Raw genomic sequence first — 81981 nt, 5'->3', positions numbered from 1 at the left:
TCACAGCGCCTGAAAATGTTGCGGCGCTATTGCGGAGAAAGAGCGCCCAACAATCAAGAATAAATCTCATTTGCTGAACTTCTTAATACCCCCACAAAATGAACGCTAAATGTCGAAAGTTTCTCTTTTTATAAGAGAAATTTCCCATATGCGTTCAACACCCCTATGCTTGCCGGGTGGAAAATCTCGCGTCGCGAAATTCCCACCTGCCCAGTCGACGCCCAACCTAAAAAAGACACTCGCAAATATTTTGTTCGGGGAATTAATTTTCAACGAATGCGTCTTTAATGAAGGGAAAGAGGGAAGCGTCTCCCAGCGCCCCTGTCCTCTGTGGGTACCGCCTGCGAGGCATTTCAAGTTACCAAGGAGAAATACATGCTGATACTCACCCGCAAGGTTGGCGAAAGCATCGTCATCAACGATGACATCAAAGTCACCATTCTAGGTGTCAAGGGGATGCAAGTGAGAATCGGCATCGATGCACCGAAAGACGTTCAGGTGCACCGTGAAGAGATCTACAAACGCATTCAGGCCGGCAGCCCGGCGCCGGAAAAAGGAGAAGGCAATCAATAAGCTGTTTGCATGACTCGAGTCGCACGGATGCGCTTGGTCCCCTCTCGCCGGGCCCGCGGATTGAACTGGGGGTTTACCCCCCAGGTGACGGGACAAGACCCCGAACCATGTTAATCAGCGTTTCACCATCGAAGGGTTTATCCAGCACACCGTCGAACAACTCGGGACTCTTGCGAGCGATATCGCTCTGTGCGCCACTCATGAGAATGATGGGCATGGCTCTATATTGTGGGTCGGCGCGTAGTTTTCGGGCGAGTTCTTCGCCATTCATCACCGGCATCATCCAGTCGGTGATCAGCAGTTCGACCCGTGTTTTTTCCAGTACTTCGAGTGCCTTCGCACCGTTGGCGGCTTTCTCGACCTGAAAGCCCGCATCCTCCAGAACATAGCCGAGGATGTCGGAAATGCTGCACTCGTCGTCGACCACCAGAATTTTGCTCATGATTTCAGACCGCGGCCCTCAGGACCGTTCCAGTGGCTGCGCCGTGCCGGAGAGCACCGCGGTTGCCTCGTTGAACGCCTCATGCAGCTCCACCCCTCCTGCACCAATCACCACTTCCAGTAGCGCCGGGTCGTAACGGCTGTCGCGCACCTTCAAGATCGACAGCACCCGCTTGAGCGCCGAGTCCAGTTCCACGAAGCGCATCAATAGCAGGTTGTCGACGATACTCGACAGTTCCGGTGCCGGGGCGTTGATTTCCGAGCCGAAGATGTCGCGCATTTCCCAGGTGGCCAGCACCGTCACGTCGCGGGCCCGCAGTTCGCCCATCAGGGCACGGAAGAATTCGTTCAGGCGCTCCGGACGGGTCGCCAGCCGGGCGAAGGCGCCGAGGTTATCGATCAGCACCCGCTTGATGCCCTGCTCGCTGACCTGACGCAACAAGCGTGCGCCAACATCATCCAGCAGGCCTTCAGTGGTTGGCTGCCAGGCAATCCGCAGGGCGCCGTCGCGCTCCATCGCCGCGAAGTCCAGGCCCAGGGCCGCCGCCTTCATCCGCAAACGCTGCGCCGGCTCATAGAAACCGAAATGCAGGCCGGGCGCCTCTGGTGTGGCGACGCCGAGAAAACTCAGCCCGAGCGAGGTCTTGCCGCTGCCCGACGGGCCCATCGCCAAGGTCACCGAGCCTTGCGCGAGACCGCCAAGTAACAGCCGGTCGAGGCAGGCCACACCGCTGCCGACACGCTTGAAGGTCTCGCTGCCCATGCCTGACGGGCGAGCGTACAACGCTTCCAGCCGCGGGTAGACCTGCAGGCCATCGCCGGTGATCTCGCACTCATGCAGCCCGGACAGCGCGCCACTGCCTCGGGTTTTGCGCAACTGGATGCGGCGCACTGCACGGGCGCCATGCAGGTCTTCGCCCAGCTCGATCACCCCATCAACCATGGTGTGCTCGGGGCTGTCATCCTCCAGGTGGCTGCTGGTCAGCAACAACAGCGTGCAGCCGGCGAAGGCCGCGTGGGCCTGCAGTTCGGAGATGAATTTCTTGGTGTCCAGCACGGTCTCGGCCCGCGAGCGAGCGTTGAGCAGGCCATCGACGATCAACAACGAAGCGCCCTGGCGAACGATCTCACCGCGCAGCACCCGCACCACGGCTTGGAGGCCCTCGTGGTCGAGTGTGTCGAAGGCACTGATGAACTGGATCTGGTCACCGATCCTGGTCGCGTCGAAAAACGACAAGGTCGACAGGTATTGAAACAGCCGCTCGTGGGACTCGCTCAACAAGGTCGCGACCAACACCCGGCCACCTTGATGGACATGGTTGAACGCCAACTGGTTGGCCAGCACCGTCTTGCCGGAGCCGGGACGGCCCTGGACGATATAGGCAGAACCCGCGATCAGGCCGCCCTTGAGCAAGTCATCGAGGCCTTTTATACCCGTCGCTACACGCTGGAGCTGTTCCACGGCGCATTGCCCTCCCCGTTGTCCGAAAGCGGCAGGCACAGCGTCATACAGGTGCCCTGTCCCGGCTCACTGTCGACCCAGATGCCGCCATTGCTCTGCTTGGCGAATCCATACGCCTGGCTCAGGCCCAGACCTGTGCCTTGGCCGAAGCCCTTGGTGGTGAAGAACGGTTCGAAAATCCGCGGTAATACCTCCGCGGGAATCCCCTTGCCGGAATCAATGACGCTGATCAGGGCAAACGGCCCGTTCAGGCTTTCGCGTTCGCCCAGCAACACCTGATTGCGCGCCCACAGGCGAATCTCGCCACCGTCCTCCATGGCATCCCGGGCATTGAGCACCAGGTTGAGCAACACCATCTGTAACTGACCGGCATCCACTTCCACCGGCAGCAAGTCCTCGTCGCACTGCACGAGCAGTTCGATGCCTTTGGGCAGCGCCTGGTACAACAGCGCGCGGATCGCCTCGATCACCTCGGGCAAATTGACGCGCACCACTTCCAGCTCCTTGCGGCGGGCGAAGCTGAGCAATTGCTGGGTCATCTGACTACCGCGCTGCCCGGCATCGAGCACATGCTCAAGCAACCGCTGGGTGCGTTGCGGGTCCTGGCTGTTCATGGCGAGCTTCGCTGAACTGATGATGATGGTCAGCAGATTGTTGAAGTCGTGGGCCATACCGCCAGTCAACTGGCCCAACGCTTCGAGCTTCTGCGACTGGAACAGTTGCGCGCGCATCGCATCGAGTTGCAAGGCGGCTTCACGGCGGTCGGTGATGTCACGTGTGATCTTCGCCAGCCCGATCACCTCGCCTTGCGGCGAACGCACCACATCCAGCGCCACCAGCGCCCAGAACCGGGTGCCGTCCTTGCGCAACCGCCAGCCTTCATCCTGGGCGCCGCCGCTACTCAAAGCCTTGTTCAACAGGAACAGCGGACGGCCATCGGCACAATCCTGCTCGGTAAAAAACAACGAGAAATGCTGGCCAATGACTTCCTCGGCACGGTAACCCTTGATGCGCTCGGCGCCCGCGTTCCAGGAAATGATGTGGCCGTTGAGGTCCATCATGTAGATGGCGTAGTCCACCACGGTCTGTACAAGCTGCTCGTACAGACTGGTGTGCATGCTGTGCAGGTCCAGTCGCTCGGATGGAGCCATTGCTGAGTCCGCTGATGATGATTGAAGTGTAGCTACAGCATACGCTGAGGATGACCGTTAGTGATCCGTATTCCTACATCCGTGATCATCAGTTCCTACATGCACACCTGCACCGACCATGAACAGGCCCTGCAAACACTGAGCTGGATCAAGGTATAGCGCCATTGACTGCACACTGCCTCCTGAGAATGCCGGCAAGTTGCTATAGTCCCTCCGTGCGGCAGGTACAACAGACAAGCGGTCGAGGAAGGGATCTTGGTAATAAACACGCGCATGCAACGTATTCATGATGATCTGGAGCACACGGCCGACGGGATGGAACGCCTGGCGAGAGGCCTGGCCGGGCATGCTGTCTACCTGCAGAACTCGGTCCACGCCGCCGACGCGGTCGAAGTCAACGAACGGGTCAGCGGCCTGAACGCCTCGATCAACGAGTTGCGCGCCGTGGCCAGCGCCATCGAACCCAACTGACCCGCCCGGCATGCTGCCAGAACACCCCGCAGGCCAGCGCAGACCACACGCCCTGCGCTTGTACCGACTCCGCGGCCGGGTCGGGCTGTTCTTCGTTGGCGGCCTTTCGGTGCTGGCAGGCATGACCGATGCCATCGGGTTCCTGGCCAGCGGCGACTTCGTATCCTTCATGAGCGGCAACACCACCCGCCTTGCCGTGGCATTCAGCGACGGCCAGTTCGATCTGGTCGCACGCCTGGCGCTGCTCATCGCCACCTTCGTCATCGGCAACGCATTGGGCGTCATGATCGCCCGTTCCAGCCGCAAGCGCGCCTGGCCGTTGCTGGCGCTGACCGCCCTGCTGCTGCTCGCTGCCGCGTTGTGCGGCAAACAGTTGGAACTGCTGGCGATGCTGGCGGCGATCCTGTCCATGGGCATGCTCAATGCGGCAGTCGAGGAAGTGAACGGGCTGCCTATCGGCCTGACCTACGTCACCGGAGCGCTGTCGCGCTTCGGTCGCGGCCTCGGCCGCTGGCTGATGGGCGAACGGCGCCCTGGCTGGCGCATGCAGTTGGTGCCGTGGAGCGGGATGCTGTTCGGCGCGGTGCTCGGCGGCTGGCTGGAACACCATCTGGGTTTTGCCGCACTATTGGCCAGCAGTGTCCTGGCAGCCATGCTCGGACTGGCCTCGATGATGATTCCCAGGCGGTGGGTGCAACGTTACATGGCGCGATGAGTATTCGTCGTACCCGTTGACGCGAATATAACGATGAGTTATAAAGCGCGCTTGATTTGAGAGACCTCGTGAATCTTGATCAACCTGCGAGTGTGGTGGAATTGGTATACACAGCAGACTTAAAATCTGCCGGCGTGAGCCTTGCGGGTTCGAGTCCCGCCACTCGCACCATCTTTTGAGAAAAGCGCCTTCACGGCGCTTTTTTCATATCTGCCAATCACTTGGCTCTCCCTCTGCAACAAATCCTGAAAAACGCGGTCATAGCTACGCCATCGAATACCGCCCCCGCGGTTAGAGGAAATGACCGTGCTGACCCGTCTTGCTCAACTGTCCCTGCTGGCCGCGATCCTGGTTTCCGCCGGCTGCGCCCATCATCACCACCATGATCGTAACGACGGCTGGCGTGGCGACCGTGACCAGCGTCGCTGGCAGGACGACCGCCGCGATCACCGCTACGACAACCGATATGACCATCGCCGTGATGATCGCCGCTACCGTGACGACGACTGACCTGTTGCATTCCACTTTTTCCTGATTGCTCCCACTGCCAGAGGTTTCGACCATGCGTTTTTCACTGCCTACCCTCGCTCTAGGTATCTTGATGTCCCAGGCGGCACTGGCCGGTGACGGCACCACCGCGATCGGCGGCGGCCTTGGTGGCGCGCTTGGCAATGTCGTCGGTCAACAGATCGGTGGCAGCACCGGCGCGGCCATTGGCGCCGGCCTGGGTGGCGCAGCCGGCAGCGCCGTCGGCGCGAAGAAAGGCAACCGCACCGAAGCGGCCCTGGGTGGTGGACTGGGTTCGGCAGGCGGCTCACTGATCGGCGGCAAACTGGGCGGCTCGACCGGCTCTACCGTTGGCGCGGGCCTGGGCGGCGCAGCCGGTGGTGCGCTGGGCAACCACCTGGCAGATGACAACCGCGACACTGGCAAACGCAAACACAAGCGTCGTCATCGTCATCGTTGAGTCGTCACTGGTCTGAACAAAAAACCGGTAGATCAGCCCTACCGGTTTTTTGTTGGTACTTCACGAAATGCCGGGCCATGATCTTTGGGATTCTGGTTTGGTTGACCTGAAGCCTTGGCTATTTCGGCCGAGCAAGGTTGGTCTTGCTCAGCCAGCCCTCTGGCTGGTGATTGTCCCAGGCATCAAAGGGCGTCCTGCCACCAGGCGTCGCGGCACGCCCTGAAAGCTCTTCCACCCTGCGTTCCAGAGAGCGGATCTTGTCCTCGTAAGTCTTGCAAGTGGCTTGGGCACTGCTCACTTGAATCGCAGCCTCACCGAGCTCTCGATCACGAGCAAGGACACGGCGTTGCTGCTTGGTAACTTCAGCTTCCAGGCTTTCCTGCCGTGTTTGCAGTTCGGCGTTCTTCGCCCGCAATTCCGCGATGACCTCCCCGGCTTGGGCGAGCGCTTCACCAACCGGTGCCGGTTCCGACTTGACTCTGCGCTGATTGAGGAAAGACAACGCGCCACCATATCGGTATTCACGCCTTACCAACAGTTCCTCAACTTGCTTTGCGGTGAACTCGACCAACGTGCTTTCGCGAACCTTGTCGGGCAATGTCACCCAAGCGACCGCAGTGAACTTGACGTTTTCCAGAAAGCGCAGTTTTTCCGGAAGTGGATTGCGTTTGTTGAAATCGCTGCGAAGCAGCCGATCACGGGTCTTCCCTGTTGATTTTCGCGCCACGACTGGGACTCCTCTGAGTTTGCCAAAATGATAGCGTTTTGATAGTCACTACGTCTCCAACGTCGTGGCCGCGCAAGGCCAAAACCGGCCCGCCCCTCATACCAGCAGCACCTTGAGCACTGCGCCCACACCTTGCAAATTTGCACATTGCACCGGCTTTTATGTGAATTCTGCTCTCATAAACGCGCGCCTATACTCGGCCCAACCCCCGGTTTCCTGACCAGGCGGGACCGACAACAACAATCAAGGCACGCCCCTCATGAACTCAGAACGCCACGCCTTTCTTGCCGCCCGTGATTTCCTGCTCGCCCACCGTACCGACTACGAAACCGCCGTACGGGATTTCCGCTGGCCCAGGCTGGAGCGCTTCAACTGGGCGCTGGATTACTTCGATCACATGGCCAGCGATAACCCGGCCCCAGCCCTGTGGATCGTCGAGGAAGACGGCAGCGAACGCCGCTACAGCTTCCATGAGATGGCGCAGCGCTCCAACCGTGTGGCGAACCACTTGCGCGCGCTGGGCGTGAAACGCGGCGAGCGCGTCCTGATGATGCTCGGCAACGACATCGCCCTGTGGGAAAGCATGCTCGCCGCCTTCAAGCTCGGCGCCGTGGTGATCCCCGCCACCGCCCTGCTGACCACGGAAGACCTGCGCGACCGCATCGAACGCGGCAACGTCCGCCACTTGATCGTCGGCGCCGCCAACCTGGAAAAATTCGCCGTCATCGGCGGCGACTTCACCCGCATCAGCGTCGGCACCCAGGCAGACGGCTGGGTGCCCCATGCCGACGCCGAAAACCACAGTGCCGCGTTCATCGAGGAAGGCGTGACCCGCGCCACCGACCCGATGCTGCTGTACTTCACGTCAGGCACCACCTCCAAACCGAAAATGGTCCTGCACAGCCACCAGAGCTATCCGGTGGGGCACCTGTCGACCCTCTACTGGATCGGCCTGCAGCCCGGCGATCTGCACCTGAACATCTCGTCTCCCGGCTGGGCCAAGCACGCCTGGAGTTGTTTCTTCGCCCCGTGGAATGCCGGGGCCTGCGTGTTCATCCACAACAACCCGCGCTTCAATGCCATCTCGCTGCTGCAGGTGCTGGAACGCTACGGCATCACCAGCCTGTGCGCGCCACCCACAGTCTGGCGCATGCTGATTCAGGAAGACCTCGCCAGCTACCGTGGCCGCCTGCGCCTGCGGGAGCTGGTCGGCGCCGGCGAGCCCCTCAACCCGGAAATCATCGAGCAAGTGCATCACGCCTGGGGCCTCGACCTGCGCGACGGCTTCGGCCAGTCGGAAACCACCGCGCTGGTCGGCAATACTCCCGGCCAGGTCCTCAAGCCCGGGTCGATGGGCCGTCCGCTGCCCGGTTATCAGGTCAGCCTGCTCGATCCCGACGGCCTGCCCGGCAACGAAGGCGAAGTCGCCCTGCCGCTGGCGATACGGCCGCTGGGCCTGATGCTCGGCTACGAAGACAGCCCGGAGAAAACCGCCGAGGTCATGCGCGACGGCTACTACCGCACCGGCGACACCGCGCAGATCGACGCCGACGGCTACATCACTTTCGTTGGTCGCGCCGACGACGTGTTCAAGGCTTCCGACTACCGCATCAGCCCCTTCGAGCTGGAAAGCGCGCTGATCGAACACCCGGCGGTGATGGAAGTGGCGGTAGTGCCCAGCCATGACCCGGTGCGGCTGGCAGTGCCCAAGGCGTTCCTGATCCTGGTCCACGATCAGGTGGGCAGCGCGGAGCTGGCCCACAGCATTCTCGCCTTCGCCCGCGAACACCTGGCGCCGTACAAGCGGGTGCGGCGCATCGAGTTCGTCACCGAGTTGCCCAAGACCATCTCCGGCAAGATCCGCCGGGTAGAACTGCGGCAGATGGAAGTACAGCGCCGGCAAGGCGACAGCCGCGGCGAACACGAGCACTTCGAAGAAGACTTCCCGCAGCTCAAAGGCTGATGCTACCCGGCCCTTTCGCGACAGCGCGTCGCGAAAGGGCCGATCCTCAAGCGCCCTGCTCCATCTCCTTCATCTTCCGGTACAAGGTCGCCCGCCCGATTCCCAGTCGCCGTGCGGCGGCGGACAGGTTGCCGTTGCACGCAGCGATTGCCGCACGAATCGCCCGCTGTCCGGACGCCTGCAACGTGTCGCCAGGCCCCTCCTCGGCTTCGACTTCCAGTGCCTCGCCAACGGGTTGCGGCGCAAACCGCAGCACCTCATCCGGCAGGTGCTGCAAGCCGATCCGGCCGTCCTCATCCGCCAGCGCCACAGCCAGGCGCAGCGCCTGATGCAACTGGCGAATATTGCCCGGCCAGGAATACGCCAGCAGCGCACGCAAAGCCGGCCCGTCCAACACCGGTGGCGCTGAGCCCGCAGACTCGCTGAGCAACAAGTGCTGGATCAGTTGCGCCAGATCGCTGCGCTCGCGCAGCGCCGGCAGGCTGACCCGCAGGCCGTTGATGCGGTAATAGAGGTCTTCGCGAAAACCCTGTTCCTGGGAAAGCTGAAGCAGGTCGCGGTGGGTCGCGCAGATCAGCGCGAAGTCCACCTTCACCACGCTGTTGCTACCCAGCCGACTGAGGCTGCGTTCCTGCAGCACCCGCAGCAGCCGTCCCTGCAATTCCAGCGGCATATCACCGATTTCATCGAGGAACAGCGTGCCGCCGTCGGCCAGTTCGATCTTGCCCGAAGCGCCGCCCTTGCGACTGCCGGTGAACGCGCCTTCGACGTAACCGAACAGTTCCGACTCGATCAGGCTGGCCGGAATGGACGAGCAGTTGATTGCCACGAACGGACCTGCGGCGCGGCTGCTGCCGTCGTGCAACAGGCGGGCGAAAACCTCCTTGCCGGTGCCGGTCTCGCCATTGATCAACAGCGGAATGCTGCGGGCAAAGGCTTTGCGCCCGCGCTCCAGTACCGCGCTGACTGTCGGGTCTTCCAGGCAGGGCCCCTGCCCGGCAGGCTCGCGGCGCTCAGCGGTGACGGGCGGATGCGCTGGCCGGCGCGATTGCACCGAGGCGTTGCCCGGTGTGGCGGTCAGGCAGGCGTTGAACAGGCCGCCCCAATGGGTCTGCAGCCGGAAAGGCACACTGAGGTCGTAACGCCGATAACACAGCGCATGGGCAAACGGCATGTCGAACAGCTCGCTGAAATCCATGCCCGGCTTGAGCCCCGGCGGATGGAAAAGCTGATGGGCAATCCGGTTCGCACCCTTGAGCTGGCCCGCCTGGTCGAAGGCCAGCAGCCCTTCCATCGGCGTGCCGAGAATATCCAGGCGACCATGCAAGTGCACCAGCAACACGCTGCCCAACTGGCTGAACAGGCGACGTTCGATGGCGCGCGCGGCGATCACCAGGGACTCCAGGGTATACAGCGAGGCTTCCACGCCTTTGCGGCTGGCATCCAGCACCCCGACGATGCCGCCGTCGACGCCAAAGATCGGAGTGGCCATGCAGGTGAACGCGCGCGCTTCCTCCAGATAATGCTCGGAGCCGGCGATGATCACCGACTCCTGCTCGGCCAGCGCGCAGCTTGGCGCCGTGGTGCCCACCAGAGTTTCCAGAAACTGCGCGCCCTGGCGAAACACCTGGTTCAGTTCCTGGCTGGCACCGTTGGACTTGCCCATGGCGCTCAGCACTACGCCGTCCAGGTCGATGCAGGCCAGCACCCAGTCTCGCGGCGCGAGCGAGGCATGCAACTGCTCCATTTCCGGCCGCGCGGCGTCCAGCAGCGAACCGCCGTAATCGCGCAGATGCCCGGGGCGGACCGCCACCGGCGCATCGAACAACACCCGGTCGCGGGTGCGAATCCCGTAGCGCTGCGAACGCTCCCAGGAGCGCTCGACCAGTTGCGAACCAAAGGCACGGTTGCGTGCTTCGATCGCGGTAATGACGTTCACTTCACGCTGGGCAGAAAAAGGGTCATCGGGCTTGTTCATTACATTGCCTCGAAACGGCTGTCTCAGTCCGGTACAGCCCTCCCCCCTGACAACTGCCTCAGCATGAGACAGTGCAGTGAAAGCCTGTTCTGGAACACCTCAAGCCGACTATTGATCTTGTTATAAGCTGTTGATTTTGAATGACTTTTAATTCAATCAAAATAACTGGCACAGGTTCTGCTCAAGCCTTCTTCGTCTCCGGTCAACAGTGCACGTAACGGCCGGGACACACCACTCGATGTTAAACAAAAACAATAAAAGGTGATGTCATGACGAAGAGCGTCGATACGCGCCTCGCCACTTTCTTCAACACACGGAAACTGGCCAAGGTTGTCGGAGTGTCTACCGCGCTTGGCCTTGGGACGGCAATAGTACCTTCGGCCCTGGCCGCGGATGTGGACGCCGGTGATTACACCGCCATGCCCGCCGGCACCAACCTCGGCCTGGTCTACTACCAGCACGCCGAACGCAAGTCGCTGTACACCGACGGCCACAAGGCGCCGCTGAATGCGCGGCTGGATTCGGATGTCGGCATCCTGCGGGGCGTGCATTTCATGCAGCTGGGCGACTACATCGTCGACCCGCAGTTTCTCCTGCCCTTCGGCAGCCTGAGGGGCAAGGACGACACCAAGTCGCTGGGCGACGACAGCGGTATCGGCGACCTGATCCTCGCTTCCACCGTCTGGCTGGTGAACGAACCGGACAAGCGCCGCTACTTCGGTATTACGCCTTATGTCTACGTCCCGACCGGCAGCTACGACAACGACCACGCGCTCAACCTTGGCGAGAACCGCTGGAAGTACACCTTGCAGGCCGGCTACATCCAGGGCCTGACCGACAAGCTCACCCTCGACCTGGTCGCCGACGTGACCTTCTTCGGCAAGAACGACGAATACGGCCCGGCCAAGGCCACCCTGAAGCAGTCCGAGCTTTTCCAGGGCCAGGCGTTCCTGCGTTACAACTTCACCGATGCCTTCGACGTGCGCGTGGGCGTTTCCCGGCTCTGGGACGGCGAAACCAAGGTTGACGGCGTGCGTCAGGACGACGAGCCGGACACCAGCAAATTCAGCGTCGGCGCCTCCTACTTCGTAACGAAGGGCACCCAGTTGCTGGTCAACTACGGACAGGACATGTCCGTGGAAAACGGTTTCAAGGAACACAACCGCATCAACCTGCGCGTGCTGCAGGTGTTCTGACATCCCGCCGATCCGTCGCGGATCGGCCATTGCTCCGCACAAGAACGAATAATCAAGGAGTCATGCCTACATGAACCGTTTGCAGTCCTCGCGCCACCGCCGAACCTGCCTTGCCACCGCCGTCCTGCTGTGCCTGCTGGGCCCTATCGCTGTCTCGGCGCCCGTCAACCAGGCCGCCATCGTCGCCAGCCAGACCGATGGCAGCCAGTGGCTGAGCCACGGCCGCACCTACGACGAAACCCGCTACAGCCCGCTGAAACAGATCACCGAACAGAACGTCAAAGACCTCGGCCTGGCCTGGTCCATCGACCTGGACAACCATCGCGGCCTCGAAGCCACCCCGCTGTTCCACGACGGCGTGCTCTACGCCTCGCTGTCCTGGAGCCGCGCCATTGCCGTGGATGTCGCCACCGGCAAGGTGCTCTGGACCTTCGACCCCGAACTGGACCGCGGCAAGGCCCGCGATGCCTGCTGCGACGCGGTCAACCGCGGCGTCGCCCTGTGGAACGGCAAGGTCTACATCGGCACCCTCGACGGCCGCCTGATCGCCGTCGACGCCAAGACCGGCAAACAACTCTGGAGTCAGCAGACCACCGACAACAGCAAGCCGTACACCATCACCGGCGCCCCGCGCGTGGTGAAAGGCAAGGTCATCATCGGCAACGGCGGCGCCGAATATGGCGTGCGCGGCTATTTCTCGGCCTATGACGCCGAGACCGGCAAGATGGCCTGGCGCTTCTACACCGTGCCGGGTGACCCCAACCAGCCCTACGAGCACCCCGAACTGATCGACGCGGCCAAGACCTGGAAAGGCGATCAATACTGGAAAGGCGGCGGTGGTGGCACGGTGTGGGACGGCATGGCCTACGACCCGGAGCTGGACCTGCTGTACGTCGGCACCGGCAACGGCTCACCGTGGAACCGCGAAATCCGCAGCCCAGGCGGCGGCGACAACCTGTACTTGTCGTCCATCCTCGCCGTGCATCCGGACACCGGCAAACTGGCCTGGCATTACCAAGTCACCCCCGGCGATAGCTGGGACTTCACCGCCACCCAGCAACTGAGCCTGGCGACCCTGGAACTCGGCGGCAAGCCGCGCCAGGTGATCATGCAGGCGCCGAAGAACGGTTTCTTCTACATCCTCGACCGCAAGACCGGCGAGCTGCTCTCTGCGGAAAAATTCGGCAAGGTCACCTGGGCCGAGAAGATCGACCTGAAAACCGGCCGCCCCGTCGAAGCCCCCGGCGTGCGCTACGAAGACAAACCCATCGTGATGTGGCCAAGCCCCTTCGGCGCGCACAACTGGCACTCCATGTCCTACAACCCGGACACTGGACTGGTCTATATCCCCTATCAGGAAATTCCCGGTGTGTACCGCAACGAGTCGAAGGACTTTGTCAGACGCAAAGCCTTCAACACCGGTGCCGGCTTCTCCGATGGCGAGGAAGTGCCGCGCGAGGTGGTGTCCGGCGCCCTGCTCGCCTGGGACCCGGTCAAACAGAAGGAAGTCTGGCGCGTGCCCTACCCGCACTACTGGAACGGCGGCACCCTGACCACCGCCGGCAACCTGGTATTCCAGGGCACTGCGGCCGGCAACCTGATCGCCTACTCGGCGGACAAGGGCCAGCCACTATGGTCGTTCGGCGCCCAGACCGGCCTGGTCGCCGCGCCCATCACCTACAGCTTCCAGGGCGAGCAGTACGTGGCGATCATGGCCGGCTGGGGCGGCGTCGCCCCGCTGATCGGCGGTGACGCGGCCAAGGCACCGGGAGTCGGCAACATCAGCCGTCTGCTGGTGTTCAAACTGGGCGGCAAGGCCTCGCTGCCGGCACTGGCGGAAAAACCGGCCGTCGCAGCCACCCGCGTTCCCGAGGCGGTCCACGCCAGCGCCGCCGACCTGACCACCGGCAAACAACTCTATGGCGCCTACTGCTCCGTGTGCCACGGCGTTGGCGCGCAGAGCGGCGGCCTGATCCCCGACCTGCGCAAGACCGACGAAAGCCGCCGCGCCATGTTCCAGCAGATCGTCCGCGAAGGCGTCCTGCGCCCGCTCGGCATGCCGGCCTTCGGCGACAGTCTCAGCGCCGACGACGTCGAGAAGATCAAGGCCTATGTCATGAACCGCGAATACCTCGACTACCAGAAACATCAGACCGCCGCCGAGGTCGCTGCGCGGCCCCGTTCCCCGGATAAACCTCAAAAAGATTGAATTCGCCGAGACGGGCCTCGGTCCAGACCTATGAACGCAGTCAATCTGACGAGGTAACAGCGATGACTATCGAAGCAGAGACACTCGTACAACTGACCGAAGCCCTGAAGAAATGCGGGATGAACCGAATCTGCGACATCGACTTCACCCGCGCGCCCTACCGCGAAGATCACCGCTGGACGTGCATTGTCAGCAAGAAGTCCAGCGCCAACCGGGTTCATGGGATGCGCGCTTGAATCGATCTGGGTGGGCTATCGCGACGGTTCGGCGCGAAACGCCTCACGCGTGCCAGCAACGATACCAACCGTCTTCTTCGCTGATGCGCAGTTCGGTCTGGTACAGGTCGGACAGCGCGGCGCTGGTCAGCACCTCGGCCTTGGGACCGTCGGCGACGATGCGGCCCTGCTGAAGCAGCACCACCCGCTCGATCTCCGGGATGATCTCGTCGATATGGTGGGTGGTGATGATCATCGCGTGGTCCGCACCGCAGAAATTGCGCATCAGCTTGAGCATGCCCAGGCTCGCGCCCATATCCAGGCCGTTGGCCGGCTCGTCGAGGATCAGCGCGGCAGGTTGATGCACCAGCGCCCGCGCCAGCAGCAGGCGGCGCTTCTGCCCGGTGGACAGGCGCTGGAACATGGTCTGCTCATGCCCGGACATCTCCACCACCGCGAGCAACGCCCGCGCCTGTTCGATCTGCTCGGCACTCGGCTGCAAGTGCCCGTGGGCGCCGATGGCGCCGAAGAATCCCGAGACCACCACATCCAGCGCCTGGGTGGACGGCGTGTAGTCTTCCTGCAAATCCTGGGACACAAAACCGAGGCGGCTGCGCAGCGCCCACAGGTTGACGGTGTCGCTGCCGAACAGCTTCAAGTGGCTGCCTTCGCGTTCCACCGGGTACAGCTCGCGGGTGATCAGCTTGAGCAAGGTGCTCTTGCCGGCCCCGTTGGGGCCGAGGATGGCGACCTTCTCACCGGCACCGATGTGCAGGGAAAAACCGTCCAGCACACGGGTCTGCTGCTGGTAGGCGGTCACATTATGGATATCGATCATGGGGTACTCGTCAGCGCTGAGCGATAAAGAAAGAAGATGCGTTGGGGCAGAATAATGCAGCATTTCTCGACCGCATTGCTCGCCTGCCTTACTTGCCTGGCGCTTGCCAGAGCGTTGCGCCCATCAGCGAGTAGCGGACCGTTTCGCAGCTCTGATCGACCGTGCTGCATTCTTTATCGATTTTCAGGTTGGCGATAATAAAGGCCAACGCCAGCACGTTGCTTACGATCCCAAAGATCATGATTGCCCTGCTTTTGGTCATCTTGACTCTCCATTAGCCGGCGATATGCCAGCGCAGGTTAAATACCTGACCTTGGCGAGCAATGCCACTGTTGCGTAATGAAATGGTTGATGACACCGAGGGCTGAGTTCGCGGCGAACCGTGATGCGTGTTTGCGTGTGATGGGAAATTTCGGACTGTCAGGTGTTGCATAACGCAACGAAAATTAGTCCACGTCCGACTTTCGTGTAGGCCATTTCCCAATCATACTTTCGCGCCTTCTCAGCGGTTGCGCTCATGGGAATCGGTGCCTAGTCTGCGGCGGTCGCTGCCAATTCAGCGATCAGGTTTGGTCACCTGAGTCCGATGCGCACTAGCGCCCCATCCGTTTGAGCGGGCGCTTTTTTGTGGCTGTCATTTAGTTTCATGGCGGCTGTGCGCGGGGCGCCTTCGGGTGCGCCGGTTTCCTCGGGCCCGGTTGACCAACCTGCGTACAGTCGCCACCTATCGTTTGGTCACGTATGTGGCGGCTCCATAGCCCAGAGGAGCCTCACAATGAAAAGGATCGTTCCAGACCCACCTATTCCTACGCCCTTCCGTACCCACTTCAGCTCATGCAACGGCGCGCATGCTCCACTGTTTGCCGTGCGTGCGGACGCCGATATCCAGGACGCGCTGGCCCACCTGTCGGCGGCGCTCACGGCGGCATTCGAAACCAACGCGCAATTGTGCGAAATGCTTTCCCGGCCGCTGGCAGACCTCGCCTGGAGCACTTACCAGTCACTGGAAATCTGTCAGGCGCTGTCTGAGGCGCTATTGACGGACATTGCGAAAAAGCAGGCGGCCGGATAACCGCATCGCGAGCAAGCTCGCTCCTACACTGTAGGAGCGAGCTTGCTCGCGATGGGCGGCAGACTATCTAGATACCCGCTCGACAAGGCTCAACATCGCCGGACGCTGTATCCGCCACTCATCCTTGGTAATACCCAACAACACCACATCAACACGCTCGCCATCCTTCTCGATGTTCTGCCGCCGAACACCTTCAACCGTAAACCCGAACTTCTGGTGCATCTTCACAACGGCGGCATTGCTTCCCAGCACCTCGCAATTGAGTTTCTCCAGACCGGCAACATTGAACGCATGGTCCAGCATCCAGAACTCGACAGCGCTTCCCAGCCCTTTGCCCTGCAACTCAGGGTCGAGATAAAACGCCCAATCCGCCGTGCGGTGAGCGGTATTGATCGCATTAAGCGAAACAACCCCCGCCAGCGCGTCATCACGCATCACCACAAATACGGTTTGCCGAGTGTTCCCCAGCAGGCTGCTCAACCAGTTCAGATGCTCTTGTTCAGAGATCTCGTGAACGCTGTACATGAAACGCCGGACATCACGATGATTACGCAACGCCCGGACCTGTTGCTGAACAACGGCGTCTGCCTGCAGGATATTGATGAACTGCATGGTTATCCGTTGCTCGCCGGCTTCGACTGCCTGCGATTTCGCCATGCGCCAACAATCAGCAAGACCGCGCCAGGAATCAGCAGCCCCACAGCGGTATAACCGAATGCCGGTTGGCCTGAGGCACCAACAGCCGCGAACGCGGCGCCGATTGCAATCAGCGGTACACCGGCAAAGTTGAACGGGTTTCGGGTGTTGCTGGCCATATCGATTACTCCTGTAAATCTCTCGATGTGCTCGCCGGGGACTTTCTGAACCGGAGCAGTGCAAAGGCGATATTCGGCAACATCATGATGGTGAACATCCCCCAGAAACCGACCTTGCCCGCCCCATGAAGCGAGGCCCCCAAGGCAATGAACGCGATCGTGAGGACGAACCGCATTGATGCGAACTTTTCCAGACCTCTCACACTGACTCCTGAATACCCATCAAAAATGTCTCGCGATTCTACAGGCCGTCCATCAAGCGAGGGGAATAACGTTCAGTAAGAGAAATAAGGCAGGTACGAGCGCCATGTACTCCAGGTCAGCTTCTCCACAACGTTTTGTCTATCCACCCGCCGCTGGCGGTAGAAATCGAATTCAGTTTTCTGGCGAATACCGATGACTTGCGTCGTATGTTTGCGCGAAGACTCAAACATCGATTGCACCATGATGTATCGCTGCGGCGTCCTCTTGGCCGTCGTAGTGTTGTTCACGACCGTGGTCATTTCCTGTTTGAGCCAGGTGTTCTTGTAGGCATACGTCGTTTTGTTGCCCACCCACATGATCGCCTGGCTTGCACGATTGAATTGCGCGTCCTCACTTGGCTTAAGATGGACCAGCGAATACCGGCTGCTCCCCCAGTCCAGCATCAGGGTGGTACATCCCGTCTGCAACTCAGTGACCCAGAGTTGTTCCTCTCCCGCCCTCGCATCGAACACTTCGGCAGCCTGGTGACGATCACCATCGCCCTTCCCGACCGGTAATCCGTGACCACGCATTGGCGAGACGATCATCGGGCGTTCGATTGCGCCGTCTATTTCCAGCTTCAGCATGCCGCTGGCGATCGTCGGCGACTTGTCGATGACGATGTTTCTACCCGCGGCGGCAAACGCCAGATTGCGGACCATCGGAGAGCTGAGGGGGTCAAGGCTGTTGACCTCGATACTGACCTGTTGAAGAATCGATATCGGATTCTGCAGGAGGGCTTCATATATTTTTTTGGAGTACTGCGCGTCTTCTTCAGCCATGAAACGTTCCTCAATCCATTGTCATCATTCGCCCTGATCAAACGAATCAGGCGTCTGCCTGGGCGTCGCGGTTCCTTCGATCCATCGCAACAGCAATGCCCGCCAGCAGAATCGCCAGCGTATACGCAAAGAGCCCGAGGTTGATGCCCAGGATCATATTTTCCGAGCCGTCGGTAAGTACCATCGAGCCACCGTAACCGTCCCTGAGCCAATAGGCCATCAAGAACCCGCCCGTAACGAACAGCGTCAGAAGACTCGCCAGCTTGAGGTCCTCCCTGACCCAAACGAGCCAGACGCTGTACACGCCGATTGCCGTGTTGGTGAACAACTGCCAGGTCTCGTGCAATCGCGCATGGGGCGCCCAGGCCTGATTGAAAACGTGGGTGTCATTGATTTCCAGAACAGGCACGAGAACGGCATAAAAGACCACGCCAATGGTGACCAACAGCTTCGCAATCATTGGGGAAAGCTCCTTCTTTCTTTTTATTGGAGGCATCAATCCTCCTCGGTCAACTCGCAGACGCCGTGTGCGCCGCCTTTGCCGGTATAGGACACATCAGGCGAGTCGTCTGGCCGGATCGACAGTGAGACCGTCACCCCACTTCCTTTTGCCTCGAAGTAGGTATCACTGAATTTCTTCAGCGTGGCTTCTTTACCGTTGATATAAATGGGGCCGCCCTCATCCGCGTGCACCTCGAGGTTACCCGGACAGGTGGCATTAACCAACGGAATCCCGGCATTGGCGAACCCGGCAGCGCTTGCCAATACAGCACCTAACAGTAATTGCTTCATGGAAACTCCTGAATCGGTGACAGGCTGGAGATTCAGCAATAGCCGTTTTCAACGGATCACGCCAGGCCGGAGTGGCTGGTATTGAGATGCTCTGTGGCGTAGGGCAAACTCCGGCGATTTGTTTGGCCGATAACAGGAGTTGACGGATGCCATTTTCACCGACGGAACACAGTGCCTTGTTGGCCTTGAAGGGCGTAGGGCCAGCCGTTATCGCTCGGCTCGAACAGATGGGCATCGACTCATTGGCAGTGCTCAGCGAAGCCAATATCAATGACATCCTCGCGCAAGCATCGGCCGCAACAGGTTCAACGTGCTGGAAGAACAGCCCGCAGGCACGGGCCGCCATCAACGCGGCCATCGCACTTGCGAAAGACGCTCAATCAGGTGCGCCTGTTGCCTAAAAACTCGCCACCATCTGGCGTTCTCGGCCGCATCCGCCAAGAACCTTAAAGACAAACAATATTTCCACCTCGCCAACGTCATTACGCTGGACGATAAGAAAGTGCCGGGCGCACCGGGTGTGATCACGTGCAAGATCCCGGATCATGGGACGATCCATATGGCTCTGTATGAAAAGCCTTGAGATGAAGGTCAGGCGAGGCTGTTTTCAACGCAGCATCACCGAGTATCAAGGTTTTTCATACAGAGCCATGTATGCGCGGGGGCAGGTCAGCAGCCAATAACGGGGCTTGAAGCGCCCTTACGGGTCTGCGATCAAGAGGAGCAGCGCCTGCTGGATCCTTGCGTTCAAAACTGCACGTCCAGAATCACGCTGTCCTGATAGGCCGCAGCCGGCGGCGTGGGTTGGTCGGTATAGACCTTGGCGTTGTAGTTGAACACCTGGCTGCCGGTTCCCGTGCCGTTGCCGGGGTTGATGTCGGCGTCGCTGCTGGAGCGCCGGGCGGTGGTCAATGAACCCCAGCGCACGGCGGTGGCACTTTTGAAGATGTCGTAGGACAGGTAGTTGTTGGCCGGCGATTTCATCCGCCGTCGTCCGCCGGAGACGTAAAGCCCGTCATTGAGCCCGACCGTATACGCACTGCCCTTGGTACAGGACAGGCTGACGCTCTGGCTGACCGTGGAAAATCCGCTGACCACCGGCGCAGTGCCAAAGTTGATGGTCGGCGTGGTGATCTGGCAGTCGGCGGTGACCTGCAGGCTCACGGTCATCGAGGTGGTCCCGGTCAATATCTGGCGACCGAGGCAGGCTCCCAGCACACCGATGCCGTAGCAGTAATCCCAATCCCAGTACACGCTGAAGGTTTCCTGGTAAGTGCCCGCGGCAACGTTGCTGCCGGTCAGGGTCTTGACGTAGAGCGGCACGGTACTGGGCACGATGCTGCCCAGCAGGCCCAGCGCTTCGAGAATGCCGTGGCGGGCGAAGTCGAAGGGCTGGCCGCGGGTGATCGGGAAGGACGTGCTGTTGTCGGCGTAGATCGTGTAGAGGATCACGTCTCCGGTCGGCCCGACCATCCCCGTGGAACCGCCCGAGGGGGTCAGCGTGAGTTTGAAGAAGTCGTCCGTGCGCAACAGGCTGAGCAGCGCGCCGCTGCAACGCAAGCCGGCGTTGGCGGTGGAGCTGGGCTGCACGGTGGTGTTGACCGAGGTCGAAGCGACATTGCCGAACGCCACGTTGGCAGCCTGCACAACTGCACACTGAGCCTCGGCCCGCACCCCGGCGAGACACAGGACGAGCGCCAGCAACAGGCGTTTCACCGGCACACCAACGGGCCGATGAGCGGCACGTCGTCCTGCGCGGCATCCAGCGCGAACTGCACCTGGCAACGAGCGCCACCCGCCAACTGCACGTCCAGGGTGTTCTGGTCGGCCAGCCCTTCCAGGTACACCAGCCCGTCCCAGCCCACCACCGCCAGCCCGCCGCTCTGCTGATGGGTAACCTGGCTGCCCAGCGGCAAGTCCTGGTGATTGCCATCCACCAGTTCGACTGTGGCCGCACGCACCCGGCTCAGCGGGAAGTTGAGCAGGTAACCGGCGCCACGGCGCACCGCGACGCGCTGCTCGACGTTCTGGCTGACCACGTTGGCCGGCAGATCGAGAGTGTCGATCTCGTATTTGCCGCAGTAATAGGCGCTGCTCCACGGCACCAGCAGATGCCCCTTGCTGTCGGTACGACCGACCAACTGGTTTTCATAGCGCACCGGAACATCGGCGAAGCCCTCGGTGCTGACCACCACGAAGGCGTCGTCGATACGGTTGGCGGCAAACAGCCCAGCGTCCATCCACACCAGCGACCCGCTGGCATCAGCCCAGCGGGTCATGGCGTCGCTGGTGCCGTAAGTGCCGGCCTGCAACTGCACCGATTGCAGGCGCCAGGTCAGGTCGGCCTGGCGGTACGCCTGCTGGTCGCCACCGGCATAGCCAATATTGAAGCCCACCCCGCCCTCGCTGGGCACGCCGCGGCTGTAATTGACCCGCTGCAGGCGCTCGCCGCTCTGGTTGCGTTCCATGCTCAGGCTGATGGTGCCGCGCAGGTCGAAGGGGATCACCAGTTGCGCCTGGGTCGCCCACTGTCCGCCGCCCACCTCGCGGTTGGCCGACAGGTACAGGCTGGTGTTGCCCCACAGCGACTTGCTCCAGCTCAGGTTGAGTAGCCGGGTGCGGGTGTCGTTACCGGCACGCACGTCGAAATAGCCGGCGCCGAAACTGCCATAACGCTCCAGATTCAGGCTCAGGGTCACCTGTTCGCTGCGCTGGCTGAGGCGGATGTAGGGGCTGTCCAGCAAGGACACGTCGGCATAGTCGCCGAAGCGTTCGAGGCGCTGGTAATTGAAGCCGACGCGCTGGCTGTTGTACTGGTAGCCGAGGCTCGCCTGGCGACCGCTGCGGCTGTCGAAACTGCTTTGGCTGAGCGCCGCGTTGATCACCCCGAAACGGCCGACCAGCAGGTTGCCGCCCACACCGCCAAGGGCCAGCGACTCGGCGGCTTCGGCGTGGGTTTCAAGGGTGAAGCTGTCGCTGACGCCATAGCGCAGGCTGGCCGACGTCAGCGCCGGGCCGTAGGCGAAATCGCGCAAGCCGTAATCACGGCGCAGGCTGCCGGCGGCTACCGAGAAGTCGCTCAGACCCTTCTGCAACAGGGTGCTGGTGACATAGAACGGCAGCGTCGTGGCGATCTGCCGACCCTGGGCATCGGTGGTCACCACCACCGCCTCGCCGGCGCCGTTGATATACGGCACGTTGGTCAGGGTGTACGGGCCGGGTTGCAGGTCGGCACTGGCACTCTTGTAGCCGTTGATGAACAGGTCGACCGAGGACGGCACCGCCGCCTCGCCGGCGAAGGCCGGCAGCGGATAGGTCACCAGGTCCGGGCGCACCGCGAAGTCCCGCGACAACTGCACACCGCCCAGGCGCACCGAACTGGTCCAGGGCAGCGAACCGCTGATCACGTCACCGGCCTCGAAGGTCAGCAGGCGGGTTTCGTCGGTGTAGCGGAATGTGGTGTCGTAGCGCAGGAAGCCGCGCTGGCTGTCGTCGTAGTTACGGCCGCTGAGCTGCTGGCGCCACTGGCCGGTGCTGGACAAAGTGCCCCAACTGTCGAACAGGCGCAGCTCGTTGAAGGCCGACAGGCTGGTGCCGGCGTCGTCGGTGTCATTCAGGTAGAAGTCATAGTTGAGCAGCGCACCAAAGCTGCTGTGGGCCTGGCTGCCGTCGAACAGCGCCCGGTTGCCGAGACGCTGGTTCGGCAGCCAGGCGGGCGGCACCTCGATCAGCAAGCGCTGGGCCTGGCTGTCGTAGTCGCTGTGCAGGCCGCTGATGCTGTCCAGCGCCACCTGCTCCGGCACCTCGCCGGGGAGGTCGATGCCAGCGGCGCGCAGGTCGGCGCTGGCCATGTACAGATGACCCGAACGCTGCTGGACGGCGACCACGCTACCGCTGCTCATCTGGTTGATCACCAGTTCCAGGTACAACTGGGCATCGCTCACCGCCTCCAGCCCCGAGGGCGGCGGCGGCAGTTCGCCGGCCATCAGCGGGGCCGCCGCGAGCATCGCCATGCCACCCGCCAGCGCGAGCTGGCGGGTACTGGCCAGAAAGCCCATCACGCACTGCATCTCACCATCGGCTGGGCCTCCTTGGCCCGGGTCCACCACTTAACCGCTCACATTCAATTCCCCTGACCTATGGTCTGGGCCGCTTCACTGCCATTGATCCTGCCCTTGAGCACCGTCGCCGCCGACGCCTGCAAAGGCGCCGGCCAGCGCATCGTCGCGCCCGGCAGCACATAGCCGAGCAGCCCTTCGACCACTGGCCGGTTCTGCCCGCCTTGCTGCATGACCACGTCGGTCAGGCGCGCGTGCACCGGGCCGGTGTTGCGAATCTCGAGATAGGATCGCCCTTGCACCGCCACCTGACGCCAGCTCAATTGCGGCTTGCCAACCCCGGCGGTATCGCGCTGCCCCTGCGGATCCGGCTTGCCCCACAGACCCTGGCCGTAGACGAACAACGGCACCGAGTAGCGCATCTGGAAGCGGATCGCCGCCTGTGGTCCTGTGGCGTTGTCGCCTGACGGCATGGCCGGGGGGATTTCATCGATGATGATGCGGTAGGCCTTCTCCTGGCCCGCAGGTGGGTTGCCGGGGCGGGTCAAGCGGATCAGTTGTTTGCCGTTTGCGGGAATCTTCGCTACCGGCGGACTCGGGATGACTTCGCGCTGGTTCTGGTACTGATCGTCAAACTCTCCCTGGCTCCAGGCGAAAACCCGCACCTGCAGGTTGGCCTCCTCGCTGCCGCGGTTTTCCAGCCACAACGAGCCGGCTTTCTGCTCGGCCTCGATGACCGGGTCGATCGGCCAGATCAGCACCGAAGTCGCCGCCTGCGCCGCCCCTGACCCCAGCAGCGCCAATCCCAGTGCCAGCCTCGCCCCCCACGTATTCCGACGCTGAGCCTCTGTGCCCATGCCACTCTCCTTTGTTCTTATGGTCCCGATGAACACAGGCTCACCAGGTCAATGTCACTTGCAACACATCGGTGTAACTGCCGGCCGGCCGCGCACCGTTGAGTTGAGCGCGAGCGTAGACCGGTAATTTGATCGTCGTCGGGTCGCTGTAGCTGACGTTCACTGTCTGGTCGATGCCCAGCGCCTGACTGAAGCCGGCATCGCTGAACAACTGGTAGGCCACCAGGTCTGCGCTGGTGCTGCGCTTGAGGTTGCGGCTGCCGTTGTTGTTCTGGCCACCGCCGATTTTCATGGTCATCGCCACGCCGGGTGTGCACTGCAAGGTCACCGTGGTGCCGCTCAACTGAGCGGTCACCGCCGCACTCGAAAGCGCCGAAAAACTGCCAAACGCCAGGTTGCCGTAGGTGGTCACCCCGCCGACCACCAGGCACCCCGCCTGGATCGTCGCGTTGACCAGAAACGTGCTGCTGAGCGCCGCGTCCAGTGGCGTCGGCGAAGCCGCCACCACTGCCGCCAGCGCCATCGCCAGCCGCCCGTGCATGGCTCAGAAGCTCAGCTCGACCGCCACGGTGTCGGTGTAGACGCCGGGCGGCAAACCGGCCTTGCCCACGGCCTTGCCGTACAGGTCAACGGTCTGCGCCACGCCCGTGCTGGTCGGCAGGGTGATGGTGCCGTTGATCGGCAGCAGCGTGGAAGTGCCCGCGTCGGTGTAGAAGTCATACGGCACGAAGTTGGTGCCATCGGACAAAGACCGGGTGCCGCCGCTCGAAGCGCCGTCATGGCTACCCAGGCCGACCTTGATCACCGGTATCGCGCCTTTCGAGCAGAGCACGCTGATCGCCGCGCCGCCGCTCTGCACCTGGCCCGAGGCCTGGGTGAACAGCGCGTTCTGGGTGCCGAAGTTGAGGGCGCCGAAGTTGACCCCGCTGGTGGCGGTGGAGCCATTGACCTGACAACTGGCGATCAATGTCAGCGTGGCGTTGATCACCCCGGTGACAGTGGCCGCCTGGGCCTGGGAAGTCAGTGCCAGGGCGACACCGGCGAAGAGGACACGGGAAAGACGAGGTTTCATGGTTCACTCCTTGTTACCAGTCCAGCGTCACCGTCAGGGTGTCGCGGTAAATGCCCGCAGGCAGGGCTTTGGGGTTGGCGGTTACAACGCCGTAGATAGGGATGGGAATCTGCGCCGCGCTGCTCACGGAAAAATTGAGCTGCTGGCCGATGCCGTAATTGGAACGCCCGGCCGGGTCGGTGGAAAGCTGGTAGGGAATGAGGACGCCGCCATTGCTCAGGCGTCGGGTGGTGCCATCGGGGTTGGCGCCGCCGTTGATGGTGACGGTGAACGCGCGTACCTGCGGGTTGCAACTGACCTGCAGGTTGCTGCCGCCCGGCTCGTCGAGATTGGCCCGCAAGGTGTCGTTCCACACCGGGCCCTGCTGGCCGAAGTCGAGCACACCGCCAGCGCCGGCAGGGGGCGCGCCGGGCTGTTCGCTGCTGATCTGGCAGGCGGACGTGATCACCAGGCGCGCCTGAATATGGCCATTCAGCGCGCCGTTGACGCTGGTGCTGAGCAGGAGTGGTCCCAGGCTCAGCAAAAGAATGCGGGTCGTTTGCATGCTGCTCACTCCTTAAGCAGTGCCACCGTGACCATCACCAGGTGACGGTCACCTTCAACATGTCCGAATAACGTCCCGTCCTTGGAAGCTCGGTTTGAGTGTCGATACGTGCGTACAGAGGAAGTTCAACCGATCCGCTGTCCGGCACACGCCCATGCTGGGCCGTATTGACCGACAGCGGCGCGCGCCAGGCAGCATCCTGGTACAAGCGGTAGGGAATGGGTTTGGCCTTGGGGTCTGCGGCCACCAGATAACGCACTTCGCCGGTGCCACCGTGCAGGCCGCCATCGACTTCGATCTGATAGGCGGTATCGGGATTGCACTCCAGCCGCGGCGGACGCAGCGCCAGCAACTGGCTGCTGAGCGGCCCTGCGGGGTCGTCCAGCCGTGGGCTCTGGCCAAAGTCCAGCACGCCCAAGGCCTCGGCGGACGCTTCGCGGGGCTGATGGATCAGCAGACAGCCGCGCTGGACGTCGACACGCACCTCGACGAGAAACTCCGTGGCAGCAACACCCTGGGCCGCACACAGCCCGAACAGCGTTGCCAGTGACCATCCCTTCACTTGCCCTCCCTGTCCCTTACAGGACTTCGTGGTTTTGAGGGTAGCAGCCGAGGACAAAGCTGCCAGCCGATCAAGAAATGTACAGTTCATGTACAAGAACTATCCGACAAGCAAGGAAGACATCACTGGCAGCATTTTTCACTATTTGGTTAATATTGCCGCCGCTCGTTATCCGCCTGCCGGCTTCACGTTCTACGAGGAACCCTGCCCGTGCCCGTTTTCTCCTGGCTCCGCTCGCCACTGCACGCCCTGCGCCAGCGCCTTGGCGCTTCCACGGTTGCGACACCAGGGCCGGACAGCCAGATCCAGGCGTACTTCCGGGACAAAGCCAGCCAGCAGGGCTACACCCTCAGCCAGGGCCAGCAACGGGTGATCGCGGCGATGGCCGAACAGGTTGCCCGCCTTCCCGCTGGCCGCGCCCGCAGCCTGTACCTTCATGGCCAGGTCGGACGCGGCAAGAGCTGGCTGCTCGACGGTTTCTTCAACGCTCTGGGCGAGATTCCCAAGCGCCGCCTGCACTTCCATGATTTCTTCGCCCGCCTGCACCAGGGCATGTTCGATCATCGCCAGGCACCCGACGCCCTGGCGCTGACCCTCGACGCCCTGCTCGGTGATTGCCGGGTGCTGTGTTTCGACGAATTCCACGTCCACGACATCGGCGACGCCATGCTCCTCACCCGGCTGTTCCAGGCCCTGTTCGAGCGCGGCATTTTCGTTCTGGTCACCTCTAACTACGCCCCCGCGGGGTTGCTGCCCAACCCGCTCTATCATCAGCGTTTCGAGCCGGTTATCCGCCTTATCGAAGCGCGCATGGACATCCTTGAAGTCGGCGGCGACCAGGACTACCGCGCCCTGCCCGGCGCCGGAACCCAACAGCGCTTCACCCAGGGGCTGTACCTGTGGCCTGGCAGCCCGCAACAGCGCCACCAACTGGGCCTGAACGACGCCACCGAAGACGTGCTTCTGAACGTCGGCAAACGCCAGTTGCGCGCGCGCGTACGCGATGAGCACAGCGTGGTTTTCGATTTCTCCGCCATTTGCGAACAAGCGACTGCGGTCATCGACTACCTGGACCTGGTGCAGCGCTTCGAACACTGGACCATCGAGCACCTGCCGAACCTGGAAGACTGCACCATCGCCGCGCAACAGCGCTTCATCAACCTGGTGGACGTGCTCTACGACCGCGACAAGCAACTGCTGCTGATCGGCGAACTGCCGCTGGAGCAAAGCCTCGGCGGCAGCGTCGCAGACCTGGCGCGCACCCGCAGCCGGCTGGGACAGTTGCGGCAGATGGGGCCGGCCTGATGCGGTGCATGCCAGTCACCCCGCCCGCGCCAGCCCCGCCAGCACTTCCTCGATTTCCACCAGCACCGCCGGGTCATCCAGGGTCGAAGGCGGTGTGTAGGCCTGCTGGTCGGCGATCTTGCGCAGCACGGCACGCAGGATCTTGCCCGAGCGGGTCTTGGGCAGGCGCTTGACCACCCGCACCTGATTGAAACAGGCCAGCGCGCCAATCTGCTCACGCACGGTGGCGACCAGTTCGGCCTGCAACTGGGCTTCGCCCATCCCGACCCCATCTTTGAGCACCAGCAGCGCCAGCGGCACCTGGCCCTTGATCTCGTCGCGAACGCCAACCACGGCGCACTCGGCAACGGCCGGATGGCGCGCCACCAGGTCTTCCATCTCGCCGGTGGAAAGGCGGTGCCCGGAGACGTTAATCACATCGTCGGTGCGGCCCATGATGTAAACGAATCCGTCTTCATCCAGGTAGCCGCCGTCGCCGGTGTGGTAGTAGCCGGGGAAGGTGTTGAGGTACGAATCCAGGTAACGCGAATGGTCGCCCCACAAGGTCTGACTGCAGCCCGGCGGCAGCGGCAAGGTGATGACGATGGCGCCCTGCTGGTTGGCACCGAGCAATTGGCCGTCTTCGTCCAGCACCCGCACGTGGTAGCCCGGCACCGCGCGGTTGCTCGAACCTGCTCGGCCACCGCTGCCATCCAGGCCCAGGCATGGCGCGGTCACCGGCCAGCCGGTTTCGGTCTGCCACCAGTGATCGTGCACGGTCTTGCCGCTGATGCTTTCCAGCCATTGGTGCGTACTGGAATCAAGGCGCTCGCCAGCAAGGAAAAACTCGCGCAGCGAACTCAGGTCGTAGCCGCGCAGCAGCAGGCCTTCCGGGTCTTCCTTGCGGATCGCGCGCATGGCCGTCGGCGCGCAGAACAGGCCGTTGACCCGGTATTGTTCGACCACCCGCCAGTAGGCGCCGGCATCCGGGGTGCGGATCGGCTTGCCCTCGTAGAACACCGTGGTGCAACCGTTCATCAACGGGCCATAGACGATCAGCGAGTGCCCCACGACCCAGCCGACATCGGAAATGCCCCACCACACTTCACCCGGCTGCATGCCGTAGATGTTCTTCATGGCAAAGCGCAGAGCCACGGCGTTGCCGCCGTTTTCGCGGACGATGCCCTTGGGTTTTCCGGTGGTGCCGGAGGTGTACATGATGTACAGCGGATCGGCGGCGCCCAGCTCCACCGGCGGCACCGGCCTGGCATCGGCCAGCGCAGCCTGCCAGTCCAGATCGCGACCTTCCTTCAAGGTGGCGCGCACCTGCGGCCGTTGCAGCACCAGCACCTTGCGTGGCTGATGGCTGGATTGTTCCAGGGCGCTGTCCACCAGCGGTTTGTATTCGATGACGCGATCAAACTCCACGCCGCACGACGCCGTCAGCAACAGGGTGGGCCGTGCGTCATCGATACGCAGCGCCAATTCATGCGGGGCGAAACCGCCGAACACCACCGAATGCACCGCGCCGATGCGGGCACAGGCGAGCATGGCCATGGCCGCCTGCGGGACCATCGGCATGTAGATCACCACCCCGTCGCCCTGCTGGACACCCAGGTCGCGCAGCAAGCCGGCCAGGCGCGCCACTTCGTCGCGCATCTGGCGGAAGGTGAAGGTTTGTTGGCTGTTGGTGACCGGCGAATCGTAGATCAGGGCGGTCTGCTCGCCGCGGCCCTCGTCGATCTGGTGATCCAGCGCCAGGTAGCAACTGTTCAGGCGCCCGTCGGCGAACCACTGGTGGGTGCCATCGGGATTGTCGCGAAGGATTTCCGTGGGTTTGCGAAACCAGGCCAGGTCATGGGCGTGCTCGGCCCAGAAATCGGCGGGCGCCGCGATGGAACGGTCGTAGCTGTGCTGATAACTCATCGACGAATAACCCTACGTTTGTTGTTATTAAAGGGCGAACGTCGAGTATGGCCAGTTGTTGTCGGCCCGCTATCGAACTTAAGTCGCATGCCGCGAAGTCTTTGCCGCTATCATGGCCGCCGTTTTGACTGACGACCCTGCCCATGCACACTCTTGAAGACCTCAAAGCCGGCCGTCTGGCAGGTATTGCTCGCCTCGACCTGGCCTGTGGCCTTGAGCGGTTCCCGGAGGAAATCTTCGCGCTGGCCGACAGCCTCGAAGTCCTCAACCTGACTGGTAACGCCCTGACTGACCTGCCCGACGACCTGAGCCGGCTGCACAAACTGAAAGTGTTGTTTTGTTCAGAGAATCGCTTGAGCCGATTGCCGGTCGGTATCGGCCAGTGCGCCAGCCTGGAAGTGGTGGGCGTCAAGAGCAACCTTATCGAGGACGTCCCTGCCGCTGCGCTGCCACCAGGGTTGCGCTCGCTGGTGCTGACCGACAACCGCCTGGAGCAGTTGCCCGAAGCCCTCGGTGACTGCGCCGAACTGCAAAAGCTCATGCTTTCCGGCAACCGCCTGCGCAGCCTGCCGGCCAGCCTCGCTCGCTGCGAAAAGCTCGAATTGGTGAGGGTCGCCGCCAACCGCCTGGAGCAGTTCCCGGAATGGCTACTCAGCCTGCCCAACCTGGCGTGGCTGGCCTATGCCGGCAACCCGCTGCCCGAGGGCTATCGCTCGCCCGCAGTGGACGGGCACTGCGCCGGGCTGGACTGGCAGAACATCACGCTGGAACAGGTACTCGGCCAGGGCGCGTCCGGGGTGATTCATCGTGCGCGGCTCAACGAACACGACAGCGCCGTGGCGGTGAAACTCTACAAAGGCGAGATCACCAGCGACGGCACGCCGCTGGACGAGATGAACGCCTGCATCGCCGCCGGCCAGCATCCGCACCTGATTCCACTGCTGGGGCGCATCGACAACCATCCGCAGCAGCTTCCCGCGTTGGTGATGGAACTGATCGACCCGGCCTGGTTCAGCCTCGCCGGCCCACCCAGCCTGCAAAGCTGCACGCGGGATATTTACCCCGCCGAGCGCCGGCTTGAGCCACACGGCGTGCGCCGACTGGCGTCGGCCATCGCTTCGGTGGCGGCGCACCTGCACCAGCGCGGGCTGAGCCACGGTGATCTGTACGCCCATAACATCCTCTGCGATGAGCACGGGCACAGCCTGCTGGGGGATTTTGGTGCGGCGTCGTTCCATCCGCTGGATGACGGCAGCGCGGCGGCGGCGCTGGAGCGCATCGAGGTGCGGGCGTTTGGGGTGTTGCTCGGGGAATTGCTGGAGCGTTGTGACGGGGATTTACCGCTGTTGCGGGCGTTGCAGAGCGATTGTGTGCAGGCTGATGTGTGTCGGCGGCCGGGGTTTGCCGAGGTGGTGGTGAAGCTCGGAGAGTAGCGCCTGACAATCACAACAAAGAGACCGCATCAGGCGCAATGCCAGTCAGTCAGCCCTGTTGGGAACCATCGCGACGGTTCGGCGCCCGACAAACTCGCCCCTGCACTGTAGGAGCGAGCTTGCTCGCGAAGGGCCTCAACAGACGCTTGATGTGGCCTTTTTGTTCAGCAATAGGCTCGAATCAAGCCGTCAGGCCGACATACACGTTCTGCACATCATCGTGGTTATCGATCGCTTCGAGGAAGGCCTCGACCTCAGCCAGAGCCTCTTCGCTCAAGCTGGCAGCGCTGACCGGGTTTTTCGGGGTGTAGCCGATCTTCGCCGAAATCACGGTGAAACCCTGCTCCGGCAGGGCTTTCTGCACGCTGTCCAGGTCGGTGGTTTCAGTGATGAACAGGGTCGCGCCCTCATCAGCCGGTTCGAAATCCTGAGCGCCGGCTTCGATGGCGGCCATTTCCGGGTCGGCGTCTGCGCTATCCGGGGTGGCTTCGATCAGGCCGACGTGGTTGAAGTCCCACGACACCGAACCCTCGGCCCCCAGTTGGCCCTTGCGGAACAGCACGCGGACTTCAGCGACAGTACGGTTGACGTTGTCGGTCAGGCACTCGACGATCAGCGGCACCTGGTGCGGCGCGAAACCTTCGTACTTCACCGCGTGGTATTGCACCTGCTCGCCCAACAGGCCCGCGCCTTTCTTGATCGCGCGTTCCAGGGTCTCGCGGGTCATGGAGGCCTTCTTGGCCTGCTCGATCACCAGACGCAGACGGGCGTTCATGTCCGGGTCGGCGCCGCTGCGTGCAGCGATCTGAATTTCCTTGGCCAGCTTGCCCATGATCTTGCCTTTGGCATTGGCAGCTTGTTCTTTATGTTTGGCTTTCCACTGTGCGCCCATATCGACTCTCTTGTTTCAACGGCCGGTTCAGGAAGCGACCGGCAAAGGGGTGCAGTTTATACGCCCTGTTACGCGCAATCGACAAGAAAAGCCGGGGACCGTGCCGCCATTGCGCGCCTCAGGCCTCGGCAGCGAGACATAACGGTACAACAGGGCAGTTTTCTTCAATACCCGCCAACGACCGCCCGATAGGCTCCTGACTTTCTTCACTGACAAGAGAGACGCTGCATGAGCCTGTTGCTGTCCATGGCCGCCTTTGCGCTGGCCGCATCCATTTCTCCCGGCCCGGTCAACCTGGTCGCCCTTGCTGCCGGCGCTCAGCATGGGCTGCGCCCGGCCATGCGGCATGTCAGCGGCGCCACCCTGGGCTTCTGTCTGCTGTTGTTGCTGGTGGGCTACGGCCTGCATGCGGTGCTGCGGGAGTGGCCGGGGCTGACCGAGGTGCTGCGCTGGGCCGGCATTGTGTTTTTGCTGTACATGGCCTGGAAACTGGCCGCGGATGACGGCAGCCTCGGCGATGGCGGTCCCGGTAAACCACCGAGCATGGCCTACGGCGCGCTGATGCAGTGGCTCAACCCAAAGGCGTGGCTGGCCTGCGTGGCCGGGGTCGGGGCATTCGTCGGTCAGGGAGAAACGGCGCTGCTGTGGCAGTTCACACTGATCTATCTGGTGATCTGCTACCTGTCGGTGGGTTGCTGGGCCTGGGCCGGGACGGTGATTCGGCGCTACCTCGACAACCCGCGGCGCATGCGCCTGTTCAACCGCGCCCTGGCCTTGCTGCTGGTAGCCAGTGCGCTGTACCTGTTACTGGGCTGAGCGATAGTGCCCGGGGGTGGCGGCCAGGTGGTGCTTGAAGGCGCGTTGCAGGTGCGCCTGGTCGGCGAAACCCGCCTCGTGAGCCACCTCGGCGATCAGGCGGCCCTGGCGCAACTGGGCACGGGCATAGCGTACGCGGTGATCGAGCAGGTAACCATGCGGCGTCATTCCGTAATGCTGCTTGAACGCGCGGATCAGGTAGGAAGTGGATAGCCCCGCCGCCTCGCCGATGTCTTCCAGCTTCAGCGGTTCGGTGCAGTGCTGACGGATATAGCTCGCCGCCCGCTCGAGGCGTTCATTGCCCTGCCCCGCCAATGCCGGCGCCGCCTGCGCCTGGGCACGTAGCTGACTGAAAAACGCTTCGGCGGCGATGCGCTTGTGCTCGCTGTCCAGTTGGCTGTCGATCAGTTGTGCGTAGAGTTCGGTCAGGGCCTGGTACAGCCCTGGCGAGGTGCTCAGGGTGCGGGCCAGCGGCTCGAAACCCAGGCCGCGCAGCCAGGGCATGTCGACATACAGCATCAGGTAGGACCAGGGCTGGTCGGCGATCGGATTGCAGGCATGGACCACGCCCGGATTCATCATGACCACCGTGCCGGCCTCGATTTCATGCCAGCGCTGGCCATCGAAGTAGGTGCTGCGCCCAGCGGTGATGGCACCGATGGAAAAGCCTTCGTGGGAGTGCCGCGCATAGCAGACCTTGCGGCCATCGGCCACACCCCGGGCCTCGATGAAAGGCAGCGCCGGATCACGCCAGAAGTGCGAAATGCTGCTCATCAGAAAAAACTCCGGGGGCCGAATGAAATCACGCCAGAGAGCCTAACACCCGTCATCCGCCCTCTCCAGCGGCTTGCTGCAGGATAACCCGCAGTGGGCGACTTTCAGTTGCCGGGAAGGCTCGATATCGCAATTGACCAGCGGCAAGATCAGCGCCATGGCGCCCTGATAGAGCTCGCCGCTGCCGGTGTCCGGCTCTCGGCAGCGGTCAAACAGCGCCAGCAATGCCGGGCCAATGGCGTCAGCCCCTCCAGGCTCGTAGCGCGCCGCCACATAGATCGTTTCAAAGAACCCGTGATGACCGCTGCGCAGCAGGAAGGCGCTGATCGCCAACTGGAACCGCCAGTAGTCTTTCCGTGCGGGCTCGCCGCCGAACAGCCGTGGCACATCCCCGCACAGCGCCGCGCAGACGGGGCTGAGGCCCGCAACGAACGGGCTGTCCAATTGCGCCACGTAGAGGCTGACGGGACTGTCCGGCTCGGACGCGAACTGGTGGTAGCCGCGGTATTTGTCTTCGGCGATCAGCCAATCGTCATCTGTCAGACCGCGACGGCTATTGAGAATCAGGTAAGGATCAAGCGCTTCGCGCCTATCCCGGAAAGGACCCTCTCCCAGCGGCGAATGGCGGTTGACTGGCGAGGGCCACTGGCTAGCCTGGCAGGCCAGGCACAACAGCACCTGGCACACGGCCTGCCGACGAAGCCCTCGACCCGCCTCGCTGTCGAGCAAGGGTGCGGCACGCTCGCTCAACGCCGGGGCTTCATCGGACAAGGCCGCGCTGCCCAGCAATAGCAGACGCAGCAGTCTCAGCGCCCGCGCCCGGTAGCCCATGGGCTCCAGCAGCGCACCCAGCAACTGCCCGGCATGACCCACTGTCGCTTGCAGATAGGCATCATCCAACAGATTTGCCAGCCCGCGCTGAGCAAGGTGTTCGCCCAGGCCGAACAACAAGGACTCAAGCGGCCTCCAGTGCCAGACCTGGTGCGCGAATGCCTGTTCCCACCGCACCTTGCCCAGGTGATTGCCCTTGATATCCCGCAGACTGTCGCGCATCACCTCCGGTGCTGTCAGGATCCCGCCCGGGGTCAAGTGGTTGCGCTCGAGCAGGCGCAGCCACTGCGCACAAAACGCTGCGTGCTCAAGCGGATGGTGCAGCCACGGGCACGCCCCCCTGCCGTTCTCGCGCAACTGCTCGAGCCGGCGGAAGAACAGCTCGTTGTGCACCCAGACCCGACGCAGTTCCGATGCGCTGAGCTGATGGCTATTGCGCTCGGTCACGGCCGCGAATGGTGTCGCTGCCAGAAACAGACCATCCCGAGGCAACTCCAGCAGGTAGAGGCGCTCACCAAAGCCCAGTGCCTGCTCCCATTGACGAATGCTGACAAAATCGCCGTCACGGTCAGGGTCGTAGTGAGTACGGGCATAACTGTCCAGTGCGATGGTCTGGAAGCTGCTGATGTCGGCGTAGCGATCGAGCAGATCATTCAAGGCATGGGGCAATACGACGGTGCGCACCTGATGCGCCGTGCGCAGTTCGTTGAAGACCTGCATGGCGACCTGGTTGGGCACCTTGCGGTCGACATTGACCACACGAATGCGCGCCCCCTCATTCAACACCTGCACCAGAAAGCCCTTGCGCAAAGTGTGCTCGGAGACCATGTAGAGCCCCAGCAGGTCGACAACGAATCGGGTGCGAACCAGCACCGAGCGAATCGGCGCAAACGTGGGCGATTGCGCATGCGCCGGCTCGTGCTTCAGGCGGTACTGCTGCTGCCAGGACAAGGAGCGATCAAGCGTGCCGAAGGAAAAATTCATCACCCCATTGGTCTGTGCCACAAGATGCCCACGCTCAAGGTACAAGTCCTTGAAACGGCCGTCGTAGCTCGGGTCCACCAGCGCCACGTTCAGGCGGACATAGCCAGGGCGCTCCTCCATCAACAACAGTGACAGGTTGACCGGCAAATCATTCGAGGCAGCCGGGATGATCGTCAGTGCGGCAACGGCGGCCGGCAGCGCTCGCCCAGGCGTATCGAGCAGGGTGCGATAACGCTCGGCCAGGACCTTCCAGCCCTCGGCGCGGGCGAACAGCGTGGCACGCTGCGCATCCGCTTCAAGCCGTGCACCCAGCTTGCGCTGCGCCAGACGCTCCATACGCTGCAAACGCACCAGCAACGCCTGGCAGGGCGCCTCCAGACCGTTGCTGAAGGCCAATAGCTTCAACCCCTTGCGCCAGGCTTGCTCAAAGCCTTGCATGACCGTCTGCTGACGTGCGTAGAGCTGAATCTCACCGTCGAGCCGGCGGCGGTAGTCGTCCCGCGCGGGCGTGGATTCCTGTTGCTCAAGGTGCTCGCGACAACGGCGCAAAACGGCCAGATGTTCGTCGATGGCACGCGGATTGTCCTGCTCGGCGTAGTAGCACGCGGCGAGAACACTGAGGGTCGTGCGCTGGATATCAAGCAGGCGCCGATCAACTTCGGCCAGGTAATCGGCGCGCTCGCCGGAGTTCATGTGGAACCAGGAACTGCGCAGACCGGCAACGGCAAGGCGTTGATCAATAATGCTGTTGAGCAGGCGGAAGTAGTCGCGCGAAGGGTGCGCCATGGTGATCGTCCTTGATGGAGGGTGACGGCCGCGATGCTAGCGCGCCAACCCACCGCAAAAGGACGGGGAAACCTCTACCCTGCGTCGTGCACCACCACCAGCAATTGCGCCTGCACCTCACCCAGCGAACGCAGGCGATGCGGCGTCTGGGCGTTGAAGTACAGGGCGTCGCCGCGCTCCAGCACGACCCGTTCGGTCATGAAATCGACCTCGACCCGGCCTTCATGGACGAACAGAAATTCCTCGCCCAGGTGTTCCTTGAACGTGGAATCGCTGAAGTCAGGCGGCGGGCTTATCAGGAACGGCAGCAAGCTACGCTGGCCGATCTGGTTGGCCAACACCGCGTAGCCCGGCCCCTGGAGACTGCCCGAGAGTGACTGGCGCTCACCCTGGCGGACCAGGCTGTAGCGGGCCTGGTTGGGTGCATCTTCGGCGAACAGTTCCTCGACATTGACGTTCAGCGCCCGCGCGAGCTTCAGCGCTGCGGCAATGGAGGGCGTATTCAGGCCACGCTCGACCTTGGACAGATAACTCTTGGTCATGCCGGACTTTTCCGCCAGAACCTCGAGGGTCACGCCAAGTTTTTTTCTCAATAATTTCAATCGGATAGACATGTGCCGCGCTTGATTCCGGTTCGTTGGGCAACTTTTTTCTTGCCTATGACACTTTGTGTCATATAGCCTTTGCTGTGTCATTCGACTGACCGCCCCGCTCACTTTCCAGGCAACCGGGACGGGCAAGCCATGACGCTTCATCACACCACCCGAGGACACCCGAATGGCCAACACAATGGCACTGCCCAAGGACCAACTGGTCCAGCAGGCCCTTGCGCGGATGCAAGGCTCGCTTGCCGATAATACGTGGACTGTACGAGAAAAGCTGGCCCTGACCTGCCGTATTCTCTTTGACCGCGGTCACGATTCCGGCCTGGCCGGGCAGATCAGCGCTCGTGGCCCGCAGCCCGGCACGTTCTACACCCAGCAACTGGGCCTGGGTTTCGACGAGATCAGCGCCAGCAATCTGCTGCTGGTCAACGAAGACCTGGAAGTGCTCGAAGGCCAGGGCATGGCCAACCCGGCCAACCGCTTCCACAGTTGGCTGTACCGCGCCCGCCCGGACGTCAACTGCATCATTCACACGCACCCGACCCACGTCGCGGCGCTGTCGATGCTGGAAGTGCCGCTGCAGGTGTCGCACATGGACGTCTGCCCGCTGTATGACGACTGCGCCTTTCTCGAAAGCTGGCCGGGCGTGCCGGTGGGCAACGAAGAAGGTGAGATCATCGCTGCCGCGCTGGGCGACAAGCGCGCCATCCTGCTGACGCACCACGGCCAGTTGTCTACCGGAACCGATATCGAACAGGCCTGCGTCACCGCCAACCTGATCGAACGCGCAGCCAAGCTGCAACTGCTGGCGATGGCGGCAGGAACCATCAAGCCCATCGACCCGGCCCTCGGCCGCGAGGCCCATGACTGGATCGACCGGCCCAAGCGCCATGGCGCCGCGTTCAACTATTTCGCCCGGCAAAGCCTGCGCCAACACGCCGACTGCCTGAACTAAGCCCTTTCTGGAGTACGTTTCATGTCCACGACTTTTCACGGCATCATCGGCTACACCGTCACCCCGTTCAGCACCGACGGCGAACAGCCGAACCTCGCCGCCCTCGGCCAGTCCATCGACCGCCTGATCGACGGCGGCGTGCAGTCCATCGCCCCGTTGGGCAGTACGGGTGAAGGCGCCTACCTGAATGACCGCGAGTGGAGCCAGGTCGCTGAGTTCAGCCTGTCCCATATCGCCCGTCGGGTGCCGACCATCGTCAGCGTCTCCGACCTGACCACCACCAACGCCATCCGCCGCGCGCGCTTCGCCGAAGAACAAGGCGCCGACGCCGTGATGGTTCTACCGGCGGCGTACTGGAAGCTCAGCGAGGCGGAAATCCTCCGGCATTACCAGCGCATCGGCGACAGCATCGGCATCCCGATCATGCTCTACAACAACCCCGCCACCAGCGGCACTGACATGTCCGTGCCGTTGATCCTGCGTATCGTCGCGGCGGTGGAGAACGTGACCATGGTCAAGGAGAGCAGCGGCGACATCCAGCGCATGCACGCCCTGCACCAGCTCGGCGAAGGCCAGGTGCCGTTCTACAACGGCTGCAACCCGCTGGCCCTCGAAGCCTTCATTGCGGGCGCCAGCGGCTGGTGCACCGCCGCCGCCAACCTGATTCCAGCGCTGAACCAGCAGTTGTACCAGGCGGTAAAAGGCAACGACCTGGAACAGGCGCGGGCCTTGTTCTACAAGCAGTTGCCGTTGCTGGAGTTCATTCTCAAGGGTGGTTTGCCAGCGACGATCAAGGCTGGCTTGAAGCTGGACGGGCTGGATTGCGGCGCACCGCGCGCGCCGGTGTTCCCGCTGGATGACGCGGGGATTGGGCGGTTGGGTGCGCTGCTGGAGCAATTGCGCTAAGGGTCTGAGACTGACTCACCCCTGATCGGAGCACACCTCGGCCAGCTTCAAATACCGCAGGGTGTGCTCCTGCCCGGACGAGTCCAGATAGGTCATGGCCGCCTTGATCACCTGGCACTCCTCGGTGACCGGCTCGGTCATGCTCAACACCCTGGCGACATCAAGGCGCATGCCGTAGTGGTAGTCCGTGGCGACATCCTGTGCCTGGGCGGCAGCCGCGAACAACAGGCCAAAGGACAGCAACAAACGCAGTTTCATGGTGAATCTCCTGGTTGCATCAGCAACGCGATGAGAAACGGTGCAGCCCTTTGAGTGTGGGCGCAGACCACGAACCACGCCGTCCGAGGGGATCAACGGCAACAAATCGGTTAACCTGCGCTTCCTGCCCCCACACGCCACGCCCTCCATGGAACTGCATATCGTCCTGCATGGCCGCAAAGGCCTGGCCGACCAGCTTTATCAGCAACTGCGCGCCGGTATCGACAGCGGACGCCTGGCCGCCGGCACGCAACTGCCGCCCACCCGACTGCTGGCGGAGCAATTGGGCGTGTCACGCAAGACCGTGGCCGAAGCCTACTCGCGACTGACCTACGACAACCTGCTCAGCGGCCAGGTCGGCCGCGGCACCTTCATCACTCCGCAACTCACCAGCGCCACACCCACGCCAACCGCCACGCCGCTGGCCGGCGAAGCCAGTCTGGCCCGTTGGCGCGCACGCGGCATTCCCATGGGTCGCCCGGCGCTTGCGCAGCCGTCGCGCTACGACTTCATCGGCGGCGCTTCGAGCAAGGCCCACTTCCCGTTCGACGCCTGGCGCCAGTGCAGCCTGCATGCGCTGCGCCAGTGCCAGCGCACCGACACCCGCTACAGCAACGCGCAAGGTTTGCCCGAACTGCGTGAGGCCATCGCCCGGCACATCGCCTTCGCCCGTGGCGTGCATTGCAGTGGCGCCGATGTGCTGGTGTGCAACGGCGCGCAGCAGGCCCTGGACCTGATCGCCCGGGTGCTGATCGAGCCGGGCTGCACGGTGGCGATGGAAGACCCCGGCTACCCGCCTGCCCGCCACCTGTTCGAAGCTCTGGGTGCACGCATTCAGCATGTGCCGGTGGATGCCGAAGGCCTTTGTGTCGAACGCATCGAAGCCGGCACACGGCTGATCTACGTGACGCCCTCGCACCAGTTCCCGCTGGGCATGCCGATGAGCCTGCCACGCCGCCGTGCCCTGCTATCCCGGGCTGCCGAGCTGGGCGCGGTGATCATCGAAGACGATTACGACAGTGAATTCCGCTATGAAGGGCGGCCCACCGACGCCCTGCAGAGTCTCGATGAACACGGCCTGGTGGCCTACGTCGGCACCTTCTCCAAGACCGTGCTGCCGGAGCTGCGCCTGGGCTACGCCATCCTGCCGCCGGCGCTGCTGGAGCCGGTGCGCATCGCCAAGCAGTTGAGCGACTGGCACACCTCGACCCTGAGCCAGTGGGCCCTGGCCCGCTTTATCAGCGAAGGCCATCTGCTCAAGCACATTCGTCGCTGCCACGACCTTTATGCGGCGCGCCGCGAGCGCATCCTGCAGCGCCTGCAAGGCGACCTCAGCCCGTGGTTCGAGGCGGTGCCCACCACGGCGGGCTATCACCTGAGCGCGTTGGCCAAGGGCGAACTGGACGTGGATTTCCTTATCGCCCTGGCGCGCAAGGTGGAAGTCGGCCTGTATTCGTTGCGGCCCTTCTACACCCAGGCGGCACCGCGTCACGGCCTGCTGCTGGGTTTCGGCGCCATCGAACTGCTGGATATCGACCCGGCACTGGACCGGGTCCGCGACACCCTGCAAGGCATCAGTTGACCGTGCTGGCGGGGCTCATCGCAGCGGTGTAGCCATTCGGCGCGAAGCGTCCGGTGACCAGCAGCATCAGCACCACCGTGACGGTCAGCAGTGTCCACGACGCCTGAAAATCGCCACTAATATCCCGCAGCCAGCCCGTCAGGTACGGCACCAGCCCGGTGATGATAAAGCCGATGCCCTGAACGAAGGCTGCGAGCCCACCGGCCTGACGCGGGTCTTTGCGGTGTTCGAGGGTGAGCGTCAGACTCAGGCTGAAGCAGGCGCCCAGACCAAAACCGATCAGCCCGACCCACAAACCGGGCGACAACGCAGGGTCCAGCAACAGCCCGGCAAACCCGAGCAATTGCGCGAGCAGCGCCAGCCACAGGCCGGGACGACGGTCCGCCAGACGGCGCAACAGCAGGGGCAAACCGAGGGCGCCAAGCACCTGGAAGATCGTCATCAGACCGACCAGTTCGCCCCCGCCGCGAGCACTGCCGCCGACCTGCTGATAGTAGGCCGGCAGCCAGGCCACCATGCTGGTGTAACCGCCATTGATCAGGCCGAAATAGATCGCCAACAGCCACGCCCGACGGCTGCCGAAAAAGTGTCCGCCGCCATCCGCACCGCGCCCGGCGGCAGCTTCCAGCTTCGGCCCGATCAGCCCGAGCAGAAGCAGCGCCAGCAACACCGGCAGCACCCAGACCCCAAGTCCGGCCTGCCAATGACCGAAGTGCTCGGCGACCCGTGGCCCGAGCACCGCGGCCAGCCCGCCACCGCTCATCAGCGCCGCCGAATACACGCCCATCGCCAGCGCCAGCCGCTGCGAGAACCAGCGATTGACCAGCCCCGGCATCAGCGCCTGGACGAAGGCCACACCAAGCCCGGCCAGCACGGCGCTGGCGATCAGCGCCGTGCCGTTGCCCAACAACAACCGCCAGACACAGGCCACACCAATCGCCGCAAGCCCCAGCAGCAAACCACCCTGCTCGCTCAACCAGCGCCTCAACCATGGCTGCAACAACGGCACCAGGCCCATGCACAACACCGGCAGCGCAGTCAGCAACGCCGCCTGTTGGTAGCCAATGCCGGTGCCGGTGCGGATGTCTTCCAGCAGCGGCCCGATGCTGGTGAGGATCGGTCGCAGGTTGAGCGTCACCGCGACCACCAGCAGCAACAGCGTGGCGCTACGCCAGCGCGACGAAATCTCGGTCATGCCGGGCGGACCTGCTGCCAGAGGCCGTACAGCCCCTCCTCACCCGCCGGTTTCAACGGACGCAACGGCAGCGACTGCTGTAGCGGCGGGCGGGTCATCTGCAAGTAGACCTCGGCAGTGGACAGGCCATAGGGCTCGCCCTCTTCGTTGCTGTAGGCGAACCACGCCCGCTCGATCCCGCACAAATGCATGGCGGCCAGGCACATCGGGCACGGATGGCCCGTGGCGTAGATTTCGCAACCGTCCAGACGCGGTCCCAACTGTCGGCTGGCGAAGCGGATCGCCTGCATTTCGGCGTGAGCGGTGGGGTCCTGGGTGCAATGGATTTCATTGACCGCGCGGGCAATCACCTGCCCGTCGCGCACCAGCATTGCGGCGAACGGACGGCCGCCGGCCTGGATATTTTCCCGGGCCAGGCCCAGGGCTTCACGCATGAAGGCTTCGTTACTCATTGGCGATTCTCTGGGTGATTTCAGTGGGCGCCTGCGGCCAGCAACCGCTCGACAATGGCCTGCTGGCCGCGCTCGCGGGCGTGTTGCAGCGGCGTGACGCCGTTGCGGTCGGCCAGATCCACCTTGGCACCGGCGTCGATCAGCAGCGTGACGATGGCCTGGTGATCCGGTCCGCCGTCGCTGAGCAGGATGGCTTCCAGCAGGCCGGTCCAGCCGAGGTTGTTGATGTGGTCGGGATCGACGCCGGCCTTAAGCAAGCGCGCCACCACTGCCACATGCCCGCGCTCGCAGGCGGGAATCAGTGCCGTGCCGCCGTAGCGGTTGGTGCTCTTCAGGTCTGCGCCGTGGGCCAGGGTCAATTCGAGAATTTCCAGACGACCCTCGGCCCCGGCCAGCAGGTAGGGGCTGTCGTGGATCGCGTTTTTGGCGTTGACGTCGGCACCGGCCTCGATCAGTTGCCGAGCGGCATCGATATCGTTGCGCGCGGTAGCGAGCAGCAGCGCAGTATTGCCGCGGGCATCACGCTGATCCACCGCGACGCCGGCGTGCAGCAGCGTCTGCAATTGCTCACGGTCACCGCTGCCAATCGCCTGCAGCAGATCAGCGCACGCGGCGGTGCTGGCAGCCAGCCCGAGGCCGGCGAGCACGCCACGCCAGGGCTGTTTGCGGGTTCGGTTCGGGCGCATGGCATTCCCTCTGTCGAATGAGCCGCGATTATCCCGAGCGGGCGGTGTAGCATGAAATTAATTGATTTCATGCATACCAGTGGATTTGTGAATGCTTGACCCCCTCCTGCTCCGCGCCTTCGTCACCGTGGTCGAAACCGGCAACTTCACCCGCGCCGGTGACCGCCTGCACCTGACCCAATCCACCGTCAGCCAACAGATCATCCGCCTCGAACAGAGCCTCGGCAGTCGATTGCTCGACCGCAGCCAGCGGCAGGTCTGGCCCACCGAGGCGGGTGAACGACTGCTGGGCTATGCCCGGCGCATCCTGCGCCTGGAAGAAGAAGCGCGCCTGGCGCTCAACCCCACCCAGACCCAAACCGCCCTGCGCCTGGGCGCGCCGGAAGACCTCGCCGGCGAACTGCTGACCGAAGCCCTGCGCGGCTTCATCGGTGAACGCCCGCACTTGCGCCTCGAAGTCGAAAGCGGCCTGAGCAACCCGCTGCTGCACCTCTACCGCAACGGCGAACTGGACCTGCTGCTGGTCAAGCAATGGGGCGCCGACCGCGACTGCCATGCGCGCTGGCCGGAACCGCTGTCCTGGGTGTGCAGCGCCCGCGGCATGGTCGCGCACGACCCGCTGCCGCTGGTGGTGTTTCCGGTGGGCGCGCTGTATCGGCAAGAAATGATCCACGCCCTGGAAAGCACCCGCCGGCCATGGCGCATCAGCTACTCCAGCACCAGCCTGGCCAGCCTCGGCGCGGCGGTGAGCGCGGGCTTGGGGGTGAGCCTGATTCCCAGCCGCTGTGTGCTGCCGGGGCACCGGGAACTGAACGAAGACGAAGGTTTTCCGCCGGTGACCGGGCTGGAACTGGCGCTGTACGCCAGGGCCGGACTGGATGGCGATGGCGTGGCATTGCGGGATTTGCTGAAGAGCCTTGGTGAGGCGCGAGGTCAAGGCTGAGGCGTGCTGCGGCGACCCGATTGGCCTCCCGACAATTCGAGAAATTGGCTATCTGAAACCGGCCGCTCGCCCATTAAGGTGTTCTCCATCCCGCCTGTCGCGGAACCACAACGGAGCTTTCACCATGACCACCCGCATCGAATGGGCCAAACACGCACCCGAAGCCTACAAAGCCATGATCGGCCTGGAACAGGCCCTGGCCAAATCCGGGCTGGAGAACTCGCTGCTGGAACTGATCCGCCTGCGCGCCTCGCAGATCAATGGCTGCGCCTACTGCGTGAACATGCACGCCAATGACGCGCGCAAGGCCGGCGAAACCGAAGCACGCTTGCAGACCCTCAGCGTCTGGGCCGATACCACGTACTTCACGCCACGCGAGCAAGCTGCGCTGGCGTGGGTCGAAAGCCTGACCCGGCTGCCGGAAAAGCACGCGCCACAGCATCAGTACCAGGCATTGCTGGAGCACTTCAGTGAGAGCGAAGTGGTCAACCTGACCCTGGCGATCGCCACCATCAATGCCTGGAACCGCTTCGGTGTCGGCTTTGCGATGGTTCCGGCCTAAACCGGCCGAAGCCGCTGGCGATAGCTGCCTGGGCTCTCTCCCGTCCACTTCTTGAACGCCCGGTGAAAGGCGCTGGGCTCCTGAAAGCCGGTCTGCTCGGCGATCTCGGCGACGCTGAGATCGCTGTCACGCAGGCATTCGAAGGCCATGGCCTGACGCACTTCGTCCTTGATCTGCTGGAACGAGCAGCCTTCACGCTCCAGTTGCCGGCGGAAGCTGCTCGGGCTGAGCCCGACCTGGCCGGCCAGCCCCAGCAACGTCGGCCATTCCCCATACTGGCGCAGGCGAAGGTAGCGGTAGACCCGCGCCGCCAGGCCGTTCTGGTTGCGGTAGCGCACCACCAGCCCCTGCGGCGCACTGCGCAGAAAAGTCTTCAACGCGCCAAGGTCCTGCACCACCGGCAACTTCAGGTAATCGGCGGAGAACTCCACTTCGGTGCGGCCGGTGCCGATCTGCAGGTTCGGCCCCCACAGCAGCGCATCGTCCTCCAGCGCCACCCGCGTATCACTCAGTTCAGTGCGATCGATTGCAATACGCCGCCCGCCCAGCCAGCACAGCAGACTGATCACCAGCACCAGCAAGGTTTCCTCGGCATAGACGCGCCGCTGCGGGTCGTCGATGCGTGAGTGCAGGCTGATCACCGCGCGTTGTCCGCGCAGGGTCAGGGTGCCGCGCATGTCCCGCAGGAACAGGCCGAAGTTGCCCAGGCATTGGCGCAGCGCTTTCTCCAGGTTCGGCTCCTGGATCAGCCCGCGACAGATCAGGGCGAAGCTGCCCAGCGGCATGCCGTGGCTGTCGAGGCTGAAAAACTCGTCGTCCAGCGCTTCGATAAGGATCAACCACAGCCGGGCGAAGGCCGAGGCCGGCACGCGGGCATTGAGTTCGTGGATCAGCACCGGGTCGATGCCGGCCTGGTGCAACAGCGCCGCGGCCCGCGCGGGCTGGTCGCGCAGGCTGTAAAGCATGATGTGAACGAAGTACATCGCGACCGAATCGTTTTCCCGCATGACAGCTTCCGCATTGACCTCGACGGCATGGCAAAAAGTAACAGCCTGGCTGGGCAGTTCAGGCATAGGCCCGAACGCCCTCAGTGCCTAGACTCGACACACCCCGGGCGTGGCCGGGCGCCATTCTCTCAGAGCCACGTGGCTCCACGCCACGTCTTCGCCCATTGGAGTCGATCATGAACAACAACGATATCTATGTAGTCAGCGCCGTGCGCTCGGCCATTGGCACCTTTGGCGGTTCGCTCAAGGACCTGCCACTGGCAGACCTGGCCACCCAGGTCACCCGCGCCGCCATCGAACGCTCCGGCGTCGCCCCCGAGCAGATCGGCCACGTCGTGATGGGCAACGTGATCCCTACCGAAGCCCGCGATGCCTACCTGGGCCGGGTCGCCGCGATGAACGCCGGCATCCCCAAGGAAACCCCTGCTTTCAACGTCAATCGCCTGTGCGGGTCCGGCCTGCAGGCCATCGTTTCGGCGGCTCAGACCCTGCTGCTGGGCGAAGCCGAAGCCGTGATCGCCGCCGGTGCCGAATCCATGAGCCGCGGCCCGTACCTGCTGACCCAGGCCCGCTGGGGCGCACGCATGGGCGACATGAAGAGCATCGACTACATGCTCGGCATCCTGCACGACCCGTTAGAAGGCTTCCACATGGGCATCACCGCCGAAAACGTGGCGGAAAAGAACGGCATCACCCGCGCCATGCAGGATGAAGTCGCGATCACCAGCCAGCAGCGCGCCGCCCGCGCCATTGCCGAAGGCCGCTTCGACAGCCAGATCGTGCCGATCGAGATCCCCAGCCGCAAAGGCCCGGTGCAGTTCAAGGTGGACGAGCACGTGCGCGGCGACGTCAGCAGCGAACAACTGGCCGGCATGAAAACCGCGTTCAAGAAAGACGGCACCGTCACCGCCGGCAACGCCAGCGGCCTGAACGATGGCGCCGGTGCGCTGGTGCTGGCCACCGGTGAGATGGTCAAGCGCCAGGGCCTGAAGCCGCTGGCCCGCCTGGTGGCTTACGCTCACGCGGGTGTCGAGCCGGAACTGATGGGCCTGGGCCCGGTACCGGCGACCCGCAAAGTGCTGGAAAAAGCCGGCCTGAAGGTGTCCGACCTGGACGTCATCGAATCCAACGAAGCCTTTGCAGCCCAGGCCTGCGCCGTGGCCAAGCAACTGGGCTTCGACCCGGAGAAGGTCAACCCCAACGGTTCCGGCATCTCTCTCGGCCACCCGGTGGGCGCTACCGGCGTGATCATCGCCACCAAGGCGATCCATGAATTGCAACGGATCAAAGGCCGCTACGCGCTGGCAACCATGTGCATCGGCGGCGGCCAAGGCATCGCCGTGCTGTTCGAACGGGCTTGAAGGAAACCATGAAGATGACGCTTGAAAACATCGCCGTGATCGGCGCCGGGACCATGGGCAACGGCATCGCGCAGGTCTGCGCCGTGGCCGGTTACCAGGTCACCCTGATCGATGTCTCCGACGCCGCGCTGGAGCGCGGCGTGGCGACCCTGCGCAAGAACCTCGATCGCCAGGTCAGCAAACAGACCCTGGAAGCGGCTCAGGCCGAAGCTGCGGTCACCCGCATCCGTACCAGCACCGACTACGCCGCGCTCAGCGATGCGCAGTTGGTGATCGAGGCCGCAACCGAAAACCTCGAACTGAAGAAACGCATCCTCCAGCAAGTCGCGGCCAACGTTGGCGAACAGTGCGTGATCGCCACCAATACCTCGTCGCTGTCGGTGACTCAACTGGGCGCTGCCATCAGCGCACCGGAGCGGTTTATCGGTGTGCACTTCTTCAACCCGGTGCCGATGATGGCGCTGGTCGAAGTGATCCGTGGCCTGCAGACCAGCGACACAACCTACGCCACGGCCATGGAACTGACCGGCAAGGTCGGCAAGACCGCGATCACTGCCGGCAACCGTCCGGGCTTTGTGGTCAACCGCATCCTGGTACCGATGATCAACGAAGCGATCTTCGTCCTGCAGGAAGGCCTGGCCAGCGCCGTCGACATCGACACCGGCATGCGCCTGGGCTGCAACCAGCCGATCGGCCCGCTGGCCCTGGCCGACCTGATCGGCCTGGACACCCTGCTGGCAATCATGGAGGCCTTCCACGAGGGCTTCAATGACAGCAAATACCGCCCCGCCCCGCTGCTCAAGGAGATGGTCGCGGCCGGCTACCTGGGTCGCAAGAGCGGTCGCGGTTTCCACACGTACGAGTAAACCACCATGCCCAAGACCTGTGCCGAACGCTGCGCCGATTACGAAGACCGTCGCGACAAGGCTCTCGAACTGTTCGCCGCCAAGGGGTTCGGCCAGGTCAGCATGCGCGAGCTGGCTGCCCATGTGGGCCTCACCGCCGGCTCGCTCTACCACCATTTCCCGAGCAAGCAGCACCTGTTGTTCGACCTGATCGAAGAACTGTATGAAGAGCTGCTTGCCACCCTGCATCCGGTTGGCCGCGGCAAGCACACCACGGTGCGCCTGTCCGTGGTGATCCGCGCGCATTGGGCGCTACATGCTGAACGGCCGCTGCATTTCCGTCTCGCCGAGCGCGACCTCTGCTGCCTCAGCGCTGAGCAACAGGCGCACATCGCGCAGATGCGCCGGCAGTACGAAAGCCACCTGCTGCTGGCGATCGCCCCGTCCACCAGCCTCACCGGCCCGGCTCTGGAGGCTGCGGCGCATGTCGTCGCCTGCATGCTCAACAGCCTGCCGGGCTGGCTGCAACATTCGCCATTGCCCCAGGCCCAGCGCCTGGCATTGATGGAAAACATGCTGCTGGGTACGATCGAACGCACGCTGCCAGGCAGTGGAAGCAGCGACTGGGAGTGCACCTTGCTCCAGGTTTCCAGGGTAAAACCACGCCAGACTGGCAGCGGGTCCGTGGCGCAAAACCTGCTGTAAGACATTCCCCCTTCTTTTCGTGCGCGAGAGCCCTTGCCTGGCTCCCACGCAGCCGCCCCCACTGAGGCTTTTCGTCCGTGCGCCTTACGGGACCGGCCCAAAAACATGGACGAACATGGCTCTAACCTTCGTAGGAGATCGCCTCCGCCGTCTTGCCCTTCTCCCACACCTTGCCTAGACCTTACCCACGGTAGCCATAGATGGCTCATTGAATTCTCACCGGGCTCGACCGGTGGGCATTTCAATCTGGAGAAGGACTTTGAACAACATCAACATTCTGATTGTCGTGGATGTCACGGGGGCGCTCGCCGCCGGCACGCTGCAGGGTTGTGTGTACCTGGTAGACACCAATAAATACCTGGGTTCATGGCAGGAAGGGCAAAGCACCCTCAACACCGTTTGTCAGGATGGTCAGACACTGACCTGGTCCGTCACCCCGATCGAGCCCGGCAGCACGATCGTCATCGCCGGGTTCTCCGGCCAGGCGGTCGACCAACGAATCTGCATCCCGACCCAGGACCCCTTCCTGGGCAACACCGTCTGGAACGGCCTGGTAGAAACCCAGGGCGCCTTCGCCAGCTATCCCTACTCCGTCACCCTCTCCATGAGCGGCAAAGCCATGAGCTTTTCGAGTTATTTGAAGGTGGTCTGACGAAACCTTTTCACTCACGCAGGAAGCTAACTCAATGGCAAACGAAATCTATGTGCTGGTGGTCGTGGACGTCGAAGGCGCACTGGCCAGCGGCAACCTTGGCTCGAATGTGTATCTGGTCGATACCAACAAGTATTTCGGCTCATCCGGCGAGGGCCAGGAGGAGTTGGTGACCAACTGCACGGACGGCCAGATCATCATCTGGTCAGTCAGCCCGATCAACCCGGGTGACGACGCCGAAATCACCGGATTCACCGGACAGGCCATCGACCAGAAGATCTGCATCCCGCAGCAGTCGACCCTGGTCACCGGAGAAACCGTCTGGTCGGCGCGTATCGAGTCCCAGGGCACCACCGCGAAGTACCAATACAGTTGCACGCTTTCGTTCGACGGCAACGCGATGACGTTCGACCCCTTCCTCAACGTCACCGCCTGACAGGCGAAAAGGGAGCCCATCATGCTTGCGCCTGACGTCAACGACACCCTGGACAAACTCACCGACGCCTATTCGGGCATCGTCGGCGTGGACAGCTTCGCCCTGAGTTGCGAAAGCATCCACATCGCCTCGATACCTGATGAGCCAGATTGGCTGTCGGCAGTTGCCGATGAATTCCAACAACTCGATACGGCGGCGGATGCCTGGCAACTGGACCGCGCGGCCATCTGGGCGCCGGTGATCCTGGCGTTCGAGAACTACTACGCAATGTTTACCGGCGTCGCAACGCTGTCACCCACCACCAATAACGACGCCGCGTTCTGGATCAAGCTGCTCGGCGAAACACTGCTGCCTCAGGTGAACAAGAGCCTGGAGGCAACCCGGGCGTCGCAGAACGAACTGGAACAGCGGATGGAGGCGTTCAGCGTGGTGTTGCCGGCCATGAACAAGTCCATTGCCCAGGGCTGGAACGCGCTGGCCAGTGAGGAGCAGCAGATGCTGCAACTCACCGAGCAGTTGGGCGAGCTGGTCGAGTCGGTCCAGGCCTTGAGCAGCAAGATGACCAGCGAAGACATCGCCTCTGGCAAGGGCATCGCCCAGTCCTCGGTGTCACTGCTGTATGCCGCTGCAGCAGCAGGTGCCGAAGCGACGCTGCCGATCGCTGGCGTGGCCATGGCGGCGATCAGCATCGGTCAGAACTTCTACGACTTGATCGCCGATGACAATCAGTTGATCGCGACCATGAACCAGATCAACGAGATCCAGGCGCAACTCTCGGCCGACGCGCTGGGAGTCGCCCTGACCAAATCAACCCTGCAGACCCTCTACCGCGTTGAAGGCCAGTACCTGGCGCTCCGTGATGCCCTGCCCGGCCTGGTCGACCTGTGGGTCACCCAACAGGCAAAAACCCAGGATGCGATCGACGCCTTGCAGGCCGGCGCGCAGCCTGACCAATACCTGGACCTGCTGACCCTGCCCCAGGCGCTGGCTGCCTGGGAGTCGATCAATACCTTCGTCACCCAGCTATCGAAGATTGATATCACCGTCGGCGAACCCGTAACGGTGGATATTGCCGCGGCCGAAATCCGGCCGACCTTTGCCAATTTTTTGCAGAACTGACTGGACGTCCAATTCCCCACCGCCAGAGGATATTCATGATGAATGTTGCCCTGCTCGACGCGACCGCCCCCAACAACCTCGCCCCGGCCCCCGATACCCTGATCGGCAATACCGGGGTCTCCTACAATGCCGCGCAGTTGATTACCTTCGCCTGCCATGCCGTGGACAACACGGTGTTCGTCTCCCCGACACCTCAGCCGAGCTGGTTCGACACCCTCAACGGTGAGCTGGGCGTCGCCCAGACCCTCGCCCAGCAGTGGATCGATACGCTGGGCCCGGACGTGAGCAAGACGATTCCCCTGCAGGTCATCGACTTCGGCTCCGACTTCACCGCGGCGACCAACGCGATCCTGCAGATCGTTCAGCAGAACCCGACCGCCTCCGGTGCCACCAACCCGTACGTGATCGAGGTGCAGACGATTATCCAGCAGACCCTGCTGCCGCCAATCCAGGCCGTGATCACTCAAATGACCCAGACCAACACCGACCTGGTGACTTGGGGCAACTCGATGCAGACCGCGCACAACAACCTGGTCAGCGGTGCAACCAATATCCAGTCGGCGGAAACCCAACTGCAGGCCGATATCGGTCAGATGAACGCCGCCATCGCGGCACTCAACGCCGAGATCACTCAAGAGAATCAGGCCATTGCGGCTTCGGCGGCGGGGATTGGCATCGGCATTTTCGCGCTGGTGGTCGGCGTAGCCCTGGCCCCGGAAACCGGCGGTGCGAGCCTGCTGGTCGGAGGCGTCATTGGCGCGGCCGGGATCATCGGCGGTGGCGTGACCTGGGGTGTCATGCAAAGCAAGATCAATGATCAGTTCAATCAAATCGCCGCCGACCAGCAGGAGTTGAACGACGATCAGCGCCAACTGGTCGCCTTGCAAGGACTGCAAATGGCCTCCGACGGTGCCGTGGCAAGCATCGAGCTGGCGACCCAGGCCCTGTCCAAGCTCATGACCCAGTGGGGAACGCTCCAGGGTGAACTGCAAGGTGTGGTTACGCAGTTGCAGTCGGCGGAGGCGCAATTGTCGACCATCACTGAAGGCATATTCACCCAGGCGGCGGTCACGGAATGGACCCAGGCCATCGCCACGGCGAACAATCTGGTCAACGCCCAGGTGCCGATCCAGTCTCAGACGCTGCCCATGTAACCCTGGTACTCGCCCCTCCAACGACAGGAAATCCGGCCCATGGCGTTCGATGCCACACAGACCAACCAGCAGATCAGCAACTCGATCGGCACGATGCTGTTGCTCAATTCGTCGTGCCAAGCTTTGATCGAGGCATCGATAGCCCCCTCGTCGTCGCCTTGGTATCCGGTGCTCGACCAGGAGCTGGGCCAAGCGGAAAACCTCGTCGTTGGCTGGCGCCAGAATGGCTACCTGTATTTCCAACAACAGATCCTGGCTCAGATCAACGCCTGCGCGCAGGCGTTCCTGACTGCGCAACCCAAACTCGACAGCCTGTTCGAGCAACTGCAAAACCAGTTCGACAGTACCCTCCAGGCCAGTATCATCGCCTCGCTCAATGCCCTGGAAGAACCGGTGCAGGCAATGATCGACGCAACAAACGCCTACACCGGCAAGCTCGCCACCTTCAACACGCAATTGGCCGTACCCTACGCCAGCATGAACACCAGCGTGGCCCAGATACAGGCGCAAGAGGCGGATATCCAGGAGCAGATCACCACGATCAATGCGCAGATCGCGCAGTTGCAACAGCAGGTCCAGACCGACCGCCAAGCCATCGCCAGCGCTCAGGCGCAAAAAACCAGCGGCCTCATCGAAACCATCTTCGGCGTACTGCTGACACCCCTTACCGGCGGATTGTCGCTGGTGCTCGCCGGCATCGGCGTCGCCACCATCGCCCAGGCCCAAGCGCAGGTGTCCTCGCTGGAAACGACCATTTCCCAATACCAGGGCACCATCGCCAGCGACCAACAGAACCTTTCCAGCGATCAACAGCAAGTGGCGACACTGAGCGGGCTGTCCATGAGCCTGTCGCTGGTGTTGAGCGATGTCGCGGACATGAGCACCGCTCTCGGTGCGCTGAACACCAGTTGGGGCGTGCTCTCAGGTGAGCTGGGCAGTGCCGCCACCGACGTTGCCCAAGCCGAAAACGCACAGCAAGCGATTGTCGCTCAGGTCTGGTTCGACGCGGCCTGCACCACCTGGCAGGCCATCGCCGACTTTGTCGAAACGATGCAGGCCAACAATGCCCCGCAACCAGTACTCGTGCCTATCGGCCAGTAAGACGCTCAGGGCACCACGGGTTGGCGTGGACGACTCTCTTCTCGTTGAGCGCCGGCCGGTTGACATGCAGACCGTCGAACAGCGGGTTATGACCGTTCAGGCTGATCTGCCAGTGCGCCGACAGATGAATGTAGTGACGGCGCAGCAACGCGTACTCGCTCTCGTCCAAGTCATGGGCCGCCTGCACACCCAATCCGTAGGCCCGCAGTTTGCTGGCAATACCCTGTAGCGCTTCAGGTATCTGCGCATCGTCGGGGTCTAACGCCCGCAACGGCACACCCGCCTGTATCGCCCGTTCATGCATGATCGCGAGGTAGACCCGCGACAGCTCGCCATGCACCCACCGCTCACCGAAAATTCGCACATGGACGCGTTTTTCTCGCTGGATATCGGTTTTCGGCAGAAATGGCTGATCAATGCTGTGGCTGTCCAGACGCACGTCGAAATTCAAGGCCTGCCAGGTTGCACGGCACTGCTCCAAGTGCTCGCTGGCCTGCCGCCAGGCCTGGCTTTTCTCTACCGGCAGATGGTACGGCTCAAGGCTGCTCCAGGGACGCGCCAGCAGTAACTGCTCGGTTTCTTCCGGGCGGTAGCCGCCGCCCAGATCGGTGTGCGAGCCGGGCAGGAAAATATCGTCTTCGCTGGCCACTAGCGGGAAGTTGGCCCGCCACTCATCCGCCGCGACCAGGTGCACTATCTCCGCCGCCACTCCCGGCCTCAGCCCCAACTGCAGGCCGTGGTAATCGTCGTTACCCGCACTGAAATTTGCCTTCAATGGCGCAATGATCGCCGCCACCGTATCGAACAGGCCGACAAACCTGATCCGCACGGGGTAACCGCCCAACACCTGGCGCAAGTCGCTGGCAGCGTCGTCCAACTGGTTGGCCACATGACGTGCCGCTGCGGCGCCACGGCTGAAACCAAACAGATCAATTTCGACGGAGCGGATTACCACGTGCGGGTGGTGCTCAAGAAATTCGCGCATCCGCGAGGCCAGGCAATCCGGCAACGCCTCCAGCCGCGCCCACACACCGCTGCCATAGCGTCCGGTCGCCTGGCTCAGCAGTGAGTCGGCGCCACCGTCGCGCGTACCAACGCCTTCGATATAGAGCGCCATCGCCGCCCGCGTCGAGCCCGGATCAAGGCACTGCTGCGCCTGTTGCGGATATAGCTGGAACAACCGCGCCACATTGCTCTTGCCGCTGGCGTAGCTACCTGAGGTATTGCCTGAGGTGACACCTTGCTCATGGTTATGCAGATTGAGCCCGGTGCCGTCAAAGAACAGCCCCAGGTGCAGGGTAATAGCGTGAGGGTCGGATGGGAGTGACGGATTCATGACGGTTCCTGTGTCGAGAAAACAAGGAACCGATCGGACCATCCCTCCGAAAGGCGGGATGCAGGTTAATTTCCCTTAATTCGTATGAATCGCCTGATTCTAGCGAAGCAATTGCTGAATCTGCTCGCGCAGGCTGTCCAGATCGAACGGCTTGGCCAGGATCGGCGCACGGAACGCGATCGGGCTGCCCGACTCGCGGATTTCCGCGGGGTAGCCGCTGATGAAAATGACTTTCAGGTCAGGCCGCAGCTTGACCGCAGGCTCGGCGATATCGACCCCGGAAATCCCGCCCGGCAGGCGGAAGTCGGTGACCATCAGGTCCAGGTGCGGCTTGCTGGCGAGGATTTCGAACGCCTGCGCGCCGTCTTCGGCCAGCAGAACGCGGTAGCCTTCGCCCGACAGATAGTCATTGAGGACCATCCGGATAACCGGCTCGTCTTCGACGACCAGTACTACATCTTGTGCATCTTCACTCATGCCAACGCCTTGATTCGATTCATTCAGGTGGTGTCGTTCGTTCATAGACCCCTGGCTTACGCAGAGGTTGCCTGTTGTCGATCACTTTCATTTTCCGGCGCATTTCCTTGCACATCGCATACCAGCGGCAAGCGCACGCTAAACGTCGCGCCCTCGCCTTCGGCGCTTTGCACCACGATGCTGCCGCCATGGGCCTGGACGATCTGCTCGGAGATATACAGCCCGAGGCCAAGCCCGGCGACGCTGAATTTGGAGCTGACCCGTTCGAACTGCTGGAAAATCCGCTGCTGGTTCTCCGGGCTGATACCAATCCCTTCGTCACGCACTTCGACGCAGGCCATGCCGTCCTCCGCCGCCACCCGCACATGCACCGGGCGCCTGGCGCCATAACGCAGGGCATTGGTGAGCAGGTTGGCGATCACCTGCTCGATGCGGAATTCATCCCAGACCCCTTCCACCGCGTCGTTGACCGTCAGCTCGATGGACGAGCCGGCAGCCGCAGCCTGGGCGGCGAAGTTCTCCACCAGGCCGCTCACCAGTTGCGCCAGATCGAAGGGTGACGGCCGGATCGACAGTTTGCCGGTGCGGATCCGCGAGACATCGAGCATGTCTTCGATCAGGCGGATCAGGCTATTGATCTGACGTTCGTCGCGCTCGACCATGGCGCGCATCTTGTCCAGGGCGAAGGCATCGGCGTTGTCCCGCGCCAGGTGCAGCTTGCGCAACTGGGTTTCGAGAATCAGGCCGTTGAGCGGCGTGCGCAGTTCGTGGGAGACGATGGACATGAAGTCATCGCGCATGCGCACCGCGTGCTCCAGCTCGCCGCGTGCGACCTGCAACTGCTCCAGCAGCAGTTGCTGCTCCTGACGGCCGCGCTCCAGCGCCTGCAATTGTTGGTCGAGGGCCTTGCGCTGGCGGTACAGCTCAACGAACACCGTGACTTTGCTTTTTACCGCATGGGTGTCCAGCGGCTTGTGCAGGAAATCCACCGCGCCGCTTTCGTAGCCCTTGAAGGCATAGTTCATCTCCCGCGCTGCGGCGCTGACGAAGACGATGGGAATGTGCTTGGTCTTTTCCGTGCCGCGCATCAGTTCAGCCAGTTCGAAGCCGTTCATGCCCGGCATCTGCACATCGAGGATGGCCAGGGCGAACTCGTGTTCCAGCAGCAGCGACAGCGCCTGGTCGGCGGAGCTTGCCTGGTACACCGCGCGATCGTTGCCCTTGATCAGCGCTTCGAGCGCCAACAGGTTCTCCGGGAGATCGTCGACGATCAGCAGTTTGGCTTGGATATGGCTTAGCATTGTTGTTTTTCCAGCTTGGCGAGCAGATGCCCGATGCCGTTCAAAGGAAGTATGTGGTCGGGCCGGTGCAGCGCCAGCGCAGCGCTGGGCATGATCGCAACCTGGGCCTGAGCCGGGTCCTGAACGACGGTAAGACCACCGTACTCGCTGATTCGTGCCAAGCCTCTTGCACCATCTTCATTGGCGCCGGTCAGCAGCACGCCGACCAGGGACGGGCCGCAGGCGTCAGCGGCGGATTCAAAGAGGATATCGATCGAAGGCCGCGAGTAATGCACCCGCTCTTCCTGGCTCAGGGACAGGCTGCAGTCGTGCTCCAGCGACAGGTGATAGCCGGGGCAGGCGAAATAGATCATCCCCGCCTCCAGGCTTTCCTTGTCCCGCGCCTCGCGCACCGGCCGCTTCAGCTTGCGCTCGAAAACCTCGGCAAGCTGGCTGTCGTGGTCATCCGGCAGGTGCAAGACGCAGATCACCGGAACCGCGAACTCCCGCGGCAGCAACGCCAGCACCGACAGCAGCGCACTGACGCCACCCGCCGAGGCGCCCATGACGATCACTTCGACCCTTTTCATGATTTACGGTAGATCCGTTCCGGCTTGACCAGCGCTTCGAAGCGGTCAGCGTACGCGGAGAAATCCAGGGTTTCCTTGCTACCCAGCACCAGGAAGCCACGGTGGCACAGCGACTCGTGAAACAGCCCGAACGAGCGGTCCTGCAGGCCCTTGTTGAAGTAGATCAGCACGTTGCGGCAAGACACCAGTTGCGTTTCGGAGAACACACTGTCGGTGGCCAGGCTGTGGTCGGCAAAGGTGACGTTTTCGCGCAGGCTGCTGTCGAGAATGGCATTGCCGTAAGCGCAGGTGTAGTAGTCGCTGAAGGCGCGCTGGCCGCCAGCGGCGATGTAGTTCTGCTCGTAGTCGCGCATCGACTCCATCGAGTAGATGCCCTGCTTGGCCTTCTCCAGTGACTTGGGGTTGATGTCGGTGGCGTAAATGATGGTGCGTTCCAGCAGGCCTTCCTCGCGCAGCAGGATGGCCATGGAATAGACCTCTTCACCGGTGCTGCACCCGGCGATCCAGATTTTGATCGAGGGCCAGGTCTTCAGGTGCGGCACCACTTCCCGACGCAGCGCCAGGAAGTGGCTGGGATCACGAAACATCTCGCTGACCGGGATGGTCAGGAACTGCAGCAATTGCAGGAACATTCCTGGATCGTGCAGCACCCGCTCCTGCAGGGCGGTGATCGTCGCGCAGTCGAAATGTCGCGCGGCGTGCAGGATCCGGCGCTTGATCGAGGCGCCGGAGTAATCGCGAAAGTCGTAGCTGTACTTGAGGTAAATGGCCTCGATCAACAATCGGATTTCAATATCGGTGTTACGTTCGCTATTCAAATTCGCTCCAGTTGCGGCAGCCAGACACGGATCAGGGAAAACAGCCGGTCCAGGTCAATCGGTTTGGCCAGATAATCATTGGCCCCGGCCTGCAGACAACGCTCCTGGTCGTCCTTCATCGCTTTGGCAGTCACGGCGATGATCGGCAGCTTGCGCCAGCGCGGATCCTTGCGGATCAGGCGGGTGGCCTCGAAGCCATCCATCTCCGGCATCATCACGTCCATCAACACCAGGTCGATATCGCTGCTCTGCTCCAGTTTTTCGATGGACTCGCGGCCGTTGCGGGCAATCTCCACCAGTGCGCCCTTGTGCTCCAGAGCGCTGGTCAGGGCGAAGATGTTACGCACGTCGTCGTCCACCAGCAGGATCCTGCGCCCCTCGAAGACCTTGTCGCGGCTGCGCGCGGTCCTGAGCATCCGTTGCCGTTCATGTGACAGCGTCGATTCGACTTTGTGCAGGAACAACGTCACTTCATCCAGCAGGCGCTCCGGCGAGCGGGCGCCCTTGATGATGATCGAGCGCGAGTACTTGAGCAGTTCGGTTTCTTCGTCACGGGTCAGGTTGCGCCCGGTGTAGACAATTACCGGCGGGAACGCGCGGATCTCGTCGACGGTCATGCGCTTGAGCAGTTCGTTGCCGAGCATGTCTGGCAGCTTGAAGTCGATCACCATGCAGTCGTAGATGTTCTCGCGCAGCAGTTTCAGGGCTTCCTGCGCGGTCGCCACGGCGCTGATCTGCACATCGTCGTCGCCGATCAGACGGGCGATGCTTTCACGCTGCAGGTCGTCGTCTTCCACCAGCAGGATGTGCTTGAGTTTCTGGGTCAGCTTGTCTTCCAGGCGGGCGAACACGGTTTTCAGCTCATCGCGGCTGGTCGGTTTGACCACATAACCCACGGCGCCCATGTGCATGGCGGTCTCTACCCGGTCCTCGACGGAAATCACGTGCACCGGGATGTGCCGCGTGGTGGCCAGTTCCTTGAGCCGCTGCAGCACGGTCAGCCCGGAATGGTCGGGCAGGCGCATGTCCAGCAGGATGGCGTCGGGAATGAACTGCTCGGCCAGTTCGAAGCCATCATCGGCGGCTTGCGCCACCAGGCAGTTGTAGCCCAGTTCGTGGGCCAGATCGAAGAGGATCCGGGCGAAGTTCGGCTCGTCCTCGATCACCAGGATGCAGCGGTTGGCGAACGGCGCCAGTTGGCGGTCGTCTTCGAAGGACAGACGCTTGGCCGGCGCCGCCAGCGGTGTCGGCGGCAGCGGATCGATCAGCGCTGGCGCAGTCACGACCGGTGCGGACAACGGCTGCGGACGCGACATGGGCGAAGGCCCGACCTGTTCGACGATCGGCTCGTAAGCCTCCGGCAGGATCAGGCTGAACACACTGCCCTTGCCCGGTTCGCTCTGCACCTGGATCTGCCCGCCCAGCAGGCGCGCCAGATCGCGGGAAATCGACAGGCCCAGACCAGTGCCGCCAAAGCGGCGGTTGGTGGTGCCGTCGGCCTGCTGGAAGGCTTCGAAGATGAGCTGCTGCTGGTCCGCCGCGATGCCGATGCCGCTGTCGCGTACATGGAACACGATGCCGCTGGCGGGCTGATGAGTGACCGTCAGGCCGACCTGACCGCGATCGGTGAATTTCAGCGCGTTGGACAGCAGGTTCTTGAGAATCTGCTCCAGGCGCTGGCGGTCGGTGTAGAGGGTCGCCGGCACATCCGGCTCGATGGAGACACTGAAGGCCAGGCCCTTGTCCGCCGCCAAGGGCTCGAACATGCCGCGCAGGCCCTCGGCCAGACGCGCCACCTGGGTGGTTTCGGCGCGCACGTCGAGCTTGCCGGCCTCGACCTTGGCGATGTCGAGGATGTCGTTGATCAGGTTGAGCAGGTCGTTGCCCGCGGAGTAGATCGATTCGGCGAACTTGACCTGCTCGGAGCTGAGGTTTTCCTGCGGGTTCTCGGCCAGCAATTTGGCCAGGATCAGCGAGCTGTTGAGCGGCGTGCGCAGCTCGTGGGACATATTGGCGAGGAATTCGGATTTGTACTTGCTGGAGCGTTGCAGTTCCTCGGCGCGCTCCTGCAACTGCACCTGGGCTTCGTTCAGCTCGGTGTTCTTGTGGTCCAGGGCATCGCGCTGGGACGCCAGGGCGTCGGTGCGTTCGGCCAGTTGCTCGTTGGTCTGTTCAAGTTCGGCGCGCTGGGTTTCCAGGTAGGCCTGGGACTCCTTGAGCACCCGCGATTGTTCTTCCAGCTCTTCGTTGGCGGTTTTCAGCTCTTCCTGCTGCACCTGCAGCTCTTCGTTGAGTTGCTGGGTCTGGGCCAGCACTTCCTGCAAGCGCTGGCGGTAACGCGCGCTCTCGATGGAGGTGCCGAGGTTGTTGGCGATCCGCTCCAGCAACTCGCCGTCGCGCGGGTTCAGCGGGCGCAGGAAGCCCAGTTCGAGCACGCCATTGACCTGGCCGTCGTTGTTCGACGGCATCACCAGTACGCTGCGAGGCAGGCCCTCACCGAGCCCGGAACTGACTTTGAAGTAATCTTCCGGCACGTCTTCCAGCGCCATCAGACGCCCCTGGCTCACGGCTTCGGCCAGCAGCCCTTCGTGGGAACCGACCACCTGTTCGCGGGACTCCTGCTCGCGGGAGAAGCCATAGCTGGCGACCCGGTGCAGATCACCTTGCTCGTCACGCACATACAGCGCGGCGACCACGCTGCCCAGGTAGTTGGAGAAGAACTGCAGAATGTTGTGGCCCAGGGTCGGCAAGGTCTGCTGTCCCAGCACCCGCTCGGCCAGTTGCGACTGGCCGCTGCGGATCCAGCCCTGTTGCTGCAGGAGCTCGGCGGCGCGTTGCTGGGCCTGGAGGTTTTCCTGGTAGTTGGTGGACAGGTTGATCAGGTCACGCCGGCCAATCCAGGCCAGCAGGCCGCTGATCAGGATGATGAACGCCAGGTACAGGGAAATGGACACCCAGGTGGTGGTGCTGACCTGCTCGTTGCGCTTGGCCCGCAACTGCTGCTCGAGGGCGACAAAATCTTCGTATTCCTTACGGACCTGGTCGGTCAGGCGCTTGCCGCGGCCGGCTTCGATATCCGAGCGGTAGTCACCGCCACTGCGGCGCAACTGGATCATTTCCCGGGCAAAAATGTCCCACTCGGCCTGCATCGCCTCCAGACGCCCGAGGCGGTCGAGCTGCGTCGGGTTATCCGCGACCAGCTCGCGCAGGGTCTTCATCTGCGCGCTGATCCGCGGTTTGGCCAGTTCGTAGGGGTCGAGAAAATGCACGTCGCCCGTGAGCAGGTAGCCACGCATGCCGGTTTCCATATCAATGGAAAGCTTCAGCGACTCGTTGGCGTTGTTGATCACCCGGTCGGTGTGACCAACCCACTGGATGACCGAAAGCAGGTAGGCGATTACCGTGACAAACACCACGGCACTCAACAGGCCGACCCCGAGGGGCAGGCTGATATTGCGCACCAACAGCTTGCGGAAGCGCTGTTGGTCGGTTGAGGCTGAATGATTCATCTGTAAGGTCCGGGCGGCAGAATTGGGTTGATTTTTTGTCTTATGGTTCAGGTTTTCGATCTGACATGCAAACCGCAACCACGCTGCCCCTCCCAGTTTATCCATGTTCACGGCAATCGACAGGGCACAAAGCCAGTATTTGAGGCATCGGTTCGCCAATCGTTCCCTGCTTCAACGCCGACCGCTATGCTGCACACCATTGATGCTGGGGAACTTCCTGCGGCGTTGTGTTTACAGAGTCAGTAATACCTATTGCCGCAGGAGTAACCCATGCCCGCTATTCCCCCTCTTCTGGTCGTTGAAGACGACAACATCGTGCGCATGCTGTTGGTCGATGTGCTCAATGAACTGGGGTACGAGGTTACCGAGGCCCAAGACGGCGAAGAGGCACTCAAGCTGATCGAAGACCCGCAACAGCCCTTCTCGCTGATGCTCACCGACGTCGGCCTGCCCGGCATGAACGGCCAGGAACTGGCCCGCCTGACCCGCGAATTGCGCCCGCTGCTGCCGATCCTGTTTGCCAGTGGCTATGGCTCGACCATGGAAGTGCCGCAGGGCATGCATGTGATTGGCAAGCCGTTCACCATCGACCAGTTGCGGGACAAGATGAAGGGGATTCTTGGTTGAACCCAAGTTGTCAGCGCCCTTGAGATCGAGCGCCGCTTGCGCGGCGCATCGCGAGCAAGCTCGCTCCTACGGTAGGTTGGCAAGTGCCTATGCCTGCCATGCACGACGCTATCTCGAACCAGCATGAAGAGCGTTTTCTAACATAGATCGTCATGCAACAAGGGCGGGCAACCCAACTCTCACAGACCATGGCACGTTCCAACCACTGTAGGAGCGAGCTTGTCGGGGCGCCGAACCGTCGCGATGCGCCGCGCGGGCGGCGCTCGATCTCAAGGACGCTAAAGATCGCTCGGCTAGCAAATTGCGGCCACCACATAACCGAAATACCCCCTTCCCCTCCCCCCTTATGCAAAAACCCACCATTCTGTCTTCAATCTGAAATATGACCAGCGGGTCACATTTTCTCCCATCCCTCTCCTACACTGGCAAATCCTGCCTGGTACCGCCCGGACAACTCGACCGAAAAAAGTTGAAACTTTCGGATCACAGCGCCAGTCAGGAATTTAAGTAGGTCATCGCTTCCGGCGTTCCCGGGCGCGGCCCACCCATCCCTACACTTCGTCAGTTCGCCAATGGCAGGAGCGCCATTTGGCGTAGCGCTTGCACGGGTGACAGGGACGCAACACTGCACAGCAGAAGAGAGATAGACCGAACAGGCATCGCATTAGGGTGATTCACCCGCAGAACAAGGGATGGAGAGAAGTATGATCAGTGCCGCTGTCGAACCGCATACCGAGCATTTCAATCCGGATACCAGCGCCCCTGTGGGCAGTGACATCGTCGCGACGAGCCGTGGCTACGTCGCCGACCCCAGACAGAATCGGCACAAACGCAAAGTCTTGTTCGTCACTTCGGAAATCGCCGATCTGGTCAAGACCGGCGGCCTGGGCGACGTCTCCGCCGCCCTGCCCCGCGCCATGAGCCATTTGCACGATGTTCGCGTGCTGATCCCCGGCTACCCGCAAGTGATGGAAAGCGACAACCCGATCCATGTGGTCGGCGAACTGGGTGGCCATGCGGCGCTGCCCGCCTGCCAGATCGGGCGCATGGACCTCCCGGACGGCCTGGTCATCTACGTGCTGATCTGTCCCGAGCTGTACCAGCGCGAAGGCACGCCCTACGGCGCCAACAACGGCCGTGACTGGCCCGACAACCATATCCGCTTCGCCCGCCTGGGCCTGGCCGCCGCCGAAATCGCCGCTGGCGAAGGCATGGTCCACTGGACCCCGGACCTGGTCCACGCCCACGACTGGCCGGCGGGTCTGGCCCCGGCCTACATGCACTGGCGCGGCCTGAGCACCCCGACCCTGTTCACCATTCATAACCTCGCCTACCAGGGCGTGGTCAGCCGCGCCTGCTGCCCGGAACTGGCGATCCCCGAACACGCGCTGCAACAGGAAGGCATGGAGTTCTACGGCAAGCTGTCGTTTCTCAAGGCGGGCCTGGCCTACTCCAGCCACATCACCACGGTCAGCGCCACCTACGCCCGCGAAATCACTACGCCAGCGTTCGGCTGCGGGCTCGATGGTTTCCTCGACAGCAAGGCCCAGCAAGGGCTGCTCAGCGGCATTCCGAACGGCATCGACGAGAGCTGGAACTCGGCCACCGACAGCCACCTGGATCACCGCTTCGGCCTCAACGACTGGGAAGGCAAGGCCGCCAACGCCAGCCAGGTCCGCGAGCTGTTCGGCCTGGAACCCTCGACCGGTCCGCTGTTCGCCGTGGTATCGCGACTGGTCTACCAGAAAGGCCTCGACCTGACCCTTGGCGTGGCCGAGTTCATCGTCCAGCAAGGCGGTCAGCTCGCCATCATCGGCCGCGGCGAACCCGAGGAAGAACAGGCCATGCGTGAGCTGGCCGTGCGCTTCCCTGGCCGCATCGGCGTGCGTATCGGCTTCAACGAAACCGATGCCCGGCGCATGTTCGCCGGCAGCGATTTCCTGCTGATGCCTTCGCGCTACGAGCCCTGCGGCCTGAGCCAGATGTACGCGCAGCGCTTCGGCTCGCTGCCGGTGGCGCGCAATACCGGCGGCCTGGCCGACACCATCGAGAATGGCGTCACCGGCTTCCTGTTCGATGAGTCCACGGTGGAAAGCTATCGCGAGGCGCTGCAACGGGCCTTCTACATTTTCGAGAAGAAACCGCTGCTCAACGCCATGCGCTGCCTGGCCATGACCCAGCCCTTCAACTGGTGCCAGGCGGTGGAACCCTACGCCCGGCTGTACGAGGAACTGGTCGTCCGCGCCACTAGCCAGCGGGGGTAAGCCATGCCGCCCCTGCCCCTGCGGTTCAACCACGGGGCGCTGGTCGAGGATGGCCAGCGCACCCGCTTCGCCTTGTGGGCGCCCGATGCCCGCAACGTCGAACTCGAACTCGATGGCGCAACCTTCGCCATGGCCCCCGAGGCCGACGGCTGGTTTCGCCTGCAACGGCGCTGTCCAGCGGGCAGCCTCTATCGCTACCGCATCGACGGCGAGCTGTCGGTCCCCGACCCAGCGTCCCGCTCGCAGCCCCAGGGCGTACACGGCCCCAGCCAGGTCATCGCCGCGCAGCGCTACCACTGGCGGCACGACGACTGGCGCGGTCGGCCCTGGTCCGAAGCGGTGATCCAGGAACTGCATGTCGGGCTGCTCGGCGGCTACGCCGGGGTTATGAACGAATTGCCGCGCCTGGCCGAACTGGGCATCACCGCGATCGAACTGATGCCCATCGGCGAGTTTCCCGGCGAGCGCAACTGGGGCTACGACGGAGTCCTGCCCTTTGCCCCGCAGCACAGCTACGGCTCGCCGGAACAACTGCAAGCGCTGATCGACCAGGCCCACGGCCTCGGCCTGATGGTGCTGCTGGACGTGGTCTACAACCACTTCGGCCCCGACGGCAACTTCCTGCACCACTACGCCAGCGAGTTTTTCCGCGAAGACCGGCAAACCCCGTGGGGCGCGGCCATCGATTTTCGCCGCACGGAGGTGCGCGACTTCTTCATCGAAAATGCCCTGATGTGGCTCAACGACTACCGTTTTGACGGCCTGCGCCTGGATGCGGTGCATGCCATCGACGACCCGGACTTTCTTCGCGCATTGTCCGGCGCCGTGCGCCAGCACTGTGCTCCGGACCGCCACTGCTGGCTGGTGCTGGAAAACGAGTTCAACCAGGCGCACCTGCTCGGGGCCGATTTCGACGCGCAGTGGAACGATGACGGGCACAACACCCTGCATGTGCTGCTCACGGGCGAGGAAGAAGGCTATTACGCCGATTTCCGCCAGCAACCGGCGCAGCGCCTGGCCCGCAGCCTGAGCGAGGGCTTCGTCTACCAGGGCGAAGCCGACCGCCATGGCCGGCCGCGCGGCGAACCCAGCGGGCACTTGCCGCCGAGCGCTTTCGTGCTGTTCCTGCAGAACCACGACCAGACTGGCAACCGCGCCTTCGGCGAGCGCCTGTCGACCTTGTGCGAGCCCCGCGCACTGCGCGCCGCGACCACCCTGCTGCTGCTCTCGCCGATGATTCCGCTGCTGTTCATGGGCGATGAATGGGCCAGCGAACAGCCGTTTCTGTTCTTCACCGATCACCACGACGAACTGGCCGATGCCGTGCGCGAGGGCCGCCGCGCCGAGTTCCAGGGCTTCGCCGCGTTCAGCGCGCCAGAGCGCCGCGAGCAGATTCCCGATCCCAATGCGCTGCAGACCTTTATCGACTCCCGCCCCCGGCGCAACAGCCACAGCGCCGCCTGGGAAGACTTCTACCAACAGCTGCTGACGCTGCGCCGCCATCACATCGTGCCGCACCTCGACGGCGCCCGGGCGCTGGGCACCCAGGTGCTCGGCGACAAGGCACTCAGCGCCCATTGGCGGCTGGGCGACGGCAGCGAGCTGCGCATCGACCTCAACCTCGGCCCGGAACCGGTGCAATCGGACCTGACCGAGCGTCATCAACCGTTGTTTCAATGCACTGAAGCAGTGCAACAACCAGGGATCCTGCCCCCCTTCAGCGCCCTGGTCAGCCGCATTCCTCCTTCCGCTGCGGAGTCTGCCCAATGAGTGACCTCCATCTGCACCACCTGGCCCGCCTTGCGGGCCTGGCCGTCGACTGGATCGACGCCAACGGCAAGGCGCAAAAGGTCAGCGATCCGGACTTGCGTGCCATCCTCGCCGCGCTCGGCCATCCCGCCGAGGACGCCGACAGCGTCGCCCACAGCATCAAAGCCCTGGATCAGGCCGAGGATGCCCAGCACCTGCCGCCGCTATTGACCGTCGACCTCGGCGAAGCCCTGCCGCTGGCGCACTGGTTCGACGCCGGCAACCTGTGTCACGCCGTGCTCGAAGACGGCAGCGAACAGGCCCTGCGCCTGGACGCCCAGGCGGCCTTGCCCGCTGGCCTGCCGATCGGCTATCACCGCCTGAGCATCAACGGCCAGGGCTTCACCCTTGCCGTGGCGCCTCTGCGCTGCTTCACCCTCGCCGACGCCAAAGACCATCCGACCCCGCGCGGCTGGGGCATCGGCGCCCAGCTCTACAGCCTGCGCCGCCAGGGTGACGGCGGCTTCGGCGACTGTCTGGCGCTGGAAGCCCTGGCCCGCAGTGCCGCCGAACGTGGCGCCGATGCCCTGGCGATCAGCCCGACCCACGCCATGTTCGCCAACAACAGCCACACCTACAGCCCCTATTCGCCGTCCAGTCGGCTGTTTTTCAACAGCCTCTACGCCAGCCCGGAAATCCTTCTTGGCGAGCGCGCCGTGCGCGTGGCGCGGGAAAGCCTGGAACAACCGTTCGACGAGCTGGAACAGTTGCCGCTGATCGACTGGCCCCGGGCGGCCGGCGCCAAGCAGAAACTATTGCGCGTGCTGTACCGCGACTTCAGCCGCGGCGACCACCCGCAACGCGAGGACTTCACCAGCTTTCGCAAGGCCGGTGGCCAGGCGCTGGAAGACCATTGCCGCTATGAAGCCCTGCTCGACGCCGCCGCCACCAAGGGCAGTAGCCAGGACTGGCGACGCTGGTGGGACGGCTGGCGCGAGCCGCGCAGCGTGGAAGTCGCGCAGTTCGCCGACAACTACCCGGCCGCCATCGAGTACTACGCCTTCTGCCAATGGCTGGTGGCGCGCGGCCTGGAACGAGCGCAACAGGCAGCACGCGGCCAGGGCATGGCGGTTGGCCTGATCGCTGACCTCGCGGTGGGTGTCGACGGCGCCGGCAGCCAGGCCTGGAGCCGCCAGGACGAACTGCTCGCCGACCTGCACGTCGGTGCACCACCAGACATCCTCAACCGCGCCGGGCAGAACTGGGGCATCTGCGCCTTTTCGCCCAAAGGCCTGCGCCGCAACGGCTACCGCGCCTTTATCGAAATGCTCCGGGCCAACTTCGCCCATGCCGGCGGCCTGCGCATCGACCACGTGATGGGCCTGCAACGGCTCTGGCTGATACCCAACGGCGCCGCGGCCGGCGCCGGCGCCTACTTGCACTACCCGCTGGACGACCTGCTGCGCCTGCTCGCCCTGGAATCGGTGCGCCACAGCGCCATCGTTCTCGGCGAAGACCTCGGCACCGTGCCCGCCGGCCTGCGCGAGAAACTCGCGGCGCGGGGCATTCTCGGCATGCGCGTGCTGCTGTTCGAACAGGACCCGCCCGGGCATTTCAAGCCGATCCTCGACTGGCCGGACAATGCCCTCGCCACCACCAGCACCCACGACTTACCGCCGCTGGCCGGCTGGCTGTCGTCGCGGGACATCGACTGGAACCACCGCCTGCACCTGATCGACGCCCTGACCGAACGGCACTGGCGCGACGCCCGGCAGACTGAAATCCGTGGCCTGCGCCAGTTGCTCGAACGCAACTACAACCAACCCATGGACAACGACGACACCGCCATCGACGCCGCCGTGCGCCTGCTCGGCCACACCCGGGCGCCGTTGGTGCTGCTGCCGCTGGAAGACCTGCTGGGCGTGGACGAACAACCAAACCTGCCCGGTACCACCGAAGGCCATCCCAACTGGTGCCGGCGCTTTGCTCCGCCGGCTCGCGACCTGCTCGACGACTACGACGCTGCACGGCGCCTGGAATTGCTTGCCCAAGCCCGCGAACAAGCCTGGGAGCGTGATCGATGAGTGCCTTGACCGCGACCCTGCGCCTGCAATTCCACGCCGACTTCACCCTCGATGACGCGGTGCCGCTGGTGCCGTACTTCGCACGGCTCGGCATCAGCCACGTCTATGCATCGCCGCTGCTGGAAGCCCGGCCCGGTTCACGGCACGGCTACGACGTGGTCGATCCGACCCGGGTCAGCCCGGAGCTGGGCGGCGAGGCGGCGCTGGAACGCCTGGTTACGGCGCTGCGTCAGCACGGCATGGGCCTGATTCTCGATATCGTCTCCAACCACATGGCCGTGGGCGGCGAGCACAACCCCTGGTGGCAAGACCTGCTGGCCTGGGGCCGGCGCAGCCGTTACGCGGAGTTCTTCGACATCCAGTGGCATTCACCCGATCCGCTACTGGAAGGCCAGTTGCTGCTGCCCTTCCTCGCCGACGACTACGGCAAGGTGCTGCAGAACGGCGATGCGCCGCTGCGCTTCTCGGCAAGCACAGGGCGCTTCCAGATTCATCACCACGAACACCGCTTCCCCATCAGCCCGCCGGATTACGCGCTGGTGTTGGCCGCCAGCCAGTTGTCGAGCCTGCGCGACCTGGCCGGGCGCTTCGCCGCCTTGCAAGACGCCGACGCCGCCGAGCCGCTGCACCGCGAACTGATCGACCTGGCCCGGCTGGCTCAGGTCGCGGTGGACATCGAGCGCCTGCTGGAAGGCTTCGATGGCCGCCAGGAAAGCGGTTTCACCCGTCTGCACGGGCTGCTGGAGCGCCAGCACTATCGGCTGGCGAGCTGGCGCACTGCGGCGGACGACATCAACTGGCGGCGCTTCTTCGATGTCAATGAACTGGGCGGCCTGCGGGTGGAGCGGCCCACCGTGTTCGAAGCCACCCACGGCAAGGTTTTCGAATTGATCGCCCGCGGTCTGGTGGACGGCCTGCGCATCGACCATATCGACGGCCTCGCCGACCCGCGTGGCTATTGCCGCAAGCTGCGCCGTCGGACCCGTGCCCTGCTGGCGCAACGGCCCTTGAGCGCGGCGCTGGAGCACTTGCCGATCTATGTCGAGAAGATCCTCGGCGTCGGCGAAAGCCTGCACCGCGACTGGCAGGTGGACGGCACCACCGGCTATGAATTCATGAACCAGGTGTCGTTGCTGCAACACGATCCGGCCGGCGCCGCACCGCTCGCCGAGCTGTGGCATGAACTCACTGAGCGCCCGCCGTTCAGCGAGGAAGTCCGTCAGGCCCGGCAACTGGTGCTGCAAGGCAGCCTCGCCGGCGATTTCGAGTCGGTGGCTCAAGCGCTGTTGCAGGTAGCGCGCAATGACGTGATGAGTCGCGACCTGACCTTCGGCGCGATCCGCCGCGCTTTGCAGGCGCTGGTCGAGCACTACCCGGTTTACCGCACCTACATCACCGCCTGTGGGCGTTCAGCGCAGGACGAAGGGTTTTTCCAGTCCGCTTTGGAACAGGCCCGGATCAGCCTCGGCGATGCCGACGCCGCCGTGCTCGACTACCTGCAACGCTGGCTCGGCGGCCAGGCCTGGCGGCAGTTGCCACCGGGCCGGGCACGCAAGCAACTGCGCCATGCCTGCGTGCGCTTCCAGCAACTGACCTCGCCGACTGCCGCCAAGGCGGTGGAAGACACCGCGTTCTATCGCTCGGCGGTGCTGCTTTCGCGCAACGACGTGGGCTTCGAGGCCGAGCGTTTCAGTGCACCCGCTGCAGACTTCCACGCCCACTGCCAGCAACGGCTTGCCGAGTTCCCTGACAACCTGCTGGCCACCGCCACCCACGACCACAAGCGCGGTGAAGACCTGCGCGCCCGCCTCGCAGTGATCAGCGAGCGCGCTGACGGCTTCGCCAGCCGCATCGAGCACTGGCGCGAGCTGGCCGAGCCGCTGCGTCAGGAACTGGCCGACGGCACCGCACCCACTGCGGCCGATGAGCTGATGCTCTACCAGACCCTGCTCGGCAGTTGGCCGCTGGACCTGGGCGCCGACGATGAACCGGGGCTGCGCAGCTACGCCGCCCGCCTGCACGAATGGCAACGCAAGGCGCTGCGCGAGGCCAAGTTGCGCAGCAGCTGGAGCGCGCCCAATACCGCCTATGAAGAAGCCTGCGCCGACTTTATCAACGGCCTGCTGCTGGACCGTCAGTGCCAGCAACTGCGCCATTCCCTGGCGGACGCCGCCAACGCGCTGGCCTGCCCCGGCGCGCTCAACAGCCTGGTCCAATGCCTGTTGCGCATGACCGCGCCAGGCGTGCCCGACCTGTATCAAGGCAACGAGTTCTGGGACTTCAGCCTGGTCGACCCGGACAACCGCCGCCCGGTGGACTTCGCTGCACGCCGCCAGGCCCTCGACGACAGCCAGACACCCGAGACGCTGCTTGCCGCGTGGCGCGACGGTCGCGTCAAGCAGGCACTGATCGGCCAGGTGCTGGAGCGTCGCCGGCAATACGCCGAGCTGTTCCTGCGGGGCGACTACCTGCCGCTGGAAGTCCGTGGCGAGCACGCCGGAAAAGTCCTCGCCTTCGCCCGCCTTGGCGAAGAGCAAAGGGCCGTCATCATCGTTCCACGCCTTGCCGGCAATCTGCTCGGCAACACCGCACACCCTTTGATCCCGGCGCAGAACTGGGGCGATACCCGGGTGGTCCTGCCGTTCGCCTTGTCCACTGCCAATTGCACGGGACTTTTCGATCAGCGTGCAGTCACAAGCATCAAGGAGCCCGGCTCCCGGGAGCTGTGGCTGAACACCGCGCTGGAGCGCTTTCCCGTGAATCTTTTCATTGAGCACATTGAGTCATCAGGAGCGTAGCCATGAGTGTCGAGGAAAAACGTATTCGCGAATTCGCGTATCAGATCTGGGAGTCGGAGGGTAAGCCGGAAGGCCATGAAGCGCGCCATTGGGAAATGGCGCGCAAGCTGGCCGAAGCCGAGGCGTTGGCGCCCAAGGCCAGCACTGCGAAAAAGCCCAAGGCCAGTGCCAGCGCCAAGCCCAAAGCCGAGCCCGCGCCCACCGCAGGCAAGGCCGCCACGGCCAAGAGCGAGCCGGCGAAAAAGCCGCGTACACCGAAGAAACCCGCTCCGCTCTGACCCTTCGCCGGTCCCGTTTCGTTTACCACCCGCCGCGGTAGCGCCTGCTACCGCGTCGGCTGGCCGTTCCCGTCAACCCGCTTCAGGTGCCCAATGAGCCGTCGAACCGATAACTCCGAAATCGCCCACACCGAACCCTCGCGCATTCGCGAAGGCCTGCCCTTTCCCCTGGGTGCTACCTGGGACGGACTGGGGGTCAACTTCGCCCTGTTCTCGGCCAATGCCACCAAGGTGGAACTCTGTCTGTTCGATGCCAGCGGCGAAACCGAGATCGAGCGGATCGAACTGCCGGAATACACCGATGAAATCTTCCACGGCTACCTGCCCGATGCCCACCCTGGCCTGATCTACGGCTACCGGGTGCACGGCCCGTATGACCCGGGCAACGGCCACCGCTTCAATCCCAACAAACTGCTGATCGACCCCTACGCCAAGCAACTGGTGGGCGGCCTGAAATGGTCCGAGGCGCTGTTCGGCTACACCATCGGCCACCCCGACGGCGACCTCAGTTTCGATGAGCGCGACAGCGCGCCTTTCGTGCCCAAGTGCAAGGTCATCGACCCCGCGTACACCTGGGGCCGCGACCGCCGCGTCGGCACGCCGTGGGAAAAGACCATCGTCTACGAAGCCCACACCCGCGGCATCAGCATGCGTCACCCGAGCGTACCGGACGCCGCCCGCGGCACCTTTGCCGGGTTGATGAACGACGAACTGCTGGACCACATCAAGCAACTGGGCGTGACCGCCATCGAGCTGCTGCCGATCCATGCCTTCGTCAACGACCAGCACCTGCTGCAAAAGGGCCTGAATAACTATTGGGGCTACAACAGCATCGCCTTCTTCGCGCCGCATCCGCGTTACCTGGCCAAGGGCAAGATCGCCGAATTCAAGGAAATGGTCGCGCACCTGCACGACGCCGGCCTGGAGGTGATCCTCGACGTGGTCTACAACCACACCGCCGAGGGCAACGAGCTGGGCCCGACCCTGTCGATGCGCGGCATCGATAACGCCTCTTACTACCGCCTGATGCCCGACGACAAGCGCTACTACATCAACGATTCCGGCACCGGCAATACCCTCGACCTGAGCCACCCGTGTGTGCTGCAACTGGTCACCGACTCGCTGCGCTACTGGGCTGGCGAGATGCACGTGGACGGCTTCCGCTTCGACCTGGCGACCATTCTCGGGCGCTACCACGAAGGCTTCGACGAGCGTCACAGCTTCCTCGTCGCCTGCCGCCAGGATCCGCTGCTGAGCCAGGTGAAGTTGATCGCCGAGCCCTGGGACTGCGGCCCCGGCGGTTATCAGGTAGGCAACTTCGCCCCCGGCTGGGCGGAATGGAACGACCGTTTCCGCGACACCGTGCGGGCCTTCTGGAAAGGCGACGAAGGCCAGCTCGCGGACTTCGCGGCGCGCATGACCGCGTCCGGCGAGCTGTTCAATCGCCGCGGCCGGCGGCCCTACGCCTCGGTCAACTTCATCACCGCCCACGACGGTTTCACCCTGCGCGATCTGGTCTCGTACAACGACAAGCACAACGAGGACAACGACGAGAACAACCAGGACGGCAGCAACAACAACCTGTCCTGGAACCACGGCGCCGAAGGTCCCACCGACGACCCTGAAATCAAAGCCCTGCGTCTGCGCCAGATGCGCAACTTCTTCGCCACCCTGCTGCTGGCCCAGGGCACACCGATGATCGTTGCCGGCGACGAATTCAGCCGCACCCAGCACGGCAACAACAACGCCTACTGCCAGGACAGCGAGATCGGCTGGATCAACTGGGACCTGGACGAAGACGGCACCGCACTGCTCAAGTTCGTCAAGCGCCTGACCCGCCTGCGCCAGGCCTACCCGATACTGCGCCGGGCGCGGTTCCTGGTCGGCGACTACAACGAGGCCATCGGCGTCAAGGACGTCACCTGGCTGGCGCCCGATGCCAGCGAGATGACCGTGGAGCAATGGGAAGACAGCCAGGGCCGCTGCCTCGGCATGTTGATGGACGGCCGCGCGCAGGCCAGCGGGATTCCCAAGCCGGGTGCCGACGCGACGCTGCTGCTGATCGTCAACGCCCACCACGACACCGTCGCCTTCACCCTGCCCGAAGTACCCCAGGGCGAATACTGGAACTGCCTGATCGACACCGACCGGCCGACCCTGCGCAAGGGTCACAAGCTCGACTTCGGCAGCGAATTCCAGGTCACCGGGCGTAGCCTGTTGCTGCTGGAACTGCAGCGGGACGAAGATTGACGCCAGCACCCGCCGCGCCGCCCACGAACCGGGCGGCGCGGCGCGTCGTGTGGTTGCTCACTTCCTGCTTGCTTCACGGTGAGTACGGGTTTGATCCAAATTGATCTCTATGAATTTTCGATTGGAAACCTCTTCATCGAAGTAGATCGCGTGATGCGGGCACTCTTTCGCGCACTCGTCACAATCGATACACATATCGGGGTCTATCACCAGTGTGTTGTTGCCCTGGAAGATGCAATCAGCCGGGCACACATTCAGGCATGACGTGTCGTTTTTGCATTTATCCGTAATGACGTAGGCCATCATCCATCCTCCCTCACCGTAGCGGTACCTCCATACTGAACGGGACTCGAAAAAATACACCTGACAAAAATGTCAGTCTTGCCAACCGAATCGTCATTAGCAGCACGCCTTTAATGCGCCAACGCTACTCACCGCAGCCGCTACACCTCGCCTGAATACGCCAATGTGTGCCGTGGGTTCTACAGATTCACCGCCCTCTCACACGCAATTCGCCCGCCACCTGCAACCATTCGAAATAGCAGGGCCACTGTAAATTCACTCTCTGACTATGCAGCGCTCAAGTCCTCGGTTATTCAGCCACTTAGGCGGATCATCGATCTCTTCACACGGGTTTCACACAATCTTGACGCCTTGCCTCCCGTCTCCTTGACTCAAACTTAGCTACACCCGTTAAAACTCAATCCGAGCCTCTAGCTCGCGCGTTCGCGCGCGGGTCGGGGATCGTTTTGCTGGTTTGGGTCGCCCCTCTGTGCTGGTTTGCAGGCCGTGACATCAGGCCAGACCCTTGGCTGTTACACAGAGGAGATCCGCCATGAAAAAACCGTCGACGGCCACAGGCCTTGAGTCGATTTTCTTTGCGGTTTCCACGTCGCTGCTCATGGCAACCCCGGTGGAATCACAAGCAATCGGCCTGGAAGACCAGGACCCGCTGTTCAAACTCGACGTCCCCACCCTGTCCCTGCAACCGGTGAGTTTTCCGGGGCTTGGGCGCGACACCCTGAGCGCCTTTTCCGAGCGCATGGCCGAACGCAGCGGCCTGGCGCAACCGGAGATGATGCAGAGCCAATGGGCGCAATTCTTCCCGACCGCGAGCAAGCCGGAGCAAACCGATGCCCGCTTGCAGGCACCGGGCAGCGATCTGCGCATGAGCCCTGACCTGTTCATCCGCGAAACCGCCGGCGGCAGCACGCACCGGGCGGGGATTTTCGTCGGGCACAGCACCCTGCAAAGCGGCTTCGACGGCAAGCGCCCAAGCGTGGGCGAACGGCAGAACAACGTCCGCCTGGAAGGCGAAAGCCTGGGGATGTACTGGAGCCTGCAGCATGACCAGGGCTGGCATGTCGACGCCGTGGCCATGGGCACCCGCTTCGACGCCAGCGGGCGCAATGCCGCTGGCGAACGCATCGATGGCGACGGGCATGCGCTGACGTTCTCGGTGGAAGGTGGTTTTCCGATTGGCCTGGGCAAGAACTGGGTGATCGAGCCACAGGCGCAGTTGATCAACCAGCAGTACTTCGCCGGCAACCCGGCGCAGGCTGATGCCTTGCAGGCGCTGGACGGCCAGCCGAGCTGGAGCGGCCGGGTCGGTGCGCGGTTGTCCGGGCACTATGAAGTGCGCGGTATGCCGATCGAACCCTATGTGCGAACCAACGTCTGGTACGACTTCTCCAACGCCGACACCGTTACGCTGGACAAGGTCGACAAGATCAGCAGCGGGCGCAATTCGGCCACTGTGGAACTGGGCTTGGGACTGGTGGCGCGGGTCACGCCGAAGGTGGCGCTGTTCGTCAGCGCGGACTACAGCAGCGATGTGGATGACAACGATTTGAATGGGTTGATCGGCAATCTGGGGGTGCGGGTGAGGTGGTAAGCGCACGACAACCTGTAGGAGCGGCTAACAGCCGCTCCTACACCCTACACGTTGCAGAAATCACCAAGAGCAGGTCAGCCCTCCCCGCGCACCGCCAGCACATTGCACGGCAAATGCTGCAACACATGCTCGGTCGTACTGCCCAGCAACCCGCTCGCGCCGCGCCGCTGGCTGCTGCCCATGACGATCACATCCGCCCGATGATGCCCGGCATATTCGCCAATCGCATGGCTCGCCGGACCGCTGACGAAATGCCGGTTGGCCTCGGGCACGCCGCGGCTGTCAGCCAGGTGCTCGAACGCCAGTTGCGCCGAACGCCGCACTTCGCTGTTGAACCCGGGCATGGTCACCGCGCCAGCCCCAAAGTCGGCGACGTGGGTCTCGGCCACGTCCCAGGCATGCAGCAGGTGCAGCTCGGCATCGCATTGCACGGCCATGGCGTTGGCGGCGCGGATCACCCGTTCGTTGATGCGGGTGTGCTGGCTGTCCGGGTGAAGGGTATCGACGGCGGCGATGATTACCCGTGGCAACGGGCAGCGCACCTCGCTGACCAGGTGCAGCGGCACCGGGCAATCACGCAGCAAATGCCAGTCCGGCGGAGTGAGAAAAACCCGGCGCAGGGCGGACTCGTGATGCACGTCCTTGACCACGAGGTCCGGCTGCATCTCTTCAACATGTTCGATGATGTCTTTCAGCACCTCGCGACTCACCTGCACTTCGCAGGTCACTTCCAGGCCGTCGTGGCGCAGTTGCCCGGCTTCGTCGCGCAGCCAGGTCCAGGCCTCTTGCTCCATCGACTGGCGCAGCGCCGAACCGCTGGCCATACGTCCGAGCAGGTCGCCTTCTTCGATAAAAACCGCGATGTGCAGGGCCGCATCGGTGGCCTTGGCAATCGCCACGGCGCGTTCCAGAGCCGGGGTATGCCGCAGGCTGGGCGCGGCGATCATGAAGATTCGTTGATACTGGCTCATGAGACACCTCCAACAGGTTGTCCGCTCGCGCCCCCACAAATGGCGAGGATGATCAACGCGCCCGGCCAGTGCGGCCAAGGGCGGTCGATACCGGCAGAACGCCGGTATCGTGACTTCAGTATATGCGCGCGCTCAAAGGCAGGTGGCCAGAGCTGCCATACGGCGCTGCGCCAGGGCGTCGTCTTTCTGCGCGTAGAACTTGATCAGGCTGCCGGCGCCGGCCGCGGTGATGTCGGCAAAGTACTCGCCGCTGCGGGTGGAAACCGTGACCACACCGTTCACCTGTTCCAGATAGCCACTGGCATCGACGCCGAAGGAAGCCTCGTCCTGCCAGGTGAACTGGGTGCACTCGGCGACCTTGGCTACGTCTTTGGTCGAATTGAAAATCCTGTCCGGTTGGCCAACCCGGGCCTGGTTCATGGCCGACGAGGCGCAGCCCGCCAGCAGGGTCGCGGCGACGATCGCCAATACAGTGCGCATGTTTCACCTCTGTGAACGCAAAAGGGAGCGACTGTAGCACTGGCCGGGCCAGCCCAGAAAACCCTGTTTTTTGTGCGCCAATAGACAGAATCGATCACGCCATCAACAAGGTCGATTAGTCACACAAAAAACACGGGAATACACTCCCCCGCGAATGCGACAAATAGTCCTCCCCCGAGAAGGGACAGCGGCGTATTCCCTGCATGCTTTTGCCTGAAGACCACTTACCGATCCTGACGCTTTTCCCGGCGGGCACTCCTGTGCACGGCCGTTTCGTGAGGTCGTCCGTAATAAGGAGATAATCATGGGACTGGGTAGACGACAGTTCTTCAAACTGTGCACCGTCGGCGCGGCCACCGCGACCTGCGCCACCCTGGGATTTGCGCCGGGTATGGCCCAAGCCACCCAATCGCGGCAGTACAAACTGCTGCGCGCCAAGGAAACCCGCAACAACTGCACGTATTGTTCGGTGGGCTGCGGCCTGCTGATGTACAGCCTCGGCGACGGCGCGAAGAACGCCAAGGCGCGCATCTTCCACATCGAAGGCGACCCGGATCATCCGGTCAGCCGCGGCTCGCTGTGCCCGAAAGGCGCGGGGCTGGTGGACTACATCCACAGCGACCAGCGCCTGCTGTTCCCCGAGTACCGCGCGCCGGGCTCGGACAAATGGCAGCGGGTCAGTTGGGACTACGCCATCGAGCGCATCGCGCGCCTGATGAAGGACGACCGCGACGCCAACTTCATCGAGAAGAACGCCAAGGGCGTCACCGTCAACCGCTGGCTCAGCACCGGCATGCTCTGCTCCTCGGCGGCCAGCAGCGAGACCGGCTCGCTGGACCAGCGCTTCACCCGTGCCCTGGGCATCCTCGGCACCGACAGCCAGGCCCGGGTCTGCCATGCGCCGACCGTAGCCGCGCTGGCGCCGACCTTCGGCCGCGGTGCGATGACCAACAGTTGGGTGGACATCAAGAACGCCAACGTCGTGATGATCATGGGCGGCAACCCCGCCGAGGCGCACCCGGTAGGCTTCAAGTGGGTGATCGAGGCGAAGATCCGCAACGGCGCCAAGGTTATCGTGGTCGATCCGCGCTTCAACCGCAGCGCCGCGGTGGCGGATATCTACGCGCCGGTGCGTGCCGGCTCCGACGTGACCTTCCTGATGGGCATGGTCAATTACCTGATCACCCACGACAAAGTGCAGCACGAGTACGTCCGCGCCTACACCAACGCCAGCCTGATCGTGCGCGAGGACTACCACTTCGACGAGGGCCTGTTCAGCGGCTATGACGCCACCAAGCGCAGCTACGACCGCGCCTCGTGGAACTATGAGCTGGACGAAAACGGTTTCGCCAGACGCGACATGAGCCTGAGCCACCCGCGTTGCGTGTGGAACCTGCTCAAGGCCCACGTCGCCCGCTACACCCCGGAAATGGTCAGCAATGTCTGCGGCACCGCGCAGGAAGACTTCCTGAAGATCTGCGAAATCCTCGGCGAGACCAGCGCCCCGGACAAGACCGCCACCTTCCTCTATGCGCTGGGCTGGACCCACCACACCAACGGCGCACAGATGATCCGCGGCTCGGGGATGCTCCAGTTGCTGCTGGGCAACATCGGCATGGCCGGCGGCGGCGTCAACGCCCTGCGCGGTCACTCCAACATCCAGGGCTACACCGACCTCGGCCTGCTGTCGCTGCGCCTGCCGGGCTACATGAACCTGCCCTCCGACGCCCAGACCGACCTCGCCACCTACCTCAAGCAGACCACGCCGAGCGCGGTGCTGCCCGACCAGGTCAACTACTACAAGAACACCCCGAAATTCTTCGTCAGCCTGATGAAGAGCTTCTGGGGCGACAAGGCCACCAAGGAAAACGACTGGGGCTTCGACTGGCTGCCGAAGTGGGATGACAGCTACGACGTCATCAACTTCACCAACCGCATGTACGAAGGCAAGGTCAACGGCTACATCGCCCAGGGCTTCAACCCGGTGGCGGCGTTCCCGGACAAGAACAAGGCTCAGGAAGCCCTGGCCAAGCTCAAGTTCCTGGTGATCATCGACCCGCTGGCGACCGAAACCTCGAGCTTCTGGAAGAACCACGGCGAAGAGCACAACGTCGACACTGCGGCGATCCAGACCGAAGTGTTCCGCCTGCCCTCCTCCTGCTTCGCCGAGGAAGACGGTTCGATCGTCAACTCCTCGCGCTGGCTGCAATGGCACTGGGCGGGTGCCGCGCCACCCGGCGAGGCCTGGCACGACGGCAAGATCCTCGGTCACCTGTTCATGAAGCTGCGCGAGCTGTACCAGAAGGAAGGCGGTGCCAACCCTGCGCCGCTGCTCAACATGGCCTGGGATTACGCCGACCCGCTGGACCCCAAGCCCGAAGAAGTGGCCAAGGAATCCAACGGCCGCGCGCTGGTCGACCTGTTCGACGACAAGGGCGCGCTGATCCTGCGCAAGGGCCAGTTGCTCAACGACTTCGGCCAACTGCGCGATGACGGCAGCACCGTGTGCTTCAACTGGATCTTCGCAGGTTGCTGGACCGAGCAAGGCAACCAGATGGCCCGTCGCGACAACACCGACTCGGGCCTGGGCAACACGCCGGGCTGGGCCTGGGCCTGGCCGCAAAACCGCCGCGTGCTGTACAACCGCGCCTCGGCGGACCCTGCCGGCAACCCATGGGATCCGAAGCGCAAGCTGATCGGCTGGGACGGCACGCGCTGGAGCGGCGTCGATGTCCCGGACTTCGCCCCGACCATTGCCCCCGGCACGGGCACCTGCCCGTTCATCATGCTGCCCGAAGGTGTGGGCCGGTTGTTCTCAGTGGGCGCGCTCAACGACGGGCCGTTCCCCGAGCACTACGAGCCGACCGAAAGCCCGTTGGCGAGCAACCCGCTGCACCCGGCCGTGACCTACAGCCCGACCGCACGGATCTACGACCACGACCGCTCACGGATGGGCAAGCGCGAGCAGTTCCCGTACGTCGCCACCACCTATTCGATCACCGAGTTGTTCCGTCACTGGACCAAGCACTCCCGGCTCAATGCAATCATCCAGCCCGAGCAGTTCGTCGAGATCGGCGAAAAACTCGCGGCGGAAAAAGGCATCAAGCAGGGCGATCGGGTCAAGGTCAGTACCCAGCGCGGCTACATCAAGGCCAAGGCCGTGGTGACCAAGCGCATCCAGCGTCTGACCATCGACGGCCAGCCCGTGGACACCATCGGTATCCCGTGCCATTGGGGCTACGAAGGTGCAGCGCGCAAAGGTTTCCTGGCCAACACCCTGACCCCCGGCGTCGGCGACTCCAATACCCATACGCCGGAATACAAGGCGTTTCTCGTGAACGTGGAAAAGGTCTGAGGGAGCACTCATGTCATACCAGTCCCAGGACATCATCAAGCGCTCCGCCACCAGCGCGCTGACGCCGCCGCCCCAGGCACGCAGTCACCAGGCCGAAGTGGCCAAGCTGATCGACGTGAGCATCTGCATCGGCTGCAAGGCCTGCCAGGTCGCATGCAACGAGTGGAACGACCTGCGTGACGAGGTTGGCCACAACGTCGGCGTCTACGACAACCCCGCCGACCTGACGGCGGAAACCTGGACGCTGATGCGCTTCGACGAAGTCGAGAGCGAAAGCGGCAAGCTCGAATGGCTGATTCGCAAGGACGGCTGCATGCACTGCGCCGACCCCGGCTGCCTGAAAGCCTGCCCGCAACCGGGGGCGATCATCCAGTACGCCAACGGCATCGTCGACTTCCAGTCCGAGCACTGCATCGGCTGCGGCTACTGCATCGCCGGCTGCCCGTTCGACGTGCCGCGGATCAACAAGAAAGACAACAAGGCCTACAAGTGCACCCTGTGCGTGGACCGCGTGTCGGTCGGCCAGGAGCCGGCCTGCGTCAAGACCTGCCCCACCGGTGCGATCAACTTCGGCAGCAAGGACGACATGAAGCACCTGGCCGCCGAGCGCGTCGAGGAATTGCACGGTCGTGGCTTCGCCGGGGCCGGCCTGTATGACCCGCAAGGCGTCGGCGGCACCCATGTCATGTACGTGCTGCAACACGCCGACAAACCGCACCTGTACCACAAGCTGCCCACCGACCCGCGCATCAGCGGCGCGGTGCAAGGCTGGAAAGGCTGGCTCAAACCCGTGGCGGCAGCGGCCTTCTTCGCCACCCTGGCCGGGACCATCTTCCACTATGTCGGCGTGGGGCCCAATGAAGTGGACGAGGACGAAACACACGACGAGGAGACCCACGCATGAACAAGGACAAACTGATCCTGCGCACGCGCTTCATCGAACGCGCGAGTCACTGGCTGATGGTGATCTGTTTCTTCACCGTGGCGCTGTCCGGGCTGTCGTGGTTCTTCCCGTCGCTCAACGGCCTCAACGCGGTGTTCGGCACGCCGCAGATGGCGCGCATCCTCCACCCGTTTTTCGGCGTGGTGGTGTTCGTGCTGCTGATGTTCCTGTTCGTGCGTTTCGTGCGCTACAACCTGCCCGAGGCCGAAGACCGTATCTGGTTCAAGAACCTGCCGCAGGTGCTGTCCGGCAAGCATGAGCCGGCGCTGCAGATCGGTAAGTACAACGCCGGTCAGAAAGTGCTGTTCTGGGGAATCATGGGGCTGATCAGCCTGTTGCTGCTCAGCGGCCTGGTGATCTGGCGGCCGTATTTCGCGCCACTGTTCTCCATCCCGACCATCCGCATCGGCCTGCTGGTGCACGCCCTGGCCGGCATCGGTTTGATCCTGCTGGTGATCGGCCACGCGTACCTGGCGTTCTGGGTCAAGGGCTCGATCCGCGGCATGGTCACCGGCTACGTGTCCCATCGCTGGGCAAAAACCCACCATGACCGCTGGTATCGGCAGATCAGCAACAAGCAGAGCGGAAGCGGGAAAAACCCATGAGCAGTATCCAGATGACCCCGGTGGAACCGGTCAAGGCCGCGGTGGGCGAAATCCCGCCGGTGTTCCTGCCGCTCAACGCCGAGCGCTACACCGCACGGGCCGCGCGCCTGCGCCAGTTGGCTGAAGGCCACCCGATGGCCGACTACCTGAGCTTCGTTGCCGGGCTGGTGGAGGCGCAGCAGCGCGTGCTGGACACGTTGCCGCTGCCCCCCGCGCTGATCGACGCCCTGCCCGAGCGGCTTGGTCAGGACCATCCGCCGCTGGAGTGCACCACCTTCCCGCGGGATGCTTACTGGCTGGCCGCGCTGCGGCAACTGGGCGAGCACCTGGAGCATCCGACCCTGCAAGGTCTGCTGCAACAGAATGCGCTGAGCCTGGAAGCCGCCGCCGATGCGTTGCTCGCCGGCGACTACGAGCAAGTCGACAGCGGCCAGGCGTTGTTCCTCTGGAGCGCGCTGTCGCTGTACTTCAGCCAGATGGCCGCGCATTTGCCGGCCAGCGGCAAGGCCCATGGCGAACAGCGCCAGCACTGCCCCGTGTGCGCCAGCGCGCCGGTTGCCAGCAGCATCCTCACCGGAGCCCGGTCCGGGCTGCGCTACCTGCACTGCGGCTTGTGCGAAAGCCGCTGGCATATGGTCCGGCTCAAATGCAGCAACTGCGAAGCGACCGGCGCGCTGGACTACTGGTCGCTGGACACCGAGAAAGCACCGGTCAAGGCCGAGAGCTGCGGTGAATGCCAGAGCTACCTGAAAGTGTTCTACCCGGAGCATGACAAAGACCTTGAAGTGCTCGCCGACGACCTGGCTTCGCTGGGGCTGGATGCCGAGGTGGAACGTGAAGGGTTTGGGCGTAGTGGCGTGAGTCCGTTCCTGTTTCCGGGATAGAAGCGGGTATCTGGTCATGGCCACCAGGCGCATGCCGGAAGTTCTCTATCGCTCTCAAGACCGAGCGCCGCCCGCGCGGCGCATCGCGACGGTTCGGCGCCCCGACAAGCTCGCTCCTACATCGGTTGCAACGTGCCATGGCCTGACAGAGAGGTGTTGCCTGCCCTTGGCGCTTGGCGATGAGTCGCGAGGAAGCTGTTGAAGCCGACTCGATACCGCGTCGTACAAACAAGGCGTTCAACTATGGCCTGACAGACATAGGCGCGTTGCAAAAAATGTAGGAGCGAGCTTTTCGGGGCGCCGAACCGTCGCGATGCGCCGCGCGGGCGGCGCTCGATCTTGAGAGCACTAGAAAACTTCTGGCATGCGCCTAGTCGCCACTACTCGGTCTTTTTCACAAGCGCCTTCCAACCACCACATGACCGAAAGATGTGTAGATACCATGCAGCCATAGCGCCCGCCCAACAACAGCGTTGCTCCGGCCGACCTCATCACCGGCAAGACCGCCTCCCACAGGGTTTCGCGCCAGGCGATGCGCCGCGCAAGCGGCGCTCGATCTTCAGAGCGCTGAAAAACTCCCGATAAGCCCCCGCCCCACATCACCAATACCCTCGCCCATCTGGATGTCGATTGACATCCACTCAGGATGACAACTAACATCCACATCCAGCAACACTCCCCCACCTGCACAGGAAGAGATCCATGAATCTCCAGTCTGTCTTCGATTACCGCAGTCCCTACGCGTACCTCGCCAACACCCGCCTGCCGGGCCTGAATCACCCGGTCAGCTACTTCCCCGTCGATATCCTCGCCGTGATGAAACAGGTCAATAACCA

Annotated in this window: 78 protein-coding genes and 1 tRNA gene (1 of these 79 only partly in view); 41 read left to right on the top strand and 38 right to left on the bottom strand. The window is 63.2% G+C overall.

Features of this window, described 5'->3' with window-relative positions; translation table 11 throughout:
• Positions 1–375: 375 nt before the first annotated feature.
• Positions 376–573, top strand: a complete 198-nt coding sequence (csrA, locus tag DM374_RS12605) for a carbon storage regulator CsrA (RefSeq protein WP_110970105.1) — start codon at positions 376–378, stop codon at positions 571–573.
• A gap of 73 nt (positions 574–646) precedes the next feature.
• Here the strand turns inward: csrA and DM374_RS12600 are convergent, their stop codons facing one another.
• Genes DM374_RS12600 through DM374_RS12590 form a run of 3 tightly spaced genes read right to left on the bottom strand, consistent with a single transcriptional unit; the run spans position 647 to position 3627 of the window.
• Positions 647–1015 (bottom strand): response regulator, encoded by a 369-nt coding sequence (locus tag DM374_RS12600; protein ID WP_110970104.1) that lies wholly within the window; start codon positions 1013–1015, stop codon positions 647–649.
• Between the two features lie 18 nt (positions 1016–1033).
• Positions 1034–2476, bottom strand: a complete 1443-nt coding sequence (locus DM374_RS12595; RefSeq protein ID WP_110970103.1) for an ATPase domain-containing protein — start codon at positions 2474–2476, stop codon at positions 1034–1036.
• Positions 2455–3627 carry a two-component system sensor histidine kinase NtrB gene (locus DM374_RS12590; protein ID WP_110970102.1) on the bottom strand — a complete coding sequence of 391 codons (1173 nt, stop codon included), beginning with the start codon at positions 3625–3627 and terminating at the stop codon, positions 2455–2457. The genes DM374_RS12595 and DM374_RS12590 overlap by 22 nt, the downstream gene beginning before the upstream one ends.
• 273 nt (positions 3628–3900) lie before the next feature.
• Here DM374_RS12590 and DM374_RS12585 point away from each other — a divergent pair, with 273 nt between their 5' ends.
• From DM374_RS12585 to DM374_RS12565, 5 genes are all read left to right on the top strand, one after another.
• A complete protein-coding gene (locus tag DM374_RS12585; protein WP_110970101.1) occupies positions 3901–4098 on the top strand; it encodes a hypothetical protein in 198 nt (65 codons plus the stop codon).
• A 10-nt stretch (positions 4099–4108) separates the two neighbouring features.
• A complete protein-coding gene (locus tag DM374_RS12580) occupies positions 4109–4813 on the top strand; it encodes a YoaK family protein (RefSeq protein ID WP_095153799.1) in 705 nt (234 codons plus the stop codon).
• An 86-nt stretch (positions 4814–4899) separates the two neighbouring features.
• A tRNA-Leu gene (locus DM374_RS12575) sits at positions 4900–4984 on the top strand.
• A 129-nt stretch (positions 4985–5113) separates the two neighbouring features.
• Positions 5114–5323, top strand: coding sequence for a hypothetical protein (locus DM374_RS12570; protein WP_404821331.1), 210 nt, complete (start codon positions 5114–5116; stop codon positions 5321–5323).
• Positions 5324–5375: 52 nt separating this feature from the next.
• Positions 5376–5780: a bacteriocin gene (locus DM374_RS12565; RefSeq protein WP_095153800.1), complete on the top strand. Its 405-nt coding sequence runs from the start codon at positions 5376–5378 to the stop codon at positions 5778–5780.
• Between the two features lie 118 nt (positions 5781–5898).
• On the opposite strand, the gene DM374_RS12560 is transcribed toward DM374_RS12565, so the two are convergent.
• Positions 5899–6507, bottom strand: a complete 609-nt coding sequence (locus DM374_RS12560) for a hypothetical protein (protein ID WP_110970100.1) — start codon at positions 6505–6507, stop codon at positions 5899–5901.
• Positions 6508–6766: 259 nt separating this feature from the next.
• Here DM374_RS12560 and DM374_RS12555 point away from each other — a divergent pair, with 259 nt between their 5' ends.
• A complete protein-coding gene (locus tag DM374_RS12555) occupies positions 6767–8470 on the top strand; it encodes an AMP-binding protein (RefSeq protein WP_110970099.1) in 1704 nt (567 codons plus the stop codon).
• 46 nt (positions 8471–8516) lie between these two features.
• Here the strand turns inward: DM374_RS12555 and DM374_RS12550 are convergent, their stop codons facing one another.
• A complete protein-coding gene (locus tag DM374_RS12550; RefSeq protein WP_110970098.1) occupies positions 8517–10448 on the bottom strand; it encodes a sigma-54-dependent Fis family transcriptional regulator in 1932 nt (643 codons plus the stop codon).
• A gap of 269 nt (positions 10449–10717) precedes the next feature.
• On the opposite strand from DM374_RS12550, the gene DM374_RS12545 reads away from it, so the two are divergent.
• The 3 genes from DM374_RS12545 (at position 10718) to DM374_RS33450 (ending at position 14089) form a co-directional block, all read left to right on the top strand.
• Positions 10718–11644, top strand: coding sequence for a transporter (locus DM374_RS12545; RefSeq protein WP_110970097.1), 927 nt, complete (start codon positions 10718–10720; stop codon positions 11642–11644).
• Between the two features lie 70 nt (positions 11645–11714).
• Complete coding sequence (locus DM374_RS12540; protein ID WP_110970096.1) at positions 11715–13853, top strand: PQQ-dependent dehydrogenase, methanol/ethanol family; 2139 nt, start codon at positions 11715–11717, stop codon at positions 13851–13853.
• A gap of 62 nt (positions 13854–13915) precedes the next feature.
• Positions 13916–14089, top strand: a complete 174-nt coding sequence (locus tag DM374_RS33450; RefSeq protein WP_177431551.1) for a hypothetical protein — start codon at positions 13916–13918, stop codon at positions 14087–14089.
• A 43-nt stretch (positions 14090–14132) separates the two neighbouring features.
• Here the strand turns inward: DM374_RS33450 and DM374_RS12535 are convergent, their stop codons facing one another.
• Both DM374_RS12535 and DM374_RS33140 read right to left on the bottom strand, forming a co-directional pair.
• A complete protein-coding gene (locus DM374_RS12535) occupies positions 14133–14906 on the bottom strand; it encodes an ABC transporter ATP-binding protein (protein WP_095153805.1) in 774 nt (257 codons plus the stop codon).
• Positions 14907–14994: 88 nt separating this feature from the next.
• Positions 14995–15168: a hypothetical protein gene (locus DM374_RS33140; RefSeq protein ID WP_157969688.1), complete on the bottom strand. Its 174-nt coding sequence runs from the start codon at positions 15166–15168 to the stop codon at positions 14995–14997.
• Between the two features lie 513 nt (positions 15169–15681).
• On the opposite strand from DM374_RS33140, the gene DM374_RS12530 reads away from it, so the two are divergent.
• On the top strand, positions 15682–15978 hold the full coding sequence (locus DM374_RS12530) for a DUF3077 domain-containing protein (protein WP_110970095.1): 297 nt from the start codon (positions 15682–15684) through the stop codon (positions 15976–15978).
• A gap of 63 nt (positions 15979–16041) precedes the next feature.
• Here DM374_RS12530 and pseH read toward each other — a convergent pair whose 3' ends face one another.
• From pseH to DM374_RS12500, 5 genes are all read right to left on the bottom strand, one after another.
• Complete coding sequence (gene pseH / locus DM374_RS12525; protein ID WP_110970094.1) at positions 16042–16590, bottom strand: UDP-4-amino-4,6-dideoxy-N-acetyl-beta-L-altrosamine N-acetyltransferase; 549 nt, start codon at positions 16588–16590, stop codon at positions 16042–16044.
• 2 nt (positions 16591–16592) lie between these two features.
• Positions 16593–16793: a hypothetical protein gene (locus DM374_RS12520; protein WP_110970093.1), complete on the bottom strand. Its 201-nt coding sequence runs from the start codon at positions 16791–16793 to the stop codon at positions 16593–16595.
• Positions 16794–17068: 275 nt separating this feature from the next.
• On the bottom strand, positions 17069–17818 hold the full coding sequence (locus DM374_RS12510; RefSeq protein WP_110970091.1) for a hypothetical protein: 750 nt from the start codon (positions 17816–17818) through the stop codon (positions 17069–17071).
• A 46-nt stretch (positions 17819–17864) separates the two neighbouring features.
• Positions 17865–18278: a hypothetical protein gene (locus DM374_RS12505; protein ID WP_110970090.1), complete on the bottom strand. Its 414-nt coding sequence runs from the start codon at positions 18276–18278 to the stop codon at positions 17865–17867.
• Positions 18279–18313: 35 nt separating this feature from the next.
• Positions 18314–18610, bottom strand: a complete 297-nt coding sequence (locus DM374_RS12500; RefSeq protein ID WP_110970089.1) for a hypothetical protein — start codon at positions 18608–18610, stop codon at positions 18314–18316.
• Between the two features lie 146 nt (positions 18611–18756).
• Between DM374_RS12500 and DM374_RS12495 the strand changes: the two genes are divergently transcribed.
• A complete protein-coding gene (locus DM374_RS12495; protein ID WP_110970088.1) occupies positions 18757–19011 on the top strand; it encodes a helix-hairpin-helix domain-containing protein in 255 nt (84 codons plus the stop codon).
• 346 nt (positions 19012–19357) lie between these two features.
• Here the strand turns inward: DM374_RS12495 and DM374_RS12490 are convergent, their stop codons facing one another.
• The 7 genes from DM374_RS12490 to DM374_RS12460 all read right to left on the bottom strand — a co-directional run bounded on the left by DM374_RS12490 (position 19358) and on the right by DM374_RS12460 (position 25703).
• A complete protein-coding gene (locus DM374_RS12490; protein ID WP_177431550.1) occupies positions 19358–20326 on the bottom strand; it encodes a Csu type fimbrial protein in 969 nt (322 codons plus the stop codon).
• A complete protein-coding gene (locus DM374_RS12485; RefSeq protein ID WP_225422488.1) occupies positions 20323–22623 on the bottom strand; it encodes a fimbria/pilus outer membrane usher protein in 2301 nt (766 codons plus the stop codon). Before DM374_RS12485 ends, DM374_RS12490 begins: the two co-directional genes overlap by 4 nt.
• A gap of 110 nt (positions 22624–22733) precedes the next feature.
• Positions 22734–23525 (bottom strand): fimbrial biogenesis chaperone, encoded by a 792-nt coding sequence (locus tag DM374_RS12480; RefSeq protein ID WP_110970085.1) that lies wholly within the window; start codon positions 23523–23525, stop codon positions 22734–22736.
• A gap of 40 nt (positions 23526–23565) precedes the next feature.
• Positions 23566–24066 carry a Csu type fimbrial protein gene (locus DM374_RS12475; RefSeq protein WP_110970084.1) on the bottom strand — a complete coding sequence of 167 codons (501 nt, stop codon included), beginning with the start codon at positions 24064–24066 and terminating at the stop codon, positions 23566–23568.
• A 3-nt stretch (positions 24067–24069) separates the two neighbouring features.
• On the bottom strand, positions 24070–24597 hold the full coding sequence (locus DM374_RS12470; protein WP_110970083.1) for a Csu type fimbrial protein: 528 nt from the start codon (positions 24595–24597) through the stop codon (positions 24070–24072).
• A gap of 13 nt (positions 24598–24610) precedes the next feature.
• Positions 24611–25141 carry a Csu type fimbrial protein gene (locus DM374_RS12465; protein ID WP_095153705.1) on the bottom strand — a complete coding sequence of 177 codons (531 nt, stop codon included), beginning with the start codon at positions 25139–25141 and terminating at the stop codon, positions 24611–24613.
• Positions 25142–25175: 34 nt separating this feature from the next.
• Positions 25176–25703 (bottom strand): spore coat U domain-containing protein, encoded by a 528-nt coding sequence (locus DM374_RS12460; protein WP_318531810.1) that lies wholly within the window; start codon positions 25701–25703, stop codon positions 25176–25178.
• 210 nt (positions 25704–25913) lie between these two features.
• Between DM374_RS12460 and zapE the strand changes: the two genes are divergently transcribed.
• A complete protein-coding gene (zapE, locus tag DM374_RS12455; protein ID WP_110970081.1) occupies positions 25914–27008 on the top strand; it encodes a cell division protein ZapE in 1095 nt (364 codons plus the stop codon).
• Between the two features lie 15 nt (positions 27009–27023).
• Here the strand turns inward: zapE and DM374_RS12450 are convergent, their stop codons facing one another.
• A complete protein-coding gene (locus DM374_RS12450; protein WP_110970080.1) occupies positions 27024–28913 on the bottom strand; it encodes a propionyl-CoA synthetase in 1890 nt (629 codons plus the stop codon).
• Between the two features lie 143 nt (positions 28914–29056).
• Here DM374_RS12450 and DM374_RS12445 point away from each other — a divergent pair, with 143 nt between their 5' ends.
• Positions 29057–30346, top strand: coding sequence for a leucine-rich repeat-containing protein kinase family protein (locus DM374_RS12445; protein ID WP_110970079.1), 1290 nt, complete (start codon positions 29057–29059; stop codon positions 30344–30346).
• A gap of 181 nt (positions 30347–30527) precedes the next feature.
• Here the strand turns inward: DM374_RS12445 and DM374_RS12440 are convergent, their stop codons facing one another.
• On the bottom strand, positions 30528–31238 hold the full coding sequence (locus tag DM374_RS12440; protein ID WP_110970078.1) for a YebC/PmpR family DNA-binding transcriptional regulator: 711 nt from the start codon (positions 31236–31238) through the stop codon (positions 30528–30530).
• A gap of 228 nt (positions 31239–31466) precedes the next feature.
• Here DM374_RS12440 and DM374_RS12435 point away from each other — a divergent pair, with 228 nt between their 5' ends.
• Positions 31467–32054 carry a LysE family translocator gene (locus tag DM374_RS12435; RefSeq protein WP_110970077.1) on the top strand — a complete coding sequence of 196 codons (588 nt, stop codon included), beginning with the start codon at positions 31467–31469 and terminating at the stop codon, positions 32052–32054.
• On the opposite strand, the gene DM374_RS12430 is transcribed toward DM374_RS12435, so the two are convergent.
• The 3 genes from DM374_RS12430 to DM374_RS12420 all read right to left on the bottom strand — a co-directional run bounded on the left by DM374_RS12430 (position 32043) and on the right by DM374_RS12420 (position 36043).
• Positions 32043–32828, bottom strand: a complete 786-nt coding sequence (locus DM374_RS12430; RefSeq protein WP_110970076.1) for an AraC family transcriptional regulator — start codon at positions 32826–32828, stop codon at positions 32043–32045. The two genes, DM374_RS12435 and DM374_RS12430, sit on opposite strands and share 12 nt — an antisense overlap.
• Positions 32829–32870: 42 nt before the next feature.
• Positions 32871–35429, bottom strand: coding sequence for a hypothetical protein (locus DM374_RS12425; protein ID WP_110970075.1), 2559 nt, complete (start codon positions 35427–35429; stop codon positions 32871–32873).
• Between the two features lie 74 nt (positions 35430–35503).
• On the bottom strand, positions 35504–36043 hold the full coding sequence (locus DM374_RS12420; RefSeq protein ID WP_110970074.1) for a helix-turn-helix domain-containing protein: 540 nt from the start codon (positions 36041–36043) through the stop codon (positions 35504–35506).
• A gap of 163 nt (positions 36044–36206) precedes the next feature.
• On the opposite strand from DM374_RS12420, the gene DM374_RS12415 reads away from it, so the two are divergent.
• Together DM374_RS12415 and DM374_RS12410 are read left to right on the top strand one after the other, a co-directional pair.
• Positions 36207–36989, top strand: coding sequence for an aldolase (locus DM374_RS12415; protein WP_110970073.1), 783 nt, complete (start codon positions 36207–36209; stop codon positions 36987–36989).
• Positions 36990–37010: 21 nt separating this feature from the next.
• The gene (locus DM374_RS12410) at positions 37011–37895 is read left to right on the top strand and encodes a dihydrodipicolinate synthase family protein (protein WP_110970072.1); all 885 of its coding nucleotides are present in this window, start codon (positions 37011–37013) and stop codon (positions 37893–37895) included.
• Between the two features lie 15 nt (positions 37896–37910).
• On the opposite strand, the gene DM374_RS12405 is transcribed toward DM374_RS12410, so the two are convergent.
• Positions 37911–38153 carry a DUF2790 domain-containing protein gene (locus DM374_RS12405; protein WP_110970071.1) on the bottom strand — a complete coding sequence of 81 codons (243 nt, stop codon included), beginning with the start codon at positions 38151–38153 and terminating at the stop codon, positions 37911–37913.
• A 148-nt stretch (positions 38154–38301) separates the two neighbouring features.
• On the opposite strand from DM374_RS12405, the gene pdxR reads away from it, so the two are divergent.
• On the top strand, positions 38302–39735 hold the full coding sequence (pdxR, locus tag DM374_RS12400) for a MocR-like pyridoxine biosynthesis transcription factor PdxR (RefSeq protein ID WP_110970070.1): 1434 nt from the start codon (positions 38302–38304) through the stop codon (positions 39733–39735).
• Here pdxR and DM374_RS12395 read toward each other — a convergent pair.
• The 3 genes from DM374_RS12395 to DM374_RS12385 are packed head-to-tail and all read right to left on the bottom strand — an operon-like array spanning position 39728 to position 42068.
• Complete coding sequence (locus DM374_RS12395; RefSeq protein ID WP_110970069.1) at positions 39728–40930, bottom strand: cyanate transporter; 1203 nt, start codon at positions 40928–40930, stop codon at positions 39728–39730. The two genes, pdxR and DM374_RS12395, sit on opposite strands and share 8 nt — an antisense overlap.
• On the bottom strand, positions 40927–41382 hold the full coding sequence (locus DM374_RS12390; RefSeq protein ID WP_110970068.1) for a nucleoside deaminase: 456 nt from the start codon (positions 41380–41382) through the stop codon (positions 40927–40929). The genes DM374_RS12395 and DM374_RS12390 overlap by 4 nt, the downstream gene beginning before the upstream one ends.
• A gap of 20 nt (positions 41383–41402) precedes the next feature.
• Positions 41403–42068 (bottom strand): ankyrin repeat domain-containing protein, encoded by a 666-nt coding sequence (locus DM374_RS12385; RefSeq protein WP_110970067.1) that lies wholly within the window; start codon positions 42066–42068, stop codon positions 41403–41405.
• A gap of 91 nt (positions 42069–42159) precedes the next feature.
• Here DM374_RS12385 and DM374_RS12380 point away from each other — a divergent pair, with 91 nt between their 5' ends.
• Together DM374_RS12380 and DM374_RS12375 are read left to right on the top strand one after the other, a co-directional pair.
• Positions 42160–43011 carry a LysR substrate-binding domain-containing protein gene (locus tag DM374_RS12380; protein ID WP_110970066.1) on the top strand — a complete coding sequence of 284 codons (852 nt, stop codon included), beginning with the start codon at positions 42160–42162 and terminating at the stop codon, positions 43009–43011.
• Between the two features lie 124 nt (positions 43012–43135).
• Positions 43136–43573: a carboxymuconolactone decarboxylase family protein gene (locus DM374_RS12375; protein WP_110970065.1), complete on the top strand. Its 438-nt coding sequence runs from the start codon at positions 43136–43138 to the stop codon at positions 43571–43573.
• Here DM374_RS12375 and DM374_RS12370 read toward each other — a convergent pair.
• Positions 43570–44580, bottom strand: coding sequence for an AraC family transcriptional regulator (locus DM374_RS12370; RefSeq protein ID WP_110970116.1), 1011 nt, complete (start codon positions 44578–44580; stop codon positions 43570–43572). The two genes, DM374_RS12375 and DM374_RS12370, sit on opposite strands and share 4 nt — an antisense overlap.
• Positions 44581–44756: 176 nt before the next feature.
• Between DM374_RS12370 and DM374_RS12365 the strand changes: the two genes are divergently transcribed.
• The 8 genes from DM374_RS12365 to makE all read left to right on the top strand — a co-directional run bounded on the left by DM374_RS12365 (position 44757) and on the right by makE (position 51953).
• Positions 44757–45941: an acetyl-CoA C-acyltransferase family protein gene (locus DM374_RS12365; RefSeq protein ID WP_110970064.1), complete on the top strand. Its 1185-nt coding sequence runs from the start codon at positions 44757–44759 to the stop codon at positions 45939–45941.
• A 14-nt stretch (positions 45942–45955) separates the two neighbouring features.
• A complete protein-coding gene (locus DM374_RS12360; protein WP_110970063.1) occupies positions 45956–46807 on the top strand; it encodes a 3-hydroxybutyryl-CoA dehydrogenase in 852 nt (283 codons plus the stop codon).
• A 6-nt stretch (positions 46808–46813) separates the two neighbouring features.
• On the top strand, positions 46814–47491 hold the full coding sequence (locus DM374_RS12355) for a TetR/AcrR family transcriptional regulator (RefSeq protein WP_110970062.1): 678 nt from the start codon (positions 46814–46816) through the stop codon (positions 47489–47491).
• A 259-nt stretch (positions 47492–47750) separates the two neighbouring features.
• The gene (gene makC / locus DM374_RS12350; protein ID WP_110970061.1) at positions 47751–48143 is read left to right on the top strand and encodes an alpha-pore-forming tripartite toxin MakABE regulator; all 393 of its coding nucleotides are present in this window, start codon (positions 47751–47753) and stop codon (positions 48141–48143) included.
• Positions 48144–48177: 34 nt separating this feature from the next.
• Positions 48178–48579: an alpha-pore-forming tripartite toxin MakABE regulator gene (makC, locus tag DM374_RS12345; RefSeq protein WP_110970060.1), complete on the top strand. Its 402-nt coding sequence runs from the start codon at positions 48178–48180 to the stop codon at positions 48577–48579.
• Between the two features lie 21 nt (positions 48580–48600).
• Positions 48601–49698 carry an alpha-pore-forming cytotoxin subunit MakB gene (gene makB, locus DM374_RS12340; protein WP_110970059.1) on the top strand — a complete coding sequence of 366 codons (1098 nt, stop codon included), beginning with the start codon at positions 48601–48603 and terminating at the stop codon, positions 49696–49698.
• Between the two features lie 35 nt (positions 49699–49733).
• Positions 49734–50852: an alpha-pore-forming cytotoxin MakA gene (gene makA / locus DM374_RS12335; protein WP_157969687.1), complete on the top strand. Its 1119-nt coding sequence runs from the start codon at positions 49734–49736 to the stop codon at positions 50850–50852.
• A gap of 39 nt (positions 50853–50891) precedes the next feature.
• Positions 50892–51953, top strand: a complete 1062-nt coding sequence (gene makE, locus DM374_RS12330; RefSeq protein WP_110970057.1) for an alpha-pore-forming cytotoxin subunit MakE — start codon at positions 50892–50894, stop codon at positions 51951–51953.
• Here makE and DM374_RS12325 read toward each other — a convergent pair.
• The 6 genes from DM374_RS12325 to DM374_RS12300 all read right to left on the bottom strand — a co-directional run bounded on the left by DM374_RS12325 (position 51940) and on the right by DM374_RS12300 (position 59963).
• The gene (locus DM374_RS12325; protein ID WP_177431549.1) at positions 51940–53289 is read right to left on the bottom strand and encodes a T6SS phospholipase effector Tle1-like catalytic domain-containing protein; all 1350 of its coding nucleotides are present in this window, start codon (positions 53287–53289) and stop codon (positions 51940–51942) included. The genes makE and DM374_RS12325 overlap by 14 nt on opposite strands.
• 99 nt (positions 53290–53388) lie before the next feature.
• On the bottom strand, positions 53389–53766 hold the full coding sequence (locus DM374_RS12320; protein ID WP_110970055.1) for a response regulator: 378 nt from the start codon (positions 53764–53766) through the stop codon (positions 53389–53391).
• A gap of 56 nt (positions 53767–53822) precedes the next feature.
• Positions 53823–55067, bottom strand: coding sequence for a hybrid sensor histidine kinase/response regulator (locus tag DM374_RS12315; protein ID WP_110970054.1), 1245 nt, complete (start codon positions 55065–55067; stop codon positions 53823–53825).
• A complete protein-coding gene (locus DM374_RS12310; protein WP_110970053.1) occupies positions 55061–55636 on the bottom strand; it encodes a chemotaxis protein CheB in 576 nt (191 codons plus the stop codon). The genes DM374_RS12315 and DM374_RS12310 overlap by 7 nt, the downstream gene beginning before the upstream one ends.
• On the bottom strand, positions 55633–56454 hold the full coding sequence (locus tag DM374_RS12305; protein WP_110970052.1) for a CheR family methyltransferase: 822 nt from the start codon (positions 56452–56454) through the stop codon (positions 55633–55635). Before DM374_RS12305 ends, DM374_RS12310 begins: the two co-directional genes overlap by 4 nt.
• Positions 56451–59963, bottom strand: a complete 3513-nt coding sequence (locus DM374_RS12300) for a response regulator (RefSeq protein WP_110970051.1) — start codon at positions 59961–59963, stop codon at positions 56451–56453. Before DM374_RS12300 ends, DM374_RS12305 begins: the two co-directional genes overlap by 4 nt.
• Positions 59964–60233: 270 nt before the next feature.
• Between DM374_RS12300 and DM374_RS12295 the strand changes: the two genes are divergently transcribed.
• From DM374_RS12295 to glgX, 7 genes are all read left to right on the top strand, one after another.
• The gene (locus tag DM374_RS12295) at positions 60234–60590 is read left to right on the top strand and encodes a response regulator (RefSeq protein WP_110970050.1); all 357 of its coding nucleotides are present in this window, start codon (positions 60234–60236) and stop codon (positions 60588–60590) included.
• Positions 60591–61294: 704 nt separating this feature from the next.
• Positions 61295–62854, top strand: a complete 1560-nt coding sequence (glgA, locus tag DM374_RS12290) for a glycogen synthase GlgA (RefSeq protein WP_110970049.1) — start codon at positions 61295–61297, stop codon at positions 62852–62854.
• Between the two features lie 3 nt (positions 62855–62857).
• Entirely contained in the window at positions 62858–64624 is a 1767-nt protein-coding gene (gene treZ / locus DM374_RS12285; protein ID WP_110970048.1) for a malto-oligosyltrehalose trehalohydrolase, read from the top strand.
• Positions 64621–66687: a 4-alpha-glucanotransferase gene (malQ, locus tag DM374_RS12280; RefSeq protein ID WP_110970047.1), complete on the top strand. Its 2067-nt coding sequence runs from the start codon at positions 64621–64623 to the stop codon at positions 66685–66687. The genes treZ and malQ overlap by 4 nt, the downstream gene beginning before the upstream one ends.
• Positions 66684–69485, top strand: a complete 2802-nt coding sequence (locus DM374_RS12275) for a malto-oligosyltrehalose synthase (protein WP_110970046.1) — start codon at positions 66684–66686, stop codon at positions 69483–69485. The genes malQ and DM374_RS12275 overlap by 4 nt, the downstream gene beginning before the upstream one ends.
• A gap of 2 nt (positions 69486–69487) precedes the next feature.
• Positions 69488–69763, top strand: coding sequence for a DUF2934 domain-containing protein (locus DM374_RS12270; protein WP_110970045.1), 276 nt, complete (start codon positions 69488–69490; stop codon positions 69761–69763).
• A gap of 93 nt (positions 69764–69856) precedes the next feature.
• Complete coding sequence (glgX, locus tag DM374_RS12265; RefSeq protein ID WP_110970044.1) at positions 69857–72013, top strand: glycogen debranching protein GlgX; 2157 nt, start codon at positions 69857–69859, stop codon at positions 72011–72013.
• Between the two features lie 57 nt (positions 72014–72070).
• On the opposite strand, the gene DM374_RS12260 is transcribed toward glgX, so the two are convergent.
• Positions 72071–72319, bottom strand: coding sequence for an indolepyruvate ferredoxin oxidoreductase subunit alpha (locus DM374_RS12260; protein WP_110970043.1), 249 nt, complete (start codon positions 72317–72319; stop codon positions 72071–72073).
• A gap of 529 nt (positions 72320–72848) precedes the next feature.
• On the opposite strand from DM374_RS12260, the gene DM374_RS12255 reads away from it, so the two are divergent.
• On the top strand, positions 72849–73907 hold the full coding sequence (locus DM374_RS12255; RefSeq protein ID WP_110970042.1) for an autotransporter domain-containing protein: 1059 nt from the start codon (positions 72849–72851) through the stop codon (positions 73905–73907).
• 74 nt (positions 73908–73981) lie between these two features.
• On the opposite strand, the gene DM374_RS12250 is transcribed toward DM374_RS12255, so the two are convergent.
• Entirely contained in the window at positions 73982–74878 is an 897-nt protein-coding gene (locus tag DM374_RS12250) for a universal stress protein (protein ID WP_110970041.1), read from the bottom strand.
• 132 nt (positions 74879–75010) lie between these two features.
• Complete coding sequence (locus DM374_RS12245; RefSeq protein ID WP_110970040.1) at positions 75011–75358, bottom strand: hypothetical protein; 348 nt, start codon at positions 75356–75358, stop codon at positions 75011–75013.
• Between the two features lie 304 nt (positions 75359–75662).
• Between DM374_RS12245 and fdnG the strand changes: the two genes are divergently transcribed.
• From fdnG to DM374_RS12220, 5 genes are all read left to right on the top strand, one after another.
• Positions 75663–78713 carry a formate dehydrogenase-N subunit alpha gene (gene fdnG, locus DM374_RS12240; RefSeq protein WP_110970039.1) on the top strand — a complete coding sequence of 1017 codons (3051 nt, stop codon included), beginning with the start codon at positions 75663–75665 and terminating at the stop codon, positions 78711–78713.
• Positions 78714–78723: 10 nt separating this feature from the next.
• Positions 78724–79617: a formate dehydrogenase subunit beta gene (gene fdxH / locus DM374_RS12235; protein ID WP_110970038.1), complete on the top strand. Its 894-nt coding sequence runs from the start codon at positions 78724–78726 to the stop codon at positions 79615–79617.
• On the top strand, positions 79614–80261 hold the full coding sequence (locus tag DM374_RS12230; protein ID WP_110970037.1) for a formate dehydrogenase subunit gamma: 648 nt from the start codon (positions 79614–79616) through the stop codon (positions 80259–80261). Before fdxH ends, DM374_RS12230 begins: the two co-directional genes overlap by 4 nt.
• Entirely contained in the window at positions 80258–81145 is an 888-nt protein-coding gene (fdhE, locus tag DM374_RS12225) for a formate dehydrogenase accessory protein FdhE (RefSeq protein ID WP_110970036.1), read from the top strand. Before DM374_RS12230 ends, fdhE begins: the two co-directional genes overlap by 4 nt.
• A gap of 702 nt (positions 81146–81847) precedes the next feature.
• Positions 81848–81981 carry the 5' portion of a 2-hydroxychromene-2-carboxylate isomerase gene (locus DM374_RS12220; RefSeq protein ID WP_110970035.1) on the top strand. 466 nt of this gene lie beyond the right edge of the window, so only the first 134 of its 600 coding nucleotides appear in the window; the start codon lies at positions 81848–81850; its stop codon lies off the right edge, out of view.

Origin of the sequence: Pseudomonas huaxiensis (assembly GCF_003231275.1) — a bacterium.
Classification (GTDB): domain Bacteria; phylum Pseudomonadota; class Gammaproteobacteria; order Pseudomonadales; family Pseudomonadaceae; genus Aquipseudomonas; species Aquipseudomonas huaxiensis.
The sequence above is the reverse complement of the archived record's forward strand: the minus strand, read 5'-3'. Positions and strand labels throughout refer to the sequence as shown.

Excerpts from the sequence above, each read along its gene's own strand:
- DM374_RS12325 (WP_177431549.1), bottom strand. The coding sequence starts at position 53,289 with ATGAATCCGTCACTCCCATCCGACCCTCACGCTATTACCCTGCACCTG.
- DM374_RS12485 (WP_225422488.1), bottom strand. The coding sequence starts at position 22,623 with ATGGCGATGCTCGCGGCGGCCCCGCTGATGGCCGGCGAACTGCCGCCG.
- DM374_RS12315 (WP_110970054.1), bottom strand. The coding sequence starts at position 55,067 with ATGCTAAGCCATATCCAAGCCAAACTGCTGATCGTCGACGATCTCCCG.
- pdxR (WP_110970070.1), top strand. The coding sequence starts at position 38,302 with ATGGAACTGCATATCGTCCTGCATGGCCGCAAAGGCCTGGCCGACCAG.
- DM374_RS12405 (WP_110970071.1), bottom strand. The coding sequence starts at position 38,153 with ATGAAACTGCGTTTGTTGCTGTCCTTTGGCCTGTTGTTCGCGGCTGCC.
- DM374_RS12470 (WP_110970083.1), bottom strand. The coding sequence starts at position 24,597 with ATGAAACCTCGTCTTTCCCGTGTCCTCTTCGCCGGTGTCGCCCTGGCA.
- DM374_RS12435 (WP_110970077.1), top strand. The coding sequence starts at position 31,467 with ATGAGCCTGTTGCTGTCCATGGCCGCCTTTGCGCTGGCCGCATCCATT.
- DM374_RS12270 (WP_110970045.1), top strand. The coding sequence starts at position 69,488 with ATGAGTGTCGAGGAAAAACGTATTCGCGAATTCGCGTATCAGATCTGG.
- DM374_RS33450 (WP_177431551.1), top strand. The coding sequence starts at position 13,916 with ATGACTATCGAAGCAGAGACACTCGTACAACTGACCGAAGCCCTGAAG.
- DM374_RS12420 (WP_110970074.1), bottom strand. The coding sequence starts at position 36,043 with ATGTCTATCCGATTGAAATTATTGAGAAAAAAACTTGGCGTGACCCTC.
- DM374_RS12410 (WP_110970072.1), top strand. The coding sequence starts at position 37,011 with ATGTCCACGACTTTTCACGGCATCATCGGCTACACCGTCACCCCGTTC.
- DM374_RS12535 (WP_095153805.1), bottom strand. The coding sequence starts at position 14,906 with ATGATCGATATCCATAATGTGACCGCCTACCAGCAGCAGACCCGTGTG.
- treZ (WP_110970048.1), top strand. The coding sequence starts at position 62,858 with ATGCCGCCCCTGCCCCTGCGGTTCAACCACGGGGCGCTGGTCGAGGAT.
- DM374_RS12600 (WP_110970104.1), bottom strand. The coding sequence starts at position 1,015 with ATGAGCAAAATTCTGGTGGTCGACGACGAGTGCAGCATTTCCGACATC.
- DM374_RS12500 (WP_110970089.1), bottom strand. The coding sequence starts at position 18,610 with ATGAAGCAATTACTGTTAGGTGCTGTATTGGCAAGCGCTGCCGGGTTC.
- DM374_RS12510 (WP_110970091.1), bottom strand. The coding sequence starts at position 17,818 with ATGGCTGAAGAAGACGCGCAGTACTCCAAAAAAATATATGAAGCCCTC.
- DM374_RS12395 (WP_110970069.1), bottom strand. The coding sequence starts at position 40,930 with ATGACCGAGATTTCGTCGCGCTGGCGTAGCGCCACGCTGTTGCTGCTG.
- DM374_RS12355 (WP_110970062.1), top strand. The coding sequence starts at position 46,814 with ATGCCCAAGACCTGTGCCGAACGCTGCGCCGATTACGAAGACCGTCGC.
- DM374_RS12530 (WP_110970095.1), top strand. The coding sequence starts at position 15,682 with ATGAAAAGGATCGTTCCAGACCCACCTATTCCTACGCCCTTCCGTACC.
- malQ (WP_110970047.1), top strand. The coding sequence starts at position 64,621 with ATGAGTGACCTCCATCTGCACCACCTGGCCCGCCTTGCGGGCCTGGCC.
- DM374_RS12540 (WP_110970096.1), top strand. The coding sequence starts at position 11,715 with ATGAACCGTTTGCAGTCCTCGCGCCACCGCCGAACCTGCCTTGCCACC.
- DM374_RS12565 (WP_095153800.1), top strand. The coding sequence starts at position 5,376 with ATGCGTTTTTCACTGCCTACCCTCGCTCTAGGTATCTTGATGTCCCAG.
- DM374_RS12445 (WP_110970079.1), top strand. The coding sequence starts at position 29,057 with ATGCACACTCTTGAAGACCTCAAAGCCGGCCGTCTGGCAGGTATTGCT.
- makA (WP_157969687.1), top strand. The coding sequence starts at position 49,734 with ATGATGAATGTTGCCCTGCTCGACGCGACCGCCCCCAACAACCTCGCC.
- DM374_RS12440 (WP_110970078.1), bottom strand. The coding sequence starts at position 31,238 with ATGGGCGCACAGTGGAAAGCCAAACATAAAGAACAAGCTGCCAATGCC.
- DM374_RS12450 (WP_110970080.1), bottom strand. The coding sequence starts at position 28,913 with ATGAGTTATCAGCACAGCTACGACCGTTCCATCGCGGCGCCCGCCGAT.
- DM374_RS12570 (WP_404821331.1), top strand. The coding sequence starts at position 5,114 with ATGACCGTGCTGACCCGTCTTGCTCAACTGTCCCTGCTGGCCGCGATC.
- DM374_RS12260 (WP_110970043.1), bottom strand. The coding sequence starts at position 72,319 with ATGATGGCCTACGTCATTACGGATAAATGCAAAAACGACACGTCATGC.
- DM374_RS12385 (WP_110970067.1), bottom strand. The coding sequence starts at position 42,068 with ATGCGCCCGAACCGAACCCGCAAACAGCCCTGGCGTGGCGTGCTCGCC.
- DM374_RS12370 (WP_110970116.1), bottom strand. The coding sequence starts at position 44,580 with ATGCGGGAAAACGATTCGGTCGCGATGTACTTCGTTCACATCATGCTT.
- DM374_RS12245 (WP_110970040.1), bottom strand. The coding sequence starts at position 75,358 with ATGCGCACTGTATTGGCGATCGTCGCCGCGACCCTGCTGGCGGGCTGC.
- DM374_RS12425 (WP_110970075.1), bottom strand. The coding sequence starts at position 35,429 with ATGGCGCACCCTTCGCGCGACTACTTCCGCCTGCTCAACAGCATTATT.
- DM374_RS12390 (WP_110970068.1), bottom strand. The coding sequence starts at position 41,382 with ATGAGTAACGAAGCCTTCATGCGTGAAGCCCTGGGCCTGGCCCGGGAA.
- DM374_RS12480 (WP_110970085.1), bottom strand. The coding sequence starts at position 23,525 with ATGGGCACAGAGGCTCAGCGTCGGAATACGTGGGGGGCGAGGCTGGCA.
- DM374_RS12545 (WP_110970097.1), top strand. The coding sequence starts at position 10,718 with ATGACGAAGAGCGTCGATACGCGCCTCGCCACTTTCTTCAACACACGG.
- DM374_RS12550 (WP_110970098.1), bottom strand. The coding sequence starts at position 10,448 with ATGAACAAGCCCGATGACCCTTTTTCTGCCCAGCGTGAAGTGAACGTC.
- glgA (WP_110970049.1), top strand. The coding sequence starts at position 61,295 with ATGATCAGTGCCGCTGTCGAACCGCATACCGAGCATTTCAATCCGGAT.
- DM374_RS12465 (WP_095153705.1), bottom strand. The coding sequence starts at position 25,141 with ATGCAAACGACCCGCATTCTTTTGCTGAGCCTGGGACCACTCCTGCTC.
- csrA (WP_110970105.1), top strand. The coding sequence starts at position 376 with ATGCTGATACTCACCCGCAAGGTTGGCGAAAGCATCGTCATCAACGAT.
- DM374_RS12520 (WP_110970093.1), bottom strand. The coding sequence starts at position 16,793 with ATGGCCAGCAACACCCGAAACCCGTTCAACTTTGCCGGTGTACCGCTG.
- DM374_RS12320 (WP_110970055.1), bottom strand. The coding sequence starts at position 53,766 with ATGAGTGAAGATGCACAAGATGTAGTACTGGTCGTCGAAGACGAGCCG.
- DM374_RS33140 (WP_157969688.1), bottom strand. The coding sequence starts at position 15,168 with ATGACCAAAAGCAGGGCAATCATGATCTTTGGGATCGTAAGCAACGTG.
- DM374_RS12255 (WP_110970042.1), top strand. The coding sequence starts at position 72,849 with ATGAAAAAACCGTCGACGGCCACAGGCCTTGAGTCGATTTTCTTTGCG.
- DM374_RS12495 (WP_110970088.1), top strand. The coding sequence starts at position 18,757 with ATGCCATTTTCACCGACGGAACACAGTGCCTTGTTGGCCTTGAAGGGC.
- DM374_RS12230 (WP_110970037.1), top strand. The coding sequence starts at position 79,614 with ATGAACAAGGACAAACTGATCCTGCGCACGCGCTTCATCGAACGCGCG.
- DM374_RS12365 (WP_110970064.1), top strand. The coding sequence starts at position 44,757 with ATGAACAACAACGATATCTATGTAGTCAGCGCCGTGCGCTCGGCCATT.
- fdxH (WP_110970038.1), top strand. The coding sequence starts at position 78,724 with ATGTCATACCAGTCCCAGGACATCATCAAGCGCTCCGCCACCAGCGCG.
- DM374_RS12375 (WP_110970065.1), top strand. The coding sequence starts at position 43,136 with ATGACCACCCGCATCGAATGGGCCAAACACGCACCCGAAGCCTACAAA.
- DM374_RS12380 (WP_110970066.1), top strand. The coding sequence starts at position 42,160 with ATGCTTGACCCCCTCCTGCTCCGCGCCTTCGTCACCGTGGTCGAAACC.
- makB (WP_110970059.1), top strand. The coding sequence starts at position 48,601 with ATGCTTGCGCCTGACGTCAACGACACCCTGGACAAACTCACCGACGCC.
- DM374_RS12295 (WP_110970050.1), top strand. The coding sequence starts at position 60,234 with ATGCCCGCTATTCCCCCTCTTCTGGTCGTTGAAGACGACAACATCGTG.
- DM374_RS12430 (WP_110970076.1), bottom strand. The coding sequence starts at position 32,828 with ATGAGCAGCATTTCGCACTTCTGGCGTGATCCGGCGCTGCCTTTCATC.
- DM374_RS12250 (WP_110970041.1), bottom strand. The coding sequence starts at position 74,878 with ATGAGCCAGTATCAACGAATCTTCATGATCGCCGCGCCCAGCCTGCGG.
- DM374_RS12475 (WP_110970084.1), bottom strand. The coding sequence starts at position 24,066 with ATGCACGGGCGGCTGGCGATGGCGCTGGCGGCAGTGGTGGCGGCTTCG.
- DM374_RS12585 (WP_110970101.1), top strand. The coding sequence starts at position 3,901 with ATGCAACGTATTCATGATGATCTGGAGCACACGGCCGACGGGATGGAA.
- glgX (WP_110970044.1), top strand. The coding sequence starts at position 69,857 with ATGAGCCGTCGAACCGATAACTCCGAAATCGCCCACACCGAACCCTCG.
- makE (WP_110970057.1), top strand. The coding sequence starts at position 50,892 with ATGGCGTTCGATGCCACACAGACCAACCAGCAGATCAGCAACTCGATC.
- DM374_RS12555 (WP_110970099.1), top strand. The coding sequence starts at position 6,767 with ATGAACTCAGAACGCCACGCCTTTCTTGCCGCCCGTGATTTCCTGCTC.
- makC (WP_110970060.1), top strand. The coding sequence starts at position 48,178 with ATGGCAAACGAAATCTATGTGCTGGTGGTCGTGGACGTCGAAGGCGCA.
- DM374_RS12275 (WP_110970046.1), top strand. The coding sequence starts at position 66,684 with ATGAGTGCCTTGACCGCGACCCTGCGCCTGCAATTCCACGCCGACTTC.
- DM374_RS12590 (WP_110970102.1), bottom strand. The coding sequence starts at position 3,627 with ATGGCTCCATCCGAGCGACTGGACCTGCACAGCATGCACACCAGTCTG.
- DM374_RS12580 (WP_095153799.1), top strand. The coding sequence starts at position 4,109 with ATGCTGCCAGAACACCCCGCAGGCCAGCGCAGACCACACGCCCTGCGC.
- fdnG (WP_110970039.1), top strand. The coding sequence starts at position 75,663 with ATGGGACTGGGTAGACGACAGTTCTTCAAACTGTGCACCGTCGGCGCG.
- DM374_RS12310 (WP_110970053.1), bottom strand. The coding sequence starts at position 55,636 with ATGAAAAGGGTCGAAGTGATCGTCATGGGCGCCTCGGCGGGTGGCGTC.
- DM374_RS12505 (WP_110970090.1), bottom strand. The coding sequence starts at position 18,278 with ATGATTGCGAAGCTGTTGGTCACCATTGGCGTGGTCTTTTATGCCGTT.
- pseH (WP_110970094.1), bottom strand. The coding sequence starts at position 16,590 with ATGCAGTTCATCAATATCCTGCAGGCAGACGCCGTTGTTCAGCAACAG.
- DM374_RS12415 (WP_110970073.1), top strand. The coding sequence starts at position 36,207 with ATGGCCAACACAATGGCACTGCCCAAGGACCAACTGGTCCAGCAGGCC.
- fdhE (WP_110970036.1), top strand. The coding sequence starts at position 80,258 with ATGAGCAGTATCCAGATGACCCCGGTGGAACCGGTCAAGGCCGCGGTG.
- DM374_RS12360 (WP_110970063.1), top strand. The coding sequence starts at position 45,956 with ATGACGCTTGAAAACATCGCCGTGATCGGCGCCGGGACCATGGGCAAC.
- DM374_RS12300 (WP_110970051.1), bottom strand. The coding sequence starts at position 59,963 with ATGAATCATTCAGCCTCAACCGACCAACAGCGCTTCCGCAAGCTGTTG.